This is a genomic window from Streptomyces sp. NPDC001410 (assembly GCF_042895235.1).
In the GTDB taxonomy this organism is placed as follows: domain Bacteria; phylum Actinomycetota; class Actinomycetes; order Streptomycetales; family Streptomycetaceae; genus Streptomyces.
Window position 1 is genome coordinate 54,860 of sequence record NZ_JBIAWE010000013.1, and the last position, 113,219, is coordinate 168,078.

Consider the following 113,219-nt stretch of genomic DNA (forward strand, 5'->3'; position numbering starts at 1 on the left):
GCTGGCGGCGGAGTCGCCCGGATACCGGCTGCGCGTCGGCGACGGGGAGCTCGATGTCGACGTCTTCGAGGCCCATGTGAGCGCCGCTCGCCGGGCGTACCTGCAGCAGGACTGGGCAACGGCGGCAAGCCGGAGCACCGACGCCATGGCGCTGTGGCGCGGGCAGCCGCTGGCGGACATTCCAGATTTCGCGGACGCCGAGCCGCAGGCTCGGCTGGTCCAGCAGCTTCTCGAAACCCGGCTCCAGGTGCTGGAGTGGGGTTTCGAGGCCGCCCTCGCTCTCGGCAGGCACCACGAGCTGGTCCCACAGCTGACGGCGCTCGCCTCCGAGCACCCGCTGCGCGAGGCCTTCCACCGGCAGCTGATGCTCGCCCTGCACCGCACGAACCGGCAGGCAGAGGCGCTGCAGGTGTACGTACGGCTGCGCCGGAACCTGGTGGAGGAGCTGGGCGTCGAGCCGTCCGCCGCTGTCCGGGCGACACACCAGGACGTGCTCACCGACGAGGGCACCGCCATCGTGCCGACGCCCGCGGCCGACGCCAGCTCCGGCTCCGGCTCCGGCTCCGGGCCCGAGCGTCGGCCGTTGCGTCAACTTCCGGCGGACGTGGGTTACTTCACCGGCCGGGACAGAGAGGTCGCCACTCTCACACAGCTGCTTCGCCCGGGCGCCGACGCCGGGAGGCAGCCGCTCGGCCACGGCCCTCGACCGGTGGTCGTCTCCGGAATGGGCGGCATCGGCAAGACGGCCCTGGCCGTCCATGTCGCGCACCGGCTGCACGAGGACTTCCCGGACGGCCAGCTGTACGCCGACCTGCGCGGCTTCAGCCCGGGCCGGGAGCGCAGCCCCCGCGATCTGCTCGCACGGTTCCTGTCGGATCTCGGAGTGCACACCGAGTCCCTGCCCGACGACACGGACGACTGCGCGGCGCTCTTCCGTACGGTCATGGCAGAACGCCGGATGCTGCTGGTGCTCGACAACGCGCGAGATGCCGCCCAGGTCACGCCGCTGCTCCCCGGCAGCGGCAGCTGCGCCGTGGTGGTCACGAGCCGCCACACCCTCGCGGACCTGCCCGATGCCACGCTCGTGCCGCTGTCGCCTCTGGATAACGACGCCCAGAAGATGCTTCTGGCCGCGCTCTGCGGAGGCGAGCGCGTGCTGGAGGAACCGGCCGCCGCCGCCGACATCCTGGCTGTGTGCGGTGGGCTGCCGCTGGCGCTGCGCGTCGTGGGTGGCAGGCTGGCCTCCCGGCCGGCGTGGCCGCTCGCCCTGCTCGCGCGGCAGTTGTCGTCCAGCTCCGGCCGTCTGCGGGAACTCAGCGTCGGCGGTCTCGACGTCCACGCGACGTTCGCCATGAGCTACGTCGTCATGCGCGACAGCGAAAAGCCCGAGGAGCGGGCGGCCGCCCGAGCCTTCCGCCTGCTGGGGCTGTGGCCCGAGCAGCAGCTGACACCGCATGCGGCGGCGGCGCTGCTCGGCCTCCCGGTGCGGGAGGCCGCCCGCCTGCTGGACCTCCTGGCCGACGTCCACCTCGTACAGAGCCCGACGCCCGACCGGTACGCCTTCCACGATCTTCTCGGCGAGTACGCCGCCGAACGAGCCGCGGCGGAGGAAGCCCCGCAGGAACGGGCGGACGCCTCGCTCCGGCTGCTGTCCTGGTACGTGGCTGCGGTGGAGAAGGCATCGAGGGTGACCGTCGGTGAGACGCAGCCGCCTCCCCCGCTGGATGAGCAGCCGGCCGAACCCGTTGCGGACTTCGAGGATGCTCAGCAGGCACTGCGGTGGTACGTGCGGGAGCTGCCCGCCATCCGGCAGGCGATCGGCAGGGCCGGTTCCCTCGGCCGCTCCGACGTGGCCTGGCGCCTCGCCGTAGGTCTGTTCGGGTACGCGGACACGTACTGGTGGACCGGCGAGTGGGACACCTGCCTCCAGGCCGCGCTGGCCATCGCCGTGGAACGTGACGACACCGTGGGGCAGGCCTGGCTGTACCGCCGTCTCGCCGTCGCACACGGCATGGCTTATCGCAACGACGAGTGCCTGGAAAACCTGGAGATCTCCCTGGACCTCTTCGAGCGGGCCGGGGACATCACCGCCCAGGCATCGATCCTGGGCAACATGGCGGCACTCCACACTCAGGCCGGCCGGGCGGAAGACGCCCTGGTGTATGCGTTGCGCTCGCAGGAGCTGTACCGCAGGACGGACAACCCCGGCAGCGAGGCCCTCGTACTCGGGAGGATCGCCGACGCGCTCCAGTTGGCCGGGGACTTCAGCGGCGCCGCGGAGCAGCACCGTAGGCGCATCCCGCTGCTGCGGAAGCAGGCACGACCCACAGCACTCGCCACCGCTCTGACGAACTACGGCTCCGTGCTGCAGAACCTGGGCCTGCGTGACGAGGCCTTCGCGGCCCTGGACGAAGCCATGGCCATACGCCGTCAGCTGGGCGATCACGGCGGCGAGGCGGACTGCCTGGCGGTAACCGCCCGGGCCCACCATCACTTCGGGGAGTGGGACGCCGCCCGCCACTGCTGGCACGCATGCCTCGACCTCGCGCGCGCCCACACCCTCCCGCAGCGCGCCCAGGAGAGCCTGGACGGCATCGCGGCACTGGAACGGGCCTGCACGACCGGCGCGCCGACGTCGGTGTGACTTCGGGAGTCGCTTTGCGGCGAACCTCACGCCCTGATATCACCCGAACGACACTGTGAGGCTCCTCGGTGCGTCGATCTTTTCGTGATCAAATCCGACCGGGCAAGCGGAAGTCACACGGCCGGAAGTGCCGTATTTACCCGCGATCTGCTTAGGAGTGTCTCGGCATGCGTAATTTCGGATTGCTCGGTCGGAGTTCCGTAGCAGCCTTGAGTGCTGTTGTGTTCTCCGCTCCGCTGGCTTCAGCAGCTGCCGCATCATCCCCGGCCGATGGCCAACAGGGCGAGCAGGTGCTGTCACTGGTCGCGAAGACCACGCAGTTCACGCCGTACGGCTCGGGCGATGCCCAGGGCAACGGGTTCACGCTCGCCAACGACCTTTACCGCGGCAGCCAGAGGGTCGGCTCCGGCGGCGGAGGCTGCACCATTGTCCGCCTCGAGGCAGGTGCGAGCACCGGCACCTTGCAGTGCCTCATCACCTTCGCCCTCCGCGACGGTGACATCACGGTCCAGGGCTTTGCTCCCTACGCCCCACCACCTCAGGACTTCAATCTCTCGATCAACGGCGGCACGGGTCGCTACGCGGCAAGCCGCGGCTACGTGCACGGGCACACCGTGGACGACACGACCACCGAACTCACCTTCCACATCGTGCCCTGAACGACGCGCTCCCCCCGAGTGGGGAGAGCTGGGATCCCTGTGACGATCGGGGCAGTGACCGCGCCCGCCCGCTTCTTCCCCTCGCGGAAGCGCGACACTGGCCAGGAAGCGGGCGGCCCACCCCAACCTCGCTCACTCACTCCTCGGCGAACAGCTCCGCCGCATCCGTGGCGCGCACAGCCCTCTGCGCCCAGACCTCGAGTTGGTCCAGGTCCGTGCAGGCCTCGACCCGCTCGCGGACGGCGTCGGTCACCTGAATACCGCGCCACTCCAAGATGCGGAGGATCATCTCGCCCTTGGCCTCAGCCCGGCCCTGTTCCCGGCCCTGTTCGTCCCTCCACATGTGCTTCGCCTGGGGATCGGCCAGGCACGAGTCGACGAACTGCACTCGGGATGTTCAGCACGCTCTGTAGCGCCCGGGTCAGCAGCGCCGGGTCCTTCTAGATCCGGTGCAGCGCCTCATGCGACGAACCCACGATCACGCAGCCCCCAGCTCACACCACACGAGCTTCCCCGGTTCCCGAACCTGGCCGACGGCTGCCAACCCCAGAAGTCCGCGCATGCCCTGACCAAGCCCAGCCCCCGCCCCTCCTCCACCAGCTCCGCGACCTGCTCCAGCGGCCGCGGAGGCTCCGGCGGCCCGGGGTCCGTGTCCCACGCCCCGATCCACACCACCCCCTCCGGGGAGCGACGAACCCTCAACGCCGCCGGCCCCTTCGTGTGCCGTACGGCGTTGGAGACCAGCTCCGTCGCCAGGAGTTCCGCCATGTCCACCAGCCCGATCAGGTCGTGCATCGTCAGGATCAGGCGCAGGGTCCGGCGACAGACGGTCACCGCTCTGAGGTCGTTCGGGATGTACAGCGTGTAGTCCCAGGATTCAGGCATGCCTCAACTCCGTTCAGTAGGAGGGGAATTCACGCGCGGTGGCATTGCCGCACCCGTCACGGCAGGACGGCACGGTGCACTTCCGCTGCGTGTGCGTCGCGTCACCGACGGTAGACTTTATAAATAAGGGCGAGCAAGGTGATCCCGTAATCTGACACCCGAACGAGGTGCACGGAGAGGCACGTTGAACCAGGGAGCGGCCGATGGGGACCAAGCGCGAGCCCACAGCGCGTCAGATGCGGCTGGCCGTGGAACTGCGCAGGCTCCGCGAGGCTGCGAGCCTCTGCTCTCGCGAGGCAGCGGCTCTGCTCGGCGTGAACTCCGTTCAGATCAGTCAGATCGAGGCCGGCACCTCAGGCGTGAGCGAGCAGCGTCTACGGCGCATGGCGGCCAACTACGCTTGCACGGATGCAGAGTTCATTGACGGCTTGGCGGCGATCGCCACCGACCGGACGCAGGGCTGGTGGGAGGAGTACCGAGGCCGGCTGCCCACGCCGTTCATGAATCTGCCCGAGCTGGAGCATCACGCCCGCTGTCGATGGGACGTGGAGTTCCTGCACGTACCGGGCCTTCTCCAGACCGCGGATTACGCTCGCTCCCTCTTCTCGTACGTGAACCCGGAGTTCCCGCAGAGTGATGTCGAGCGGTGGGTTGATCACCGGATGAGGCGCAGGGTCATCATCGAGCGCCCGGACCCGGTGCCGTACGAGGCGGTGATCCACGAGGCTGCGCTGCGCATCAGAGTCGGAGATCGATCCACAGCACGGACTCAGCTCGCCCGGGTCCTGGAACTCTCCGAGGTCGACCACGTCACCGTGCGCGTAGTCCCCTTCGACCTGGACGACTTCGGTGGGGCCGGGAGTGCGATGGTGTACGCGAGTGGACCCGTCCCCAAGCTGGACACCGTCGTCCGCGACGGCCCCAGCGGCCCGGTCTTCATCGACGCCGAAGCCCAGCTCAACCGATATCGAACGCTCTTCCGTAGGGTGGAGGCAGTGTCACTCGACCCCGACCGTTCGCGTGACTTCATTCACCAGCTGTCGAAGGAGCTGTGAGCATGCCGATTCCCGACACCTGGAAGAAGTCCTCCTTCTCCGGCGGCGGCCAGGGCGATGCCTGCGTCGAAGTCGCAGACCTGAACGCCCACATAGCCATCCGCGATTCCAAGGCCCCGGCCAGAGCAACCCTCACCTTCCCACCCGGAGCCTTCACCCCCTTCATAGAAGCCCTGAAGACAGTGGACCACCCCCTGTAGGCCAAAGATGCCTCCCCACCTGAGACAAACCCTCACCGACATAGGCGCATACGAAGGTCCCGGAGCCTACGACGCATTCCTCAGCGCGCTCGGCGGATCACTGGCCAGGCTCCCCATCCTCATCAGCCGCGCCGAAGTCGCCCTGGACGTCTCCGACCTCAACGCCGACCAGCTCAGACACGCCCTGCGCACCGCCGTCCAAGATGCGGGGCAGGACGTCTGGGCGGCCTGGCCGGCCGAACGAACGGCGGTGCGGGTCGCCTACCGCGCCGTACTCGACCGACTCGACGACCTCTGGTACCCGAGCACGGACGACCTGCTGATCATCGACGGTGACGAGCGAGTCCTTGTTCTGGACCACGAGGAGCGGCTCTTTCTCACCCGGGCCGACGCGAGGTTGCAGATCTACTCGGTCGAGGAGCGGGATGGGGCGACCGCCACGTGCATCGTCCGGTGCGTGGGCGGAGTCGTGCGCGTCGGCCAGCGGTTCGGCGTCGGGCCGGACAAGGTGACCCTCAAGGGGATTCTTTGCTACGAGCGGCCGGTGGATTTCGTGGATCCTCCCCACAGCGCCAAGGTCTGGCTGACGGGCAGATCGGTCGGCCTTCTTGAGGAAGGGTCGGTCATCACCGCCGCCTGAGACCTGGGCCTGAGACCGCGCGGTGTCCTACTTCTTGCCCAGCCTCTGCGTGACAAGCGGATCCCCGAATGCGTTGTACACCGTCACCGTCGTCCCCTTGGCGGACTTCCCCGCCCCACCCGCATAGTCACGGTAGGCGTCCGCGACCTGCTGCGCCCGGGTCATCGCCTCGTCCTCGGCGCCGATGTTCGTCGAGATGAGAACGCGGCCGCCGTCGGCGTCGCGGGTCTGGATGCGTTCGACCTCGCCCGTGACCTTCGCCAGGCTGTGGGTCTTGCCGTAGTCGCGGAGGGCCTTGGCATTGCCCTTCATCTCGGCGCTGTCGCCCGTCGCGGGGAACTTCTCCGGGATCGTCGACGACTCCTTGGTGGCCGGCTCACTGGTGCAGGCCGTGGCGAACAGGCAGGCGGCCAGCAGAGCCGCCCCGGCGGCAGTTCTCCGATTGATCACGTCGAGACTCCTTGAGGCTGCTTGAGACTCCTGTGGGGAACGGCGGGGCCCCGGCCCCTCCCCTACTAGATGGGCAAACAGAGAGTCAGGTCGCGGTAAAGCGAGGTGACCTGGACCACTTGCCGGCGAACACCTCATGCAAAACGCGCTGCCCCACCGAGGCCACCATCCCCGCGTCACATAGCATGACCAGGCAAGTCAAGTCGCCTCAGACGGCCATAAGTTGAAAAGGGCACGACATGTCGTTCGGTCCGCCACCCGCAGGGTTCGGGCCTGCGACACCGCCAGCCTGGACTCCGCCCGGGTCGACCCCGCCGGCCTGGACTCCGCCGACGGCCATCGAACAGGCTCTCCTCGAAACCAAGTCGCGCGAGGACTGGGCGGCCTACTTCGACACCCTGGCGGACAGCCGCCTGTACTTCGAGATACGGCGCGACGGGGCGGATGCCGAACCGAGCAGGACGATTCCCGTCTTCGGACACGATCCCCGAGTCGCTGGCGGGCGGATCTGGGCCGTGTACACGGAGGGGATGCTGCCCGCGCCAGACCCGCACCGGGTGTTCGACTGGCAGAAGCTCGGGTGGTTCGCCAGCGTGTGGGAGCCGAATGATCCGACCATGATCGTGGTCAATCCGGGCAGTCCGTGCGAGGCGTTTCTGCCCTCCGCACCGCCGCACTCCGCCGTGTGGGCGCAGCACAAGGCGAAGGGTCCGCTGAACCGGACGCGGGTGAGCACGCTCCGGCTCGGCGGGCCTCTGGAGGGTCCTGTCGCGCAGGGGCTGGCCTGCGGCGCACTGCTGGTCGTGTGGCACGGGCTGCCCTGGAACGCCATGGCGTATCACGGCAACGGCTATCAGGCGGAGCGCGAGTCGCTCCGGGAGTGGTGGGGTGTCACGAATCGCGAGGAGTGGCAGGTCCAGCAGCGCAACCTGCTCGATCCCGACGGCGCCAACCCCGTCTGGGAGTTCGCCCTGAACCTGCGTCGCACTATCGCCCGTGACTTCGGCGGCCATGTCGACACGGCCTACTGGCGCGACGCGGTCGCCCGGGTGCTGCGCGGTCGCGCGGGTGGTGAGATCGTCATCACCCCGGACGGGGTCACCAGCACCCCCGCCGGTCCGGAGGCGGAGACCGAGGCACGCATCAAGGGCGTCCAGGCTCTCGTCGGTCGTATCACCCGGTACGAGGCGCGCTTCCGGGCCGACGGCATTCTCGACGAGAACCGGTTCGTCCGTTCCGTGGACGCCTGGAACTTCGGGCGGGCGTCCGGCATGGCTCGTTGGGGGCTCGGGGCCCGGTACTGCTCTCTGCAGGAGGCCGAGTCCGCTGTCATCGAGGCCGGGCGGGTCGCAGCGCGGTCGTACAAGTCCTGGCGGGACTTCGCCGCCGGGTACATCCTCGGGCGCTGCCTGCACTTCGATGACGAAGAGTTCGGCAGTTGGTACACGGACATGGTCGACGTTCATCGGATTTTGATGTCCGAACCCGACAGTCCCTGGCTCACCGTTCCCTTCCGGTGAGGCTGCCGAATCTCATGGCTCCGGCGAAGGTGAGCCTTGACCTGATCATGCCAACCCCTCACCATGAGCGCCAACCCCCGCACAGCGGCCCCACAGCAAGAAGCACGTCGCACTGACGCACCCCCCAGCTCCACTCCCCACTTCCGGCGACCCCGGAATCCCTGGAGACCCAAGGAGAGTTCATGCGACTTCGCATCCGCGGCTCCGGCGCGCGCGGCGGCAAACGGCGTACCGCCGCACTCGGTGCGCTACTGGCGCTCGCCCTCGCCGCACCCGTCTCGGCCGGCGCCACGCACGCCACCGCCGACAGTGTCCGGAAGGCCGAGCCTTCCGGTGACGACATCCGCCAGTACGAGATCCATCAGAGCACCAACCCCGTGACCCGTACGGCCATTCAGCAGGCCGGTGTCACCGTCGACGAGGCCGACGAGGAGACCGTAGTCGTGTCCGGGCGGGCCGAGCAGATCGGCAAGCTGCGGAAACTCGGGTACGACGTCAGCCCGTTGGGGGCGGCACCCCAGCGGTCCGGGGTCCGGCTCTACGACTTCCCCAGCGCCGACTCGAAGTACCACAACTACGCCGAGATGAACGCCGAGATCGACCAGCGGCTCGCCGCCTACCCGAACATCATGAGCAAGCGGGTGATCGGGAAGTCGTACCAGGGGCGGGACATCGTCGCCATCAAGGTGAGCGACAACGTGGGGACGGATGAGGACGAGCCGGAGGCGCTGTTCACCTTTCACCAGCACGCTCGTGAGCATCTGACCGTGGAGATGGCCCTGTACCTGCTGCGCGAGTTCGGCGCCGGGTACGGGAGCGACTCGCGGATCACGAACCTGATCAACAGCCGGGAGATCTGGATCGTCCCCGATCTGAACCCGGACGGCGGCGAGTACGACATCGCCACCGGGTCGTACCGGTCGTGGCGGAAGAACCGGCAGCCCAACTCGGGGTCGTCGTACGTCGGGACCGACCTCAACCGGAACTGGGACTACAAGTGGGGCTGCTGCGGCGGCTCTTCGGGCTCGAAGTCGTCCGAGACCTATCGTGGTTCCGCCGCCGAGTCCGCGCCCGAGGTGAAGGTCGTCTCCGACTTCGTGCGCAGCCGGGTCGTCGGCGGCAAGCAGCAGATCAAGGCCGGCATCGACTTCCACACCTACAGCGAGCTGGTGCTGTGGCCGTTCGGGTACACCTACTCGGACACGGCGACCGGGATGACCGCCGATGACGCCGCCGCGTTCAAGGCCGTGGGGCAGAAGATGGCCGCGAGCAACGGGTACACGCCGGAGCAGTCGAGCGATCTGTACATCACCGACGGGACGATCGACGACTACCTGTGGGGCGTCCACAAGATCTTCGACTACACCTTCGAGATGTATCCGACGTCCAGTTCCGGGGGTGGGTTCTACCCGCCCGACGAGGTCATCGAGCGGGAGACGTCCCGGAACAAGGACGCGGTGCTGCAGCTGCTGGAGAACGCGGACTGCATGTACCGGGCGATCGGGAAGGCCGCCCAGTACTGCAGCTAGGCCCTAGGCCTCTTCGAAGTAGGCGTCGAGGACCGCGTCCAGCTGGTCCTCCCACTCCTTGAAGCGCGCCCTGGCCGTCGCCTCGATCTCGATCGGGAACCAGCGGCGGTCAGGGGTGTGCACCGTGATGGTGAAACGCTTGCCGAAGCGGGGCGACTCCGTCTCGACCGCGGCGATCTCGTCCCAGCGGAACTCGCACTTCTCCTCGTCCAGGCTGAGCCGGATGCCGCTGTGGTCGGCGGCGAACTTGGCGCGGCGGTCGGAGGCCTCGAAGACGGGCCCGTCCGCGGGCGCCTGCTCCTCTTCCTCCGGCTCCTCCGGCTCTGCCGGTGCCTCGGCCGCCGGGGCCGCCGGCTCCGGCTCCTCGGCAGGCTCCGGTGCCGCCGCCTGCGGCTCCTGCTCCTGGTCCGACTTCGCCGCCGGTGCGGTGAGCCCGGGGATGAAGGCCGGGTCGAATCCGGCGCCCTCGACGGGCTTGCTGCTCGATCCTATGCGCTGCTCCACGGCGGAAGTATGGACGACATTCCTGTGCCGGAACCAGTCGGACCACCCGACTCACGGATTGACCCTGGTCACTCGTCCAGTCACTCGTCCATGAAGACGATCCTTCGGGTACGGCCTCCGTCGCCCGGTACCGGCGTCACGGCCGCCCGGCCCGCCGGTACCGCGCGCTCGCGGCCCCAGGCTCGGATCTCCTCGATCTGCTCGGGGTTGCTGACGCTGAGCGGACGTACCTGGGCGAAGGTGTCCATGACGTACGAGTCCTTCAGCTGGGGGAAGCCGCCGCGGCGTACGGCCTCCTCGCCCACGTCGTGCAGAGCGGCCTCCAGGTCGGAGCCGGCGAAGCCCTCGGAGAGGTCGACCAGGCGGTCGAGCTGCTCGGGGTCGGGGTCGCCCTGGAGGTAGCGGCGGTGGTAGATGCGGATGATCTCCTTGCGGTCCTGGGCGTCGGGCAGGTCCACGAAGAAGAGTTCGTCGAAGCGGCCCTTGCGCAGCAGCTCCGGGGGCAGGCTGCGGATGTCGTTGGCGGTGGCGACGACGAACGCGCGGGACTGGGACTCCTGGAGCCAGTACAGGAACTGGCCGATGATGCGCTGCGGGACGCCGGACATGTCGTCCCGGCCGGCCAGGCCCTTCTCGATCTCGTCGATCCAGAGCACGCAGGGGGCCACGCGGTCGGCCATCGCCAGGGCCTCGCGGAAGCGGCCCTCGGACTCGCCCAGGTACTTGCCGTGGATGCTGGCCATGTCGAGGCGGTAGAGCGGGAGCTGCCAGTCGTGGGCGATGGCCTTGGCCGACAGCGACTTGCCGCAGCCCGGTACGCCGACCAGCAGGACGCCCCGCGGCGGGCGCAGGGCCGTGTGGCGCAGGTCGCGGGAGATCATGTCGTGCTTGCGTTCCAGCCAGGTGCGCAGGCCGGTCAGGCCGCCGATGGCGTAGTCGCTCTGCCTGAGGTGGACCCGTTCCAGGCCGGTGAGGTCGCTGAAGATGCGGTCCTTGGCCTGGGCGAGGCCGAGGACGTCCTCGCGACGGATGGCTCCCTTCGCGGCGATGGTCGCCATGAGGTTGACGCACTCGGCCTCGGTGACGCCGTTCAGGAACTCGGCCGCGCGGCGGGCGTCCTCCTCGGTCCAGTCGATGGGGATGTGGCCGTGGTGGTCGCCGAGGAAGCCGCTGAGGATGCCGTACATCTCCTCGGAGTCGGGCAGGTCCAGGCGCAGGCTCATGCCGAGGCGCTGCAGGCCGCTCCAGATGGGGGTGTCCGTGATCAGGACGATGCTGCCCATGTTGCTGTCGGCGAGGCGGGCCAGTTCCGCGAAGTGGCGGGTGACCGGGGTGTCCGACTCGAGTTCGTCGGGGTCGACGAAGACGACGGTGGCGTTGGCTCGGCTGCCGAACTGGGCGGCCGCGAAGTCCATCGCACCCGCCAGCGAACGGTCGTCCTGCACGGGCGCGTTGGTGCGCAGGTCGCGCAGGCCGGTGGCCCGGGTGTAGATCCAGAACGGCATGCTGCTGCGCCGGGACTGGGTGGCCGCCTCCCGCAACAGGCGCAGGGCGCGCTGCTGTTCGATGGTGCGCATCGCGATGACCGGGACGCGGGCGGAGATGTAGCTGTCGAGGTGGCTGAGGCTCTCGGCGTAGTTCGACATTCGGGCCTTCTCGGAGGTGTTCGGGGACGGCGGGACGTGCGCGGCAGGCCGTGGCCCGCCGCTGTCCGCCTCAGCCGGAGCCGGGGACGATGCGGCGTCTGGACGGGGCCGCGGGGTCGTACGCCCAGGCGTCCTGGGCCGGGCGCGCCGTGAGGGTGGCGGTCAGCGCGTTGTCCCGCAGGGTGCGGCGACGGCGCTCGACCAGGCGGGGGTCGGTGCCGCGCCGGATCTCTGCGTCCAGGTTCCGCTCCAGCTGGGCCTGCACCTCGGTGATCTGGTTGTCGACCAGCTCGGTCAGCCGGGTGCGAAGGGACTCCGGGAGGCCCGGGTGGGCGGCCAGGGCGCGGACGGCGTGCAGGCCGGTGCGGGCCTGGGCCAGCTCGCGGCCCCAACTGAAGTCGTCCCGTGCCTCGTTCAGGGCGCGGACGAGGTGCTCGGCCCAGGCGATCAGGCGGGTGCTCAGGGCGGTGGTGAGGTGCTCGGTCAGCCGTGCCCAGGTGTCGCTGTCGTACTGCTCCTCGGCGAGCGCGGGCAGCACGGCCGGGTCGCCGGGCTCCAGGGCCGCCCAGCGGCGCAGGAAGCCGACCCAGGCCTGGTACGAGCCGCCGTCGCCCCACAACCCGCTCATACGGTGCTGCCCGGCCGACGCACGACGGTCTCCCCCGGCGGCAGCGGCTCCCAGTCCGGCAGCCCCTCCACGACCCGCCGAAGCCGGCTGGTGACCCGCTCCTGCTGCGGACGCCGCTGCGCGGCCCAGGGGGAGGCCTGGGCACGGGCGGAGTCGGCGGAGGCGGCCCAAGGGGAGGCGGTGGGCTGTTGGCCGCTGCCGGTGGGCTGCTGGGTAGGGCCGACGGGCTGGTGACCGCTGCCGGTGGGCTGCTGGGTGGGGCCGACGGGCTGGTGGCCGCTGCCGGTGGGCTGGTGGGCGGGGCCGGTGCCGGTGGGCTGCCCTGTGTGGGGGGCGGGGCCGCCTGCGGCGGGCTGCGGGACGGCGGCCCAGGGCGCCGCCGGGGTGGCCCCCTGCGCGGGCACCGTGGCCCCGGGCTGCCCGGTCGCGGCCCAGGAGCGCTGGGCGGCGGACGCCGACGGAGGTGCCGTGGAGTTCCCTGGCGGCACAGCCCCCGCCTCGTGCGACGCGGGACGCGCGGCGTTCGCCCACGGCGACTCGTCCTGCGCGCCGCGCGGCGCCGTACCGGGCTGGTGGGCGGGCGGCGGTGGCGTACTCATCGGGCGCTGTCCTCCTGGGACTCGGACGAGATCTCCTGACCGGCCTTCTCCTCCGGCTCGGCCTCCTTGTGGAACGACGACTCGGACCCGGAGGAGCCCTCCGCGCGAGCCGACGAGCCCGGCGCCGCGTCCTCCCGGACCGACGCCCCGGCCACGGCTCCCGAGCGAGCCGCAGGCACGGCGTCCCCCTGAGCCGACCCCTCAGACACGGCACCCTTCCCGGACCGGGACTCGGAAGCGGCTGCCCAACCGGGCCCAGAATCGGACGAGGTCGCCTCGCGGACCGACGACTCGGACGAGGCCTCCGCGCCGCCCAACGACCCGGACGACGCCTCCCCGCCAGCCAACGACCCGGACGAGGTCCCCCCGCCAGCCAACGACCCGGATGCCGCCTCCCAGCGCGCCGAAGGCACAGCGCCCCCCTGAGCCGCCCCCGCAACCGCCGACTCCTTGCGTACCGTCCGCCCCTCGAACGGCGAAGCACCCCCGCCCGCCGTCGGCAGCGTGGCGATCAGTTCGCGGACCTTGGCCTCGGTCTGGTCGGCTGTTGTGAACTTCTCGTACCAGTCGGTGAGTTCGGCCGAGGCGCTGCGGAGCTGGTGGAGGGAGTCCGTTTTGGCGCGGTCCAGGAGTTCGCGGGCCGCGGCCTGGGCGCGGGCTGCGGTCTGGGCCTGGTTGCGGAGGACGAGGCCCCAGACGAGGGCGACGATGGCTGCCGCGCCGATCGCGAAGGCGGGCCAGCTGCCGGCGAGGAAGAGGAGGATGGCCGCTACCACGCCGGCCAGCGGGGCCACCTTCTTCAGCCACGGGAAGGCGAGCGCCTCCACGAACGGACCCGTGTAGCGGTCCCAGTGGTCGCTGAGGGACTTCTCCAGGGAGGCCAGGGGCTGGGTGAAGGAGCCGACCCAGGTGGGCAGTTGGAAGAGCTGCGAGCCCACGGAGTGCGACGTGGCGAACTGGGCCTGGACGTCCTGCGGCACGGCGGCCCGGTAGTCGCGGGTGTGGGCGGCGTGCGCCTGCTGGAACCACTCGTGGCAGGCCGCGACGGAAAGCCGCTGGGTGGCCGGCGAGGTACCGATGGCCTGCGGGTTGAGCGCGGCCGTGGTCTGCACGGTGAGGTAGTCGAGGGTCTCCTCGTACGAGGCCGCGTCCGCGTCGGCGGTCTTGCGGGCCGCGGTGAGGTCGCCGTCGTGGTCGACCACCGCCTGGTTGAAGGCGAGGTCGCGGCGCAGCGGCAGCTCCTCGTTGTCGTACTCGGAGACCAGCCGGTCGAGGATGTCGTCGACGGCGTCCTCGATGCGCTCGGACGGCTGGAACTCGCGGTCCATGATGGCCCGGTACTTGTCCAGCACGGGCTGCTGGCCGCGCGCGGAGGAGAGCACGCCGTCGAGGGTGACCCACTGCGGGGAGACGGCGGCCAGGCGCGGGAACTCGGCCGCCTGGGACGGACCGCGCAGCGACTCCAGCTCGTCGCGCCAGCGCCGGACCTGCCTGGCCTGCGCGTCGGCGCTGTCCATCAGCTGGGAGCGCCACTCGGCGAGGGTGCGGTCCAGCAGTTCGCGGCCGACGAGTCCGAACGCGCCCTGGGCGATGGCCTCCAGGATGACCGCGAACTCGCGGCCGAGCGCGGCCGGGTCCTGGGCCAGGAGATAGTGCCGCAGCCAGCGCACCGCCCCCTCGGAGCGGCCCTGGCGGCGCAGGACGAGCGCGAAGAAGAGGGAGGTGCGGTCGGGCGAGCGGCGGAAGGCCTCGTCGACCGCGCGCTCGCACAGGGTGCGGTCGTCGGCGGACCAGGAGGCGAGGGCGACCAGGGCGGGGGCGAGCCAGTAGCGGGGGGTCTGGAGCATCAGCTGGTCGCCGACCAGCCGGACGTTGTCCTCCGACACCAGGCCGATGTCGAAGGCCTGGAGCATGCCGACCGCGGTACGGCGGACCGTCTTGTGGTGGCCGAACTCGTGGTCGATCTTGTCCTCGATGGCTCCGATGCGGGTCTCGGCGCGCTGCACGTTCGCGGTGGCCTGCGCCTGCTGGACGAAGGCGAGGAACTCGTCGCGCAGCTGCTGGAGTTCGGTGCGGGTCTGCTGCTGGTTGGCCTCGACGGTGGAGACCTGGCCGGAGACGGAGCCGACCTGTTCGCTGAGTCTGATGACGAGGTTGCTGACCTCCTGCACCTGGCGGCGCAGTGTGTAGTCGACCTCGGACATACGGAACTCCGTTCGAGTGCTGCGAGGAGAGCGGGCAGGGGGGAGGGGCAGGGGGCAGGGATCCGGACTCAGGGGCGGACTACGGTGCCGTCGTCCAGGACGGGCAGGATCAGGCCGTCGTCGTAGACCTCGATGTAGGCGTAGCCCCCGGAGCGGGCGAGCATGCGGGCCGCCGAGAACGGCTCGGGCATCGGCTCGGCCGGGGCGAAGTGCCGCACAATGACGTGGAAGAGGTTCAGCTGGTGGTCGACGTACGGCGGGCCCAGGTAACAGCGGGCGACGAAGCCGAGCGGCACCGAGCCGTACGCCGTCGTGTACTGCTCGCGGACCCACTCGGCCAGCGACCGGCAGGCCTGCTCGTCCAGGCCCGCGTCGAGCCGGCCGACGGCGTCGAGCAGTTTGCGGGAGCGCGGTGTGTACCGCTCGCGGCGTACGACGCCGGGCGCCGGGTTCGCGGGCGTGGAGCCCGGCTGGGCGCCCGGGCCCGGCTGGATCCCCGGCCCCTGCTGTGCCGGCCGTACGATACGGCGCGGCCGTTCGGTGTACCCCATGTGTCCCCCGAGAGTCATGGGTGGTGAGCGGTTGTGCGATGCACGGAAGGTGAAGGTTAGTGACGTCACGTCAAGAGTGCATCTGAGTACGCCTGAATGACACTGGCAAACTCTGTTCTCATGGGGAGGATCAAGGCACTCCTGGTGGGCATCGACGACTATCCGGCGTCCGTGGCCAGTGCGCTCGGCGGCTGCGCGAACGACATCGGCGAGGCGCGGCGACTGCTGACCGAGCTGGTCGAGGAACAGGTGGACATCACCGTCCTGTTGGACGCCGACGCGACCGTGGCCGCCGTGACGGACGCGGTGCTGCGGCACCTGGGCTCGGCCGGTCCGGGGGACACCGCACTGCTGTGGTTCTCCGGGCACGGCACGCAGGAGGCGGCCACCGGCGACCATCTGTTGATCGAGGCGACGGGCCTGAACCAGGCGCTGGTGTGCGTGGACGGTCCGCTGCTCGACAAGCGGCTGGGCGCGCTGCTGGACCGGGTCGCGGCGGGCGGTGCCCAGGTCACGGCGGTGCTGGACTGCTGTCACTCGGGGGGCGCGACGCGGGAACTCACCGCGCGGTACGCGCCGCCCCGGCCGGAGTGGGACTTCGGTGCCCGCGGGTACGGCGGGCCGCCCCGGCATGTGCTGCTGGCGGCGAGCCGGCTGGACGAGCCGTCGTACGAGGGCTGGTTCGAGGGGCGCCGGCACGGGGCGTTCACGCATGCGCTGGTCGGCGCGGTGCGCGCGGCCGGTCCCGGCGCCACGTGCCGGGAGCTGCTGGCGGGGGCCGCGGCGCGGGTGCAGCGGGCGGGCAGCACTCAGCATCCGGTGCTCTTCCCCGACCTGCCGGGCGGCACGGCGGACCGCCCGCTGCTGGGCGGCGCGCCCCGCACGGCGAGCCCGCACCTGCTGCGGTACGGCGCCGACGGCTGGGAGGTGGACTGCGGCGCGGTGCACGGGCTCCGGGAGGGCGGCGCCGAGGCGCAGGGCACCACTTTCGCGGCGCTGGAGGAGGGGCCCGGTCGGGGGGTCGTACGCGCGGTGGAGGTGTCGGCCGCGCGGACGCTGGTCGCGCCGGTGGACTGGGAGCCGGAGCCGGAGCGGGTGTATCCGGTCGCGCTGTCGGAGGTCGCGCTGCCGCCGGCCAGTGTGGCGGTGGACGGATCACCGGAGGACGGACGGTGGCTGGCCCGCGAACTCGGCCCGCTGGTACGGCTGGTGGAGGGGCCGGAGGGGGCGCTCGGGCTGCACTTCCAGGTGCGGGTGCGGGACGGGCGGGCGTACGTCCTGCGGCGCGACGGTACCGAGTTCACGGCGCCCCTGCCCTTCGGGGGTCCCGGGGACGCCGAGCGGGTCGCGGACTGCCTGGCCCACCTCGCCCGCTGGCACCAGCTGCGCGACCTCACCCCGCGGCCCTCGCTGCTGGACGGGCTGGTGGAGCTGGAGATCGTCCCGTGGGGCTCGCACGAGCCGCTGCGGCCGGACGCGTCCGGGGAGATCGTCTGCCCGTACACCCAGGGCCCTTCCGGACCGCGCGCGCCATGGGTGTCGATCCGGCTGCACAACCGCTCCCCCGACCGCACCCTGTGGTGCGTGCTGCTGGATCTGACCGACGGCTACGCCTCCTCCTCGGCGCTGTATCCGGGGCACTTCATCGGACCCGGCCGTACGGGCCATGCGCTGGACGGCGATCCCGTGCAGCTGTCGCTGCCCGCCTCCCGGGCCGCGGTGCCGGGGGCGGAGGCTCGGGACTGGCTCAAACTCGTGGTGTCCGACCGGGAGTTGAACGCGGTGCCGTTCCAGCTGCCTCCGTGGGAGACCGCCACCGGCGGCCGGGTCCTCGGTCCCGTGCTCGGGGCGGCGGGCCGCTGGACGGCCGCGACCGTGCCGCTGCGCACGCTGGTGCCGGAGCCGGTCAGCGGCCCAGGTGCGTGAATCCGGCCCAGGCGCTCAGATCGTGCGGGTCGATCCCGCGGGCCCGCTCGGCGAGGAACTCCGGGAACTCGGGCGGTAGTTCGCGGTCGGGGTTGAGCATCCACAGCTGGGCGCGGCGCAGGGCGCGGGCCGGGGGTTCGGCGTGGGTGCGCAGGAAGTGGTGGGTGAGGAACATCAGCACCGAGGTCGCCTCGTCCGGGACCGGCCACAGCGAGCCGACGACCGAGCGGGCGCCGGCGGCGAGGAAGGCGGTGGCGAGGCTGTAGGCCTCGTTGTGGCCGCGGCCCGAGACATGGCTGCGGCAGGCGGCCAGCAGCACGAGGCCGAGCCGGTCACCGCCCGCGCCGGTGATCTCCTCCGCCGCCAACTGGCCGTCGTAAAGGGTGAGATGGGCGCTGCGGCGGGCGTTCTCGGCGACGGACGCATGGCAGGCGAGATGCAGCACTCCCCCGTCGTACGGCGACTCGCGCAGCCACCGCAGCACCTCGCCGGGGGTGCCGGGGCCGTCGGTGGGACCGGTCGTGCGGCGGCCCAGGAACCGGGCCTCGGGGTAGAAGGCGCGCTGTACGGCATCGGCCTCCTCGCCCGCGTGGCGCAGGTCGCCGGTGGGGTTGCCGACGATCAGCGCGGCGCCGGTGTGCTCGGCGGCGGGGCGGGCGGCCACCTGGCACAGCAGGCGGGCCGAGGCGGCGTAGGAGATCTCGGCGGCCTGCAGTGCGTACTGCCGCCCACGCGGCCCGCCCGGCTGCCAGGCCGCGTGCCAGGGCACGAGCCCCAGCCTGCCCATCGGCACCAGCACCAGCCGGGGCAACCGCCCGGCCGGCATCTCGAAGGCCTCCAGCAGCGGCCGCATCGCCGCGTACCAGGCCCACCCGCACAGCCGGTCGAGCTGCGCGCGGAGGGTGGCGGGCGCGGAGGGGCGCCGGCCGGGGACGGGGCCCAGATCACGGGGGGTTCCGTCGCGGGTCAGCCCTTCTCCTGGCCCGTACTCCTTCAGTGGTGCCGCGTCCTCCGTCAGCGTCGGCAGGGGTACGGCGTGCACCGTGCCCTGCGAGGTGACGACCAGGGCGGTGCCCGGGGTGTCGTCCGTGGCCGGTACCAGGTAGACGAGGGCGTCCTTGGTGAGGGTGCGCAGGGCCTCGGCGATCTCGTCGGGCGTGGGCGGGTCGAGGAGCTGTGCCTGGTGGGTGCCGGTGAGGGCGGCCAGGACGCGGCGGCGCAGGGTGCTGGGCACGGTCAGCGGGGTCCGGGCGGCGGCGAGGGGGTCGGCGGGCGGTTCGGTCGCGTCGGCTCCGGCGGTCCGCCAATCGGCCGCGAGATCGGTGTGGCCGGTGGCGGTGAGGAGGTCGGGAACGGTCGCCGAGGTGAGGGTCGCGTGCAGGACCAGGCCCCGGCAGGCGTCCAGGGCCTGGAGGGCCTCCTCGGGCCGGTCGTCCTTCAGGCACCAGCCGGCCACCTCCAGCGCGGCCCCGGTGGCCTGCGCGGCGGCGACCGTCGCGTGGTCGGTACCGGACTGCAGCAGCGCGGCCCAGGCGTGGCCGCGCAGCGACTTCAGGCCGAGGGAGCGGGCACTGGCACGGTCGCGGCGGTGCAGGTCGTCGCGGGTGCGGTGGGCGCGGGCGAGGGCGAGGCCGGTGTCGGCGTAGAGCCGGTGTTCGGGCCCGCCGGTTTCCGCGAAGGCGCCCTCCAGCAGGGCGATGCCCTTGGCCAGGCGCTCGCGGCGGCGCACCCGGTCGATCTCCATCTCTGACAGGGCGCAGTGGGCGATGCCCAGGCCGTTGGCATAGCGCAGCCGGCTGTCGCTGCCGGGCTCGCACAGCTCGTGGGCCTCCCGGAGCAGGCCGATGGCGGCCACGATGCCCGGCCCGTCCTGCTGGGTGACGGCGGACACGAAGCGGGTCATGCCGGTGTCGCCGAGCACCCAGGCTCGGTGGTCGCGGGGCAACCGCCGTGCCTGGCGGCGCAGTTCGGCCGCGCTCGGGCGGACCGCGAGCGGCGGCAGCGGGGGGACGCCGAGGTGCTGGGCGAGGCTGTCGCGGCCGGAGCGGGCGTTCTCCAGGAGGGTGAGGATCTCGATGCGGGAGGGGTCCTCGTCGCCGAGCGCGGCGTGGCCCTCGGTGAGCGCTGCGATATGGCCGTCGGCGGCGGCCAGGTCGCCGCGCCGGACGGCGGCGTGCGCCTCGAAGCCGGCCTGCTGGAGGTCCATCTGGCGGCGCAGGTGGGCGGGCAGGGTGGGGTCGGAGCGCAGCCGCCGCCAGGTCGCGGCGCCGGCGTCCATGTCGTCGCCGGCGCCGCCGGTCTGGCCGCGTTGGGTCTGGGCCATGAACCGGGCGAGGGCGAGGCCGTGGCCGTGCTCGTCGCCGCCGAGGCCGCCGGCCTCCGCCCGGTCGAAGTGGGCGAGCACCTCGTCGAGGCCGGCGCCGGAGCCGCCGCTCATCTCCTCGTGCAGCCGGGCGATGCCGGTGACGGCGTGCGCCCGTCCCTGCCAGGCCGGGTCCTGCTCCGCGCGCTGGAGCACCGCCTCGGTCAGTTCCCGCCGGTGCTCCGCGGTGATGTGGGTGCCGTCGGGGTCCACGATGGTGAGGTTGCACAGCATCAACGCGGCGAGTTCGGCCCGGCCGGGGCTGCCGGGTTCGATGGAGCGGAGCTGGGCGAGGGCCTCTTCGAAGCCCCGGATGCGGCGCTGCTGTCCGGCCACGTCCCGGCTCATGCCCCGCAGGTGCTCCTCCTCCCCGAAGTCCACGTAGGCCCGCCCCTCGCGGAAGTCCTCGAAGAGGGAGCTCATGGTCTGCCGGAGTTGCTCCGTGTCGAGTCCTTCCGGACGTCCGTCGGTCTCGGGCAGGACGCCGTGGTCGGCGAGGGTGAAGCGGGCCCAGCCGTCGAGCATCCGGGCGGTCTGGGCGAGGTCGTGGAGGTCGTGTTCGGCGGCGAGGATCAGGGCGGCGGCCCGCAGCACGTCCTGGGCGCGGGCGGGGTCGGGGTCGTCGTGGTGGCGGGCCTGCTGGAAGAGGGCGAGGAACAGCGCGGTGGCCGTGACGTCGCCGTCGCGGTCCGGCTCCCACCGGTCGACGGCCCGGCGCAGCAGGGCGATGCCACGGTCCCGGCCCGCGGGGTCGTCGCGGGCCGCGGCCCGCTCGTACAGCAGCCGGCCGAACACGTCCAGGTACTGCGGCAGCAGTTGCTCCTCGGCGCCGGGCCGCTCCAGCAGACGGCGCAGCTCAACCTCGGCGGCGAGGCTGTGTCCGAGGTCCTTCCAGGTGGACCAGATCATGGCGCGGACGAAGAGGGCGTTGGTCTCGGCCTCGAACGCCCACTCGGGTTCGGGGCCGCCCGCCCGGCGGGCCTCGGTGAGGGCGGTGTCGAAGGCGTCCAGCGCGGCGTCCAACTGCTCGCGGTCGCCCCGAGCGCGGCCCCGCACCATGCCGGCGAGGCCCAGGCTGTAGCGCAGGTGCGGGACGTCGGCGGGCTCGGCGGTGTCCAGGAGGGCGCGGTAGTGGCGGGCCGACTCGTCGGCGGCGTCGAGATCGCCGTGCCGCAGGGCCCGCTGCATGTACAGGTACCCGGCCCCGGCCCGCAGACCGGCCTCCTCCTCGCTGCCCTGCTCGGCGTGCTCCAGCGCGTCCGTGTGCCGGCGCAGGGCCTCCTGCAGCAGCTCGGCGGAGTCCGGTGCGGCAAGGAGTCGCAGCCTGGCGCAGAGGGCGAGCACATGCCGGCCCCAGTCCCGCTCCCAGGCGAAGTCGGGGTTGTCGGCGGGCAGCCCCTCGACGCCGTCGACCAGCAACTGCCAGGACTGCTGAAGCAGTTGCGGGTCGCCGTCGTCCTCGTACTGCACCCCCCGCAGATGCCCGAACCGGACCCGCCAGGACGACCACAGCGGATCGTCCCCGGGAGCGCGGAAGGCGTGCTCGAACGCCTCGACGGCCAGGGCGAGTTCCTCGTCCCGGTCGTCGTCCTCCCGCAGCAGGTACAGCCGGTGGCTCAGCTCTCCGGCGTACCCGCACAGCTCGGCACTTTCCGGATCACCGGCGGAGCGCCGGGCCAACTCGTCGAGTACGGCGTCGCGTTCGGCGGTGATGTCACCGACAGGACCGGTCGGCCGGGAGGAGGAGAGGGTCACGTACCCATACTGCCTACAAGAAGACGCTCACCACCCCCGCCAGACGGCCGGGAGGCGAGGCGCCGTCAGCTCAGGACGGCGAGGGCGTCGATCTCGATGAGGAGGCCGGCCGGCAGACCGACGTAGACCGTGGTCCGGGCGGCGGGCGGCTGGGTGAGGCCCTGCTGCTCGAAGTACGCGTTGTAGATCTCGTTCAGCTCGGCGAAGTGGTCCACGTCGGTGAGGTAGACGCGGATCATCATCGCGTCGTCCCAGCTCGCGCCGCCCTCTTCGAGGATCGCCTTGACGTTCGCGAGGGTCTGCAGGGTCTGCTCGCGCAGGGTGGGACCGGCGGGCGTCGGGGGCTTGCCCTCCTCGGCGGGCAGGAAGCCGACCTGGCCGGCGACCTGGAGGATGTTGCCCTTCTTCACGCCGTGGGAGAACTTCGCGGGCGGGGTGGTGTGGGTCTTCGGGGTGAGCGCGATCTTCTCGGTCATTCGGGGGTGCCCTTCGCTGGCGTCTCGGTCATTCGGGGGTGCCCTTCACCGGTGTTCTTCCGGAGTACTCGCCGCTGATCGCGTCCGCGGTACGGCGCACCTGCGGCAGCAGGGTGAGGAGTTCCTCGGCGGTGACGACGACGTTCGGCGCGGACACCGACATCGCGGCGACCACCCGGCCGTCGGCGCCGCGGACGGGGGCCGCGACGCAGTTGATGGACTCCTCGTGGCCGCCGAGGTCGGTGGCCCAGCCCTGTTCGCGCACCTGCTCCAACTCCCGCAGGAACGCGGCGGCGTTGGGGGTGGAACGGGCCGTGTACAGGGGATAGTCGAGCTTGTCCGCGAGGGCGCGGCGCTCGGGTTCGGGCAGGTCGGCGAGGAGCAGCTTGGCGACGGCGGCGACCGTGATGGCGACGGGCTTGCCGATCCGCGAGTACATCCGGACCGGGTAGCGGCTCTCGACCTTGTCGATGTACAGCACCTCGTTCTCCTCGTACACGGCGAGGTGGACGGTGTGGCCGCACCGCTCGTTGAGGCGGACGAGGTGGGGGTGGGCGATCTCGCGGATGTCGAGGTTCTCCATCGCCTCCTGGGCGAGGGCGAAGAGGCGGGCGCCGAGGCGGTAGCGCTGGTCGGACTGGCGGTAGACCAGGCCGTGCTCGTGCAGGGTGCGCAGGAGGCGCAGCGCCGTGGACTTGTGGACGCCGAGCCGGTCGGCGACCTGGCCGAGGTCGGCGGGGCCCTCGGCGAGCAGGGGCAGGATGCTCAGGGCGCGGTCGACGGTCTGACTCATGGGGTGTTCGCCTCCTCCGGGGCCTCGTCGGCTTGCGTCCAGCCGGGGCCGAGTCGAAGTCTCCCCCATGCGTCGTCGTCCAGGGCGGCGAGGCGGTCGGCGTGGCTTCGGGCGGGAGGGGCGGCGAGGTCGCCGGGGGTGGTGAGGGTGGCTGCCGCCATGAGGTGGCCGTGCCGGAGGCGGTCGCGCATCGGAAGTCCGCGGAGGGTGCCGGAGAGGAATCCCGCGGCGAAGGCGTCTCCGGCGCCGACGTGGGCGACGACATCGACCCGCGGCGCCCGGACGAGGGTTGCCGTCCCGTCGGCGTCCTCCATTGCGTCGGTGTTCTTGTCGAACGCGACCGCTCCACCCCTGCCCTGCTTCACGACCACGATCTCCGGCTCGGGCAGCGCGTCCACGATGGCCCGGCCGCCGTGCAGCCCCCAGGCCTGGCGTGCCTCGTCGTGTCCCACGAACACGATGTCGGCCGCGCGCGCCAGCTCCAGCAGCACCCGGGCGTCGTCGGCGTCCCGCCACAGTCCGGGCCGGTGGTTCACGTCGAAGGAGACCAGGGGCCGCCCCTCGCCGGGCTTCACCAGCTCGCGTACGAGTTCCAGGCACCCCTCGGACAACGCCGCCGTGATCCCCGAAAGGTGCAGCACCCGCCCCGCCCGCACCGCCGCCACGTCCACGTTGTCCACGGTCATCGCGGAAGCCGCAGAGCCCGCCCGGTAGTACGCCACCTCGTGCTCGTCCGTCGCCCGGTCCCCCGCCGTGCGGAAGTACAGGCCGGTCGGGCGTGCCGCGTCCCGGCGGACGTGGGCGACGTCGACGCCGTACGCCCCGATCGTCTCGACCAGGTGCTCCCCGAACCCGTCCGCCCCCACCCGGCTCACCCACCGCGTGGAGTGGCCGGAGGCCGCCAGCGCGCAGGCCACGTTGGACTCGGCTCCGCCGATCCCGCGCTCGAAGGTGGGGACGTCGGCGAGGCGGCCCGGGCGGGTGGGGAGGAAGGTGACCATGGACTCGCCGAGCGCCACTACGTCCACAATGTCGGGGGCGTTGCGGGCTCCGGTGGCGGTCACGATCGTCGTAGCTCCTCGGTGGTGGGAGTCCGTTGACCCCGCGTGGCCGAGATGTTAGACAGCAGTGAGCGACATACGCAATGAACGTTGCAGAGTGTGCAACGCACCAGATTGGGGAGGCCTCATGGCCCACGAAGCCGACAACGAAGCGCTCGCTCGCCTCGCCGAGGAACGGGTCGACCACCGCTTCAAGGGCCTCCCGCCAAACGCCGTGGGCCTGACCGTCGCCGAGCTGGCCGCCGAGCGCCGCAACCTCTTCACCGACGGCTTCACCACCCCCGTGCTCGCGCTCTCCGCCGAGCGCCTGGAGCACAACCTGCGGCTCATGGAGACGTACGCCGCCCGGCACGGCCTCGCCTTCGCCCCGCACGGCAAGACGTCCATGGCACCCCAGCTCTTCCGGCGCCAGATGGAGCACGGGGCGTGGGGCATCACCCTCGCGGTGCCGCACCAGGTGTGGGTGGCCCGGGCGTTCGGGATCGCGCGGATCTTCCTGGCCAACGAGCTGGTCGACCCGGCGGCCCTGCGCCGGATCGCCGCCGACCTGGCGGCCGACCCCGACTTCCGCTTCGTCTGCTACGTCGACTCCGTGCGCGGGGTCGAGCTGATGGACGCGGCCCTGCGCGGCGCCGCCCGCCCGGTGGACGTCGTGGTGGAGCTGGGCGCGGGCGAGGGTGCCCGTACCGGTGTGCGCACGGAGGCGGACGCGCGGGCGGTCGCGGACGCGGTGGCGGGCGTTCAGACGCTGCGTCTGGTGGGCGTGGCGGGCTACGAGGCCCAGGTGCCCGGCGCCGCCCCCGAGCCGGTGCGGGCCTGGCTGGGCCGGATGGTCGCGCTCGCGGCGGAGTTCGACAAGGCCGGGCGGTTCGCCGGGGCCGAGGAGATCGTGGTGAGCGCGGGCGGCAGCGAGTGGTTCGACGCGGTCGCCGACGTCTTCGCCGGCATCCCCGAACTCTCCTTGCCGGTCCTGAAGTTGCTGCGCTCGGGCGCGTACGTCTCGCACGACGACGTGCACTACAGCAGGCTCACCCCGTTCAATCGGGTGCCCGAGGAGGGCGCGCTGGAGCCCGCGTTCCGGCTGTGGGCACAGGTCGTCTCCCGCCCCTGCCCCGAGCAGGCCTTCGTCAACGCGGGCAAGCGGGACGCCGCCTACGACCTCGACCACCCGGTGGCCCACATGGTGCGCCGGGACGGCCGCGAGCACCCGGCGACCGGCATCGAGGTGACCGCCCTGTCCGACCAGCACCTCTGGCTGGGCACCGGCCCCGAGGCGGACGTCGAGGTCGGTGACTGGATCGGCTTCGGCCTGTCCCACCCCTGCACGTCGTTCGACAAGTGGCAGCTGATCCCGGTGGCCGAGGCGGACGGGACGGTCGTCGACTTCATCCATACGTTCTTCTAGAGATCCGGGGGAGAGACGTGGAGCAGCTCGTCATCCGTGACGCAGACGTCGTCGACGGCAGCGGTGCGGACTCCTACCGCGCCGATGTCGTGGTCGACGGCGGCCGGATCGTCTCGATCGTCAAGGAGGCCGCGGCGGCGGGCTGTCAGCGGCCCCGGGCGCGGCGCGAGCTGGACGCGGAGGGGCTCGTCCTCGCCCCCGGCTTCATCGACATGCACGCCCACTCCGACCTGGCCCTGCTGCGCGACCCCGACCACAGTGCGAAGGCCGCGCAGGGGGTCACACTCGAAGTCGTCGGCCAGGACGGTCTTTCGTACGCGCCCGTGGACGACCGCACACTGGAGGAGGTCCGGCGGGCGATCACCGGCTGGAACGGGTACGGCGACGATCTCGACATGGACTGGCGGACGGTCGGCGAGTATCTCGAGCGGCTGGACCGGGGCATCGCCGTCAACGCCGCCTATCTCGTCCCCCAGGGCACGGTCCGCGCGCTCGCCGTCGGCTGGGAGGACCGCCCGGCCACGCCCGCGGAGCTGGACCGGATGCGGCACCTGGTGGCGCAGGGGCTGGAGCAGGGCGCGGTCGGCCTGTCCTCGGGGCTCACGTACACGCCGGGGATGTATGCCGCGGACGCCGAACTGAGCGTGCTGTGCCGGGTGGTGGCGGAGTACGGCGGCTACTACTGCCCGCACCACCGTTCCTACGGCGCCGGCGCCCTGGAGGCCTACGCCGAGATGGTGGCGCTGACTCGGGAGGCGGGCTGCCCGCTGCATCTGGCCCACGCGACGCTGAACTTCGGCGTGAACAAGGGCCGGGCGCCCGAACTGCTGGCCCTGCTCGACAAGGCGCTCGACTCCGGCGCGGACATCACGCTGGACACCTATCCCTACACCCCGGGCTCCACCACCCTGGCCGCGCTGCTGCCGAGCTGGGCGAGCGAGGGCGGCCCGGAGCGGGTCCTGGCCCGGCTCACCGACCCGGCGACGGCCGCGCGGATCCGGCACGACCTGGAGGTGGCCGGCGCGGACGGCTGCCACGGCGTGCCGGTGGAGTGGGAGACGATCGAGATCTCCGGCGTGACCGCACCGGCCCTGGCGGACCACGTCGGCCGTACGGTCCGGGAGTCGGCAGACCTGCGCGGCGAGAGTCCCTGGACGACCGCCCGCCGTCTGCTGGTCGAGGACCGGCTCGGTACGACGATCCTGCAGCACGTCGGCCATGAGGAGAACGTCCGCACGATCATGCGGCATCGCGCCCACACCGGCGGCTCGGACGGCATCCTGCGGGGCGCCAAGCCGCACCCGCGGGCCTACGGCACCTTCCCCCGCTATCTGGGCCACTACGTACGGGAGTTGGGCGTGCTGACGCTGGAGGAGTGCGTCGCGCACCTCACGGCGCGGCCCGCGGCCCGGCTGCGACTGCCGGACCGCGGGCTGGTGCGCGAGGGATACCGGGCCGACCTGGTGCTCTTCGACCCGCGGACGGTGTCGCCAGGCGCCACCTTCGCCGAGCCCCGCACGCTCCCGACCGGGATCCCGTACGTCCTGGTCGACGGCAGGTTCGTCATGGAGGACGGCCGGCGAACGGACGTACTGGCGGGCCGGGCGGTGCGCCGTACACCGGTGTGACCGCCCGGCCCGCGGGGACTACGGCTTGGGCAGGGTGCAGCCGGAGGCGCTCAGGTTGAGCTTGTTGCCGGTCGTGAAGCAGGCCGGGATCTGGTAGGTCTCCTCGGCGTAGTTGATGCCCTTGCGGACGGTCACGTTGCCGCTCTCGTCCACCTCGCACGGGTTGTTCTCGGTGCAGCTCTCGCCGTCCTCGTTGCCCGTGTTGTTGACGGCGACGACGTTGCCGGTGGCCGTGTCGATCACCGGGGAGCCGGAGGTGCCGCCGATGGTGTTGCAGGCGGAGGTGTAGCGCATCGAGTCCTTCCAGGTCCAGCCACCCTCCTTCAGCCGGTACACGAACCCGTCCACGTTGCAGCTGTAGGTCCGCTTCCAGTAGCCGGAGACGACCTTGATGGCGGTGCCGGTGGTCGGGTGCGTGTTCTGCACGGTGAGCGGGCTGATGCCGTACGAGCTCTTGATCGCCGCGTAGGTGGTGGTCAGCCGGTAGATCGTGACGTCCGTGTCCGTCATGGTCGAGTAGACGACCTGGTTGGCGCGGAGCGTGCCGATCCGGCTGCCGGAGGCGTTCAGGAGGCCGAAGCTGCGGCTGGAGGACTGGCCGGTGATGACCTCGCCCGGGTCCGGGAAGCCGGTCTCCAGGCAGTGGCCGTTGGTCATCACGAGCGCCGGGTCGCTGTCCGCGGAGTTCGGGAAGCGGATGACGGAGCCGGAGCAGTTGCTGAGCGAGACGGTGCCGGCGTAACTGACGGTCACCGCCTTTGCCGTCTTGGCCTGGGGCGCGGCGACGGCGGGGGTCGCGCCGAGCCCGGCGATGGCCAGGGCGGACAGCGCGGCCAGGAGAGGCTTGTTCATGTGGGGGTCCCCTCTGCAGACATAAGCGACCGGAGATCTTCCGGCCGCCCACTGTCTTGTCATGAGCATTCTCATGAGAGGGGCATGCCTGAGCAAGGAGTTGTATGCGAACTGTTTTACTGACGGGGCGTCAATCCTGGGAATCCTGGGGCTATCTGGGCTTCTTGCCGGCACCCCGGCCATGCCCCCGGACGCTGGGCTCGGTCGTCGTCGCGGCCGCCGACGGGGTAGTCGCCGTCGGCGTGGGCGAGGCGGAGGTCTGCGCACCCGGAGAGGTGGACGTGCCCGCCGAGGTGGCGGTGGATGTGGGAGTGGGGGACGGCGAGGTCCCGCCCGGGGTGCCGGCGGTGTCCGTGGCGCTCGGTGTGCTGCCGTCCTGCCGCGTGGTCGCCGAGTCGTCGGAGGAGACGCGGCCGCCCTTCGTGGGCTGCTGTCCGGCCGGGGAACCCGAGCCGCCCGTCAGACCGGCGATCACGGCGACGACACCGGCCGCCCCGAGGACCCCAGCGACGGCCACCCGGCGACGGCCGCCCTGCTTCCTCCGGCGCCGGAGATCGGCCCGGCCGCCGCCGGGTATGAGAGGGGGCGGCCCGGCGGGATCGTCCAGCGCGTCCAGCGCGGGCACCGGGGGCAGCTCACGGGTCTCGTCGAAGGCGTTCTGCCAGCCGTGGGCGGCGGCAGGATCGGCGTACTCCTCGTACGACGGGGCCGGGGCGGCCTGCGGGTGGTACACGTTCGGCGGCGCCCCCGGCTCGCCATCCGCTCCGTGCGCGCCGTACGCCCCCGCTCCGTGCTCACGATCGGTGGACATGGCCCGGAATTGTAGAGACGCATGTGACTCCTGGGACAGCTACCGGCGATAACAGCACAAAGCTCCGCGTCTCACGTGTCGGAAAACACGACCCGTGAGGCGTTACCGGGCCGTAAGCTCACGGACATGCAGGTGATCCAGTCGACCAAGCTCGCCAACGTCTGTTACGAGATCCGGGGCCCGGTTCTCGAGGAGGCGATGCGCCTGGAGGCGGCAGGTCACCGCATCCTGAAGCTCAACACAGGCAACCCGGCCGCCTTCGGCTTCGAGTGCCCGCCGGAGATCCTGGAGGACATCCTCCGCAACGTCTCCACCGCGCACGGCTACGGCGACGCCAAGGGCCTGCTGGCCGCGCGCCGGGCGGTCGTCATGCACAACCAGACCCTCGGCATCGAGACCGACGTCGAGCACGTCTTCATCGGCAACGGCGTCTCCGAGCTGATCGTGATGGCGATGCAGGGCCTGCTGGACGACGGCGACGAGGTCCTCGTACCAGCCCCCGACTACCCCCTGTGGACGGCGGCCGTCTCACTGTCCGGCGGTACGGCGGTGCACTACCGCTGCGACGAGCAGTCGGACTGGATGCCCGACCTCGCCGACATCGAGCGCAAGGTCACCGACCGCACCAAGGCGATCGTCATCATCAACCCGAACAACCCCACGGGCGCGGTCTACGACGAGGCGATGCTCAAGGGGCTGACGGACATCGCCCGCCGGCACAACCTGCTGGTCTGCTCCGACGAGATCTACGACAAGATCCTCTACGACGACGCCACGCACATCCCGACCGCCAAGGTCGCCCCCGATCTGCTCACCCTCACCTTCAACGGCATGTCCAAGGCGTACCGGGTGGCCGGCTACCGCGTCGGCTGGATGTCGATCTCCGGCCCGCGCGCGCACGCCGACTCCTACATCGAGGGCCTGACGATCCTGGCCAACATGCGGCTGTGCGCCAACATGCCGGGCCAGCACGGCGTGGTCGCCGCGCTCAGCGGGCGCCAGTCGATCAACGACCTGGTGCTGCCGGGCGGCCGGCTGAAGGAGCAGCTGGACGTCGCCTACGAGCTGCTCACCCAGATCCCGGGCGTGACCTGCGTACGGCCCAAGGGTGCGCTGTATCTCTTCCCGCGCCTCGACCCCAAGGTCTTCAAGATCAAGGACGACCGGCACATGGTGCTGGACCTGCTGCGCCAGGAAAAGATCATGGTCGTCCAGGGCACCGGCTTCAACTGGCCCGAGCCCGATCACTTCCGTGTGGTGACCCTGCCGACCGTCGGCGATCTCCGGGACGCGATGACCCGGATCGGGAACTTCCTGGACGGGTACGGCCAGCCGTAGCGGACGGAGACCGGCGGACCGCAGTCCGTGACACGACTCAACTTTAGACGAAATCCAAGCTAGGATGGCTTCCTGTCAGAGCACAGGAGGCCATCCCCATGTACGAACCGATCCGCACCAAGTCGGTCCACAGCACGATGGCCGGCACCCCTTCCGACTTTCCGCACCGGTCGCGCGAGGAGGAGCTGGACATCCAGCTGGCCGGACACCTCTCCGCGCTGCTCGCCGTCACCGACGACCTGCGCGCCCTGACCCCGTCGACCGATCTGGACGCGGCCGCGGAACGCCTCGCCGGCGAGGTCGGCCGACTGCGGGAAGGACGTACGCCGCTCCGCGCGACGCCGGCTGCGGCCGGTGACCCCGCCGCCCTGCACCAGCGGGCACACGCCCTGGCCGGCCGCGCCCTCGTGGTCGCCGCCTCCCGGGCGGACACCGCGGCGGCGATCCTCGCGGCCGAGCGCATGGACGCGCACGCCGCCGCCCTGGCCGACCCTAAGGAACTCAGCGCGGCCCACTGACCCCGCCTCAGGGGTCCCCCTGTCGGCCCCGGTCCGCGTGCACCCGCAGCGACGCGCGGACCGGGCGCCATGACATCCGATTTCCCCTTTCGCCTTTGATGGCTCTGATGCCTGCATTCGGGTGGACTGCACACCGCAATTGCCTGCCAAACGGCTGCACCATCACACAGCACTCGTAACGTCGGTGGAAATGATGCTGGTTCGGACTCCGACCACATCCTTGGTCCCTCACCGTTTCTACGAGATGTGAAAAAATGAGACGTAGGCGATTGTGGGCGGGGCTTGCCTGTGCGGCCGCGGTTGCGACCGGGGTGACCGCCTGGGCAGTTCAATCCCACTCGGCAACGACCCCGGAATCCGAGGCCACTTCGGTGAACCGGAAGGCCCAGGAAGCCAATACGCTTTTCCAGAGCGCCTTGCTGCAGGAGAAGTACCAGGATCCCGATGGGGCGACCAGAACCTACCAGCGGGTGCTGAAGCTCCAGCCTCGCAACAAACTGGCCTGGTACAACCTGGGGGTCATCGCGCAACGGGGCGGCAGAACAGCCGAAGCCCGTGAGGCCTACGAGAAGGCGCTGAAGATCGACCCGAAGTACGGCTCGGCCCTCTACAACGAGGCGATCCTGCTGAAGTCGACCGACACCGACCGCGCCGTCGAACTCCTGAAGCGTGCCATCGCCGCCACGCCCAACGCCGCCACGGCCCATCTCCAACTCGGCTGGGTTCTGGCGCAGAAGCACCATGACGACGAGGCCGAGAACGAGTTCCGCCGCGCCGTCGCGACCGATCCCTCGCTCCTCTCCCAGGTCCCGGAACAGTTCCGGGACGACGTAAGCCCCACACCGACATCGAGTCAGGCAGGTGCCACCGAATGACGCTGACTGCAACCCCCAGGTTCTCCGTCTTCACCCCCAGCCACCAGCCCCGTTTCCTCGATGAGTGCCTCAAGTCCCTGCAGGCGCAGACCTGCAAGGACTGGGAGTGGATCGTCCTGCTCAACAACGGCGCCCGGTGGCGGCCGGAGCGACACGACGACCGGGTCCGCGTGGAGATCGCGGACAGCATTCGCGGCGTCGGGGCGGCGAAGCGCAGGGCCTGCGAACTCGCACGCGGCGAGATCCTCGTCGAACTGGACCACGACGACCTCCTGGCGAAGGCATGCCTGGCGGAACTGGCCAAGGCGTTCGACGCCCATCCCGAAGCCGTCTTCGTCTACAGCAACACCGCCCAGATCACCGAGGACGGCAAGCGGGACGACACCCGCTTCAACGAGGCGCACGGCTGGAAATACGAGGACGTGCGCGTCGACGGCCGCAAGCTGCTCCAGGCCGTCTCCATGGAGCCGACGCCGCACAACGTCTCCTACATCTGGTACGCGCCGAACCACGTGCGGGCGTTCCGCAAGGAGGCCTACGAGAAGGCCGGCGGCTACGACGCGACGCGCACCGTGCTGGACGACCAGGACCTGATGTGCCGTCTGTTCCACCTCGGCGACTTCCACCACATCCCCCGCTGCCTGTACCTGCAGCGGATGCACCCCGCGAACACCCAGCGCGACCCGGAGATCAACGCGCACATCCAGCGCGAGACAGTCGCCCTGTACGACAAGTACGTCGAGGCCAACGCCCTCGCCTGGACGCACCGGCGCGAACTGCTCGCGCTGGACCTCGGCGCGGCCCACCGGAAGCCGCCCGGCTATCTGGGCGTGGACCAGTACCCCGGTGAGGGCGTCGACATCGTCGCGACCCTGCCCGGAAAGCTGGACCTGCCCGACAACTCGGTCGGTCTGCTGCGGGCGGTGGACTTCCTGGAGCACGTGCCCGCGAAGATTCCGCTGATCAACGAGCTGTACCGGCTGCTGGCACCCGGCGGCATGCTCCTCACCATGACACCCAGCTCCGACGGCCGCGGCGCGTACCAGGACCCGACCCACGTCGCCTACTACAACGAGAACTCGTTCTGGTACTACACGGACAACCAGTACCGTGCCTTCGTGCCCGAGATCGAGGCCAAGTTCCAGTCGTCACGTCTGGTCACCTACTTCCCGACCGAGTGGCACTCCCGGAACAACATCTCCTACGTCGTCGCCAACCTCATCGCGATGAAGGAGGGCGCCGAGCGCTGCGGAGGACCGCTGCTGGTCTAGGGCCCATAGATGGAAAGGAGCGCCCTGCGAGCCGTCAGGTTCCGCAGGGCGCTCCGGTGTTCGGGGCCGCACTCCCACCGGTCAGGACGACAGGCGTGCGCTGTCCGTGCGCGCCGCCGCGGCCAGGGCGGCGAAGGGGGGCGTGGCCAGCGCTGCGGTCAGCTGCTCGTCCCACCGTGGGAGGGGCGCGAGGCCGCCTCGGACCCAGTTTCCATGACCGAGGACACCGAACGCGGGGCGGGCGGCCGGGCGCGGGAACTTCTCCGAGCCGACCGGGCGGATCCGCTCCGGGTCGAGGCCGGCGAGGCGGAAGGTCTCCCGCGCCAGGCCGTACCACGTGGTGCGGCCGGCCGCCGTGCCGTGGTAGATGCCCGCCGGCGCCCGCCCGGCCAGGGCCGCGCGGCCGAGGTCGGTCAGCTGCCGGGCGAGCGCACGGGACCACGTCGGCTGGCCGTGCTGGTCGGCCACCACGTCCAAGGTCTCGCACCGGCCCGCCAGTTCGAGCATGCGGGCCACGAAGTTGCGGCCGTGCGCGCCGTAGAGCCAGGCGGTGCGCACGATGTAGCCCGTGTGCGGCAGCAGTTCGGCGACCGCCTGCTCCCCCGCCGCCTTGCTGCGCCCGTACGCGTTGACGGGCCCCGTCGGCGCGTCCTCGGGGTAGGGCCGACGGCTGTCGCCCGGGAACACGTAGTCGGTGGAGACGTGCAGCAGAAGCGCGCCGCTGTCCGCGCAGGCCTGTGCCAGGTGGCGGACGCCCGTGCCGTTCACGGCCATGGCCGCCGCCTCGGACCGCTCGGCGCCGTCGACGTCCGTCCAGGCCGCGCAGTTGACGACCACACGGTGGCCCGTGACGGCCGCGCGGACGGCGGCCGGGTCGGTGATGTCCAGCTGGTCACGGCCGAGTCCCGTCACCACGGCATCCGGACGGGCGGCGAGTTCGGCCAGCACCTCCTGCCCGAGGAGCCCGCGGGCACCGGTCACCAGCCATCCGGCGCTCACCGGAGCCCCGCCCTCTCCCGGAGCGGCTCCCACCAGGTGCGGTGCGCCCGGTACCAGGAGACCGTGGCGGCCAGGCCCTCGGCGAAGTCCACCTGCGGTGCGTACCCGAGCTGTTCGCGGATCTTGCTGTCGTCCAGCGAGTAGCGCAGGTCGTGGCCCAAGCGGTCGGCCACGTAGGCGACCCTGTCCCAGCCCGCGCCGACCGCGTCCAGCAACAGGCCGGTGAGCTTGTGGTTGCTCAACTCGGTCCCGCCGCCGATGTGGTAGACCTCCCCGGCCCTGCCGCCGTGCAGGACCAGGTCGATGCCCCGGCAGTGGTCGGAGACGTGCAGCCAGTCGCGCATGTTGCGGCCGTCGCCGTACAGGGGGACCGTCCTCCCGTCGAGCAGGTTGGTGATGAAGAGCGGGATGACCTTCTCGGGGAACTGATAGGGCCCGTAGTTGTTCGTGCACCGGGTGACCACGACGTCCAGGCCGTGGGTGCGGTGGTAGGCGAGCGCCAGCAGGTCGGCGCCGGCTTTCGAGGCGGAGTACGGGGAGTTCGGCGCGAGCGGCCACTCCTCGGTCCACGAGCCTTCGCCGATGGAGCCGTACACCTCGTCGGTGGACACGTGGACGAAGCGGCCGACGCGATGGCGGCGGGCCGCGTCCAGGAGCACCTGCGTGCCCATCACATTCGTACGGACGAACGGACCTGCCCCGTCGATCGACCGGTCCACATGCGACTCGGCGGCGAAATGGACGACCGCGTCCTGGCCCGCCATGACCTGGTCGACCACGTCCGGGTCACAGATGTCGCCCCGGACGAACGTGTAACCCGGGTGTTCCACCACCGGCGCCAGATTGGACTCGTTCCCCGAATAAGTCAGTTTATCGAGAACGGTGATCCGCGCCGTCGGGTCGGATTCCATCCGTCTGCGGACATATTCCGAACCGATGAATCCGGCGCCGCCGGTCACAAGGATATGCATGGCTCTCCGCTTTTCTTGCCGTCCAGCGTTCAGAATCGGGGAACTGCCCGGTTCCCGGAACCTGCCCCTCACGCTACTCAAGGCCGCGGCACATTCCCGGCAAGCCGGACCGACTCATGCCAATGTCGTCGGATTCGACGCCGGGTGTGCCACGACGTCGGAAGCGCCGGCGGAACGCGGGCGGTGCCCCGAGGCCGAAGCCTCGGGGCACCGTCGTTCGTCCGAGGTGGGGCGGGGAGCCGGTGTCGCACCGCCGCCCGCCCCACGGTTGGTCACGGACTGCAGATCACGAAGGCCGTCACTCCTGCCGGGTCGGTGGTGGCGGCCTGCCACCCGGTGGCAGGGCTGCCGCCGATCGGCTGGCTCTGGTACGCGGTGGCGGTAGTGGCACCGCCTTGGTATCCGCCGCCGATGGCCTGGCCCGTGGGGCACGTGGCAGTCGACTGCGCCTGCGGACCGGCCGGGTCCGTCACGACGGTGGTGGTCCCCAGAGAGCCCTGGGCACCCTGGACACCCTGGGTACCCTGCGGACCCGTGGAGCCCTGCGGGCCCGCGGGACCGGTGGCACCCGTGGTGCCGGTGGCACCCGGATCGCCCTGCGGACCCGTGGCACCGGTCGCACCGGTCGAACCCGTGGCGCCCTGGGCGCCCGTGGGACCAGTGGCACCCGTGGCACCCGTGGCACCCGTGTTGCCCTGGAAGCCCTGGGGACCCTGCGCACCGGTGTCACCCTGGAAGCCCTGCGGACCCTGCGCACCGGTGTCACCCTGGAAGCCCTGCGGACCCTGCGCACCGGTGTCACCCTGAACACCCTGGACGCCGATGTCACCCTGAGCACCCTGGACACCGATACCGATGTCACCCTGGAAGCCCTGCGGACCCTGGACACCGATGTCACCCTGAACACCCTGGGCACCGACGTCACCCTGAACACCCTGGGCACCAACGTCACCCTGGAAGCCCTGGGCACCGACATCGCCCTGAACACCCTGGGCACCAACGTCACCCTGGAAGCCCTGGGCACCGACATCGCCCTGAACACCCTGGGCACCGACATCGCCCTGAACACCCTGCGGACCCGTGGCACCCGTCAGACCGGTCGAACCCGTGGCGCCCTGCGGGCCGGTAGGACCAGTGGCACCCTGCGAGCCCGTGGCACCCGTGTCGCCCTGCGGGCCCGTGGGACCGGTGGCACCCGTGGCGCCGGTGGCACCCGGATCACCCTGCGGACCCGTGGCACCCGTCAGGCCCGTCGTACCCGTGGCACCCTGCGGGCCCGCTGCGCCCGTGGTGCCCTGCGCACCCGGGTCACCTTGGAAGCCCTGCGCGCCCGGCTCACCCTGGAAGCCCTGCGGACCCGGGAGACCGGGCGTTCCCTGGACACCCCCGGACCCACCCTGCGGACCCTGCGCGCCGGTGTCGCCCTTGTCTCCCTTGTCACCCTTCGGCCCCTGAACACCCGGGACACCCTGGTAGCCCTGCGGGCCCTGAGGGCCGGTTTGGCCGTCGTGCCCGTCATGCCCCTGGGGGCCCCGCTCGCCACGCGGCCCCTGCGGGCCACGGTCGCGGTCGGCCTTGGTGCTGCTGCTCTTGTCCGTGTTCCGGTCGGCACTCACGGCGCCGTTCGGGCCGGGCAGCCCCACACTGCTGTTCGCGCCGGACCGGTGGATCGCGTCGGCGACGGCCACCGCACTCGGAGCGATATTGAGTACGACGGCCAGCGCGCCCACCGAGACCAAGGTCGCGGATTTCACGCGTGAACTTCGCATTGTTCTACGGCTCACTGAGAACCTTCCTCGTGAAACTTGAGTGAAGTGACGACACCGGAAACGCACGCACTGAATACGCTCACACGTCCGTGGTCACTGACACAGCCATTGTTCACGTCCGGCCACGGAATGATTACGCATCAGCCTGTGGCATAGTCCAAAATCACCCGGGTGGCTGCATTGAGCCGGAATAGTTCATCGGGCAACGGGAATTCCGACTCAATGGAACTCGGCGACTGCGAGACTTCCGCGATACGCGCTGCAGGCCTCGAAGGAGGGCAGCAGGCCCGCCCGCTCGGCCTCCTCCAGCGTGGGCGCCGCCGCATCCTTGCCGGAAAGGCACGGCACGAGATCCTCGGGCCAGGCGATGGCCAGCGAAGGATCGAGCGGATTGATCCCGAACTCCCGCTGTGGCGCGTACCCCTCCGAACACAGGTAGATGACCGTGGAGTTGTCCTCCAGCGCCATGAAGGCGTGCCCCAGCCCTTCCGACAGATAGACGCAGCGGTGTGTGGCGTCGTCCAGCCGAACCGCCTCCCATTTCCCGAAAGTCGGGGAACCGGTTCGGATGTCGACCACCACGTCGAGGACGGCGCCGCTGACGCACGTCACATACTTGGCCTGTCCCGGCGGAACCGACGCGTAGTGGATACCGCGGAGCGTACCGCGGGCGGAGCGGGAGCAGTTGGCCTGTGCGAGGCGGAACCCCTGGCCGAGAGAATCGACGAATCTCTCGGCCTTGAACCACTCGTGGAACCGGCCCCTGTTGTCCGCGAAGACACTGGGTGTGTCCACCCAGGCCCCTTCAATGCCCAGTGGTCGCACGTGACCACTTCCTTCCATCACGCAGCTGTTCTTGCCGAACTTGACGTCCGTGTCTTCGGGACGTCAGCCGCGCGACTTTAGTCAGGAGAAGGATTCCGTCACGCTGCTCCGTCGGGGCGCGACGAGGCTCGGGTATTCCTCCAAAAGCCCCAGCAGGTAATGGCCGTACCCGCTCTTGCGCAGCGGCCGGGCCAGCTCCCGGAGCCGGTCGTCGTCGATCAGGCCGGCCCGCCAGGCAGCCTCCTCGATACAGCCGATCTTGAAGCCCTGGCGCTCCTCGATCACCCGGACGAACTCCGACGCCTGAACCATGGAGGTGAAGGTCCCGGTGTCCAGCCATGCGGTGCCCCGGTCGAGCCGGGTGACGTGCAGTTCTCCGGCCTCCAGATAGACACGGTTGAGGTCGGTGATCTCCAACTCGCCCCTGGCGCTGGGCCTGAGGCCGCGCGCGATCTCCGCGACCCGGTTGTCGTAGAAGTACAGTCCGGGTACGGCGTACCGCGACTTCGGCCGGACCGGTTTCTCCTCGATGGACAGCACCCGGCCCCGCTCGTCGAACTCCACGACGCCGTAGGCCGAGGGGTTGGCGACCTGGTAGGCGAACACCCTGCCGCCCTTCAGATCGTCGTAGCGGGCCAGCCGTGTGCCGAGGCCGGTGCCGTGGAAGATGTTGTCACCCAGGATCAGCGCGACCGGCTCCTCGCCGATGAAGTCGGCCCCCAGGACGAGCGCGTGAGCGATGCCCTTCGGGTGTTCCTGTGCCACGTACTCCAGCCGCAGGCCCAGTTGAGTGCCGTCGCCGAGCAACCGGCGGAACTGGTCCTGGTCTTCCGGGGTGGTGATGATCAGAATCTCCCGGACGCCGGCCATCAGCAGTGTGGACAGCGGGTAGTAGATCATCGGCTTGTCGAAAACCGGCAGCAGTTGTTTCGACACCGAACGGGTCAACGGCCACAGCCTTGAGCCGGTACCCCCGGCCAGCAGAATTCCGCGCACGGGATCACCATAGGCGAATTGCTCATGGATACACCTTTTGCGCCACGTGTGGCGTGTACCGACCTGCGTCTGCGCCGGGCCGTATGCCGACGGGGCCCGCTCCGTACGCCGTTGTACGGTGCGGGCCCCGGGCCCCATCGTGGTGCTGTCACCACGGCCGGCCGTGACGATCGCTGGTCAGGGCATCCCAACCGGCCGTGGAGTCTTGTCTGCGGGTCTCAGCCCAGGCGCTCGACCAGCGCGCGGTACTGGTCCCACAGCTCCTTCGGCGTGTGGTCGCCGAAGGTGTTGAGGTGCTCGGGGACGAGGGCCGCCTCCTCGCGCCAGACGTCCTTGTCGACCGTGAGCAGGAACTCCAGGTCGGACTCGGCCAGTTCCAGGCCGTTGGTGTCCAGCGCGTCCCGGGTCGGCAGGATGCCGATCGGGGTCTCGACGCCCTCGGCCTTGCCGTCCAGGCGCTCCACGATCCACTTCAGGACGCGGCTGTTCTCACCGAAGCCCGGCCAGACGAACTTGCCCTCGTTGTTCTTCCGGAACCAGTTGACGTAGTAGATCTTCGGCAGCTTCGCCGCGTCCGCGGACTTGCCGACCTTGATCCAGTGGGCCATGTAGTCGCCCATGTTGTAGCCGCAGAACGGCAGCATCGCGAAGGGGTCGCGGCGCAGCTCGCCGACCTTGCCCTCGGCGGCGGCGGTCTTCTCGCTCGCCACGTTGGCGCCGAGGAACACGCCGTGGTTCCAGTCGAAGGACTCCGTCACCAGCGGCACCGCGGTGGCGCGGCGGCCGCCGAAGAGGATCGCCGAGATCGGCACGCCCCTCGGGTCCTCCCACTCCGGCGCGATGATCGGGCACTGGGAGGCGGGGACGGTGAAGCGGGAGTTGGGGTGGGCCGCGGGGGTCTCGGAGGCCGGGGTCCAGTCGTTTCCGCGCCAGTCCGTGAGGTGGGCCGGGGCGTCCTCGGTCAGGCCCTCCCACCACACGTCGCCGTCGTCGGTGAGGGCGACGTTGGTGAAGATGGAGTTGCCCCACAGGGTCTTGATGGCGTTGGCGTTGGTGTGCTCGCCGGTACCCGGCGCGACGCCGAAGAAGCCCGCCTCGGGGTTGATCGCGTACAGACGCCCGTCCTCGCCGAACCGCATCCAGGCGATGTCGTCGCCGATGGTCTCCACGGTCCAGCCGGGGACCGTCGGGTCGAGCATCGAGAGGTTGGTCTTGCCACAGGCGCTCGGGAAGGCGGCGGCGACGTAGCGCGGCTCACCGGTGGGCGGGGTGAGCTTGAGGATCAGCATGTGCTCGGCCAGCCAGCCCTCGTCGCGGGCCATGACGGAGGCGATGCGCAGGGCGTAGCACTTCTTGCCGAGCAGCGCGTTGCCGCCGTAGCCGGAGCCGTACGACCAGATCTCGCGGGTCTCCGGGAAGTGGGAGATGTACTTGGTCTGGTTGCAGGGCCACGGGACGTCCGCCTGGCCGGGCTCCAGCGGGGCGCCGACCGAGTGCACGGCGCGCACGAAGAAGCCGTCGTCGCCCAGCTCGTCGAGGACCGGCTGGCCCATGCGGGTCATGGTGCGCATGGACACGGCGACGTACGCGGAGTCGGTGATCTCCACGCCGATGGCGGAGAGCTTGGAGCCGAGCGGGCCCATGCAGAAGGGGACGACGTACATGGTGCGGCCGCGCATCGAGCCGCGGAAGACGCCCTTCTCACCGGCGAAGACCTCGCGCATCTGCGCGGGGGCCATCCAGTGGTTCGTCGGGCCGGCGTCCTCCTCCTTCTCCGAGCAGATGAAGGTCCGGTCCTCGACGCGCGCGACGTCGGTCGGGTCGGAGGCGGCGTAGTAGGAGTGCGGGCGCTTGATCGGGTCGAGCTTCTTGAAGGTCCCCTTGCCGACGAGCTCCTCGCACAGTCGCTCGTACTCGGCCTCGGATCCGTCACACCAGACCACGTTGTCCGGCTGGGTCAGTTCGACGATCTCGTTGACCCACGAGATCAGTTCCTGATGGTTGGTGGGGATGCCGGTGGGAGCCGCGATGTCGCGCGCCACGATTGCTCCTAAATGAGGGATTTTTTGTCTTGTCGCCCCGTGGGGGCTGCGACCCGGACGCTTCGTAGCTGCTCATCCGGTGCCGACCGCACTCATTTGATCATCCGATTCTAGTGCCCATCTGTCCAGAGGGCATCACAGGTGAGCAACGTGAGGAATCCCACGGTTTCCGTGATTCTTTGCGTGCACGTGGAGTTCAACAGAAGGACCTTTTGCGTACGGTCACTCATGAGGGCGCCCTGACGCGCGACTTACGGGGCCGTAGGTACCATGCCCCGCATGACTGCGCCCGTCCCCGACGCGCCCACGGACTCGCCGGCCGCCGGCCGTGGTCCCACCGCGCTCTCCCTGCCGCATCCGGTCAAGCCCAGGCTCCGCGGCTGGCTGCACCTCGGCATGTTCCCGGCCGTACTCATCGCGGGGCTGGTGCTCACCGCCCTCGCCGACTCCACCAGAGGCCGCATCGCCTGCGGGATCTACGTCCTGACGGCATGCCTGCTCTTCGGCGTCAGCGCCCTGTACCACCGGGGCAATTGGAGCCCCCGGATGGACGGCGTCCTGCGCCGCCTCGACCACGCCAACATCTTCCTGATCATCGCGGGCACCTACACGCCGCTGACCATGCTGCTGCTGCCCAGCGCCAAGGGCCAGTGGCTGCTGTGGGGCATCTGGGCCGCGGCCGCGGCGGGCATCGTCTTCCGCGTCTTCTGGGTCGGCGCCCCGCGCTGGCTCTACACCCCCTGCTACATCGCGATGGGCTGGGCGGCCGTCTTCTTCCTGCCCGACTTCATGCGCACCGGCGGCATCGCCGTCCTGGTCCTGGTGATCGTCGGCGGTCTCCTCTACAGCGCGGGCGGCGTGATCTACGGCATCAAGCGCCCGAACCCCTCACCGCGCTGGTTCGGCTTCCACGAGGTCTTCCACTCCTTCACCCTCGCCGCGTTCGTCGTCCACTACGTGGGCATCTCGCTGGTGGCGTACCAGCACGCATAACCCTTCCGAGCGAGCCTCTTTCCGGCCACGGCACTCCCGCCGTGGCCGTTTTTCATGCCCTGACAGCACACACCTATTGACGACAGCCATCTTTTGAGAGTTACTCTCATTTCATGGTTGCTGTCACCCAGACCGACGAGACGCGGCACGACCCCCGCCGCTGGTGGGCCCTCGGAGCCCTGGTCGCGAGCATGCTCACGCTCGGCTTCGACATGACGATCCTCAACGTGGCGCTGCCGACCATGGCGGAGCAGCTCGGAGCCACCACGGGCCAGCAGCAGTGGATGGCGGACGCGTACGTCGTCGTGTTCGCCGCGCTGATGCTCCCGGCCGGACTGCTCGGTGACCGGTTCGGACGGCGGCGGATACTGATCACCGGACTCGGGATCTTCCTGGCCGGCTCCCTCATGGGTGCCCTGGCCGGGGACGTGAACTGGGTGATCGCCGCCCGCACCGTCATGGGCGTCGGCGCCGCGCTGATCACGCCGCTGGCGATGTCCGTGCTGCCGTCCCTGTTCACGCCCGACGAGCAGGGCAAGGCCCTCGGCCTCGTCTCCACCGGCTCGGCCCTGGGCCTGCCGCTGGGCCCGATCATCGGCGGCTGGCTGCTCGACCACTTCTGGTGGGGCTCGGTCTTCCTGATCAACATCCCGATGGTCGCGCTCGGCATCCTCGCCTGCGTCCTGCTGCTGCCCGAGACCCGCGACCCGGCCACCCCCGCGATCGACTCCCTCTCCACCGTGTTCACCACGGCCGGGCTCGGCGCCCTCATCTACGCGATCATCGAGGCCCCCGACCGAGGCTGGGGCGATCCACTGGTCCTCGCCATGTTCGCGGGAGCCACGGTCCTGATCACCGGGCTGGTGCTGCGCTCGCGCCAGGTGCGGCGCCCCATGCTGGACATGAGCCTGCTCGCCCAGCGCGGCTTCCTGCTCAACACCGTCGCCGCGACCCTCGTGATGTTCGTGCTGTCCGGCCTGATGTTCGTGCTGCCGCCCTATCTCCAGGCCGTCCTCGGCAACGACACCCTCGGCACCGGCGTGCGGATGCTGCCGATGGTCCTCGGCCTGTCCGTCGCCGCGAAGCTCGCTCCCCCGCTCGCCGACCGCTTCGGGTCGCGCGCCACGGTCAGCGCGGGCCTGGTGGTGCTGGCCTTCGCCGCCCTGCTCGGCAGCCGTACGACGACGGACTCGGGCTACGGCTTCACCGCGCTGTGGCTCACCATCGCCGGACTCGGCTTCGGCTGCGCACTCGTACCGTCCATGACCGGCGCCCTCGCGACCCTGCCCCGCGACCGGGCCGGCAGCGGATCCGGACTGCTGATGACCCTGCGCCAGGTCGGCTCCGCGATCGGCATCGCCCTGCTCGGCAGCCTGCTGGCAGGCGTCTTCCGCGACCGGCTCGACGTGGCCGGCCTGCCCGCACCGGCCGCCCACACGGCCGGGGACTCGGTGGTCGCCGCGCATCTGATCGCCGAGAAGACGGGCTCCGCCCACCTCGCCGCATCCGCGAACGGCGCGTACGTCCACGGCATGGGCGTGGTCCTGCTCGTGTGCGGCGTTGCCGCCCTGGTCTCCGCGCTGCTGGCGGCGGCGTTCCTGCCGAACACCCCGACCGCGCGGCGCACGGAACGCGAGCAGGTCCCGGCCGTGGCCGCCCCCGCGGGAGATGCCGGACAATGACGGGCATGACGGCCGCTCACTCCCCTGCCTCCGCCGCCGACCGCCCCCGCCTCGGTCTGCGCGAACGCAAGAAGATCAAGACCCGTGAGGCGATCCGCGCGGCGACGTACGCCCTGGTCGAGGAGCAGGGGTACGACGCCACGACGATCGACCAGATCGCCGACCGGGCGGAGGTGTCGCCGTCGACCGTCTTCCGCTACTTCCCCACCAAGGAGGACATCGTCCTCACCGACGAGTACGACCCGTTCATCCTGGAGGAGATCAGGCAGCGGCCCGCGGAGGAACCCTGGGCGGATACCATCCGGTACGTGCTGCGGCGGGCCGTCCGGCAGGCCGTCGACGAGGACGAGCGGATCCTGCGGCTGCGGACGCACCTGATGGTCCAGGTCCCCGCGGTGCGCTCGCGCATGATGGAGAGCATGTCGGTGACCGGCCACATGCTCTGCCAGGCCATCGGCGAGCGCACCGGCCGCGATCCGGAGAGCCTGGAGGTGCGGGTCTACGCCATGTCACTGATCGGCGGCCTGATGGAGACGTCCATGTACTGGGCCGAGCACGGCCAGCGGGACGACTACGAGAGCCTCGTCGACCGCTCCCTGAACGTCCTGGAACACGGCCTCCCCGCCGAAAAACCCTGAGGCCCCGGCCCGGCCCCGTGCGATCCTGACGATGTGAACGGACCCGAGATCCACGTCGAAGTCGCCCCCGCCCTGCACCTGTTCGTGCCGCCCGTACGGCGGGCGGGCGCCAGCGCCCTGGGCACGGACGGCGTCTCGACCCTCGGCCACGTGGTCGAGTCCCTCGGGATCCCGCTGACGGAGGTCGGCGCCCTGGTGGTGGACGGCCGCGAGGTGCCGCCGTCCCACATCCCGGCGGCGGACGAGCGCGTCTCGGTCCGTGCCGTGCAACGCCCCCAGCAGGTCCCCGGCGCCCCGCTCCGCTTCCTCCTCGACGTCCACCTCGGCACCCTCGCCCGCCGGCTGCGGCTGCTCGGCGTGGACACGGCGTACGAGTCGACCGACATCGGCGACCCGGCGCTGGCCTCCCGCTCGGCCGCGGAGAAGCGGGTCATGCTCAGCCGCGACCGGGGCCTGCTGCGCCGCCGCGAGCTGTGGGCCGGGGCGTACATCTACAGCACCCGCCCCGACGACCAGCTGCAGGACGTCCTCGACCGCTTCGCCCCCGACCTGCGCCCCTGGACCCGCTGCACCGCCTGCAACGGCCTGCTGAAGGACGCCACCAAGGAAGAGGTGGCCGACCGCCTCAAGGGCGGCACGCAGCGCTCGTACGACGTCTTCGCCCAGTGCACGGAATGCGGCCGCGCCTACTGGAAGGGCGCGCACCACGACCAGCTGGAAGCCATCGTGGAGCGCGCCCTCGCCGGCCGGGGCTAAGCCCTGCGGGCGTCTCCCCTCCCGCAGGCCACGCCGTCCCTGTTGCGGTCGAGACCCAGCGGGTCGTCACCGCCGTTGACCTTGAGGCGGCCGTAGTGGTTCTGCTTCAGCCAGGTGCAGCGGGCGGCTGTCGTCTTCTTCACCTGGGGCGGGAAGACCGTCGGCACGCACACGTTGACCGAGCCGTAGTGCCGGTCGCAGCCGGAGATCGTCGGGCTGACCTTCTGCGACGTCTTCTTCTTGCCGGGCCCGGAGACCTTGCCCTGAAGGGAGTCGGCGAAGGAGTGGACGTGCGGGGAGGCGGCGGAGGCGCTGAGCGCGGCCGGCCCCTGCAGGTGCACCCACTTGGCCACCGACGGCACCCCGCCCGCGTCCACCGCGAAGAGCATGTACCAGCCGGGCGGGGCCAGGTTGGGGTTGCTCGTCACGTTCAGGTCGACGTTGTTGCCGTCGACGGACAGCGGCAGGTCGACGAAGCGCTGGTTCGGGTCGGAGGAGTGGGTGACCGCGGCCGGGCGGATCAGCTCGGCCTTGGCGATGGGCCGGTCGACCGTGATCCGCTGGGTGTCGCCGTACTTCCACTCCTGGTTGATCACCGAGGTGATCGTCGGGCGGGTGCCCTGGTAGAGGTAGGGCGGGGTGTAGATCGACACGTTGTGGTTCCAGGTGCCGTTGCCCGGGTTGTCGCCGGTGGCCATCACCCGGCCGTCGGGCAGGAGGAACGCGGAGGAGTGGTAGCCGCGGGCCTCGGGGTCGGCCGCCACCGGGTCGAAGGCGTTCGTGCCCGGGTCGTAGATCGAGGACTCGTACACCGGGTCGGCGCGGTTGTGCAGGGCGCCGCCCGTCTCCAGGACCTTGCCGTCGGGCAGCAGGACCGCGGAGACGTACATCTTGCCCTGGCCGCCGGTCTCGGCGACCTTGCCGCCCCCGAGGTCGACGGTGCCCTGTGGGAGCGGCGGCCCGGCGACGTACGACGGGTTCGCCTGCTTGAGGTCGATCAGGTCGGTGAGGCGGTTGCCGTCGGGGTTGGAGTCGATGTTGCCGCCGCCGATGGTGAGGACCCTCTGGTCCTGCGCCGGAGGCAGCAGCACGCTCGCCGACTGGTCCCGCTGGTCCTTGTTCTGCAGCCCCGGGATCTGGGTGACCGTGTTGGCGTCGTAGTCGTAGACCGCCGAGCCGGTGCCGGGGATGTTGTTGCCGAAGACATGACTGCCCGTGTAGAAGAGGCGGCCGTCCTGCATGAGGACCATCGACGGGTACAGACCCCAGTACGACCAGGTCTGGTTGACCTTCCACAGCGGCAGCCACTGCTGGTCCTTGTCCGACCAGTACTCGGCGGTCACCGAGCCGGTGGAGTCCTCGCGCAGACCGCCGAAGGAGATGACGTCACCGTTGCCCAGCTCGGTCGCCGACGGGTACCAGTGGCCGTCGTTGAGGTCGTTGGTCTTGCTGTAGGTCTCGGTCTTCGGGTCGAAGATGTACGAGTCCTTGAACCCCTCGTAGCCGTGCCCGCCCGGGACCGGGTAGGCCTTGTTGCCGCTCATGACGAGCACCCGCCCGTCCTGGAGCTGCACATGGCCCGCGCAGAACATGTCCTTAGGCGTCGGGATCACCTTGTAGGTGCCATTGGCCGGGTCGTACACCGCGCTGGTGAAGCTGCCCGCGGCGAAGTTCTCCTCGCTGTTGCCGGAGCCCGCGATCAGCAGCACCTTGCCGTTGTTGAGGACGACCGAGTGCATGGAGCGGACCGGGTTCTGCGTCGGCAGCACGGACCAGCTGCCGTTCGCGCACTGGTCGCCCGTGCCCGTGCACTGGGCGGGCGGGACCGGGTCCGCGACCTGCTCCATGGCGTAGTCGTCGGTGGTCGCCGAGCCGGTGCCGTAGACGGAGACGCCCCAGGTGATCCGGTCGGTGCCGGCCGGGACCTCGGGGGTGCGGACAGTGGCCTGCGTCCAGGCGGACGCCATGTCCAGCGTCTTGAGGTCGGTCCAGTACTGCCAGCCGGCGGTGGTGTCGTGCCGGAACAGGGTGATGTTGGCGTCGGGTGTCGTGGTCTTGTACCAGAGCCCGAGGTCGTACTGCTTGCCGGCGGTCACCACCGGCGCGCACTCGGTGGACTCGGTGATCAGCGCCTTGCGGTCGCCGTCCACCCGGCGGGTCAGCGTGACCTTCATGGCCTTGGCGCCGGAGTGCGCGTCGGAGGTGGTCTGGAAGCTGAAGTCGTTGTCGCCCCAGCCGGACTTCTCCCAGCAGTACGGCATGTCGTCCGTGCCGGCGGTCTCGAAGCCCGGGTTCTTGACCAGGTTGGCGGCCTCGGCGCTCTGTGGCGAGGTGAGGAGCAGACCGGCGGTCAGGGCCCCCACCCCGACCAGCGCGGTCCGTCTGCGGTGTTTGTTCACACGGCTCTCCTTGCGGTTGTACGGTCCCCCCGCCTGCGCGGGAGATAGACCAGCGCTTCGGTCCCGACGAAGCGCACGACGAACGTCGTCACCAGAGCGAGCGCGGTGGCGGGCAGCGCGCCCATCCCGAACCGGTCGACGAGCAGCGCGATCAGCGGGATGCGCAGCACCAGGTCCGCATTGGCGAGCAGCGCGAACCGGCCGAGCCGGTCCCACCAGCGGCGGTGCGCGCGCCGGTCGCGGAACAGCAGCTGCTCGATGAGCAGGAAGTTCCAGGCGACGCCGAACTGGTTGGCGAGGATCTCGGCGGGGACGTAGTGCACGCCGAGCGCGGTCAGCGCCCACAGTCCGACGAGGTTCGGCACGAAGCCGCTCGCCCCGATCAGCCCGAAGCCCACCATGCGGGCGACCGGCGAGGCGGTGCGCAGCCCGGCCAGGTGGCGCAGGAAGCGGAAGCCCTCCTGCGCGCTCGACTTGGACTCGCCCGCGAACCGGTCCTGGAAGACGAACGGCACCTCGGCGACCTGCCGGGGACGGCTGCGTACGGCCAGCTCCAGGAGGATCTTGTAGCCGAGCGGCTTGAGCACGTCGGCGGTGACCGCGCTGCGCCGGATGGCGAAGAAGCCGCTCATCGGGTCGCTGATGCCGTGCAGCCGGCGCGGGAAGAGCGCCTTGGTCAGCCAGGTCGCGCCGCGCGAGACGGCCACCCGGTAGCTGTCGGCGAGTCCGGCCCGGCTGCCGCCCTTGATGTACCGGGAGGCGACGACGAGCCCGGCGTGCTCCCGTTCGCCGGTGGCCACCAACTCCGGTACGAGGGACGGCGGATGCTGGCAGTCGCCGTCCATGACGACGATCCAGTCCGAGGACGCCGCCTTCAGCCCCTCGACGACCGCCCCGCCGAGCCCGCCGACCGGCTCCTCGCGGTGCAGCACGGCCACCGGGAAGGGGCAGTCCTGCGCGGCCGCGCGGATCACCTCGGGGGTGTCGTCGGTGGAGTCGTCCACGAAGACGACCTCGCAGGGCAGCCGCGCGGGCACCGACTCGGTGATCTGGTGCAGCAACTGCCGTATGTTCGCGGACTCGTTGAAGGTCGGTACGACGATGGTGACGGCACCGGGTTCGGCGACTTCCCCGGCGTCCAGGCCCTCGGCGGGAACCGTGTACTCGTGGCTGCTCATCGCGCGCCTCCCGCGGCTGCCGTCTGGATCTGCCGGATCTCGATGCGGTCGGGTCCGGTGCCGAAGGTGGCGACCGGCTCGGAGTGCTGGATGGCGGCCTTCACATTGGGCAGGTCCTTGGCGTCGCGGCGGACGGTCGGCGAGGCGACCACGTAGTCGATGTCCCGCCAGCCGTGCGGCATGGTCTTGGTGACGGCCGGGTCGAGGTCGGCCTTGTAGAACCAGATCGCGCCGAGCCCGGGCCGGTACCCGGCGTGCACGAGGTCCAGCCAGAGGGCGTCGTCGACCAGGACCCGGGTGGCCTTCGGGTTCTCGACCTCGGTGCTGAGCCAGGCGGAGGCCTGCCGGTAGGGCCTGTTGGCGTCGGCGGTGAGGGCGGTGCGGTCGCCGTCGTACCAGTGCGGTACGACGAAGGCGCCGGCGGCGAGGGCCAGGACTGCGGCCAGCGCGTACCGGCCGCCGGTGACGTACCGGTTCTCCCCGTCGGCGCGCCGGCGGCGCACGACCGCGTGGGTGACGGAGGCGGCGCCGCCGGCCAGGACCAGGGCGAGGAAGGGCAGCGCGCCGATGATGTACATGGCGGGCAGATAGCCGCCCGGGCGCATGGCCACGGCGGCCAGGATCGCCACGGTCAGGGCGGGTCCGGCGAGCGCGCGGGCGGTGACCGACCAGCGCCAGGTGACGATCAGCAGCAGGGCCCCGGCGAGGCCGCCGAGGGGCAGCACCCGGTCGTAGTACAGCCAGGAGTGCAGGACGCCGTAGGAGCCGGAGGAGGTGTCCAGGATGAAGCCCGAACCGGGCCTGGACATCTGGTACTTGATGCCGTCCCAGAGCGAGACGTGCCCGCTGCCCGGGAGCAGCTCGCCCTTCAGCAGGGCGAAGAGCGGGTAGGAGAAGCCGATCAGGGCGCAGGCGGTGACGGCTCCGGTGAGGGCGAACTTGCGGGTGTCGCGGTGGCTGTGCCGCCACATGGTGACGAACAGGGCGGGCAGGACGACGAGCATCGTCTCCTTGGTGAGCACGCCCGCGGCGGCCGCGAGGCCCGCGCCGAAGTGGTGCCACAGGTGCCGGCTGGGCGAGGCGGCCAGGCAGAACGCCAGCAGCAGCCACATCACGGCGATGTTGTCGAGGAAGATCTCGCGCTGGAGCACGACGGCCAGCGGGGAGAGCCCGAAGAGGGCCATACCGAGCCCGGCGGCCCAGCGGGGCAGGGAGAGCCTGCGGCCGAGGACGTAGACCAGCACCGCGCTGATGCCGCTGATCACCAGCATGGCGATCCGCATGGAGCCGACGGTCATCGAGCCGGGGCTGATGGCCGAGGGTATCCAGGTGAGCAGGGCTATCTGGAGCCAGCCGAGCGGCGGGTGGTCGTACCAGTAGGTGTAGTGGGCCAGGCCCTTGCCGTGCTGGACGGCCCAGGCCTGGGCGAGGTAGGTGCCCTCGTCGTCGCTGAGGGTCGGGTAGTCGGCGATGTTCCAGCCCTGGACGACGAGGATCGCCACGAGCAGGAGACCGCACAGCAGCAGGTCGGAGCGGGAGGAGCGGAGCCGCTCCGGAGGGCTTGTTCGGCCGGTCGAACGCTCAGCAGGCGCAGGCTTGCGCTGCGCGGGGACCGTCGGAGTGGTCACCGCGGGAAGAGTGGAGGTCACGCAGGAACGTCCTCTCGGATCGGTTCGGCCGCGGTGAGGTGCGCGCCGACGTGCGTGGTCAACTCCCAGTCGTTCCGGCCGCGCTGCTCGCGCCACACTGCGCGGATCGCGGCTCCGGCGAGGAGGACCTGGTAGAAGGGGCCACCCACGATGAGCTTCACGTAGTGGACCAAGCGGACCCGGAGCCCGTACTGCTTGCCGAAGTCGTGCAGTCCGACCACCTCGAAGACGAAGGTGACGGCGGCGGTGACCAGTGGCAGGAAGGTGAGGAAGGCGACCCCGACGGGCACGTCGAGGAAGAGCGCGACGGCCGCGTTCACTGGGATGATCACGCCGGAGAAGGCCTGCAGGAACGGGGTCATCAGCGTGTACCGGGCGAGCAACCGCTGCCTGAGCGCGGGCAGTTGCTTCCAGTCCTTCTTCCGGTAGACCTGTAGGAAGCCCTGGTTCCAGCGGGTGCGCTGCTTCAGCAGCGACATCAGCGAGCCGGGGGTCTCCTCACGGGTGACCATGTCGGAGTCGTAGGCGACGACGACCTTCTTGCCGACGCTGGACAGACGCACGCCCAGGTCGCAGTCCTCGGCGAGGCAGTTGGGGTCCCAGCCGTCCGCTTCCCTGAGGACGTCGGTCCGCACGAAGACGGTGTTGCCGCCGAGCGGGATGAACCCCTTCTGCGCGTGCAGGTGCAGCCGGGAGCGGAACCAGAAGAAGTACTCCAGGCAGTTGCGCAGGCTGTACCAGTTGGAGTGGAAGTTGATGAGCTGGACGCCGCCCTGGACGACGTCCGCCTCCGTGGTCCTGAACGCGTGGTCGACGTGGGCGAGCAGCTCCGGGTGGACCTGGTCCTCGGCGTCGAAGACCCCGACGACGTCACCGCGGCAGTGCGGCAGCGCCGTGTTCATGGCCTTGGGCTTGTTCTTCTTCTCGTGCGTGTCGACGACGACACGGACACGCCGGTCGCGCTCGGCCGCCGCCCGAGCCACCTCGGTGGTCTCCGGGTCGTCGTGCCCGACGATCACGATGATCTCGAAGTCGGTGTGTGTGGACTCCAGCAGCCGCTGGATGGTGTGGTCGAGCACGGCCTGCTCGTGCCGGGCCGGCAGGAGCAGCGAGAAGGACAGGCTCTCGGCCCCGTCCGGTCTGCTGAATCGGGTGGAGGCGAGCACCTCGGGCGTGCGCCACGCGTGCATCTGCCACCACAGAGTGAAAGCGGCCATCCAGAACAAAGCCACCGAAACGGCAGCAATAAAGACAGACGTCAGCAAAAAGATCCCCCCAGATCCCCAATACCCCCAGTGCGCGCAACGGTGAGTGACACCCGTTGCACGCGACGTGGAGAGACTAAGGGGGATCTGTGAAGTCCGGGAGCTCTTCCGATAAATTACGTGTTTCGGAACGGTGGTGCGGGTAGCGGGATCTATCCGAACACCTGCTCACATTTGGACAGTTCGCCGCCTCCGCTCTCCCGGGGATCCCCCCTGCTCAGCGTGTGTTCAGCGCCGCTCCGAGCCGTTCCGGATCGGTCGTCGGCACCTCACAAGTGAAATTACGGCAGATGTACGCCGCCGGTTCACCGCCCACGAGCGGACGGTCGGCGAGCAGGGGGAACTCGTCACTGTCCGGAGTCCCGACGGCGACGACGGCGCCCGGCGCGGTGCCGAGAAGTGCCGTACGGTGCAGGGCGGTCGTCCGCTCGTCGGCGAGGGACGGTCCGACGACCGCGACCTCCCGGGGGCCGTCGAGCAGCCCTTCCGCGGCGGCCAGTCCCCACCCGATGAACCGCGGCACCCGCGGTCCGAGCGCCTTCACCACGCCCAACGCCCTTTCCGCCGCCGCCCGATGGGGCTCTGATCCGGTGTGGGCCGCATAGCTCAGCAGGGCTCCGGCCGCCGCGGTCCAGCCGGACGGGGTGGCGTTGTCGGTGGGGTCCTGGGGCCGGCGGATGAGCTGCTCGGCGTCGGAGGCGGTGTCGTAGAGGGCGCCGCTGTCGGGGTCGGTGAAGCGGGCCAGCACATGGTCGAGGAGCAGCCCGGCGAAGTCCAGCCAGACCCCCTCGCCGGTCACGGACGCGAGCGCGAGGAAGCCTTCGGCGACGTCGGCGTAGTCCTCCAGCACGCCCGCGTTCGGGCCCACCCGTCCGTCCTTGCTGGTCCGGGCGAGCCGGGCGTGGTCGTCGAGATGCACGCGTACGAGGAGGTCGGCGGCGAAGACGGCTGCCTCGACGAGGTCGGGCCGCCCGAAGTAGGCGCCGGTCTCGGCGAGCGCGGCGATCGCCAGCCCGTTCCAGGCGGCGACGACCTTGTCATCACGTCCCGGGGCGGGCCGCTGCGCGCGCTTGTCCAGGAGGCGCTCCTTGATGGACGCGATCTTCCCGGCCTCGAAGACACCCTCGGTCTGCGGGAGTTGGAGGACCGACTGCCCGTGCTCGAAGGTGCCCTCCTCGGTCACCCCGAAGTACTGCGCGGCCGACTCGGCGTCCTCGTCCCCGAGGGCGTCCCGCAGTTGCTCGGGGGTCCACACGTAGTACGCGCCCTCGACGTGCCGCCCGCTCCCGTCGTCGCTGTCGGCGTCCAGTGCCGAGGCGAACCCGCCCTCGCCGGTGCGCAGTTCACGCACCATGAAGTCGGCGGTCTCCAGCGCGACGCGCCGAGCGAGATCGCTGTGTGCATCAGCGGCTCCGTCGCGGGCGGTGGCCCGCCACAGATGCGCGTACACGCGGCACAGCAGCGCGTTGTCGTACAGCATCTTCTCGAAGTGCGGCACGATCCAGTCGCGGTCGACGGAGTAGCGGGCGAAGCCGCCGCCGAGCTGGTCGTAGATCCCGCCCCGGGCCATCCGCTCGCAGGTGTCCTGGGCCATCTGCAGGGCGCCCTCGGCGCCGGTGCGGGCGTGGTGGCGCAGCAGGAACTCCAGGACCATGGACGGCGGGAACTTCGGCGCACCGCCGAATCCGCCGCGCTGCGGGTCGTACTCGCGGGTGAGCCCGAGGAGGGCCTGGGCGAGGTCCGGCTCGCCGGGAACCCGGTCGGTCTGGTAGCTGATCTCCCGCTGGGCGAGATCGCGCACGATCTTCCCGGCGACCTCGCCGACCTCGTCGCGCCGGTCGTCCCAGGCCTGCCGGACACCCTCCAGCACCTGCCGGAAGGAGGGCATGCCGTGCCGGGGCGCGGGCGGGAAGTAGGTGCCGAAGTAGAAGGGCTCGGCGTCCGGGGTGAGGAACACCGTCATGGGCCAGCCGCCCTGGCCGGTGGCCGCCTGGACGGCTTCCATGTAGACGGCGTCGACGTCCGGGCGCTCCTCGCGGTCGACCTTGACGCTGACGAAGTGCTCGTTTAGGTAGTCGGCCGTGGCCTGGTCCTCGAAGGACTCGTGGGCCATGACATGGCACCAGTGGCAGCTGCTGTAGCCGACGCTCAGGAGGACGGGTCTGTTCGTCTTGCGGGCGGCTTCGAAGGCCTCGGCCGACCAGGGCCACCAGTCCACCGGGTTGTCCGCGTGCTGGAGGAGATAGGGGGACGTCTCATGAGCCAGTCGGTTCGGCATGAGGTCCATCCTGCCGCAGGACCCCGAACATCATGCGTCAGGCGTGTTCCACACGGTGATGTTGAGCTTTCCGGTGCCCGTGCTCGGTGCGGTGACGACGCGGAGGTAGGCGACCCGGCCCTCGCCGGAGAGCAGGCAGAAACGGTCGCCCCGCTTCACGTTCGCCGTGTAGGTGCCGTTGCGGTCCACGCTGTCGGCGCACTCCGCGGCCGTCGGGGCGGGGCCGGAGCGGGGCAGCGGAGCCAGGTTGGAAGCGGATTCCGGCACGAACAGGTTCGGTTCGACCGACGCCGAGAAAATGATGTCCCCGCCATTGATCTTGGTCGGCGACACGACCGGCTGGGGCGTGTCCAGGTCGATGTACGACCCGGCGTTGGTCGTGTCGGCATCCACGTCCTTCGGCCCGAACACCGCGCGCGCCCCTTCGGCGCTCTTGGTGGTCGACGGCTGCGCCTGGCCGGACTGGTCCTTATCGGACTGGCCCTTCTCGGTGGAACCCGCCGCGGCGGACGACTGCGGCGGCGCCGACTGCGCACTGTTGTCGTCCGACGAACCCGGTCGGCTCGCCATGACCGTGACCATGGTTCCCACCAGAGGGATGACGATCCCGACGACCCACCAGGCCCAGCGAGGCTGGTGCGACTGCTGTGGTCCCGGCGGCGGCCCCGTGAACGAGCCGTTGTCCACAGACGTGTGCTCCGCCCTCTAACCCTTCGATGGCTGCGATCACGATAGCCACACAGGCGGACGAGCGCATCACCCGTCTGTGGGCCCGGCGTTACGGGCTTCGACGGCGCCCGAAGCGGCATCCGGAACGGCGTAGAACCGCATGCTGACCGGGCGCGCCCCCTCGGGGGCGGTCTCGCGGGAGTGGCCGTGGCGGTCGAGCAGGGCGTGGTACTCCCGCATGAAGGCGAGGAGTTCGTCCCTGGTCATCCAGGCGCCGTGCCGCTGCACCTGCGCCCATCCCTCCGGCCCCCGGTACTCCTGGTGGGCGCGGCGGAAGAGAGCGGTGTCGACCTCGATCTTGAGGTGGGCGAGCTGTTCCGCGGCCGCGTACTCCTCCGGGGACATCGTGGCCGGGTCGGGTGTGGTGTGACTGAAGGGCAGCGCCCGCCACCAGCGCTCGCGCCCGCCGGACTTCTCCGGGATCTCCTCGATGAGCCGCTGCTCGGCGAGTTTGCGCAGGTGGTAGCTGGTGGTGCCGGAACTCTCGCCGAGTTCGCGGGCCAGGACGGTGGAGTTCGCCTCGCCGTGCCGGCCGAGGTAGTCGAGGATCCGGCGGCGCAGGGGGTTGCCGAGGGACTTGTAGAGAGCGGTGCGCTCAAGGCTGGTCATCTCGGGCATGCCGTCGGTCATGCGGCCACCGTAACCCTGAGGACCCTGAGACGTCCCTGATGTCTGCCGAATTTTCTTTGCAGAATTTCCTCTGCAGTCTACGGTGGGGGCAGACGACGAAACGGGGGCCGCGATGAAGACAGCACTGAAGACGACGCTGAAGAAGCGGACGCTGAAGAAGTGGACGCTGATCCTGCTCGGGACAGGGGCCGTTCTGCTCGTGCCGTGGATGGTGGTGCTCGCCCTGACCCTGCCGGGCAGCACGGAGGTTCGGCACTGGTCGGTGGCCTGGATAGGCCTGGACGTCCTCATGGCGACGGGCTGCGCCGCAACGGCCTTACTCGGCCTGCGCGCCGATCCCCGGGCCCGCCTCACGGCCGCTGCGACGGCGACGACGGCGGTGCTGGACGCGTGGTTCGACGTGACGACGTCCCCATCGGGCGGCGACCTGATGATGGCTCTCGGGTGCGCGGTGGTGGAGACGGCGCTGGCAGGGGCGTGCGTGGCCATGGCGTTGTCGGAGCCGCAGAAGTCGGCCGCACAGCAGAAGTCGGCCGAACACAAGGGAGTTACCCCCACGAAACCCTCACCCGCCCCCTGATCTCCACCCCTCGCGTTCCCGCCATCCCCGAAGGACACTCGTAGGCAAAGGAGTTGCCACCGGAGGGGGACGGGACATGCGGGACAGCCACCGGGTGGATGCCGAGCGGCTGCTGGGGCGGGCCGTCGAGGAGGAGGTACGGCGCTCGGGCGGACGGACCGACGCGCAGCTGCTCCTGTCGCGGGGACGCGGTGCGCTGGACGCCATGGCACAGACCGCCGCCGAGGAGTACGAGGCCTACACCCGCGCGCTCGACGAGGCCGACGCCGGCCGCCTCACCCTCGGCCAGCGCTACGCACGCGAGGGCGCCGGAACGGCCTTACTGGTGGCGGGCGTTGCCGCGGTGGCCGCCGCCGTCGCCGACCTGTCCCTCGGCACCGGCACGGGTACGGCCGTCGGCGCGGGCGTCGCCGTGGGTGTGGCGGGGGCCGCGGCCACCGTGCTGAAGGTGGCCGGTTCCCATCTGCCCGCCGCCCACCATCGCGCGGGCGCGGCCGGCCAGCCCGGCGGGCCGGAGCAGCTGCGGCTGCAGTGGCTGACCGCGCTGGAGGTGCGCGGCATCCGCCCGTTCCTCGACCAGCAGCGGGTGCTCAGCGCCTCCACGGGTCCGAAGAAGTCGAGCGGCCCGGCGCTGCGCGGTACGGACAAGAGCGCGGCGGCCCGCAGGCGTACGGTGCTGGAGCAGTCGTTCGGTCAACTGCCCGAGCCGGAGGGACCGTTCGCGGGGCGGCGCCAGGAGCTGGCACGGATCAGGCAGTGGGCGCAGTCGGCCCGGGCGGCCATCGAGACCCGGCCGACGGTGGTCGTGCTGCACGGAGAGCCGGGCTCGGGCCGTACGACGCTCGCGGTCCGCGCGGCGCACGACCTCAGGGACCACTTCCGTGGCGCGGTCGTCGTGGACCTGCGCGGCGGCAGCCGGGAGGAGCCGCCGCTGCCCACCCGGGACGCCCTGCTGCACCTGCTCAACCGGCTCGGCGCGCCCCGCGAGCAGCTGCTGTTCCGCGAGCGCTCCTCCCCCGACCAGCAGGTCAAGCGGCTCGGCGAGCTGTACCACCGGCATCTGACCGGCCTGCCGGTGACGATCGTGCTGGACGACGCCTCGGACCCGGAGCAGGTGCGCGCGCTGGTGCCGGAGCACTCCGACAGCCTGGTCCTGGTCACCGCCCGCACCGCGCTGGAGCTGCCCGCGGACCTGGTGGCCTGGGTGCACCATCTGCCGGTGGAGGCGCTGGACGCGGCGGGCGCCGAGGAGCTACTGGGTGCGGCCGCGCAGGACGCGTCGGGGCCGTACGACGCCGAATCCACCGACCGGATCCGGCAGTTGTGCGGGGGCCTGCCGCTGGCGCTGCGTGTCGCGGGCTCGTCGCTGGGCCCGCGCTCGCCGCGGCAGCTGGCCACGGACCTCGGCGCTTACGGCCCGGTGGAGCCGGTGGAGCGGGTGCTGTGGCTGCGCTACACCGACCAGACGGAGACGGCGCGCCGGCTGCTGCGGAGGCTGGCGCTGGCCGGCCGGGCCTCGCTGGGCAGGGCGGCGGCCGCCGCCCTGCTGGCCACCGACGAGCCGGAGGCGACCCGGCATCTGTCCGCGCTCGCCCGGGCCGGTCTGATCGACCATGTGCGCGGCAACCGCTACCGGCTGCACGACCTGGTGCGTGCCTTCGCGCAGGCCCGGCTGCTGGACGAGGAGGACCCGGCCGAGCGGACGGCCGCGCAGGAGCGGCTGATCGTGAACTACGCGGAGCTGGCCGACTCGGTGCTGCGGCTGGTCGACGGCAACATGTCGACGCGCTCGGACCGGTTCGGCCCGCACGGCTTCACCTCGCTGGACGAGGCGCTGCGCTGGCTGGACGACGAGTCCAGCTTCATCACGGCGGCCCTGCGGCATGCGGAGGGCGTGAACCAGGCGGCCGTGCTGAACCTGCTCGGCGCCCTGTGCGACTACTGCCTGCTGCGCGGGGACCTGTACCGGCTGGGCGAGATCAGCGAGCTGGCCCAGGCCGTCGACGAGGGTCTGCTGGTGCGTTCCGTGCAGTGGCGCACGGGTATCGCGGCCCGCCAGCTGGGCGAGCTGGACAAGGCGCGCACCACGCTCGCCTCGGTCGTGGACCTCTACCGGGAGGCGCACCACGACGCGGGTGCCGCCCGCGCCCTGTGCTCCCTCGGGATCACCCTGCACCACCAGGGCAACCTCACGGAGGCGGCCGCCAAGCTCCAGGAGGCGCTGGATCTGCAGGCGGCCGAGGAGCTGGCGACGGACCGGGCCTGGACGATGCACGCGCTGGCGGCGGTCCAGCGCGACCGCGCCCGGTTGTCGGAGGCCCTGGACCTGCTCACCCGCTCCCTGGTCCTGCACCGCGAGGGCGGCTCCCTGCACGGCGAGGCCTGGGCCCACTTCCAGCTCGGCCAGTTGGCCCTGCGGATGGGTGAGGTGCCGCGCGCGGAGACGGAGCTGCGGGCCGCCCTGGAGCGGTACGGCCGTACGCACGATGCACGCGGGGAGGCCTGGGCGCTGACCCAGCTGGCCCGGGCGCGGCTGGTCGACGGCGACGCGTCCCCCGCGGTGGAGGGCCTGCGCCAGGCGGCGGCCAGGCACCGGGACAACGAGGACGCGCGCGGCGAGGCCTGGACGCTGTACTACCTCGGCCAGGCCCTGGAGGAGACGGGCGAGCTGGACCAGGCGGTCCGCGAACTGGAACGCTCCCGGCAGATGTTCTCCCGGATGCGCGACGTCTACGGCCTGGCCTGCGCCCGGCACCACTCGGCGCGGGCCACCCGGGACCAGCGGGCCGCGCAGACCGGCTCGCTGCGCAACTCGGGCTTCGCCCGCCAGCTGCTCGTGGACGCCCGCGCCGACTTCCAGCGCATCGGCGTCGCCCACGGCGAGGCGTGGACCGGCCTGGAGCTGGCGGTGGTGGACGCGGGCAACGCCCGGATCCCGCAGGCACTGGCCCTGTGCGACGAGGCGCTGACCCTGTTCACGTCCTACGGCGACCGGCGCGGCGAGGACTGGGCCCGCTTCCTGCGCTGCACCCTGCTGCCGTACGCGGCGCCGGGCGGGGTGGACGTGGGTACGGCCGTCGCCCAGGAGGAGCTGGCCGAGCTGGCCCGCGCCACGCATCCGCTGCGGGACGAGAAGCTGGCCGAGTGGGTGCCGGCCTACGCCCTGCTGCTGGAGCGGGGCGTGAGCCTGGAGGCGGGCTGGCAGGCCTGGCGGCTGCGCATGACGCCGGACCGCCACGCCCGGGAGGTGATGGGAGTGGCGGTTCCGGCCGGGCGCTGAGCGGTCAGCCCCGCTGCTGCGTGGAGTCGGCCGTCTTCTCGGCCCCGGCGTCCGGGGACTCCGGGAAGGCGACCTTCTGCATGTGCTTGTTCATCGACTTCATCAGACCCCACACGGCCAGGGCCAACACCGCGAAGACGATGAAGCCGAGGACGCCGGGGGTGACCTTGTTCTCGTCGACCTCCTTGGCGAGGGGGACGAGATGCGTCAGTGCCAGGCTTGCGCTCATGTCAGGCATTGTCGCGGATGCCCGCGAAGAGGTCGTCCTCGGGTAGGGAGGTGTCGACGAGCGACTTCGACAGCTCGTACTCCTCCGTCGGCCAGACCTCCTTCTGCAGCTCCATCGGGACCTTGAACCAGCCGCCGTCGGGGTCGATCTGCGTGGCGTGGGCGATCAGCGCCTTGTCGCGGATCTCGAAGAAGTCCGCGCACGGAATGTGCGTGGTCAGCGTGCGCTCGGTGCGCTCGAACTCCTTCCAGCGCTTGAGCCACTCCCCGTAGGGCGAGTCCAGGCCGCGGTCGAGCATCGCCTGGTGCAGGGCCTCGGTGCGGGGGCGGTTGAAGCCCTGGTTGTAGTAGAGCTTGAGCGGCTGGTAGGCCAGGCCGTACTCGCTCTCGGGGTACTTCTCGGTGTCCGCCGCGCCCTCGAACGCCACCATCGAGATCTTGTGGGTCATGATGTGGTCGGGGTGCGGGTAGCCGCCGTTCTCGTCGTAGGTGGTGATCACCTGCGGGCGGAACGAGCGGATCTTCCGGACGAGCTCGCCGGCCGCCTTGTCGATGTCCTCGAGGGCGAAGCAGCCCTCGGGCAGCGGGGGCAGCGGGTCGCCCTCGGGCAGGCCGGAGTCGACGAAGCCGAGCCACTCCTGCTTGATCCCGAGGATCTCGCGGGCCTCGTCCATCTCCTTCTTGCGTACCTCGTGGATGTGCTCCTCGATGTACTTGTCGCCCTGCAGCTTGGGGTTGAGGATGGACCCACGCTCTCCGCCGGTGCAGGTCACCACCAGCACGTCCACCCCCTCGGACACGTACTTCGCCATGGTCGCCGCGCCCTTGCTCGACTCGTCGTCGGGGTGCGCGTGCACGGCCATCAGTCGCAGCTGGTCAGTCAAGACTCGATCCTCGTATGTCGGCGCCCCGCGTCTTGGGGTGCGTTCGGCGGCTTCTATAGTGACCGAATCGGGGGGCGATTAATTCCGCGGAGAGGACGATCATGAGCACGGCGAGCGCGCGGCTGCCCGAGGGCCGCTACGGCCGTTCCTCGGACGAGCGTGCCGATCGCAAGCTCAAGATCGCCGGTTCGGTGCTGGGCGCGGCCCTGCTCGCACTGGTCGGGTACTTCGCCTACCACTACGTCGCGCAGAACGAGATCAGCGCCCAGGTGATCACCTTCCAGGCCTCGGACGACGCGGTCAAGGTGCATCTGGAGGTCCACAAGGACTCCGGTGTCGGCGGCTACTGCACCCTGCGCTCCCAGTCGGCGGACGGTGCCGAGGTGGGCCGGGCGGACTTCCGCTTCACGGGTTCGGCCACCCGCATCGACAAGGTCGTCACGCTCCGCACGACGGCCAAGGGGACGACGGCCGAGCTGCTCGGCTGCCACGCCGGTTGATCCTTCACTCGCAATGCATACGCCCTGAGCTGCATTGATGAGATTCTGATGGCTTATGTCCTCCCCCTTGAGCCATTGAATTGTTAGGCTCGTGGTTTCGCCCATCCAAGAAGGAACATTCTTCTGGGTAGGGCGATGCTTTGTATTCCCAGTACCGACGAGGAGCACCCTGTGACCCAGACCAGCGAGAACGTCACCTGGCTGACCCAGGAGGCGTACAACAAGCTCAAGGACGAGCTTGAGTACCTTACTGGTCCTGCGCGCACGGAGATCGCCGCCAAGATCGCGGCCGCGCGCGAGGAGGGCGACCTGCGCGAGAACGGCGGGTACCACGCTGCCAAGGAGGAGCAGGGCAAGCAGGAGCTGCGCGTGCGCCAGCTGACCCAGCTTCTGGAGAACGCCCAGGTGGGCGAGGCTCCGGCCTCCACGGACGGTGCCGTCGCGCCCGGCATGGTCGTCACGATCGCCTTCGACGGTGACGAGGACGACACGATGACGTTCCTGCTCGCCTCCCGCGAGTACGCGAGCGCCGACATCGAGACGTACTCGCCGCAGTCCCCGCTGGGTGCCGGCGTGATCGGCCACAAGGTCGGCGAGGACGCGGAGTACGAGCTGCCGAACGGCAAGAAGGCCTCGGTGCGGATCCTGAAGGCCGACCCGTACTCGGGCTGATCCCACCCACTGCTTCGCCTCGCGCCCCCGGCGTCCGCGTGACACCGGGGGCGCAGGCATGTCGTCAGGCGGTCGCCGAGCGGTACTTGCGGACGGCCAGGGTGCGGAAGATGACGATGATCAGCACCGAGTAGAGCAGTGAGGCCCAGACCGGGTGCTGCATGGGCCAGGCCGTCGAGTCGGACTGGCCGGGGCTGCCGAACAGCACCCGGGCCGCCTGGACGGTGGCGCTGAACGGGTTCCACTCCGCGATGTGGCGCAGCCACGGGGTCATGTTGCTGGTGTCGACGAACGCGTTCGAGATGAAGGTGACCGGGAAGAGCCAGATCAGTCCGCCGGAGGTGGCCGCCTCCGGGGTGCGGACGGTCAGGCCGATCAGGGCGCCTATCCAGGTGAACGCGTATCCGAGCAGGAGCAGCAGGCCGAAGGCCGCGAGGACCCGGCCGGCGTTGGTGTCGTGGTAGGTCCCGACCCGCCAGCCCACCAGAAGCGCTACGACGGCGAGGACCAGCAGGGTGAGGGCCGTCTGGACCAGGTCGGCGAGGGTGCGCCCGGTGAGCACCGCGCCGCGTGCCATGGGCAGGGAGCGGAAGCGGTCGATGAGGCCCTTGTGCATGTCGTCGGCGATGCCGGCGCCGGAGCTGGCGGTGGCGAAGGTGACGGTCTGCGCGAAGATGCCGGCCATCAGGAAGTTCTTGTAGTCGATCGCGCTGGTGCTGCCGTCGATCTTCATGGAGCCGCCGAACACGTAGGTGAACAGCACCACGAACATGATGGGCTGTATCAGCCCGAAGATCAGCATTTCGGGGATCCGGGACATCCGGATCAGGTTGCGCTTGGCGACGATCAGCGAGTCACGCAGGGACCGGCCGATGGGGTTGCCGGGCGCCGCGATGCGGACGGCGTCGGTGACGGCACTCATTTCTTCACGGCCTCCTTGCCGTTCGCCTGGTCCTGATCGGCTGCCTCGGCCACGTGTCCGGTCAGGGACAGGAAGACGTCGTCGAGGGTCGGGCGGCGCAGCCCGATGTCGTCCATCTCGATCCCGCGGCTGTCCAGCTCCCGGATGACCTCGGCGAGCAGCTTGGCGCCGCCGGTTACGGGGACGGTGAGCTTGCGGGTGTGCTCCTCGACCGTGGTCTCGCCCTTGCCGAAGCCCCGCAGGACCTCTACGGCGCTCTGGATGTGCTCGCGCTCGTGCACCACGACCTCGACCCGCTCGCCGCCGGTGCGGGCCTTGAGCTGGTCGGAGGTGCCCTTGGCGATGACCCGGCCGTGGTCGACGACCGCGATGTCGTGGGCGAGGTGGTCGGCCTCTTCCAGATACTGCGTGGTCAGCAGCAGCGTCGTACCGCCGGAGACGAGCTGTTTGATGACCTCCCACAACTGCTGGCGGTTGCGCGGGTCGAGGCCGGTGGTCGGCTCGTCCATGAACATCACGGGCGGTGAGACCACGAGGGCGGCGGCGAGGTCGAGCCGGCGGCGCATGCCTCCGGAGTAGGTCTTGGCGGGGCGGTCGGCGGCGTCGGCGAGGTTGAACTGTTCGAGCAGTTCGGATGCGCGCTGTCTGGCCGCCCGGGCCCTCATCTGGTAGAGCTGCCCCACCATCTGCAGGTTCTCCCGGCCGGTCAGGTATTCGTCGACCGCCGCGAACTGGCCGGACAGGCCTATGGAGCGGCGCACGGTGTCGGGGTGTTTGAGGACGTCCACCCCCGCGACGACCGCCCGGCCGCTGTCGGGGCGCAGCAGTGTGGTCAGGCATCGCACCGTCGTCGTCTTGCCGGCGCCGTTCGGCCCGAGCAGGCCGAGGACCGTGCCCTCGGGGACATCGAGGTCGACGCCGTCCAGTGCCCTTACGTCGCCGAAGGTCTTCACCAGACCTTCGGCATAGATGGCGCCTGGCATGTGAGTCTCCACGTCGTCGGGGATCGTTCAGGAAGGGGTGGTGCGGAAAAGGCTAGGTTCGCCCGCTCGGCGCCGCCTGTGGTTTTCCACTTGGGGCTTTCCGCGCGCGAACCGGCGGACAGGCGGCCGGCGGACCGGCAGCCACGCGACACACCATAACGCGATGTATCGCGTCTCTCAATGGTTTTTCCCGAACGAGTGACCACCCGCTCCAGGGCCCCGGCCGGCCTCAGTCGATGACCGTGTAGCCCGCCTCGCGCAGGGCCTGGCCGACCTCGGCGCAGTGCGCCGGTCCCTTCGTCTCGAGGTGCAGCTCCACCTCCGCCTCCGTGAGCCCGAGCCGGGGATCGGTGCGTACGTGACTCACGTCGAGGACGTTGGCGTCGACCACTGACAACACCCCGAGGAGCGTGGCGAGCGCGCCCGGACGGTCGGTCAGCCGCAGCCGGACGGCGAGGTAGCGGCCCTGCGCCGCCATGCCGTGGCGCAGCACCCGCTGCAGCAGCACCGGGTCGACGTTGCCGCCGGACAGCACCGCGACGACCGGGCCGGGGAAGGCACCGGGCTCGCCGAGCAGGGCCGCGACCGGGCTCGCCCCGGCCGGCTCCACGACCAGCTTGGCCCGCTCCAGGCACAGCAGCAGCGCGGCCGACAGCTGGTCCTCGCTGACCGTGCGTACCTCGTCCACCAGTTGCTCGATGATCCCGAACGGCACGAGGCCCGGCCGCCCCACCCTGATGCCGTCGGCCATCGTCGCCGGGTTCTCCACCGACACCGGACGGCCGGCGGCGAGCGAGGGCGGGTAGGCCGCGGCGCCCTCCGCCTGCACCCCGACGATCCGCACGTCCGGCCGCAGCGCCTTCACCGCGACCGCGATGCCGGCCGCGAGCCCGCCGCCGCCGATGCCGACGACGATCGTGCGCACCTCCGGGCACTGCTCCAGGATCTCCAGGCCGACCGTGCCCTGGCCCGCGATGATGTCCGGGTGGTCGAAGGGGTGGATGAACACCGCGCCCGTCTTCTCCGCGTACTCCTGGGCGGCGGCCAGCGTCTCGTCGACCACGTGGCCGTGCAGGCGCACCTCGGCGCCGTAGTCCCGGGTCGCGCTGATCTTCGGCAGCGGGGCGCCCTTCGGCATGAACACGGTGGCGTGCACCCCGAGCAGCGCGGAGGCGAGCGCCACGCCCTGCGCGTGGTTCCCGGCGCTCGCGGCCACCACCCCGGCGGCACGCTCCTCCGGCAGCAGACCGGCGATCCGGACGTAGGCGCCGCGCAGCTTGAACGAGCCGGTCCGCTGCAGGTTCTCGCACTTGAGGTGCACCGGCGCGCCGACCAGCTGGGACAGGTGGCGGCTGCCCTCCATCGCCGTCACACGTGCCACACCGGAGAGCATCTTCTGGGCTCCGCGCACATCGTCGAGGGTGACCGAACGCAAGGAGTCAGCCGTGCTGTAGCTCATGACTCAAGTCTCGCAGTTCACGGTCGCACACGGCGGGTGTGACCAAGCTCCGAGACCGGTTTGGTCCGGGCCGGTACGGCCCGCCCCCGGGCCGCGTACCCTGTCCCCCAACCCAGCAGCCCTTCATGAAGCGAGCCTCCGGCCATGCCCACAACACCTGAAATGTCGATGGACATGACGACCGTCGGTGACACCGGTCTTCTCGACACCCTCCAGCACGAGGTGGCGGTGTTCGCCCGCCGTGCCGAACAGACCCGGCTCGGCGGCGTCGGACAGGTGCGCAACTCCATGGACCGCGCCGCGTACCTGCTGCTCAACCGCCTCGACAAGGAAGGTCCGATGGGCGTCAAGGCGCTCGCCGCGAGCATGGGGATCGACTCCTCCACGGTCACCCGGCAGGTGGCCCCCCTGGTCGACACCGGGCTCGTCAAGCGCACCTCGCACCCGGAGGACGGGCGGGCGGTGGTGCTCCAGCTGTCGCCGCGCGGGTCCTCGCGGCTGGAGGAAGTGCGTTCGTCGCGGCGTCAGTTGATGGCCGAGCTGACACACGACTGGGCGCCGGAGGAGCGCGAGCAGTTCTGCACGCTCCTCACGCGCTTCAACACCGCGCTCTCCTCGCGGATGGCGGTCCAGGTGCCGTCCTCGGAGCAGCCGCCGACGTCCTGAGGCCGGCCGCACTGGTGCGGTACTGGCGCCGTCCTACGTATTGACCTTGGGCCGTCGCTGGCCTCATATGAGACCGGGTCCTGCGTCGTGCGCGGTTCGCCTGTCCCGTACCGGACAGGACCTCCTCAGGGGGGAGGCACGGTGCGTGATCGGCAGGCATCCCGTGCTGCCCGTCGGGCCCGGGAGTTCGAGGCGTTCGTCGCGGGCGCGGCGGGACGCCTGCTGCACACCGCCACGCTGCTCACCGCGGAGGCGCCGGACGCCAACCCGCGCGCGCGGCGTCTGCTGACGCTGGCGCTCGCCCACACCTACGCCGGCTGGGACCGGCTGCGCGGCGACGACCCCTACGACTGCGCCCGCCAGTACCTCGCCACCCGATTCCAGCGCGGGGCCTGGCACCACTACGGCGCCGTCGGCTGCGCCCGGCCGCATCCGCGCAGCCCGCTCGTCGAACTGAACCCGCAGGAACGGCTGGTCCTGGTGCTGCGGATGTACGAGGGAGTCGCCGAGAAACAGGCGGCGGCCCTGCTCGGGCTGCCGGTCGAGCGGGTGCACTCGATCTGCGACCGGGCCACGGCCACCGTGCTGCATCCGACGCCGGTGTCGCCCGCCCCGCGCGCGGCGAGGGCGACGCCGTCCTGGGCCTCGCGGCCCGCCGGGAGGCCCAGGTGAACCGTCCCCAGCGGGAGGCCGCCGTACGGCGGATCCTGGCGCAGACCCAGGCACCCCTGCCGCCGGACCTGTACGGCGAGGCCGTGCGCCGCGGCGACCGCATGCTGCGCCACCGGCGGCTCGCCCGCCGCGTGTGGTGGCTGCTGTTGTGCGCCGCGGCGGTGGCGTTCACCGTCTGGGCGGTGCACGTCCATCCCTGGGTGGAGCCGCCCTCGCAGACGACTCCACCGATCACCGGCTGGTGACCCGGGTCTAGCCGAGAGCCTGCTGCAGGTCCTCCAGCAGGTCGTCGACGTTCTCGATGCCCACGGACAGGCGCACCAGGTCGGCGGGGACCTCCAGCGCGGAGCCGGCCGCGGAGGCGTGCGTCATCCGGCCCGGGTGCTCGATGAGCGACTCGACACCGCCGAGCGACTCGCCGAGCGTGAACACCTTGGCGCGGTTGCACACCTCGACGGCGGCCTCCTCGCCGCCGTCGACCTGGAAGGACACCATGCCGCCGAACGCCTTCATCTGCTTGGCGGCGACCTCGTGGCCGGCGTGCTCGGGCAGACCCGGGTACAGGACGCGGGTCACGCGCGGGTGCCGGGTCAGCATGTCGGCGATCCGCGTGGCGTTCGCGCTGTGCCGGTCCATGCGCACCGCGAGGGTCTTGGTGCCGCGCAGCACCAGCCAGGAGTCGAAGGGGCCGGCGACGGCGCCCATCGCGTTCTGGTGGTAGGCCAGCTCCTCGCCCAGCGCCTGGTCGGAGACGATCAGCGCACCGCCGACCACGTCCGAGTGGCCGCCCATGTACTTGGTGAGGGAGTGCACGACGACGTCCGCCCCGAGCGACAGCGGCTGCTGGAGGTAGGGCGTGGCGAAGGTGTTGTCGACGACGAGCTTGGCACCGGCGTCGTGGGCGATCTGGGCGACGGTGGCGATGTCGGTGATGCCGAGCAGCGGGTTGGAGGGGGTCTCCACCCACACGGCCTTGGTCTTCGGGGTGATGGCGGCCCGCACGGAGGCCGGGTCGCTGGTGTCGGCGACGGACCACTCCACGCCCCACCGGCTGACGACCTTGGCGAAGAGGCGGAAGGTGCCGCCGTAGGCGTCGTTCGGGATCACGACGTGGTCGCCGGGGCTGAGCAGCGTGCGCAGCAGGGTGTCCTCGGCCGCCAGGCCGGACGCGAACGCGAGGCCACGGCGGCCGCCCTCCAGCGCGGCGAGGTTCTCCTCCAGGGCGGTCCTGGTCGGGTTGGCGCTACGGCTGTACTCGTAGCCGCCGCGCAGGCCGCCGACGCCGTCCTGCTTGTAGGTCGAGACCTGGTAGATCGGCGGGACGACCGCGCCGGTGAGGGGATCCGCGGTGTTGCCCGCGTGGATCGCGAGAGTCTCGAAGTGCTGACTGATGTGCCTGTCGCTCATGTCCACCGAGCGTAGTGCGCCCGACCGGATGCCGGCGTCCGCACGCGGGCATCGAGGTTTTCCACAGGCCCGGCGGGCGGGGTTGGCCAATTGTCGGCGGCGTCTGGTTCGCTGGAGTCATGTCGATTCTCTGGCTGCTCATGGCGCTGGTCCTGCTGAGCTTCGTGCTGCTCCCGATCATCCGGCGCAGGCGCGGGGCCATCGGGCTGGTGCCCCCGGGCCACCCGGACGCCGCCGACCCGGCGACCTACGGCTTCGTGCGCGAGGAGGAGCTGGACGTCCGGATGCCCGGCCCCGACCAGGACCTGCTGGACGTCCTGGAGCTGGTGCAGCGCACGCAGGACTACCGCGCCGCGGCCCAGCTGCTGGCCGGCACCGAGGCCGAGGGCGAGGCGCGCTGGCAGCGGGTGCAGGCCTTCGCCGGTGCGGCGGCGCTGGAGCTGAAGCAGCGGCCGGGCGGGGTGCACGAGACGCCGGGCGGGCAGTGGCTCAGGGTGTGGCGGGCCGAGCAGCCCAAGGACGCGGGCGGCGCGGCGGTGCACGCCGAGTTCCTGGTGCAGCAGGCGTGGCGGACGTCGACGCCGGGCGCGGACGACTTCCGCATCATCATGGAGGAGGCCAGGCAGGCCTGCGCGCAGGCGGCGCTGCTGGCCCCCGGCGACCCGGTGCCGTACATCGTCGAGCTGTCCGTCGCCCGTGGCCTCGCCTATCCGCAGCCCGAGTTCGAGAAGCTGTGGCTGAACATCCTGGACCGCGCGCCGAACCACATGGGCGCGCATCTGGCCGCGCTGCACTACTGGTGCGAGAAGTGGCATGGCTCGCGCGAGTTGGCGTACGCGTTCGCCGAGGCCGCGGCGGCCCGCGCACCCGAGGGCTCGCTGCTCGCCGCGCTGCCGCTGTTCGCGGTCTTCGAGCACCTCCCCGAGGTGAACCTGGTCGCGAGCTTCTACCAGAGCGAGGTCGTCACCAAGGCGATGCACGGCGCGCTGCACGCGGTGCACGCGGCCGACCCCGACGACCCGATGGTCGCGCACGTCCGCCATCTGCTGCTCTTCTTCCTGGTCCGCGCCGAGCGCTGGGCGGAGGCCATGGACCAGCTGATACACGTCGACGGCCATGTGGGCGCGCTGCCCTGGACGCTGTCCGCCGACCCGGCCGCCGCGTTCGCCGTCTACCGCGCGCTGGCGGTGGCGGGCTACGAGGCGGGCGGCGGCAGCCCGGCGACCCTGCCCGGCTGATCCGCCGGGTCTTGGATCAAGTGGATTGCCCTGCTGACCTGCGGTAGGGCATACTCCGCATGCTCCGAGTTTGCTCTTGCTTTGCTTTGAGTCGGCTCCGGGTCTGCTCCGAGTCCCCCCACACTCACCGGCAGCACCGCGGCGCGGTGTTTGCCATGTCCATGTCTCTGGGTCCTGTGGGGGGATCTGCCCGATGGGCGCAACTCTGCGCGCACTGCGCGCCCTGGTCCTGCTGTTCGGCTTCTATCTGCTCAGCCTGCTGCTGCTCGCGGTGCTCGTAGGTGTCGACGTCGCCGCCTTCGGCTGGGGGCTGCACGGCCTGGCCGCCATCAAGCTCTTCATCGTCACCGCGGTGCTCGCCGTCCCCGTCGTACGCGGCATGTTCATGCTGCGCACGCCCCGGGGCGAGGAGCCGGCCGGCATCCCGGTCACCGAGGCCGACGAGCCCCGGCTGTGGGCGCTGGTCCGTGACCTCGCGGCGGCGACCGGCACCCGCGCCCCCGACCGGATCCTGCTCACCGCCGACGTCAACGCGGCCGTCAGCGAGGAGTCCCGGCTGCTCGGCCTGCTCCCCGGCCCGCGCCGCCTCTACCTCGGCGTACCACTGCTGACCGGTCTGACCGAGGCGCAGCTGCGCGGCGTACTCGCCCACGAGTACGGCCACTTCACCGGCGGCGACACCCGGCTGTCCGCGCTCGTGGTGCGCGGCCGGGTGCAGATCGCCCGGGTCATCGGGCAGTTCCACGCCAAGGCCGACGGCAAGGTGGCCGCCGAGCGCGCCCGCCAGGAGCAGGCCTCCGCCAAGCGGGTCGCCAAGGGCAAGAAGGCGAAGCAGATCGACACCGCCGGGGCCGGGGCGACGTACCGGACGATGGCGAAGATCTACACCGCCTACGGCAAGCTCTACCTGCGCGCCTCCCTGTCCACGGCCCGCGCCCAGGAGTACGCGGCCGACCTGGCCGCCGCCCGGATCGCCGGGCGCGACGCGACCGCCTCGGCGCTGCGCCAGATCCCCGCCCTGGCCGCCTCCCACGAGTTCTACCTCGACTCCTACGCCACCCTGGGCCTGCCGGTACGGCTGCTGCCGCCGCACGGCGAGTTCTTCGGCGGCTTCGGCCGGCTGCTGACCGCCCGCGATCAGGAGCTGGCGGAGCTGCGGGCCGACCTGCCGACCGAGCCCGCCTCGCCGTACGACTCCCATCCGCCGATCGCCGAGCGGGTGCGCCGGATCGAGGCACTGCCCGCCGACGGGCGTGGCGAGGAGACCGAGGGCACGGCCCTCGCCCTGCTCACCGACCCGCGGCGCACCCTGGCCGCGCTGGAGGACGCCGTCCTGACGGACGAGGTGCTCGCCTTCGGACGCACCGCCGAGTGGCAGGAGCTGCTGGAGGCCTCCATGGCCAAGGGCATGTCCTCCGCGCGCACCCCGCTGCAAGGGGCGCTCGCCGACTACACCGGGCAGCCGGCGACGCTGTCCGCGCTGCTGGAGGTCATCGACGACGGCCGGCTGTGGCGGGTGGCGGAGCGGCTGCCGCTGTCCGAGGAGGCGTCCGCGGCGAAGGGCCGGGCCTTCCGCGAGTTCGTACGGCCCCGGCTGCGCAACTCGCTGCGGACGATGGTGCTGGCCGAGTTCAGCGCCCGTTCGCTGCTGCACTGGGAGTTCTCCTGGTCCCACGCGGCCACCGTCCGGCTGCCCGGCTGGACGTCGGAGAACACACCGGGCGACGGCCCCGAGGCCGCACTCGACGCGGCGGTGGACGCGGCGCTCGCCGACCACCCCGACACCGCACCGCTGCGGGCACTGCTGCCACCGATGGCGCCCCAGCCCGCGTGAGCGGCAGCCCCTCCGCGCCGTAACCGCCCCTCCGGCCGACGCCGCCCCCTCGCCACTCCCCCTCGAAGAAACGGACCGCGCCCTCCCATGACCGTGCTGCTCTGGATCCTGGCCGTTCTGGCCGTCCCCACGCTGATCTTCGTGGTGTGGATCGCCGGGGTCTTCCTCAAGGAGTTCTTCAACCCGAGCCCCGACGACGGCGCCGAGGCCGCGCAGGCCGCCGAGAAGCTCGGTCTGCTGCCCGCCGAACGGCAGAACATGGACCACCCCGCCCCGCTGCCCGCCGACTGGGCCGCCACCCTCGACGCGGTGCGCCGCGGTGACTGGGAGCCCGCCGCCGAGGCGCTGCGCACCATCGGCCGGGACTGGGAGCGCCGTTCGACGCTCATCAACCACGTGGCCACGCTCGCGGCCAAGGACGACGAGTGGCTGCTGGCCTGGGAGGCCGCGCGCCCCGAGGACCCGGACGCGGCCGTGGTCCGGGCACAGAGCACGGTGTACCTCGCCTGGGAGCTGCGGGGTGCGCAGCGGGCCAAGTACACGACGCAGGAGCAGGCCCAGGGCTTCCACCGGACGCTGGTGAGCGCACGCGAGGAGATCGCGCGGGCGGCCGCCCTCAACCCCGACGACCCCTCGCCGTACATCGCGGAGATCTGGGTGGCGCTCGGCCTCGGGTACCCGAACGCCGAGATGGACAAGCTCTGGGCGGAGATCAAGACCCGTGCCCCGCACCACTTCGGGGCCCACTTCTCGGCTCTCCAGTACTGGTGCGCGAAGTGGCGGGGTTCGCAGCAGCTGGCGTTCGACTTCGCCGAGCGCGCGGCCGCCGAGGCGCCGCTGGGCAGCCTGCTGACAGCGCTGCCGCTCATCGCGCACTTCGAGCACGACGAGTCGACCGACACCGCGGCCGACAACACGCCCGAGATGGTGGCCAGGGTGGACGCGGGCCTCGCGGACGCGGCGGCCGCCGACCCCAGCCACCCGGGCCTGGCACAGCTGCGTCACCTGCTGGCGTTCTACCTCCACCTCCAGGACCGGCACGAGGCGGCACTGGAGCAGTTCAAGCTGGTCGACGGCTATGTGGAATCGCTGCCGTGGAGCTACCGGGGCGACGGCGCGGCGGCGTACTACTGCCAGGTCCGCAACGACACCGTGCAGGCGGTGACGGCGGAGGCCTGACCGGAATGCGGCGGAGGCACGGGCCGTTGGACCACGTGCCAGGCCGGCCTCCGCCTTCCAGACCGACAGGGAGACCTGATGCTCTTCGGCCGCTCACCCCAGCTGCCCACCCCCGAGCAGGCGCTCAAGGGCCGTGACCTGCCCGCCTTCGCGGTCCCCGAGCGCCACACCGTCCTCGGCACCCCGCTCCTCGGCCCCTACCCCGAGGGCCTGGAGATCGCCGACTTCGGCCTGGGCTGCTTCTGGGGCGCGGAACGCAAGTTCTGGCAGCTTCCCGCGGGTGTGTGGACCACCCTGGTCGGCTACCAGGGCGGCTACACCGAGCACCCCACGTACGAGGAGGTCTGCTCGGGCCTGACCGGCCACACGGAGGTCGTCCGCGTGGTCCACGACCCCGAGCTGATCTCCTACGACCGTCTCCTGAAGACCTTCTGGGAGTCCCACGACCCGACCCAGGGCTTCCGCCAGGGCAACGACGTGGGCACCCAGTACCGCTCGGCGATCTACACCCACACCCCGGCCCAGGCGGCCACGGCCAAGGCCTCCCGCGCCTCCTACCAGAACCGCCTGACCTACTCCGGCCACGGCACGATCACCACGGAGATCCTCCCCGCGCAGGGCCGCACCTTCTACCCGGCCGAGGCCTATCACCAGCAGTACCTGGACAAGAACCCGGCAGGCTACTGCGGCTTGGGCGGGACGGGCGTGTCCTGCCCGATCGGCGTGGCCGAGGCCGAGGGCTGACATCACCGGGTGTCATTCAGAACCTACGCACGCCGGGTGCGCGACGAGCAGGTGCCACTCGCCCGACGGCACACCTCCCTCAGGTGTGCCGTCGGGCACTACTGTCCGCTGGGCTTCAACGCGACCTGGGCCTATCTCGCCGCGACGGCGTGCCCTTCCCCCGATCTCCGCAGAGACCCCGCGGCCCTGCTGCGTGCGCTGGAGACTCTGGAAGCCAGTCGCACGGTCTGGCTCGCCGAAGTCGAGTCGTTCGCCGTCCGACGCCACGCGGAGAAGGCGGCCGGCCGACGGACCCCAGGCCGCATCACCACGCAGCTGTCAGGGTTTCGATGGCCCGGCGAGACGGCCCCCTCTCGCCTGGGACTCGTCGCCGCCGTCGCGAACCGCCACACGGCGTTCCGGCGTTTTCCCTTCCCGGACGAGAGCCTCCTGCGCGACAGCCAGGTACCGCGGCTGGCCGGCCTGCATGCCTGCCTCGACAGCTGTGCCGCCTCGTACCTGACGAACCTCGGCCGCGTGGACGCCGCGACGCGGGAAGCCCTGGCCGAGGCGATCAGCGCGATCGAGAGCCTTCTCCGTCCGGGCTGGGCACCCCTGAACGGTCATCTGCTCGTGTGGCTGCGCTTCGCGCGCCTCGTCGCATACGCCGCAGCGGTGCCGCTCGGCTCGTGAGCACCGCATCGCCCGGAGGGCCGAGCACCCTGTGCGTCACCCGTACGGCGGCCCTGACGTGCAGCCGATTGGCACAACCGGAAGCCTAGGATCCGTCACTGGGTGGCGAGGAAAACATCCGTTCAGTCCAGGTAGAGGCGGCTCGCGCCATGACCGAAGGAGACAGGATGTCGCCCCGCGTCGGCAAAACCAATTGGCGGCGCTTTGCGGCATTCCTGGTACCCAGCGTCGCAGCCTGCGCGGCCCTCGGCATCGCCATGGGACAGGGCGCACTGGCCGCGTCGTTCCTCATTTCCGGCAAGGAGTTCCAGGTCACCGCGGACACGCTGACCGCTCGCGGGTTCAGCGTGTACGGCATGGTGGACGTGACCAGGAAGGGCGAGCATGTGCCGGTGCTGGTCACCGGATCCCGGCACACGACGATCACCGAGCTGTGCCAGTCCGTACTGATCGAGATCCCGGTGCTGGGCGTGCAGACGTTCAAGCTCACCGGCGGAAGCGAACGACCGGTCGAAGCATCGAACCTGTTCCTCGACACGACGTCCCAGTCGGCCGGGCAGGCGAATTTCAAGGGCCTCGATCAAGGAATCGCGACGGGGGAGATCTTCAAGGGTCCGATCAATCCGGGCGACAGGAACTCGCCCTACTTCGACCCCAACGGCTTCGGGCAGCAGGCCACGTCGGTCTCCCTGACCGACGTGCGCCTGACCGCGGTCGCGCTCTCTGCCGGTACGTTCAACATCCCCGGCCTGCGCGTCCATCTCGCACACGGCCGTCACGAATGCTTCTGAGTCCTGGGCGGGCACACATGATCACCAACCTCCTGGGCAGACGCCACCGACTGCGCGTCACCGCAGCGCGTGCCCGGCACGGATTCAGAACCTGGCGTGGCGAACGTCCCTTCTGGGCGGGGCTCTTCACCTCGGCGGCGGGACTGCCCATCCTTTACTGGCCGTACGCGCATCTGGACCCGGTCGGAATTCCGCTGGCCATGTCGACCACGTCCGGTGCCGGAGCCCTGGTCATCGGAGTCCTGCTCATCACCCTGGGGATCACCCTCTGGTACCAGCCGCACCTCCGCGTGTTCTGCGGGATCGCCACTCTCCTGCTCACCCTCATCTCCTTCCCCGTCGCGAACCTCGGCGGCCTCTTCCTCGGACTGATCAGCGGTCTGATCGGCGGCTCCCTGGCCTGCTCCTGGACTCCCGGCGCCGCCGAACCCCCGACGGCGCCGACAGACCGCGCCTCCACGGACGTTCCGCCGGAAGAGAGTCGACGCGGCACCTGACCACGCCCATCGGCCCCCGGGCTGCCCTGCCTCCGAGCGCGCTCGTGCGGCCGCCGTGCCTGGCTGGGACAATGGGGCTCTCCCGCAGGGTGAGGGGTGGCCATGCCCGCTTGGCATCTGCGCGACTATCACGACGACGATCTCGACCAGGCCATTCAGATCTGGGACCAGAGCCGCCGGGGCGGCGAGGACCGGGTGTTTCCCGTATCCGAGGTCATGGCTGCGGCCAAGGGCGGTCAGACGGCGGTCGTCGCAGTGGTCGGGGACGAACTCGTGGGCATGGCCGTGGCCCAGGCGCACGGCAAGCGAGGGTGGATCCTCCTGGTGGCCCTCGCCTCCCGATGGCGCGAGCGCGGTATCGGGAGTGCGCTCCTCACCGAGCTGGAGCGACGCCTGCGAGCACTGGGCGCGCGCCACATCAGCGCACTCCTGCCCGCCGGTGCCGCCGGGACGAAGGCCCTGGAGAACTCCGGCTACCGGTTCCGCGACGACCTGACCTACTACGAGAAGCTCGAACCCCCCGGAACCGCCAACGCCGACGTTCTCGCGGCGTTGGGCGGTCGCATGCTGCCCGAGGGGCTCTGGGACGCCATGGCCGGCATGGAGCGCGAGAAGCAGGTGGTCGAACGCCGTGTCGTGCTCCCGCTGACGGAGCCTGCGCTGGCCGACCGTTACGGTGTCGCCCCGCCCAAGGCGATCGTCCTGTTCGGCCCTCCTGGCACCGGGAAGACCAGCTTTGCCAAAGCGGTCGCCTCGCGGCTCGGCTGGCCGTTCGTGGAGCTGTTTCCGTCCCGGCTCGCGGCCGACACGAGCGAGGGGCTGGCCGCGGCGCTCCGGGAGGCCTTCGCGGATCTGGCGGAACTGGACTCGGTGCTGCTCTTCATCGACGAGGTCGAGGAGATCGCCGGCGTGCGGTCCGGGAAAGCGGTCGACCCGGGGCACGGGGTGACCAACGAGCTGCTCAAACTGATCCCTGGCTTCCGCGAGCACGACGCGCGGCTGCTGGCCTGCGCCACCAATTCCGTGCGTTCGCTCGATCCGGCCTTCCTGAGGCCGGGCCGGTTCGACTACGTCATCCCCATCGGCCCGCCTGACCCGACCGCCCGCGCGGCGATCTGGACCCGCTATCTCAGGACCACCGGCGATTCGGTGGACCTCACCCGACTGGTCGAGGCCAGCGAACTGTTCACCCCCGCCGACATCGAGTTCGCCGCCCGTAAGGGCGCGCAGGCGGCGTTCGAGCGTGAGGTCACGGAGCGCAAGGGCCGACCGGCCGGCACCGACGACTACATGGCCGCCATCGCCGACACCCGGCCGACGCTCACCGCGCAGGCGATCAAGGAGTTCACCGAGGACATCGAGAAGTACAGCCGCCTCTGAGACCCCGCCCCCGGCCGTCGGGCCGAGCCGGACGAGCCGACCGGAAGGAACATGACGGAAGGGCTTGAACCCCCACATCTCCTCGTGGACATCCACCGATGCCCGGGGCCTACGACCTCGACGGCTCCTTCTGGAACCACGCCACCTTCCTGAACGGCTACCTCAAGGCAGCAGACGCACACCACTCACCGGCTTCCGCGAGTGACTCACCGAGGAACTCGGCCACGGCAGCAGTCTCATCTGGGGAGCACTGGTTCTCCAACTCGCGCTGCCGGCGATCGACGCCTCGCGCTTCCGGTCACTGACCGCAGACGAAGACGTCACCGCCGTGACCGCCCTCTTCAAGCTCCTCACGCAGTTCATCTCACGCCCGGCAGGCGCCGTGACAACCGAGTAGGTCAACCGAGCGCTGCCACCAGCAGTGTCTTTCGGACGCCAAAAACCCGGGCGGATACTGCGGGCTGGGCGGAGCGGACGTCAGGTATGGGAAGCCTGCGCGGACGCCCGATCGCCGCCGTACGCTCGAATCATGAGTGCCAGCATTGGCAAGCGGCTTCAGGAAGTACGCAAGCGGCGCGGTATGACTCAACGTCAGCTGGCGAGCGAGTCCGGTGTGACTCTGCCCTTGATCCGGAAGCTGGAGCAAGGGGAGCGGGCTGAAACACGCCTGGAGACTGCCCGCCAACTGGCGCAAGCCCTGCGGGTGCCCACGACGAACCTCATCGGGGACCATGAGGACGAGCCGGAGGCGGCGCCTGGCGCTGTTGATCGTTGGGAAGCTGTCCGGCTTGCGCTCGTGGCTCCCGTGCGGGCGGATGGCGTCGCGGACGAGCCGACAGTAGACGGTGTGCGGGACGCCATGGAATCGGCCCTGCCGCTCTTCTCCGGTGATCGTTTCGCAGAACTGAGCGTGATCCTCCCGCCCTTGCTACGGGACGCTGATCTCGTCGCCGAGAGTGGGCTGGAAGGCCGGGCCGTGCGGGTCCGGCTCTCCCAGCTGACGGGCTGGCTGCTGACCCAGACGCGGCAGTTCGAAGCTGCTGACATCGCACTGTCCCGGTCGCTGGAGGATTCCTCCGATCGGCTTCAGGCGGCAGCGACAGTGAGCACGCAGTGCTGGCTCTTGCTGCGGCGTGGTCGGCTGGCTGAGGCGCGGGAGTTGGCGACCCGGTGGGCTGATGAGGTAGAGCCGCGCATCTCGCGTGCAAAGCCTGCGGAACTGAGCGCGTGGGGCTGGCTGTTGCTGCGGACCTCCGCCGCCGCGATCCGCGACAACCGTGCCGGAGAGGCCGAGGACGCCTTGCGCTACGCCAACTCGGCAGCGGTCGCGATGGGCAGGGAGTTCGCTCCGCGTGACGACTTCTTACAGGCGTTCGGGCCAGTCACGGTGGCTTTGAAGCGGGCCGAGAACGCCTTGATCGTTGACAAGCCCGACCTGGTGCTCAAGCTCTCGGCGCGCATCCCTACCGGCGGCATGCGGCCCACCTCCAACAACCGCAACCGTCATCTCCTCGACGTGGCGGAGGCGCATGCCCGGTCGCGTGACTACGCGAAGACGGTCGAGGTCTTGCAGCGGATTCGTGCGGACGCTCCGCAGTGGCTGCCGAATCAGCGGTACGCACGGGACATCTTCGGCCAGGTGGTCGCGCGTCGGCGGACCCTCACGCCAGAAATGCAAAACCTTGCCGCCGCGATCGGAGTGCCCTTGTGACCCTGTGTGGCACTTCCGGCCGACACCTCACCGAAGTGCCATTGAGGAGTGTTCGCGCCGCTACGTAGCGTCATTGTTATGGCGACTCAAGGTAGTAGAAGAGCAGAGACGGCCGTCCCTGAGCGCGGAGAGCTGGTCTACGACCCGGCGAAGCGCAAGGTCGGGGAGTACCAGGACATGGCCGGTCCGTACGCCATGCTGCGCCCCGTGAGCGGCGGCTGTGAGTGGGAGGCAGACCCGGCACAGATCCGTGCGGCCACCCTCTCTGAGCGGCTGAGCGCGGGCGTGAAAGCGGCCAACGCGCGGACAGAGCGAGGGCTGTGAGCTGCGCTCGGTGATCCGTCACGAGACGTGGACGCTCACGCCCGACCGCGAGCCGGACGCAGAGCCGACCACGTACGCGATGGAGTGTTCGGTGTGCGGTCAGTCCTCGAACGGCAGTGAGGACTTCGCGGACGGGCAGAGCTGGGTACTGGAGCACTGCGGCCGGAACCAGTCGCACCACACCTTCCGGGAGATCATCACCCGACCATGGCGCACCTGGCGGCACTCGTGATGCGCCGCGCCGTGGGCTGGTTAGCCCGCTTCACAGGCCCATTGATGATCACCACGGTGTCGGGCTCGTGCGGCTTCGTACTGGGCGTCGCCGCCGCGTGCGGTCCGTAGCGCTCTACGGGCCCCAGGGAGTCAGGGGCACGCATGCGTGCACGGCCAGGGCAAACGCAGTGGGGTAGCCGGGCGAGGATCCGCCCGCGGCGGCCGGTGCGGCAGCACCGTTCCGCAGAGGCACCGTCCGGCTCGCCAACGCTCTGCGCGACCATGGTGGCCCACGCCCACCCTGTGCGCCGCCAGCCGGCCTCGGACAGTGCCGGGGCGTTTCACGACGAACCAGCCTGAGTCCGTCCCGACCGGCACACGGCATCCACGATCACCGTCTACCAGGTGTACTCCCCCGAGTACCGCTCTGGCTGGGCCACGAGTGCCGGGCAGGAGACCTTTCTTGCCGTCGAGATCGCTCGCGACTGGCTTCGACTGAGCGCTGCGCAACGCCGGAATATCCGGGGTCGTGGAATGGAATATTGAGCTCCGCGGAGGAAGGCTGGGACCATGCGGTCGCTCTTCCGCTCACTCACTCCGCCGGGGGCGGGCAGCCATGGCTGGTGGAGCTTGAGGCTGGCGCAATGCATACCGTTCGCGATCGTGCTGCTCGGCCTGGGTATCGAGCTCTCGCCCGCACACTTTCTGTATACGGGCCCTCTCCTCACCGCGATGCCGGCGCTGGCCGCGCTGACGATGGGTCCTGTGGGCACGCTGTCCGCAGCAGCCGGCGCATTGGGCGTCAGCCTCACCACCACCACCATGCACCACGCCTGGGGCGACACGCAGATCTACAGCAACTTGCTGGGGCTGCTTGTGGTGTCCGCGGCCAGTGTCATGACCAGCAACGCTATGTGTAACCGCAGGCAGAGCGAACTCGACCAGATCCGCCGGATCGCTGTGGCGGCGCAGGAAGTCATATTGCAGCCCGTACCCGCCCGGCTCGGCCCGGTGCGGACGTCCAGTCTGTACCTCGCGGCGGAGACGGGCGCACAGATCGGCGGCGACCTGTACGAGGCGCTGCCGACACCGTACGGGGTCCGGGTGATCGTGGGAGATGTCCGGGGCAAGGGACTGGCTGCCGTACGCTCGGCGGCGGCCGTCCTGAGCGCGTTCCGGGAGGCCGCGCACTACGAGGACGAGCTGATGGCGGTGATGAACCACTGCTCGGCTGCGCTGCGGCGGGAGCACTCGGGGCCGGACGACGCCGTCAAGGACTGTGGGGATGACCACGCGGAGGGTTTCGTGACGGCGCTGGTTGCCCAGGTGCCGCCGGGCGAACCCGTGGTCGACGTGGTGAACTTCGGTCACCCTCCTCCGCTGCTGGTGCACAACGGCAAAGTTCACGAACTTGCACCCACCTCACCCCTGCCGCCCCTCGGCCTGGAGGAGTTCGTCACCGATCCTCCCGCCAAGGCGGAGAGCTATCCGTTCGCAGTGGGAGACCGTCTGCTGCTGTACACCGACGGCGTGATCGAAGCCCGCAACCGCTGCAAGGACTTCTTTGCCCTTCCCGAGGCCATCGAAGCGGTCCATGCCCGCACCACGGAAGAGTTCCTCGGCCAATTGCACGACAGTCTGATCCGCCACACGGAGGGCCACCTGACGGATGACACGGCGATGATCGTCTTGGAGCGCGCGGACGTTTGAGCGACAGACCGGCTTGGCGCTGCGCCTTTCCGGGCCGTCGCCATCGATGATGTGACGCCGCTCGCCCACGAGATACACACGCTCGTAAGCCGTGGCGACCTCGACTCGACCGCCCGGCTGTTGCCCCAGGAGCGTCCCCCCTGCCTCGGACGAACTGACCCCGCCTGCGTCCGCGACCGAGCGGACCCGCCGAACACCGGCCGCCGGCCCCGGGGTAGTCACACGGCAGCACAGGCCTGCCGACATCGGCGTGTCCTGCCCGACTGGGGTTGCGAAGTTCACCGAAGACTTGATCTCCCGGATCTGCTGGCGGACATCCGGAGACACACGGCGCTCGCGGGCTTCCGCGAGTGGCTCGCTGACGAGCTAAGTCATGGCACCGACCTCATCTGGGAGGCACTCGCCCTCCGCCTCGTGCTGCCGTCGGTCGCGGCATCGCGATTCCGGTCGCTGACCACAGACGAAGACGCTGCCGTGATGACCGGGCTCTTCAACCTGCTTGGGCAGTTCCTTGAGTCCCGGCTGTCGAGCGATCGAGGAGGGGCGCAAAGCCTGACGTGCATCGCTCCGGCGCGTGAAGTCACCAGCGACTAGTCCGCCCGGGCGGCCGCGAGATGGGCGTCCACGGCAACGACACCGTCGACGCCCTGGCACAGGCCCACGACCACCGGGACAAGACGCGGTTCCGGGACGTGACCCCGCAGGGTGACGGCCCCGTCCCGAACCTCGACCGCGACGGTGCCCTCGCCCAGGCCGAGGATGCGCCCCAGGACGTCCCGCTCGACCTCGCCGCGGATCTCGACGTCGGAGCGGATGAAGGCGTCCAGCAGGTCACTGCGGCTGACGATTCCGGTCAGGAGCCCGTGTTCGCCGACGACCGGCAGTTGCTTGACGTGCCGCCTGCGGAGTTCCCGCGCGGCCCGGGGGATCGTCCAGTCGGCATCTGCGGTGAAGGCGGGGCTGCTCATGAGCGCGCCCGCGGTCCGGGCCCGGGCCTTGCCCCACGCGCGGTCGTCGTTCCCGTCCTGCCCCTGTGGATCGGGCATGCCGGTCTCGTGCCGCAGCACATCGGACGCGGACACGACGCCGATGGGGGCGCCCTCGTCGTCGATGACCGGGGCTGCGGCGATGTCGTTCGCGTCCAGCAGGGCGGCGATCTCGTGGCACGGTGTGTCGGGGCGGAGGCTGATGACCTCCTCGGTCATCACGTCACCGACCGTGCGGCGGTGCAGCATGGCATCGGCCTCCTCCGCTTCGCGACGGCGCCCCGGCCTCCGCGGCCCTCGTCCACGCCGTCTCCCTACCCATGACAACACCGGGCCGCTCCGGCTACCAGTGACGTTCGGCCTGGCGGGGAAGGCCGAACGGTCCCAGCCACCAGCAGTACCTTTCGGACACCGCGCCGGCGCCGGAACACGGGCGTGCGGCCAATGCCCACCGGGCCCCCGCACTGAAGCATGTTCCGGTTAGGCCCTTCGGCCCCGCTTCCGGGCAAGCCAGGATGCCCAGAGCTCCACGAGGCGCTTCGCTTGTCATCAGCGGTGCGGCGAGGGATGGGCAGACAGATCATGACAATCACGGGACTCCTGCTGTCGCGCGGGCGTGCGCTTGCCGCGCCCATCGATCTGAACGGGACCGGGCGCTACGTGCACTGGGGTGTCATCCAGTTGTCCGTCGCGAACCTGCTGGTCATCGGCATAATGGTGGTTGTCTTCGTCGGCGCCCTGCTGCTGCCCTTCCCTGGAGGCCGCAGGTGAGTGATCCGGGTGAGGACGGCGCCGCCATCGGGCCGTACACGAACATGTCCGCTGCAGGCGGCTGGACCGGAGCGGTGCGTCGGCGGGCGGTCGCGGCCCTGCCCCCGGACAAACTACTGCCGGATACCCAGCCGGCGTACATGGCCTCGTGGATCTACGTCTTTGGCGTGCTCACCGTGGCCTCGCTGATCGTGGTCCTGGTCACCGGCGGGGTGCTGGCCCTGAAGGGGCCTGCGTGGTGGCACGTCTCGGGAACCGGCAGGTACGTGAACAGTCTCCACCTGTGGGGCGTCGAGCTGTTCATGTTCTTCATGGTCATCCACCTGTGGGGCAAGTTCTTCATGGCCGCCTGGCGCGGTCGGCGGGCGGCGACCTGGATCACCGGTGCGGTGTGCTTCTTCACCTCGATCGGCACTGCCTTCACCGGCTACCTGGTCCAGCAGAACTTCGACTCCCAGTGGATCGCCGGCCAGGCCAAGGACGGGCTCAACTCGGTCGGCATCGGCGCGTTCTTCAACGTGCTGGACTTCGGCCAGATGCTGATGTGGCACATCGTCCTGCTGCCCTTCGTCCTCGGTCTGCTGACGGTCTGGCACATCCTGCTGGTCCGGCTGCGCGGGATCGTGCCGCCGATCGACGCCACCACCGGTCCCGCGGACGCGACCACGCGGGAGGCAGCGCGATGAATGGACGCCACCGTGAGTCCGCCGTGCCGGACCCGGCTGCCTTCCCCACAAGGCCGTACGACCTGGTCAAGGAGTTCACGATCGCGCTGGTCGTGGTCGCGCTGCTCACCGCGGGCCTGGCCGCCGTCTTCTCCTCGCCCGACGTCAAGCCGGTGACCCTGGCCTCCTGGGCGCGGGCCGACGGCGCCGACTTCACCGCGACAGCCGTGACCGAGCTCGGCGGCACCAGCGGAACGGCCGAGTACGGGCCGCCGTACAACCACACGCCGAGCGCGGCGCAGAAGCTCGGCCCGGTCGGGCTGCAGAGCGCCGCGGGTGTCCGCATCCCGGTGGACACGGCGAAGGACTTCGTGCTGCATCCGCTGCGCGACGTCCCGGAACCGCCCGACGTCACCGCGGCCCTCGCCACCTGGGACGCCGCCCCGGCCGCCCGGCGCCAGGCATGGGCCGCTGCTTACTCCGACGCCCTGGCCAAAGCCCGCGGCGGCGCCCCCTCGAAGGGCGACTACGGCCCGGTCCCCGTGCTCACCGCACGCCTCCTCGAATTGGCCCGCAGCGGCGCGTTGGACGGCGAACTCCAGGCGGAGGGCAAGTTCTACCAGACCGACTACACCCGTCCGCTGCTCTTCCTCTCCGACGGCTCCTACCTGGAGTCGCTGGCCCGTGCCGAGCACCTCGGCGGCGACCAGTGGGGGATGATGAACGAGACCGGGAACTACCCGGGCCAGGCGTGGCTGTGGCTCTACACCTTCTGGTACCAGATCGAGCCCTTCAAGTCCTCCGGCAACGCAGACGCCCTGATCTGGGGTGTGATGGCCCTGCTCAGCCTGGGCCTGATGCTGGTGCCCTTCATCCCCGGCGTGCGATCGGTACCGCGCTGGACGCGGGTGCACCGGCTGATCTGGCGCACGTACTACCGCGAGCAGGCTGTGGAACAGGACCGGCGGAAGTGATCCCCGCCCTCAGACGTAACCCCCTGCGGTTGGTTGCACCGCCGCTACGAGCCGGGCGGCCACCACGTTACCCACCTCAAGCGCGGCCTCTCGGCGCACAGCAAGCACCCGCAGCACTACCGGCCTTCACCCGGGAGTTGGACCAAGCGGCCGACCAGTCCCGGCAGGGCTCCGATCTGTCGCCGCTCCAGCGGTTCATTGCTCAGTGGGCCATCTATGTCCACATCCAGCGCCAGCCCGACCTGGCAGCAGATCTCCGCCACTGGGAAGACACCGCCGAGTCGGGTGATGCCGTCCAGGCACGGCAGGCCGCCTATGAGATCGGACGGATCCTGGACGAAGCCCACGCGGCCATCGGCCTCCCGGCCCGGTGAACGCGGACTGGCGCTGGGAGTACGACCCTGACCACGACCACGTGGCGGACGGCATCCCCGCTCACGTGGTGGCGGAAGTGGAACGTCTGGCCGACCAACTCGTCGACCTTGCCAGTACAGGCATCGACGTCAGCGACCTCGGTAACGGCCCTCGACCGGGCGGTCTGCGCCGTGTGGACGCCGAGAGGCCCGCCGGCACGGGCGTGACCTGCCCGGTCGGCGTGGCCGAGGCCGAAGGCTGACGTCGCCGGGGGATGCAGAACCTGATCCCGACCCGGCAGAACGGCGCCCTCTCGCCCGGGTCCGCTGATCGTGTCGGTCGCGGACGGACTCCGCAGAGAGGAACATCGGAGTCACGGAGGCAGGCAAGGTGGTGGCTATGGGGACGCCGTCGATGCATTTCAGCGAGAGCCCTGAGGATCCGTTCGCCCTCGGGCACGGTGCCTCGGCCGTGCTCGACGATCAAGGCACCGTGGTCGGCTGGAGCGCACGTGCGCAGGAGTTGCTCGGCTATACGGCCAAGGAAGTGATCGGACGAGCGTGGCAGGACCTCCTCGTCGACGCCCGTGACCTGCCTGTCGTGCGGTCCGTCGTCGTGGACGCCCTGAAGGCGGGCGGATGGTTCGGTGTCCTGCCCGTCCGGCACCACGACGGGCGCCGTGTGGAGATGGGTTTCCGAGCCCGTGCGGTCACGCGGGAGGGGGGCGGTCAGGAGTGGCTCCTGGTCGGTGCCCCTGCGGCGGAGGTCATCGCCTGGCAGCGGGACCGTGCGCTGCTGGACGGCCTGTACCGCCGGTCCCCGATCGGTCTGGTCACTTACGACCCGGACAGGAGAGTGATCCGGGTCAACCGTGCGGTCGAAAAGGCGAGCGGCGTCCCGGCCGAGGCGCCGGTGGGCCACCGCCCCCGCGAGTTCATGGTCGACGAGGACGCGGGTCCGCAAGACGAACGGGTACGGTACGTCCTGGAGACCGGCGAGTCGTTGATCTTCACGGAGCAGTCCGCCCGGGCACGCCACGATCCGGGGCGGGAACGGATCGTGTCCGTCTCGGCGTTCCGGATGGAAGATCCCTCGGGCCGTGTTCTCGGCGTGGCCGAGACGATCGAGGACGTGACCGCCCGCCACCGGGCGCAACGCAGGCTCGCCCTGCTGAACGAGGCGAGCGCCCGGGTCGGAACCTCGCTGGACGTGACACAGACCGCCCGGGAACTGGCCGAGGTGGCCGTCCAGGGCCTGGCCGACTACTGCTCGGTGGACCTCCTCAAGCCCGTGACACTGGGTGACGAACCAGGTCCCGGAACGCTGGGTCCGCTGCTCCGGGCCGCCCTGTCGCCACCGGAACACCGCGTCCCGTTCCGGGAGGGCGATGTGGTCCCGCTGCTGCCGGAATCTCCGCAGGCGCGGTGCCTGGCCGAGCGTCGCCCGATTCTCGAAGGTCTGCTGTCCCTGCGCCCCGAGTGGTACGCCATGGACCGGCGGCGGATCGAGCTCGCCCTGGGGCTCGGCGTTCATTCGCTGATCGCGGTGCCCCTGCTCGCGCGCGGCCTGGTCCTGGGCGTGGTGAGCCTGTGGCGGGCGCGCAATTCGGAACCCTTCGAGGACGACGATGCCGCGGTGGCCCAGGAACTCTCCTCGCGTGCGGCCGTCTGCATCGACAACGCGCGCCGCTTCACCCAGCAGCAGAGCGCCGCGCTCACTCTCCAGCGCAGTCTGCTGCCGAGCGCGGTGTCCGACCTGCCGGCCGTGGAGGTGGCCTGCCGATACCTCCCGGCCAGCGGTGAACCGGGCATCGGCGGTGACTGGTTCGACGTGATCCCGTTGTCAGGGGCCCGGGTCGCCCTCGTGGTGGGCGACGTGGTCGGCCACGGCATCCACGCCGCGGCCTCGATGGGCCGTCTGCGCGCCGCCGCGCGCACCCTGGCCAGCCTCGACCTGGAACCGGACGAGGTGATGGCGGGGCTGGACGATCTGGTCAGTCTGCTGGCCACGGAGCTGGAGGCGAACGCCGACGACAACCAGTCGGCGATCGAGCAGGTGCTCGGGGCCACCTGCCTCTACGCCGTCTACGATCCGGTCTCCCAGCACTGCTCCCTGGCACGCGCCGGCCACCCGGCACCGGTGATGTCCACCCCGGACGGCGAGGTGATCGTGCTCGACCTGCCCGCGGGTCCACCGCTGGGCCTGGGCGGACTGCCCTTCGAGACGTACGATCTGGACCTCCCCGAGGGCAGCCTGCTCACGCTCTACACGGACGGCCTGCTGGAGGCGCGCAACAGCGACATAGACACCGCGCTGGAGCGCCTGCGCGCATGTCTCGCCCGCACCACGGAGCCGCTGGACCAGACCTGCCACGCCGTGGTCGAAGCGCTGCTGCCCAAGGCTCACCTCCCCATCGACGACATCGCGCTGCTCATCGCCCGTACCCGGGTGCTACGGCCACAGAACGTCGCCTCGTGGCAGCTGCCCCTGGAAGCGACCTCCGCCGCCCGTGCCAGGGAGCTGACCGCGGCGAAACTGACCGAATGGGGGCTGACCGAACTGGCCTTCACCACCGAGCTGGTCGCCAGCGAGCTGGTCACCAACGCCTACCGCTACGCGGCCGGCCCCGTCACCCTGCGCCTCATCCGGACGCACTCCCTGACCTGCGAGGTGTCCGACACCAGCCACACCTCCCCGCACCTGCGACGGGCCCTCAGCACGGACGAGGGCGGACGCGGGCTCTTCCTGGTCGCGCAGCTCACGGAGCGGTGGGGCACCCGCTACACCCGCGACGGCAAGACCGTCTGGACGGAGCAGCCCCTGCCGCCCGCATGAGCCGAACGGGGTCAGATGGTCGCCGTGTCGATCACGAAGCGGTACCGGACGTCGCTCGCCAGCACCCGCTCGTACGCCTCGTTGATCTGCGCCGCGCTGATCAGCTCGATCTCCGCACCGATGCCGTGCTCGGCACAGAAGTCGAGCATCTCCTGGGTCTCCCGGATGCCGCCGATGCCCGAGCCGGCGAGGGTCTTGCGGCCGGCGATCACCGAGAACAGGTTGAGGGAGATCGGCTCCTCGGGGGCGCCGACGTTCACCAGCGCGCCGTCGGTCCTCAGCAGCGACAGGAACGCGCCGAAGTCCAGCGGAGCCGACACCGTCGAGATGATCAGGTCGAAGGTGCCGGCCAGCTCCTCGAAGGTCTTCGGGTCGCTGGTGGCGTAGTAGTGGTCGGCGCCCAGCTTCAGCCCGTCGTCCTTCTTGCGCAGGGACTGCGAGAGCACGGTCACCTCGGCGCCCATCGCGTGCGCGATCTTGACCGCCATGTGGCCGAGGCCGCCGAGCCCGACGACCGCGACCTTCTTGCCGGGGCCGGCGTTCCAGTGCCGCAGCGGGGAGTACGTGGTGACGCCGGCGCACAGCAGCGGGGCGGCCACGTCCAGGGACAGGCCGTCCGGGATCCGTACGACGAAGTTCTCGTCGACGACGATCTTCTGCGAGTAGCCGCCGTAGGTGGGCTCGCCGTCCTTGCCGACGGCGTTGTAGGTGCCGACGTTGCCCTTGAGGCAGTACTGCTCCAGGCCCTTGAGGCAGTTCTCGCACTCGCGGCAGGAGTCGACCATGCAGCCGACGCCCACCCGGTCGCCCACGGCGTACTTGGTGACACCGGGACCGACCTCGGAGACGACGCCCGCGATCTCGTGGCCGGGGACCATCGGGAAGATCGCCGTGCCCCAGCCCTCGCGGGCCTGGTGGATGTCGGAGTGACAGATGCCGGCGAACTCGATGTCGATCAGGACGTCGAACTCACCGACCGCGCGCCGCTCGATCGTGGTCCGCTCCAGCGGGGCCTTCGCGGTGGGCGCGGCGTACGCAGCAACAGTGGTCATGCCGGGGGTTCTCCTAGCAGGGGGGTTCATGCCCGGTTGCCTTTCGACCGGGCATGCCTCCAGCCTGCAGCGGGCGCCGCCGCTCACCCAGACCACGGGTCTTCGTACGACCGCTGTGCCTACCACTGGCGGGGACAGGCTGGCGGGCGTACGACCACGGGGCACGGCCGATACTGGCCGTATGGACGAACAGCAGGACGCAGCCGCCGGCCGGCCGCTGGACCGGCGCGCCGAGCTGAGCGAGTTCCTGCGCAGCCGGCGGGCCCGGCTGAAGCCGGAGGACGTGGGGCTGCGCGACTTCGGACGGCACCGCCGGGTGCCGGGGCTGCGCCGTGAGGAGCTGGCCCAGCTGGCCGGGGTGTCGGTGGCGTACTACACCCGGCTGGAACAGGGCAACGGACGCAATGTCTCGGCGGAGGTCCTGGACTCGATCGCCCGCGCCCTGCGCCTCACCGACGCCGAGCACGCCCACCTCACCCACCTGGCCAAGCCGAAGGCGCACAAGAAGAAGCCGGCGGCACGGCAGCAGCAGGTGCGGGGGGCACTGCACCAGTTGCTGGACGTGCTGGAGGGCGTGCCGGCGTACGTCGTCGGGCGCCGCTCGGAGATCCTGGCCTGGAACCGGATGGCGGCCGCGGTCTTCGGCGACTGGTCGCAGCTGCCGCCCGCCGAGCGCAACTGGGCCCGGCTCGTCTTCCTGCACCCCGAGTACCGCGATCTCTTCGTCGACTGGGAGCAGAAGGCGATCGACATCGTCTGCGCCCTGCGCATGGACGCGGGCTGCTTTCCGGACGATCCGCGGCTGTCCGCGCTGGTGGGCGAGCTGTCCGTCAAGAGCGACGAGTTCCGCCGCCTGTGGGCGACCCACGACGTCAAGGAGAAGAGCCACGGCGTCAAGCGCCTGCACCACCCCCTGGTCGGCGATCTCTCCCTGCACTTCGAGGGCTTCCGGCTCGCGGGCGACGCGGACCTCGGCCTGGTGACGTACCACGCGGAGCCCGGTTCCCCGTCGGCGGAGTCCCTGCGCCTGCTGGCCAGCTGGGGCACGGACGCGACCCGGGCGGTGCCGTCGGCCTGAGCCCGCCACACGCACGAACGGCCCGCCGGAAGCTGCTGCTCCGGCGGGCCGTTCGGTCACGGCCTACTCAGGTACGACGGCTCACTTGCCGTAGTACGCGTTGTAGATCGTGATCGTCGACGTGTTGCCCTTCTTGTCGGCGATCTTGGCGCGGAACGAGATGGCCTTGTTCTTCGCCGGGTTCTTCACGGTGATCTTGCCGCCGCGGACGTCGACCTTCTTGAAGGTCTTGCCGTCGTAGGAGACGTACACCGCCAGGGACTTCAGGTTGCTGCCCGCGGCCGCGCCCTCGACGGTGACCGGGAAGGTGACCTTCTTCCCGGCCTCGACGCGGCTGTCCAGGCCGGTCTTGGCACCGAAGTACAGGGCGGAGACGGGGAGCTTCGCGGAGCCGCCCGCCGGCTTCTTGGAACGGAAGGTCCACGCCGCGTCGATCCGGCTGGAGGCCTCCGACACCTTGGCCGAGCGCTTGACCGAGGTGGTCAGCTTGTACGCGGCGTCACCGGCGGGCACCTTGAAGGTCTCACCGAACATCGGGTCGTCGTTGGAGCCGACCTTGACGCCGTTGCGGTACAGGGTCGTGGTCGCCGAGGTGAACGTCGACGAACCGGCGTGCTTGGCGCCGTCCGCGAACAGCGGCATCGAGCCGTAGATCTCGTTGCCGTCCCGGAAGACACCGAAGTCGGCGTTGACCAGCGGGGCGAAGACCGCCGTGTTGAAGGTCTTCGAGTACGACTTGCCCGCCGTGAAGGACTGCGCGCCGGCCGAGTAGGACGCGTCGGCGATCGGGAACCCGTCCGGGTCCACCCCGCCGTCCTGCTCGAACTCCAGCTGCCACTTCACGCCGCCCTTGGCCGACAGGTGCAGGGTGCGGGTGCCGGGCAGGGTCTGCGGGATGCCGATGGAGGAGGCGCTGGAGCTGCCGGGCAGCCAGCCCACCGCGTTGACGGAGCCCTTCTTGCCGCTCGCGGCGGCACCGAGCCGGGCCTTCACCGTGGCCAGGTCGCCCGCCTTGTAGTGCTTGGTGAAGCCGGTGGCGAGCTTGGTGACCTGACCGCCGGAGGTGACGTCGTACTCCTCGCCGGCGCCCTTGGACCAGTGTGCGTCCCACTGCTGGTAGAGCGTGCCCGCGGGCAGCGACCCACCGAGGTGAGCGGTGTGGAAGTTGTCGTACGAGTCGAGGAACCAGCCGTAGCCGTACTGGCCGTCGCCGATCGTGACGTCCCACTCCGGCGAGGCGAACTGGGACTTCAGGCCCGTGGCCGGGACGGTGATGTCCACCGGCTTGGCCTTGCGCGCGTCGATCGTGATCGTCTGCTTGCCGGAGACGGTCAGCTTCGGCTGGGCGATCCAGTCGATGCCCTTGGTGCCGTCGTTCGGGTCCACGAAGGTGGCGGTGTTGAGGATGTACGTGCCCTTGGGCGCGCGCACCTTCACCGTGCCGGACTTGTCGTACGGGCTCAGCCGCTGGCCGTTGGCGAGGCCCGCCACACCGGTCATGTCGGCGCTGTAGTACGGAGCCGGCTTGCCGTCACGGCCGATGAACTTCAGCGTGACGTCGTACGACTCCACCTCGCGCTGCACCGCGGCGGCCGTGCGGACGGTCTGCCCGCCGCCGGTCGCGGTCACGTACGCGGAGTAGGCGCCGTCGAGGGTGCCGCCCAGCTTGGTGTTGACCGTCAGGCCGACGGAGGCCTTGCCGTGCGCCGGGACCGTCACCTTGGTCGCGGCGAGCTTGAAGAAGCCCGCCGGAGCCGCCGCGCCCTTGGGGTCGGTGGCGGTGCTGGTCAGGTTGAGGGTGACGTCCTTGTCGCCGAGGTTGCGGTACGACACCTGCTTGGTGACCGGGGTGTCGTCCGTGTGCGGCCACTGCTGCACACCGAAGCTGACCGACACCGGGTCGGCGATCACGGACTGCTTGATGGCCTTGTCGACCGCGATCCGGCCCGAACCCTGCTGGAACGGCGTGTACTTGCCGGCCTTGGTGGAGCCGGTGAGCGCGCCCTTCAGCTCGGAGTAGCCCCAGTCGGGGTGCTCCTGCTTCAGGATCGCGGCGGCGCCCGCGACGTGCGGGGTGGCCATCGACGTACCGGAGATGGTCAGGTAGCCCTCGGGCTTCTCACCTACCTCCTTGTCGATGAAGCTGCCCTTGGCCGCGGCGGCGGTGATGTCCACACCGGGCGCGGTGACGTCCGGCTTGATGGCGCCGTCGCCGGTGCGCGGGCCGGTCGAGGAGAAGTCGGCCAGCTTGTCCTTGTCGTCGACCGCGCCGACGGTGAGCGCGGCGTCCGCGCTGCCCGGCGAGCCGATCGACTGGGGGCCCCCGTTGCCCGCGGCGATCGCGAACAGGATGCCCTTCTCGGCGGAGAGCTTGTTGACCTCGGCCTCGAGCGGGTCGATCTCGGGCGTGTCGTAGCCGCCGAGGCTCAGGTTGATGACCGAGGCGCCCTGCGAGGCCGCCCACTCCATGCCGGCGAGGATGCCGGAGTCGTCACCGGAGCCGGTGTCGTCCAGGACCTTGCCGTTGAGGATCTTGGCGTCGGGGGCGACACCCTTGTACTTGCCGCCCGACTTGGCGCCGGTGCCCGCCACGATGGAGGCGACGTGCGTGCCGTGGCCGAAGTGGTCCTTGGCGTCGGCAGCGGCGGTGAAGTTCTTGGAGTCGACCACCTGGTCCTTGAGGTCCGGGTGGCTGGCGTCCACACCCGTGTCCAGGACGGCGACCTTGACTCCCTTGCCGGTGTAGCCGGCGGCCCACGCGGTCGGGGCGCCGATCTGCGGCACCGACTTGTCGAGCGAGGCCTTGCGGACGCCGTCGAGCCAGACGTGCGCGATGCCGGAGGCGGTCTTGTCGCCGTTGGTGACGGCGTCCCACAGGTCGGCGGTGTCCTTGACCGGGGTCTGCACCGCGTCAGCGTTCAGCGCGGTGAGGCTGCGGCGCAGGTGGCCCGCGTCGCGGACGTCCTGCTTGGCGGCCGTGGCGGAACCGCTGTAGCCGACGATGACCTTCAGGCCGTTCTTCTGGGCCTTGCGGGTGGCGGCCTTGTTCAGCTCGGTGATGTCGAACAGCCGCTGGTCCAGCTTGCCGGAGGCGACCAGGCGGGCCGCGTCGGCGGGAATGACGAGCGTGTGTCCGTCGGCCTTGCGGACCTGGACGGGGATGTGCTCCCGCCCCTTGGCCCGCTGGAGGCCGACGACGCGGCCCTTGGCGTCGAGGGCGACACGGTCGCCGGTGATCAGGGTGACGTGGTGCTTGACGCTGAGCGACGAGGCAGCGGCCGAGACGCGCTGCTCGGGCTTCGCCGACGCGGGGCTGGTCATACCCGCTGCGAGGGCGACGGCTGCGGCGGTGGCCACAGTGGCCGCAGCTGCTCTTTTCACTTGTCTGCGCAAGTTCTCCCCCTGGAGATGAGTGACCGGGCGAATCCCCATTCACCCGGCGGGGGGCAGTCCCGTACACCTGCACGTCAACCCCCCGGATCCCGAAGTTACCGGGGGGTGATCAGGCGGCTCAAGATGTGAGAGGACCGTAAGAAAGCGCTGCCCAAAACTGTTACGCGTCGGGGGAGACACCGTTACAGAATCGCGAAGTCCCGTTCGTACCAACGGTGTTATACGCCGTCAGGCGCCCGCGATCTCCCTCACCGTGATCTTGCCCTTGCGGATGGTGGCCAGCCGCGGGGCCTTCTTCGCGATGGCGGAGTCGTGGGTGACCATGATGAAGGTCAACCCGTGCTCCTTCCAAAGGCGTTCGAGTACGTCCATGATCTCGTCGCGCATGCCCTCGTCGAGGTTGCCGGTCGGCTCGTCGGCTAGGAGGACCTTCGGCCGCTTGACGAGTGCGCGGGCGATGGCGACGCGCTGCTGCTGTCCACCGGACATTTCGGAGGGCAGGTGCGAGAGGCGTTCGCCGAGGCCTACGGACTTCAGTGCTTCGGCGGCCAGTTCGCGGCGCTCCTTGACCTTGATGCCGAGGGGGACGAGAGCGGTCTCCACGTTCTCCTGGGCGGTGAGGGTCGGAATGAGGTTGAAGGACTGGAAGACGAAGCCGATGTTCTCGCTGCGGACCTTGGTGAGGCGGGCCTCGGAGAGCTTGGCCAGGTCGGTGCCGTCGAGGACGACTTCGCCTTCGGTGGGGCGGTCGAGGCCGCCGAGCATCTGAAGGAGGGTGGACTTGCCTCCGCCCGTGGGGCCCTGGATGACGAGTCGGTCGCCGTCGCCGATGGTGAGGTCTATGCCGTCGAGGGCGTGGACGGTGTCTTTGCCCCTGGTGTAGCGCTTGGTTACGTTTCTGAGTTCGTACATCGTGACTCCTGGGAGGGTTCGGGGGCGGTGCGCGTCGTCGTTTGCTGCGGGTGAGTGGGGGCTGGTCGCGCCCGCGCGGCGGAGCCGCATATCGATACAGCCCCGCGCCCCTGGGTTGGACCAGTCAGCCCCGCCGAAAAGCCGAGCTACTCCACCCGCCTCAACGCATCCGCCGGGCGCAGCCGAGACGCCCGCCACCCTCCGAACGCCCCCGCGATCAGGCCACCTGCTACCGCCAGACCCACCGCGAGGGCGATCGTCGTCGCGCTGACCGGGGCCGTAAGTGCCACCTCCAGGGTCTTCGCCGTCTGGCGGCCGGGGCCGCCGAAGCCGCCACCGCCACCCGGGCCGCCGCCGAAGCCACCGCCCGTGCCGCCGCCCAACTGCGCCTGCAGGCTGGGGCTGATCGCCGTGACGACGTACGCGCCCGCCAGGCCGAGTGCGATGCCGAGGGCGCCGCCCACCAGGCCGTTGACGACGGCCTCGCCGACCACCTGCCGGGTCACCCGGCCGGACTTCCAGCCCAGGGCCTTGAGCGTGCCGAACTCGCGGACGCGCCGGGAGACGGCGGAGGAGGTGAGCAGGCCCGCGACCAGGAACGCGGCCACCAGCACCGCGATGGACAGCCACTTGCCGACGTTGGTGGCGAGGGAGGAGGCGGTGGACAGGGAGCCGGAGACGGTGTCCGCGAGGTCGGCGGACGTGGTGACCGTCGTACCCGAGACGTTCTTCTGGATCGCCGACTTGACGCTGTCGATCTTCTGCGAGTCGGTCGCCTTGACGTAGATCGTGGTGACCTTGTTCTTCGAGTCGCTCAGGGTCTGCGCCTGCTTGAGCGGGATGTACAGGTTGGCGGCCGAGTCACCGCTGTCGGCGGTGGCGACGCCGATCACCTTGAACTTGACGCTCTTGATGGTGACGGTGGAGCCGACCTTGTACTTCTTCTGCTTGGCGTAGGCGGAGTCGACCACGACGACCTTGGCGTTCGTCTCCGTCGCCTTGAACGTACGACCGCTGGTGATCTTCGAGGAGGTCAGCGGGCCGAGGGCCGGCTCGGTGACGTCGGTGCCGTAGACGGAGTAGTTGTTGACGTCGAAGTCGGCGCCGCCGCCCTGCACTTCACCCTGCGGCTGGCCGGTTCCGCCGGGGCCGCCGCGCTGGCTGCCGCCGTTGCCGTTCTGCTGGAACTGGCCGCGTGTGAACTGGCCGTTGATCTTGATGACCTGAAGGCTCAGCCCGCCGACCGCGTCCGAGACGCCGGACTGCGCGCCGACCTTGGTCACGGTCGAGGTCGACAGCGTCTGGAAGCCCTGCACCATGACGCGGTCGCTGCTCTGGGTGGAGTCGTCGTCGTTGCCCCGGGCGTCGAACTGGAAGCGGGGCCGCTGGGCGTCGCCGGTGGACGCCGACGCCGCCTTGGTGACGGTCATGTCCGTGCCCAGTCCGTACAGCGACTGCAGGACCTTGTCCTGGGCCTTCCCCATGCCGCTGGACACGGAGTTGACGACGATGACCAGTGCGATGCCCAGCGCGAGGCCGGAGGCGACGACCAGGGCCGCCTTTCTGCGGCGGCGCAGTTCGCGCCTCAGGTAGGTGAAGAACATGCCCGCAGGCTAGGGACGGACCGTGATGACTCGATAAGGCCGAAATAAAAGAACCATGAGAAGGCTGTGGCCGCCCCCAGGAAGGCCCCAGAAACACCGATGCCGCCCCTGGGGGCGGCATCGGAAAGGCTGTGCGGGGGCTGTCAGGCGGCCGAACCGGCCTTCCACTGCGCCCAGTCCATGTTCCAGCCGTTGAGGCCGTTGTCCGGGGAGACGGTCTTGTCGCCGGTGTTCTGGACGACCACCACGTCACCGATCAGGGAGTTGTTGTACATCCACGCGGCCGGCGTGCTCGGGTCCTTGGCGCCCTTGGTGTCGGACAGGCCCACGCAGCCGTGGCTGGTGTTGACGCTGCCGAAGATGGACTTCGCGCCCCAGTAGTTGCCGTGCAGGAAGGTGCCGGAGCTGGTCAGGCGGATGGCGTGCGGCACGTCCTTGATGTCGTACTCGCCCTTGCCGTCGTCGTCGGTGAAGCCCACGGTCGCGCCGTTCATGCGCGTCTCCTTGAACTTCTCCTGCATGACCATGATGCCCTGGTACGTCTTGTTCTCGGGCGAACCGGCCGAGATCGCGATGGTCTTGATGGTCTTGCCGTCCTGCGTGACCTTCATCTGCTTGGTCTGCGCGTCGACGTAGGAGACCTGGTTGCGGCCGATGTGGAAGGTGACCGTCTTCTGCTGCACGCCGTAGACGCCGCTCGCGCCCTGGACACCGTCCAGGTTGAGCTTCAGCGTGACGGTGGAGTTCTCCTTCCAGTACGTCTCGGGCCGGAAGTCGATGCGGTTGGCGTTGAACCAGTGGCCCACGACCTCCTGGCCGCTGCTGGAGGTGACCGTGATGCCCTTCTGGACGGCGGTCTTGTTGGTGATCGCCTTGTCGAAGTTGATCGACACCGGCATGCCCACGCCGACGGTGGAGCCGTCCTCCGGCGTGAAGTTGCCTATGAAGCTGTTGGCCGGGGAGACCGTGGTGAAGGAGGCGTTCTCGTGGGCGACGAGGCCCGCGGCGTCCTTGGCCTCCGCGGCGACCTTGTAGCTGGTGGAGCGCTCCAGCTGGGCGGTCGGCTTCCAGCTCTTCTTGTCGGCGGACAGCGCGCCCGCGACCGCCTTGCCGTCGGCCGTGGTCATGGTCACACCGGTGAGGGTGCCCTTGGCGACCGTGACGGCGGCGGAGTTGTTGATGGAGGCGTTGTTGGAGCCGTCCTTGGGCGTGATCGTGATCTGGGCCTCGGAGGACTTCTTGGCCGCCGCCTCGTCGGCCTTGGCCTGGGAGGTGTCTGCGTTGTCGCCGGACTTGGCGTCGTCGCCGCCGGAACACCCGGTGAGTACCAGTACACCGCCGAGCAGTGCGGACGCGACCGTCAGGCCCTTGCGCCGCTTACTGTCCGTCATCACACGCTTCTCCATCGCTGCCGAATCCGCGGAATCCCCGAAAGCCCCCGTAGGAAGCATCAACGCTACGGCCGGTCCGCCCCGTTCCACAGAGATCGAATATGTGGGCCACACCACGTCCCGCCCGGGACAGGTGGTGCGGAAACCGTCCGTGCGCCCCCTGAGACGACGAGACCCCGGACGGCGGTTGCCGTCCGGGGTCGGGTTCCCCGGGCCGCTCAGCCGATGCCGCCCTCTTCCTCGTCGTCGCCCCCATCTTCCTCGTCCAACTCCCAGTCCGGCGAATCCGGGTCGTACTCGATCCGCTCGCTGGACCAGGAGGCCTGCTGGAGTTCCACCCCGGGCACCTCGCTGACCAGGTCGAACGGGTCCACGAGATAGGCGAGGGCCTCCGCGGTGTCTTCCGTCACAGCGTTCTCGGCATGGGCCCGCTCCTCCGGAGGCAGCTCGGGATCGGCGGTGAGCCGGCCCAGCGCGGCCTTGGTCACCTCGTCCTCGTCGTGCACCTCAAGAACCAGCTCCACCCGAAGCCGTACAAAACGTGATGTCTCTTCCGTGCTCATGACCGGAGCGTACGACTGAAACCTCCCGTGACTTTCCTGTGACCCGCGATTTTCACTAACATCGCCCCACACGGCCAATTCGCCAGCGTCACAAGGGGGATCGATATTCCGTGCCTTCCGCTCGCCGTCCGCTGCTGACCGCCACCGCCGCGGGGACCCTGCTGTGCGCCCTGTGGTTCGTCCCGTCCGCCAACGCGTCGCAGGACGGCACGGCCAGAGCGACCACGGAGGTGACCGGAACGACGCAGGTCACCCAGCAGGCGAAGGCGATCTCCGAGGCCGCGGCCACCGACGCCACGGGCGCCACGGACAGCACCCGGCTCGCCGACACCGGCAGCTTCGACACCACGCCCTACGTGGTCGGCGGCAGCCTGTTCCTCGCCGTGGGTGCCGGATTCGTGGTGTATTCGGTACGCCGGGAACGCCTCGGCTTTTAATTGCGCTTGACTCTTCTTTGACGGAGAACGCATAGTCCGCCCATGAAGAGATCATCGGGCGTGCGGCTGTGCGCCACCGCAGCTGTGAGCGCGCTGTCGCTCGCCCTCATCACCGGCTGCTCCGACGGAGGTTCCAAGGACTCCGGGGACGGCAAGGGCGGGAACTCGTCCGCGAAGGCGCTGAGCGCCACGGAGCTGAAGCAGCTGATCATCGCCAAGGGCGAGGTGCCCGGCTACAAGGTCGGCCCCGTCGAGGGCGGCATCCCCGACAAGAGCAAGGTCAAGTCGGCCGACGCCCAGTGCGACCCGGTGCTCCGGGCCCTGACCGGCATCGCGCCCGGTGAGCCTGCGGCGAACACCAGCCGCATGGCCACCGAGGACAAGAAGGACCCCACGGACAAGGCCACGTCCCTGGACGACCTGGCCGACGGCAAGTTCGAGGACGCGCTCAACGAGTCCATGGACCTGGACGTCACCGTGGTCACCCTGGCCTCGTACGACGGTGACGGCGCCGAGTCGGCCCTGAAGTCGGTGACCGACGCGGTGAAGTCCTGCTCGGGCGGCTTCTCCGGCGAGCAGGACGGCGAGAAGGGCAAGTTCACCAAGGTCGCGGAGGAGAAGTCCTCGGGCACGGGCGACGAGTCGGTGGCCTTCACGGCGACCAACGACTCGGGCAAGGACGGTGCCCTGCCGCTCCACGCCGAGGTCGTGCGGCACGGGAACACCCTCGCCACGTACACCACCATCAACATCGGCGCGATGATGACGAAGAAGGCCTACACGGTGTCGGCCCCGGTCATCAAGGCCCAGGCGGCCAAGCTGAAGTGACGTCGTGAGTCGTGAAAGGGGCCCTGCCGAACGACAGGGCCCCTTCACTCGTTCCGCGCTCTACTGCAGCGGACCGGTGACCGTCTCCACGGCGGCGACGAGGTGTCCCCCGCGCACGAAGGCGTCGGCGGCGGCCAGGTCGGGGGCCAGGAACCGGTCCGGTCCTGGACCCTGCACACCGGCCGCGCGCAAGGCTTCGATCACGGCCTGCGAGGCGGGCGCCGGGGTCAGGCCCTCGCGCAGCTCGATGCCGCGGGTGGCGGCGTACAGCTCGACGGCGATGATCCGGGTGAGGTTGTCGACGGCGGTGCGCAGCTTGCGCGCGGCCGACCAGCCCATGGACACATGGTCCTCCTGCATCGCGGAGGACGGGATCGAGTCCGCGGAGGCCGGGACGGCCAGCCGCTTCATCTCACTCACCAGTGCGGCCTGCGTGTACTGGGCGATCATGAGCCCGGAGTCGACACCGGCGTCGTCGGCGAGGAAGGGCGGAAGCCCGTGGCTGCGGTTCTTGTCCAGCAGCCGGTCGGTGCGGCGCTCGGCGATGGAGCCGAGGTCGGCGGCCGCGATGGCGAGGAAGTCCAGGACGTAGGCCACGGGGGCGCCGTGGAAGTTGCCGTTGGACTCGACGCGGCCGTCGGGCAGCACGACGGGGTTGTCGACGGCGGAGGCCAGCTCCCGCTCGGCGACGAGACGGGCGTGTGAGAGGGTGTCCCGCCCGGCACCGGCGACCTGCGGGGCGCAGCGCACCGAGTAGGCGTCCTGGACGCGGGGCGCGTCGTCCTGGTGGTGTCCGGTGAGCCCGGAGTCCTTGAGCACGGCGAGCATGTTGGCCGCCGAGGCGCCCTGCCCCGGGTGCGGCCGGATGGCGTGCAGCTCGGGCGCGAGGACCTTGTCCGTGCCGAGCAGCGCCTCCATGCTGAGGGCGGCGGTGATGTCGGCGGACTTGTACAGGGTGTCCAGGTCGGCGAGGGCCATGACCAGCATGCCGAGCATGCCGTCGGTGCCGTTCAGAAGGGCCAGGCCCTCCTTCTCGCGCAGCTCGACGGGCTGGATCCCGTGCTCGGCGAGCAGCTCACCGGCGGGCCGGACGGTGCCGTCGGGACCCTCCGCGTCCCCTTCGCCCATCAGCGCGAGGGCGCAGTGGGACAGCGGGGCCAGGTCGCCGGAGCAGCCGAGGGAGCCGTACTCGTGCACGACCGGGGTGATCCCGGCGTTCAGCACGTCGGCCATGGTCTGCGCGACCTCGGGCCGCACACCCGTGTGTCCCGAGCAGACGGTCTTGAGCCGCAGGAACATCAGGGCACGTACGACCTCACGCTCGACCCGCGGGCCCATGCCGGCGGCGTGCGAGCGGACGATGTTGCGCTGCAGCTGGGCGCGCAGTTCCTGGCTGATGTGCCGGGTCGCCAGGGCTCCGAAACCGGTGGAGACGCCGTAGACCGGGTCCGGCTTGGCCGCCAGCGCGTCCACGATCTCCCGGGCCGCCGCGAGGGCCGCCACCGCCTCCGCCGACAGCTCGATCCGGGCGCCGTCGCGCGCCACGGCGAGAACGTCGGACGCGGTGACACCGGACGTCCCCACCACCACAGTGTGCATATCCATATTCAGGAGCGTACGCATTGAATGCGTTGATGTCACTAGTGGGGAACAGGAGTGACCCTTACCGATCCGTGTGCTTCACCTCACGGCCACCACCGGTCGGCCGGCGCCCACGGAAGCGCCGCCGCTCTCCGCGCTCGTCCCGCTCGGGCGACGGCTCGTCGGCGAGACGCACAACAGGATCGTCCGGCCCCTCCCGCCCCGCCACCACCGGCCGGTCCGCACGCATGGCCTTGGCCCGGTACTGGGCGGCGTCGGCCAGCCGGAACAGCCGCCGGGCCGAGCGCACGGACCCGATGGCCTCCTCGGTCGAGGCGACCCCGCACGCCACCCCCTCCCCCAGCTCCAACTCGGCGGCCCTGCGGCACAGTTCGTCCGCGGCCTTGACCACGTCATCGACAGACGCCCCCACCGCCAGCAAACAGAACTCGTCCCCACCGAGCCGCGCCGCGAGCGCACCCGGCACCATCGCCCCGCACAACGACAACACCGACCCGAACCGCTCCAGCAGCCGGTCCCCCACCGCATGCCCAAGAGTGTCGTTGACCCTCTTGAGCCCATTGAGATCGCAGACGACGAGACTGACGACGACCCCGTCCGCACGGTGCCGCTCGACGGCCTCTTCCAAACTCACGTCCACGGCACGGCGGTTGGCGAGGCCGGTGAGGGCGTCGGTGAACGCGAGCCGACGGGCCTCCTCCAGCCGCTCGGTCTGCGCGATGCCCGCGGCGACGACGGCGGCCAGGACCGTGGCGAAGTCGGCGTCCGCCCGCCCGAACACGGGCTCACCGGCCGCACGGGCGACATACAACTCACCCCAGGCCCTGCCGTGCAGCACGACGGGGGCGACCAGACAGCAGCCACGGTCCCTACGGCGCAGGGCGGCGACCCGATGATGGTGGTAGCCGGGGGTGCCGGCCGCCGTGCCCTCGGCGGTCTCCACCCAGGCGTTCGGCTCGCCCCCGCCCGCCCAGCGCTCGTGCAGGAACTCGGTGATCTCCGGGAACTGGTGCACCGGGTAGGCCTCGGCCTCCGGGAACTCTTCCTCGTCCGGGCGGCGCTCCCCCACGTTCACCAGGACCCGCAGCCGCCCCAGCTCCCGCTCCCACACCGACAGCGCGGCGAACCTCCCGTCGAGCGCCCGGCACGCACCGAGCGCGGCGGCCCGCCACGACTCCCGCGGGGTGTGCGCCGCAGCCATCCCCTGAGCCAGCGCCACCACGGCGCCGAGCCGCTTGTCCTCACCCATCACCCCAGGTTAGGGATGAAATGGTGCAAATGGGGATAGGGGCGCGGCGATCAGGTGCCCACAGGAAACACCCGAGACTCACACCACCGCCCCACACCCCCGGCTCACTCCCCGGGCCACTCCGGCTTCCGCTTCTCGTTGAACGCGGCCACACCCTCCGCCCGGTCCCCCGAGAACGCCACCGACCGCCACGCCGCGTCCTCGACCTCCAGGCCGGCCCGCAGATCCAGCCCGTGCCCGAGCCGCAGCGCCCGCTTCGCCGCCCGCAGCCCCACCGGCGAGTTCCCGGCGATCCGCGCCCCCAGCGCCAGCGCCTCCTCGCGGTCCCGCCCCTCCTCCACCAACCGGTCCACCAGCCCCAGCTCGGCAGCCTCGGCCGCCTCCAACCGCCGCGCCGAGAAGATCAGCTCGGCCGCCCGAGCCGCCCCGACCCGGCGCGGCAGCAACTGCGTACCGCCACCCCCCGGAATCACTCCCACGGACACCTCCGGCAGCCCCACCACCGCCGTACGGTCCGCCACGATCAGGTCGCAGGACAGGGCCAGTTCGAAACCGCCGCCCAGGGCAAAACCGTGCACGGCGGCGATCGTCGGCATGGGCAGCTCCAGCACCCCGGTGTACGCGCCGCGCGCCACCGGCCGCTGCCGTACCAGATCCGCGTCACTGAACGAGTTCCGCTCCTTCAGATCGGCCCCCACGCAGAACGCCCGTTCGTGGGACGAGGTCAGGACGACCACCCGCGCGTCCCGGTCGGCACCGAGCGCCGTGCACGCGGCCGCGATGGAACGGGCCATCTCCGTCGAGACGGCGTTCATGGCCTTGGGCCGGTCCAGCACCAGCTCAGCCACATGCCCGTGCCGCCGCACCAGCACGAACTCCCCGAACCGCTCCTCGCTCATGACACCCTCCGGTTAACGCGGGTTAACTCACTGTCGGCCCGATCATCGCAGCCGTACCCCACCCCGGGAAAGAGCCGCCCCCGCCCGCTGTTCTACCCCCGTTCGAGTGACATCCCGGCCGTCTCACCCCACACCACCCACAAGAGCGCATAGCGTGCGCTCCGCCGCGGCGCACCCGGGGCGCACGGCGGGGAGGAACCTGATGACACCGATACCCGAACAGCCCGACACGGCCGAGAGACAGCCGACGGAGACGACGCACCCCCTCCTGTCCCTCATCCGCCGCGGGCGCCACCGCAAGCCCCGCCCCCACAAGGTCCTGCTGGCCGCGGGCGGCCTGGCCCTGGCCGCCGGAGTCCTCAGCCTCGTCCGGGTGGCCCCGGACTCCGGAGTGGGCGCCCCGGGCACGGCGGAGGCCGAGCCCCGCCTGGACCCGGGCGGCACCACCGACCACGCATCGGACCCGGCGAACGACACCACTCCCACGACCGTGCCCTCGGCGACACAGGTCATGGGCGGGATCAGCGCAGCCCCCACAGCCACAGCCACAACCACAACCGCCCCGCAGGCGACACCCACGACGCTCCCCGACAGCACAGGCATCCCGACCACGATCCCGACGAGCGCCCCGAAGACAACGGCCCCCCGCCCATCACCCACGACGCCGACGACGCCCACCCGAGCCCCCACACCGACGCCCAGCCAGACCACACAGGCACCCGCCCCCTCACCCACACCGGAGCAGGACGGGGTGTGCATACCGGTGATCGGCCTATGCGTGGACCTGCCGGGCGCCCCTCAGGCCTGACCGTCGCGGCGATTGAGCAGCCAGGGCTCGACAACACCGAGCCCGCGAACCGGCCGCTGCCACATCGGCTGGAGTCCGAAGCGGTACTTGGGCGGCTCCTCGCCCTCCTTCTCGGCGGCGGCAGCGGCCTCGGCAGCCTCGGCCTCGGAGGCGGGCGCCTCAGCGGTGCGGATCAGCTCCTCGGCAAAGGCACTGTCGACGAGCACGGCGTCACGCGGCGCTATCGAGGTCAGCCTCGACGCCAGGTTGACGGTCGTACCGAAGACATCCCCCATCCGGGTGGTCACCGTGCCGAACGCCATCCCGACCCGCAGCTCGGGCATCGTCTCGTCGTTGGCCATCGTCTCGACCAGCCGCAGGGCGATGTCGGCGGCGATACCCGCGTCGTCGGCGGCGTACAGCACCTCGTCACCGAGGGTCTTGATGAGCCGCCCGCCCCGCGCGGCGACCAGGTCGGCGGCCGTGGTCTCGAAGGCCTCGACCAGCTCGCCCAGCTCCTCCTCCTCCATCCGCCGGGTCAGCCGCGTGAACCCGACGAGGTCGGCGAAGCCCACGGCCAGCCGCCGGTCGACCATCTCCTCGTCGTCACCGGTCTGCACGACGCGGCCGGCCGAGGCGGCGAGCTGGCGGCGCCACACATAGACCAGGAACTCCTCCAGCTCGGGCAGGAGCAGCTCGACGATCGGGTACGTCACCTCGGTGCGGGTCATGCCCGGCTCGGGGGGCTCGGTCAGCCCCTCCAGGAAGGAATCGATCTGCCACTCCGCCAAACGGGCGGTGGTCTGCCCGGTCGACCGCGCGACCTGGACGGCCATGGCCTCACTCAGCAGCCCAGCCTCCACCAGACCGGCGAGCCGCCGCAGGGCCAGCACGTCGGCCTCGGTGAGCGCCTTGGCCTGCCCGATGTCCGCGAACCCCATGGCCCGCCAGAACCGCGACGCCAGCTCCATGGAGACGCCGGCGCTGCGGGCCGCCTGAAAGGGGGTGTAGCGCCGCTCGGCCCCCAGGATGAGCTGCTCGAGACGCAGGGCAAGCGGATCCTCGCCGGAGTCGGCGGCGTGGAGGTCCACCCGGCCGTCCGCGTCCGCGCCGGAGCCCGTGTCGTCGACGGTCACGCCTGCTGCCCTTCCGATCTGCCACGGTCAGGTATCGACCGGCCTCAACTCTACGGCAGGTGTGCGCCAGCTCACTCCGTTGGGTTCAGCCGACGGTTCGCTCCCCGGCGCCGGGTGCGCTGACCGGCGTCGCTGCTGGACAACCCCGGGGCTGTGCGCCCAGACCCCGGCATCGGCCCAGGTCCGGGGTGCTCCCTCACCGTCGCCGGCCGCGGGCGCCCTGTGGCTGGTCGCGCCCACGCGGCGGAGCCGCATATCGATACAGCCCCGCGCCCCTTGGGGAGCTGCCGTGCCGTCGGCCGAATGGCGCCGCAGCCGCCCACGGCGGGAAGGGGACGTGCCGGGGGGTGTCCGCCCGCAGCGGTTGGCGCGTCAACGCCGGCGCTTCTGCGACCAACCGATTCCGCGCCGTTCCGAGGACGGACACCCCCCGGCGCGGCCCCGACCCACACCCCACCCTGGGCGCTACGCGCCACCCCCACCGAACCCGCGGCGGCGCCGCAGGCACCCCGACCAGGAGCCGCAGGGGCACCCCAACCCAAGCCCGGATAGGCGCCGCAAAAGGCGCCCCCACCCGAGCCCGCAAAGGCGCCGCAGGCCCTCTCACGCAGGCCGCAGATGCACGATGTCCCCCGCCCCCACAGGCTCCTGCACACCACGCTCCGTAGCGATGACGAGCCGCCCGTCCCCATCGACGGCGACCGCCTCCCCCACCAGGGCCCGATCCCCCGGCAGCTCGGCCCGCACCATCCGCCCGAGCGTCGCGCACCCCGCCGCATAGGTCTCCTGGAGCCCGCTGACCCCCGGATCACCCCCGGCCGCCCGCCACCGCCCGTACCAGTCCTCCAGCGACCGCAGCACAGCCCGCAGCAGCGGATCCCGATCCGTGCTCACCGCCCCGGCCAACGCCAGCGACCCCGCCTGCCGCACAGGCAGTTCCTCGGCACGAAGCGTGACGTTGATCCCGACGCCGACCACGACGCCGTCGTCCCCGGCCCGCTCCGCCAGGATGCCCCCCGTCTTGCGCTCCTCGTCGCCCACGGTCACCAACACGTCGTTGGGCCATTTGAGTGCCGTGTCCACACCGGCGGCCCGAGACAGACCGGCCGCCACCGCCACCCCGGTGAGCAGCGGCAGCCACCCCCACCGAGCGACCGGCACCTCGACGGGGTTGAGCAGAACGGAGAAGAAGAGCCCCGACCGAGCAGGCGCGGTCCACTCCCGCTCCAGCCGCCCCCGCCCGGAGGTCTGCTCCTCGGCGACGAGGACCGCACCCTCCCCCGCCTTGCCCGCGACGGCCCGGGCGACGAGGTCGGAGTTGGTGGAGCCGGTGCGCTGGACCACGTCCAGTTCCGACCACAGACTCCCCTCCCGCACCAGGGCCCTCCGCAGCGCGGCGGCGTTCAGAGGCGGACGGTCCAGGTCGGACCAACGGCTGTCGTCTGATGCATTGTGCGGCGTCATGCAAGTCACCCTAGGTGTGGGAAACGCCGCACTGCCGACATGAAGGCACGCCACTACGCTACGGATGAGTAACCGTCCCCCCTTTTGAGCAGGCAGGGAGCCACGATCCCGATGTCCGAGCCGGAAGAGATCGACATCCACACGACCGCGGGCAAGCTCGCGGATCTGCAGCGCCGTATCCATGAGGCGACGCACGCCGGCTCGGAGCGCGCCGTCGAAAAGCAGCACGCCAAGGGCAAGCTGACGGCGCGTGAGCGCATCGAGCTGCTGCTCGACGAGGGCTCCTTCGTCGAGTTGGACGAGTTCGCCCGCCACCGCTCCACCAACTTCGGGCTGGAGAAGAACCGCCCGTACGGCGACGGCGTCGTCACGGGCTACGGCACGGTCGACGGCCGCCCCGTGGCGGTGTTCTCGCAGGACTTCACGGTCTTCGGCGGCGCGCTCGGCGAGGTCTACGGCCAGAAGATCGTCAAGGTCATGGACTTCGCGCTGAAGACCGGCTGCCCGGTCATCGGCATCAACGACTCCGGCGGCGCCCGCATCCAGGAGGGAGTCGCCTCCCTCGGCGCGTACGGCGAGATCTTCCGCCGCAACACCCACGCGTCCGGCGTGATCCCGCAGATCAGCCTGGTCGTCGGCCCGTGCGCGGGCGGTGCGGTCTACTCGCCCGCGATCACCGACTTCACGGTGATGGTCGACCAGACGTCGCACATGTTCATCACGGGCCCGGACGTCATCAAGACGGTCACCGGCGAGGACGTCGGCTTCGAGGAGCTGGGCGGCGCCCGCACCCACAACTCGACGTCCGGCGTGGCCCACCACATGGCCGGCGACGAGAAGGACGCCATCGAGTACGTCAAGCAGCTGCTGTCGTACCTGCCGTCCAACAACCTCAGCGAGCCCCCGGTCTTCCCGGAGGAGGCGGACCTCGCCGTCACCGGGGAGGACCTGGAGCTGGACACCCTGGTCCCGGACAGCGCGAACCAGCCGTACGACATCCGCACGGTGGTCGAACACGTCCTGGACGACGCCGAGTTCTTCGAGACCCAGGCCCTGTTCGCGCCGAACATGGTCACCGGCTTCGGCCGGGTCGAGGGCCACCCGGTGGGCATCGTCGCGAACCAGCCGATGCAGTTCGCCGGCTGCCTCGACATCGACGCCAGTGAGAAGGCGGCGCGCTTCGTGCGCACCTGCGACGCCTTCAACCTCCCGGTGCTCACCTTCGTGGACGTGCCGGGCTTCCTCCCGGGCGTCGACCAGGAGCACACGGGCATCATCCGCCGCGGCGCAAAGCTGATCTACGCCTACGCGGAGGCGACCGTCCCGCTCATCACGGTCATCACCCGCAAGGCCTTCGGCGGCGCGTACGACGTCATGGGCTCCAAGCACCTGGGCGCCGACCTGAACCTCGCCTGGCCGACCGCCCAGATCGCCGTGATGGGCGCCCAGGGCGCCGTCAACATCCTGCACCGCCGCACCATCGCCGAAGCGGAGGCGAACGGCGAGGACCTCGAAGCCGTGCGCGCGCGCCTGATCCAGGAGTACGAGGACACCCTCCTCAACCCCTACATCGCGGCCGAGCGCGGCTACATCGACGCGGTGATCATGCCGTCGGACACCCGCGGCCACATCGTCCGGGGTCTGCGTCAGCTGCGCACCAAGCGGGAATCCCTGCCTCCGAAGAAGCACGGCAACATCCCCCTCTAGGCCCCGCGGACCCTTGGAGCGGTCATGAACATCAAGGTCGTACGAGGCAACCCCACCCCGGAGGAGCTGGCCGCCGCTCTGGCGGTGGTCCGCGCCCGCGCCGTGGCGGCAGCAGCAATGCCACCCGGCGCACCGGGCCCGAGGGACTCCTGGTCGGACCCGTCCCGCATCGCAGGCCACCAGGTCCCGCGCCCTGGCCCGGCGTCGTGGACCCGCACCTACTGGCCAAGCTGAGGACAGCAAACCCGGGGGCGCGGGGCTGTAACAACATGCGGCTCAGCCGCGTGGGCGCAGCTCAGAACAACAAAGGGTGCCAATTTGAGTACCCCTACTCAGGCACCCTCCCCGGCCCAAGCCCCACGCTGGTGGCATGCTGTGGTCAGACCCCGAAGACGAGCCGCCGAAGGAACTCCGCGACACGCAGGAGATGCTCCGGCGGCTCGGCTTCGTCATGGCCCTGGCCATGTTCCTCGGCATGATCGTGCTCGGCCTGAGGTAGCCCGGCGGCCCCGCTAACCTGACCGCATGACTGCAAAGCCGCGCAGACGCCTCGTGCTCGCATCCCGGTCCCCCGCCCGCCTGGCCCTGCTACGCCAGGCCGGCCTCGCCCCCGAGGTGATCGTGAGCGACGTCGACGAGGACGCCGTCACCGCACCGACCCCGGCCGAGCTGGCGCTCGCTCTCGCCGAGGCCAAGGCCTCGGTCGTGGCGGCGAAGCCGGAGGTGCAGGGCGCCCTGGTGATCGGCTGCGACTCGGTGCTGGAGCTGGACGGGCAGGCGCTCGGCAAGCCGGCCGACGCCGAGGAGGCCGCCGCCCGCTGGAAGTCGATGCGCGGGCGCGCCGGGACCCTCCAGACGGGCCACTGCATCTGGGACACGACGGCCAAGCGGTACGTCGCCGGACTCGCGTCCACGGTCGTCCGCTTCGGCGAGCCCTCGGACGAGGAGATCGCCGCGTACGTGGCCTCGGGCGAACCTCTCTACGTCGCCGGAGCGTTCACCCTGGACGGCCTCTCGGCGCCGTTCATCGAGGGCATCAACGGCGACCACGGCAACGTGATCGGCATCAGCCTGCCCCTCGTACGGCGGCTGCTGGCCGAACTGGGCATCGGCATCACAGAGTTGTGGGCAACGGCTGAGTGATCTGGGCGGGGACGGAGTCCTGCGGCTCGTCGTCCCCGTCCTGGGGCTCGTCCGTCCGGCTGTGCGACTCGCCCACGGCACCCGGGGCCCCGGCCGGCTCGCCCTCGGCCAACGGGTCGCCGCCCGCCTCCGGGGCACCGCCGGAGGCACCCTGCTCCGGGCCGTCCTCAGGGTCGTACGACACCAGGAGCAGGACGAGGAGGCCGAGCATCACGACCATGAACACGAAGGCCGGCCAGCCCACCGGGCTCAGGGTGAAGGCGCCCAGCAGGCCGTGCACGACCGCCACGCTGATCAGCACGACACGCCCGAAGCCCGCGGGGGCGCGGTTGCGTATCGCCACGAGCAGGGCCACCAGAGCGCACAAAGCGAAGTAGAGACCGAAGGCCACCCCGGCGATCTTCGAGGACGTCGACATGACGTCGGGGTCGAGGCCGGCCAGGGACATCTGCTGGCGGTGCACCACCACCCCGAGGAACCAGTTCAGCGCCCCGATCACCAACGCCTCGGCCAAGAGGACGACCGCTACGACCCATGCCACCGGTCTGCGCACCACCGGCCCCCACCCACCTTCGACCTCAGCCCGAGCAGAGCTGCTGTTACCTGAAGTACGTTCGAGTCATCGCGAACGCTACTAACGGGTAAACCCAGGGACAAGGGTTCGGTCACCGGCAAAGAATCATTGGGCCATTCGTAGGGACTCGACAAAGAAACAGAGTGGGCCGCAGCACGCTCTCACAGAGACCTTGACCACATGACGGGGCTAGGGTTTTCCGGAGGAGTCCTGCGTACCGAGGTGCGACAAGGGATTTCGCGGGTCGAGCGAGCCTCGTATCACGCTCCGTGTGGGCAAGCTCACCATTGGGGACGGGTCGAAGTGCCGTGTCGGCAGTCCCTAAACTCGGCTTGTTTCAAGGAGGGAGCCTCAATCGTGCGCAAGGTGCTCATCGCCAACCGTGGCGAAATCGCTGTCCGCGTTGCCCGGGCCTGCCGGGATGCCGGGATCGCGAGCGTGGCCGTCTACGCCGACCCGGACCGGGACGCTCTGCATGTCCGCGCCGCGGATGAGGCGTTCGCCCTGGGTGGTGAGACCCCCGCCACCAGCTATCTGGACATCGAGAAGGTGCTGAACGCCGCTCGCGAGTCCGGTGCGGACGCGATCCACCCGGGCTACGGCTTCCTCTCGGAGAACGCCGACTTCGCGCAGGCGGTCCTGGACGCCGGTCTGATCTGGATCGGCCCGCCCCCGCAGGCCATCCGCGACCTGGGTGACAAGGTCGCCGCCCGTCACATCGCCCAGCGCGCCGGCGCCCCCCTGGTGGCCGGTACGCCCGACCCGGTGAGCGGTGCCGAGGAGGTCGTGGCCTTCGCCGAGCAGCACGGCCTGCCGATCGCCATCAAGGCCGCCTTCGGTGGCGGCGGCCGCGGCCTGAAGGTCGCCCGCACCCTCGAAGAGGTCCCGGAGCTGTACGAGTCGGCGGTCCGCGAGGCGGTCGCCGCCTTCGGCCGTGGCGAGTGCTTCGTCGAGCGCTACCTCGACCGCCCCCGCCACGTCGAGACCCAGTGCCTGGCCGACAAGCACGGCAACGTGGTCGTGGTCTCCACCCGTGACTGCTCCCTGCAGCGTCGCCACCAGAAGCTGGTCGAGGAGGCCCCGGCGCCGTTCCTCTCCGAGGAGCAGGTAGCCGAGCTGTACCGCGCCTCGAAGGCGATCCTGAAGGAGGCCGCGTACGAGGGTGCCGGCACCTGTGAGTTCCTGGTCGGCCAGGACGGCACGATCTCCTTCCTGGAGGTGAACACCCGCCTCCAGGTGGAGCACCCGGTGACCGAGGAGGTCGCCGGCATCGACCTGGTCCGCGAGATGTTCCGTATCGCCGACGGCGAGGAGCTGGGCTACGACGACCCCGCCCTGCGCGGACACTCGTTCGAGTTCCGGATCAACGGCGAGGACCCGGGCCGCAACTTCCTCCCGGCTCCCGGCACGGTCACCAAGTTCACCCCGCCGTCCGGCCCCGGCGTCCGCCTGGACGCGGGCGTGGAGTCCGGCTCGGTCATCGGCCCGGCCTGGGACTCCCTGCTCGCCAAGCTGATCGTCACCGGCCGCACCCGCAAGGAGGCCCTGGAGCGGGCCGCCCGCGCCCTGGAGGAGTTCCAGGTCGAGGGCATGGCGACGGCGATCCCGTTCCACCGCGCGGTCGTGCAGGACCCGGCGTTCGCCCCGGAGCTGACCGGTTCCGCCGAGCCCTTCACGGTCCACACCCGCTGGATCGAGACGGAGTTCGTCAACGAGATCAAGCCGTTCGCGACCCCCGCCGAGGCCGAGGCCGAGGAGGAGACGAACCGCGAGACGGTCGTCGTCGAGGTCGGCGGCAAGCGCCTGGAGGTCTCCCTCCCGGCCTCCCTGGGCATGTCCCTGGCCCGCACCGGCCTCGCGGCCGGCGCCAAGCCGAAGCGCCGCGCGGCCAAGAAGTCCGGCCCGGTGGCCTCCGGCGACACCCTCGCCTCCCCGATGCAGGGCACGATCGTGAAGGTCGCGGTCGAGGAGGGCCAGGAGGTCAAGGAAGGCGACCTGGTGGTCGTCCTCGAGGCCATGAAGATGGAACAGCCCCTCAACGCCCACAAGGCGGGCACCATCAAGGGCCTCAACTTCGAGGTAGGCGCCTCGGTGACGTCCGGCGCCGCGATCTGCGAGATCAAGGACTGACGTCAGGACTCTGAGCGACGCCCGGTGGACAAAGACTCTGCCGGGCGTCCGCTATTTGAGTCGTCTGGGCGCAACCTACCCAGGGGCGCGGGGCTGCATCTATTAGCGGCTCCGCCGCGGGGCGCGACCAGCCACCTCGAACCCGCACCCGCCCACACGCCACAAGCCCTACGGCGAATAGGCGAACGAACCTCAGCGCCGACGAAGGTCAGCCACCCGACCCCGCTCAACGCCTGGCGACTGCTCCCCGAGCATCCCCCGCAACCCGCCCTGCCCCCGCCGGGGCCCAGGCAGACCCCGCTGACGCGCCGCTGGCAACTGCTCACCCCCCGGAGGGCTGCTCGCCCCCGCGACAGCGATCTGCACCCCCTGATCCGCGAGAGCCTGCAACTCCGTGGCGGCGCGATCGTCGTGCGCGGGCGGCTCGTCGGTGACCAGCCGGGTGATGACATCGGTCGGCACCGTCTGGAACATGGTGTCCGTACCCAGCTTGGTGTGGTCGGCGAGGACCACGACCTCTGCCGCGGCCTGCACCAGCGCACGGTCGACGGACGCCGAGAGCATGTTGGACGTGGACAGCCCCCGCTCCGCGGTCAGGCCGCTCCCCGAGAGGAACGCCTTCGACACCCGCAGCCCCTGCAGGGACTGCTCCGCTCCGGAGCCGACGAGGGCGTAGTTGGAGCCGCGCAGGGTGCCGCCGGTCATCACGACCTCCACGCGGTTGGCGTGGGCCAACGCCTGTGCCACCAGAAGGGAGTTGGTGACGACGGTCAGCCCGGGCACCCGCGCGAGCCGGCGGGCCAGCTCCTGCGTGGTCGTACCCGCGCCGACCACGATGGCCTCGCCCTCTTCGACGAGTCCCGCGGCGAGATCGGCGATGGCCGTCTTCTCGGCGGTCGCGAGATGGGACTTCTGCGGAAAGCCGGACTCCCGCGTGAACCCGCCCGGCAATACCGCACCGCCGTGCCGGCGGTCGAGGAGTCCTTCTGCCTCCAGTGCGCGCACGTCCCGCCGTACGGTCACTTCGGAGGTCTGGACGACGCGGGCGAGTTCACGGAGCGACACGGCCCCGTTCGCTCGCACCATTTCGAGGATCAATTGGCGACGTTCTGCAGCGAACACGAAACTGACAGTAACCCCAACGACCGTCTGCTTTCAGCAGTTTGCGCCGAATAACAGAAGTTGTTCGTACGGCAGGACGGGAAGTGGTATAGGGCCTAATCTCCCCGCCCATGTCGCACGCATGCTCGACAACTCCCCTTGACCAGCGGGAAAGCCGGGTCCGGCCGTCAGGCCTCGACGCCCGCCTTGCGGGTGTGCAGCTGCCGTGCCACCTCCGCGATCGACCCCGAAAGGGAGGGGTACACCGTGAAGGCGTTCGCGATCTGCTCGACCGTCAGATTGTTGTCGACGGCGATCGAGATGGGGTGGATCAGTTCCGAGGCGCGCGGCGCCACCACGACACCGCCCACGACGATCCCGGTACCCGGCCGGCAGAAGATCTTCACGAAGCCGTCCCGGATGCCCTGCATCTTGGCGCGCGGGTTGCGCAGCAGCGGCAGCTTCACGACCCGGGCGTCGATCTTGCCCGCGTCCACGTCCGCCTGGCTGTAGCCGACGGTGGCGATCTCGGGGTCGGTGAAGACGTTGGAGGAGACCGTCTTCAGGTTCAGCGGGGCCACCGCGTCGCCGAGGAAGTGGTACATGGCGATACGTCCCTGCATGGCGGCGACGGACGCGAGGGCGAAGACACCGGTCACGTCACCGGCCGCGTAGACGCCGGGAGCGGTCGTACGCGAGACCTTGTCGGTCCAGATGTGGCCCGAGTCGCGCAGCTTCACGCCCGCGTCCTCCAGCCCGAGCCCCGCGCTGTTCGGGATGGCGCCGACGGCCATGAGGCAGTGCGAGCCGGTGATGACGCGGCCGTCGGCCAGGGTCACCTCGACCCGGTCGCCGACGCGCTTGGCGGACTGCGCGCGGGAGCGGGCCATGACGTTCATGCCGCGGCGCCGGAAGACGTCCTCCAGGACGGCGGCGGCGTCCGGGTCCTCACCCGGCAGCACGCGGTCGCGCGAGGACACCAGGGTCACCTTGGACCCGAGCGCCTGGTAGGCACCGGCGAACTCGGCACCGGTCACACCGGAGCCGACCACGATCAGCTCTTCCGGCAGCTCGGTGAGGTCGTAGACCTGGGTCCAGTTGAGGATGCGCTCGCCGTCGGGCTGGGCGTCGGGCAGCTCGCGCGGGTGGCCACCGGTGGCGATGAGGACTGCGTCGGCGGTGAGGGTCTCCTCGGTGCCGTCGGCGGTGCTGACGACGACCTTGCGGGAACCGTCGAGGGCCTGCATGCCGTCCAGCCGGCCGCGGCCACGCATGACCCGGGCGCCGGCCCGCGTGACGGACGCGGTGATGTCGTGCGACTGGGCGAGCGCGAGCCGCTTCACACGGCGGTTGACCTTCCCCAGATCCACGCCCACCACCCGGGCCGCCTGCTCCAGCGGCGGGGTGTCGTCGGCGACGATGATCCCCAGCTCCTCGTACGAGGAGTCGAAGGTGGTCATCACCTCGGCCGTAGCGATAAGGGTCTTCGACGGCACGCAGTCGGTCAGCACCGACGCTCCGCCCAGACCGTCGCAGTCGACGACGGTCACCTCCGCACCGAGCTGAGCGGCGACCAGCGCCGCTTCGTATCCGCCGGGTCCGCCACCGATGATCACGATCCGAGTCACGTACCCCATTGTCCCGCACGCTTCAAGGTGCTACTGCCCGGGGGGCGGCGGGCGGCTGTCTCCGGTACGGAAAAGAACGGGAGAGAACGGGAGAGTCAGGAGTTTCTCCTGCCGTACCCTCTCCCCATGTCGCTCTATGCCGCGTACGCCTGCAACCTCGAAGCGCGGCTGATGTCCCGCCGCGCCCCGCACTCCCCGCTGCGCGCCATCGGCTGGCTGAACGGCTGGCGGCTGACCTTCGGCGGCGAACAGCTGGGCTGGGAGGGCGCGCTGGCGACGATCGTCGAGGAGCCCGGCGCCCAGGTCTTCGTCGGCCTGTACGACATCGCGCCCATGGACGAGGAGTCCCTCGACCGCTGGGAGGGCGTCGGCCTCGGCATCTACCGCCGGGTCCGGGTCCGGGTGCACACCCTGGACGGCGAGGAGTCGGCATGGACGTACGCCCTCAACGCCTACGAGGGCGGCCTGCCCTCGGCCCGGTACCTGGGGGAGATCGCGGACGCGGCCGAATCGGCGGGGGCGCCCCACGACTATGTGATGGAACTCCGCAAGCGCCCCTGCTGAGGCCGGCCGGACAGCGGCCTTGCTGCGGCTTTGCCCACGCTTCGTCGGAAACGACAAGACAACGAAAGCATTCCCGTGAGGTCTGTCATCTACGCGCGTAGGCGAAGACCGGCTACCCTCATCGGCGTGAACGCATCTCTTCTTCCGGACGACATCCAGGGCGACCCCTACGCCGCCGCCGACGCCGCCGCCGCGCGCCTGCGCGAACTCACCGGCGCCGAGACCCACGACGTCGCCCTCGTGATGGGCTCCGGCTGGGCTC

The 113,219-nt window shown here is 70.5% G+C and carries 100 protein-coding genes and 3 pseudogenes (2 of these 103 running past the window's edge); 55 read left to right on the forward strand and 48 right to left on the reverse strand.

Going from position 1 to position 113,219, the window contains the following annotated elements; all coding sequences use genetic code 11:
- On the forward strand, nt 1-2,644 hold the 3' portion of the coding sequence (locus tag ACFY3C_RS27650; protein ID WP_390772631.1) for a BTAD domain-containing putative transcriptional regulator. It extends 248 nt beyond the left edge of the window; 2,644 of the gene's 2,892 nt are visible here — the last part of the coding sequence; its start codon lies beyond the left edge, outside the window; the stop codon is at nt 2,642-2,644.
- Between the two features lie 167 nt (nt 2,645-2,811).
- On the forward strand, nt 2,812-3,303 hold the full coding sequence (locus tag ACFY3C_RS27655) for a hypothetical protein (RefSeq protein ID WP_390772632.1): 492 nt from the start codon (nt 2,812-2,814) through the stop codon (nt 3,301-3,303).
- A gap of 136 nt (nt 3,304-3,439) precedes the next feature.
- On the opposite strand, the pseudogene ACFY3C_RS27660 reads toward ACFY3C_RS27655, so the two are convergent.
- Nucleotides 3,440-3,691: pseudogene (locus ACFY3C_RS27660) on the reverse strand (hypothetical protein); the annotation flags it as partial.
- A 90-nt stretch (nt 3,692-3,781) separates the two neighbouring features.
- A pseudogene (locus ACFY3C_RS27665) lies at nt 3,782-4,188 on the reverse strand (ATP-binding protein).
- Nucleotides 4,189-4,391: 203 nt separating this feature from the next.
- Here ACFY3C_RS27665 and ACFY3C_RS27670 point away from each other — a divergent pair.
- The 3 genes from ACFY3C_RS27670 to ACFY3C_RS27680 are packed head-to-tail and all read left to right on the forward strand — an operon-like array spanning nt 4,392 to nt 6,083.
- Nucleotides 4,392-5,243, forward strand: coding sequence for a helix-turn-helix domain-containing protein (locus ACFY3C_RS27670; RefSeq protein ID WP_390772633.1), 852 nt, complete (start codon nt 4,392-4,394; stop codon nt 5,241-5,243).
- A 2-nt stretch (nt 5,244-5,245) separates the two neighbouring features.
- A complete protein-coding gene (locus tag ACFY3C_RS27675; protein WP_390772634.1) occupies nt 5,246-5,443 on the forward strand; it encodes a DUF397 domain-containing protein in 198 nt (65 codons plus the stop codon).
- Between the two features lie 7 nt (nt 5,444-5,450).
- Nucleotides 5,451-6,083, forward strand: a complete 633-nt coding sequence (locus ACFY3C_RS27680; RefSeq protein WP_390772635.1) for a hypothetical protein — start codon at nt 5,451-5,453, stop codon at nt 6,081-6,083.
- A gap of 27 nt (nt 6,084-6,110) precedes the next feature.
- Here the strand turns inward: ACFY3C_RS27680 and ACFY3C_RS27685 are convergent, their stop codons facing one another.
- A complete protein-coding gene (locus ACFY3C_RS27685) occupies nt 6,111-6,533 on the reverse strand; it encodes a hypothetical protein (protein ID WP_390772636.1) in 423 nt (140 codons plus the stop codon).
- Between the two features lie 239 nt (nt 6,534-6,772).
- Here ACFY3C_RS27685 and ACFY3C_RS27690 point away from each other — a divergent pair, with 239 nt between their 5' ends.
- Both ACFY3C_RS27690 and ACFY3C_RS27695 read left to right on the forward strand, forming a co-directional pair.
- A complete protein-coding gene (locus ACFY3C_RS27690; RefSeq protein WP_390772637.1) occupies nt 6,773-8,053 on the forward strand; it encodes a DUF1266 domain-containing protein in 1,281 nt (426 codons plus the stop codon).
- 182 nt (nt 8,054-8,235) lie between these two features.
- The gene (locus tag ACFY3C_RS27695) at nt 8,236-9,582 is read left to right on the forward strand and encodes a M14 family metallopeptidase (RefSeq protein WP_390772638.1); all 1,347 of its coding nucleotides are present in this window, start codon (nt 8,236-8,238) and stop codon (nt 9,580-9,582) included.
- 3 nt (nt 9,583-9,585) lie between these two features.
- Here ACFY3C_RS27695 and ACFY3C_RS27700 read toward each other — a convergent pair whose 3' ends face one another.
- The 6 genes from ACFY3C_RS27700 to ACFY3C_RS27725 form a co-directional block, all read right to left on the reverse strand.
- Nucleotides 9,586-10,086, reverse strand: a complete 501-nt coding sequence (locus ACFY3C_RS27700) for a hypothetical protein (protein WP_386579276.1) — start codon at nt 10,084-10,086, stop codon at nt 9,586-9,588.
- 80 nt (nt 10,087-10,166) lie between these two features.
- Entirely contained in the window at nt 10,167-11,732 is a 1,566-nt protein-coding gene (locus ACFY3C_RS27705; protein WP_390772639.1) for an AAA family ATPase, read from the reverse strand.
- 70 nt (nt 11,733-11,802) lie between these two features.
- Nucleotides 11,803-12,360 (reverse strand): hypothetical protein, encoded by a 558-nt coding sequence (locus tag ACFY3C_RS27710; protein WP_390772640.1) that lies wholly within the window; start codon nt 12,358-12,360, stop codon nt 11,803-11,805.
- Nucleotides 12,357-12,959, reverse strand: a complete 603-nt coding sequence (locus ACFY3C_RS27715; RefSeq protein WP_390772641.1) for a hypothetical protein — start codon at nt 12,957-12,959, stop codon at nt 12,357-12,359. The genes ACFY3C_RS27710 and ACFY3C_RS27715 overlap by 4 nt, the downstream gene beginning before the upstream one ends.
- The gene (locus ACFY3C_RS27720) at nt 12,956-15,163 is read right to left on the reverse strand and encodes a hypothetical protein (protein WP_390772642.1); all 2,208 of its coding nucleotides are present in this window, start codon (nt 15,161-15,163) and stop codon (nt 12,956-12,958) included. Before ACFY3C_RS27720 ends, ACFY3C_RS27715 begins: the two co-directional genes overlap by 4 nt.
- A 68-nt stretch (nt 15,164-15,231) precedes the next feature.
- Complete coding sequence (locus ACFY3C_RS27725; RefSeq protein WP_390772643.1) at nt 15,232-15,714, reverse strand: hypothetical protein; 483 nt, start codon at nt 15,712-15,714, stop codon at nt 15,232-15,234.
- A 120-nt stretch (nt 15,715-15,834) separates the two neighbouring features.
- On the opposite strand from ACFY3C_RS27725, the gene ACFY3C_RS27730 reads away from it, so the two are divergent.
- Nucleotides 15,835-17,640 (forward strand): caspase domain-containing protein, encoded by a 1,806-nt coding sequence (locus ACFY3C_RS27730; protein ID WP_390772644.1) that lies wholly within the window; start codon nt 15,835-15,837, stop codon nt 17,638-17,640.
- Here the strand turns inward: ACFY3C_RS27730 and ACFY3C_RS27735 are convergent.
- From ACFY3C_RS27735 to ACFY3C_RS27750, 4 genes are all read right to left on the reverse strand, one after another.
- Nucleotides 17,621-21,757, reverse strand: coding sequence for a CHAT domain-containing protein (locus ACFY3C_RS27735; protein WP_390772645.1), 4,137 nt, complete (start codon nt 21,755-21,757; stop codon nt 17,621-17,623). The genes ACFY3C_RS27730 and ACFY3C_RS27735 overlap by 20 nt on opposite strands.
- Nucleotides 21,758-21,822: 65 nt before the next feature.
- On the reverse strand, nt 21,823-22,233 hold the full coding sequence (locus tag ACFY3C_RS27740; protein ID WP_390772646.1) for a RidA family protein: 411 nt from the start codon (nt 22,231-22,233) through the stop codon (nt 21,823-21,825).
- Nucleotides 22,234-22,261: 28 nt separating this feature from the next.
- A complete protein-coding gene (locus ACFY3C_RS27745) occupies nt 22,262-23,026 on the reverse strand; it encodes an IclR family transcriptional regulator (protein WP_390772647.1) in 765 nt (254 codons plus the stop codon).
- Nucleotides 23,023-24,090: a sugar kinase gene (locus tag ACFY3C_RS27750; RefSeq protein ID WP_390772648.1), complete on the reverse strand. Its 1,068-nt coding sequence runs from the start codon at nt 24,088-24,090 to the stop codon at nt 23,023-23,025. Before ACFY3C_RS27750 ends, ACFY3C_RS27745 begins: the two co-directional genes overlap by 4 nt.
- A 124-nt stretch (nt 24,091-24,214) precedes the next feature.
- On the opposite strand from ACFY3C_RS27750, the gene ACFY3C_RS27755 reads away from it, so the two are divergent.
- Together ACFY3C_RS27755 and ACFY3C_RS27760 are read left to right on the forward strand one after the other, a co-directional pair.
- Nucleotides 24,215-25,492: an alanine racemase gene (locus tag ACFY3C_RS27755; protein WP_390772649.1), complete on the forward strand. Its 1,278-nt coding sequence runs from the start codon at nt 24,215-24,217 to the stop codon at nt 25,490-25,492.
- A gap of 17 nt (nt 25,493-25,509) precedes the next feature.
- A complete protein-coding gene (locus ACFY3C_RS27760) occupies nt 25,510-27,120 on the forward strand; it encodes an amidohydrolase family protein (RefSeq protein WP_390772650.1) in 1,611 nt (536 codons plus the stop codon).
- An 18-nt stretch (nt 27,121-27,138) separates the two neighbouring features.
- On the opposite strand, the gene ACFY3C_RS27765 is transcribed toward ACFY3C_RS27760, so the two are convergent.
- Both ACFY3C_RS27765 and ACFY3C_RS27770 read right to left on the reverse strand, forming a co-directional pair.
- Nucleotides 27,139-27,972 (reverse strand): serine protease, encoded by an 834-nt coding sequence (locus tag ACFY3C_RS27765; protein WP_386579265.1) that lies wholly within the window; start codon nt 27,970-27,972, stop codon nt 27,139-27,141.
- 151 nt (nt 27,973-28,123) lie between these two features.
- Nucleotides 28,124-28,783, reverse strand: coding sequence for a hypothetical protein (locus ACFY3C_RS27770; RefSeq protein WP_390772651.1), 660 nt, complete (start codon nt 28,781-28,783; stop codon nt 28,124-28,126).
- 126 nt (nt 28,784-28,909) lie between these two features.
- Between ACFY3C_RS27770 and ACFY3C_RS27775 the strand changes: the two genes are divergently transcribed.
- The 4 genes from ACFY3C_RS27775 to ACFY3C_RS27790 all read left to right on the forward strand — a co-directional run bounded on the left by ACFY3C_RS27775 (nt 28,910) and on the right by ACFY3C_RS27790 (nt 32,785).
- Nucleotides 28,910-30,121 carry a pyridoxal phosphate-dependent aminotransferase gene (locus tag ACFY3C_RS27775; RefSeq protein WP_390772652.1) on the forward strand — a complete coding sequence of 404 codons (1,212 nt, stop codon included), beginning with the start codon at nt 28,910-28,912 and terminating at the stop codon, nt 30,119-30,121.
- A gap of 98 nt (nt 30,122-30,219) precedes the next feature.
- On the forward strand, nt 30,220-30,639 hold the full coding sequence (locus tag ACFY3C_RS27780) for a hypothetical protein (protein WP_390772653.1): 420 nt from the start codon (nt 30,220-30,222) through the stop codon (nt 30,637-30,639).
- Between the two features lie 371 nt (nt 30,640-31,010).
- Nucleotides 31,011-31,514 carry a tetratricopeptide repeat protein gene (locus tag ACFY3C_RS27785; protein WP_390772654.1) on the forward strand — a complete coding sequence of 168 codons (504 nt, stop codon included), beginning with the start codon at nt 31,011-31,013 and terminating at the stop codon, nt 31,512-31,514.
- Nucleotides 31,511-32,785, forward strand: a complete 1,275-nt coding sequence (locus ACFY3C_RS27790) for a glycosyltransferase (protein ID WP_390772655.1) — start codon at nt 31,511-31,513, stop codon at nt 32,783-32,785. Before ACFY3C_RS27785 ends, ACFY3C_RS27790 begins: the two co-directional genes overlap by 4 nt.
- Before the next feature lie 81 nt (nt 32,786-32,866).
- Here ACFY3C_RS27790 and rfbD read toward each other — a convergent pair whose 3' ends face one another.
- A complete protein-coding gene (rfbD, locus tag ACFY3C_RS27795) occupies nt 32,867-33,784 on the reverse strand; it encodes a dTDP-4-dehydrorhamnose reductase (RefSeq protein WP_390772656.1) in 918 nt (305 codons plus the stop codon).
- The gene (gene rfbB, locus ACFY3C_RS27800) at nt 33,781-34,755 is read right to left on the reverse strand and encodes a dTDP-glucose 4,6-dehydratase (RefSeq protein ID WP_390772657.1); all 975 of its coding nucleotides are present in this window, start codon (nt 34,753-34,755) and stop codon (nt 33,781-33,783) included. Before rfbB ends, rfbD begins: the two co-directional genes overlap by 4 nt.
- A 395-nt stretch (nt 34,756-35,150) precedes the next feature.
- Here rfbB and ACFY3C_RS27805 point away from each other — a divergent pair, with 395 nt between their 5' ends.
- The gene (locus tag ACFY3C_RS27805) at nt 35,151-36,515 is read left to right on the forward strand and encodes a hypothetical protein (protein WP_390772658.1); all 1,365 of its coding nucleotides are present in this window, start codon (nt 35,151-35,153) and stop codon (nt 36,513-36,515) included.
- A gap of 228 nt (nt 36,516-36,743) precedes the next feature.
- Here ACFY3C_RS27805 and ACFY3C_RS27810 read toward each other — a convergent pair whose 3' ends face one another.
- From ACFY3C_RS27810 to ACFY3C_RS27820, 3 genes are all read right to left on the reverse strand, one after another.
- Nucleotides 36,744-37,349, reverse strand: a complete 606-nt coding sequence (locus ACFY3C_RS27810; protein WP_390772659.1) for a dTDP-4-dehydrorhamnose 3,5-epimerase family protein — start codon at nt 37,347-37,349, stop codon at nt 36,744-36,746.
- A gap of 81 nt (nt 37,350-37,430) precedes the next feature.
- Nucleotides 37,431-38,345 (reverse strand): glucose-1-phosphate thymidylyltransferase RfbA, encoded by a 915-nt coding sequence (gene rfbA / locus ACFY3C_RS27815; RefSeq protein ID WP_390772660.1) that lies wholly within the window; start codon nt 38,343-38,345, stop codon nt 37,431-37,433.
- A gap of 218 nt (nt 38,346-38,563) precedes the next feature.
- Entirely contained in the window at nt 38,564-40,387 is a 1,824-nt protein-coding gene (locus tag ACFY3C_RS27820) for a phosphoenolpyruvate carboxykinase (GTP) (RefSeq protein ID WP_390772661.1), read from the reverse strand.
- A 279-nt stretch (nt 40,388-40,666) separates the two neighbouring features.
- Between ACFY3C_RS27820 and ACFY3C_RS27825 the strand changes: the two genes are divergently transcribed.
- From ACFY3C_RS27825 to ACFY3C_RS27840, 4 genes are all read left to right on the forward strand, one after another.
- Nucleotides 40,667-41,380 carry a hemolysin III family protein gene (locus tag ACFY3C_RS27825; RefSeq protein WP_386579244.1) on the forward strand — a complete coding sequence of 238 codons (714 nt, stop codon included), beginning with the start codon at nt 40,667-40,669 and terminating at the stop codon, nt 41,378-41,380.
- Nucleotides 41,381-41,493: 113 nt separating this feature from the next.
- On the forward strand, nt 41,494-43,062 hold the full coding sequence (locus tag ACFY3C_RS27830) for an MFS transporter (RefSeq protein ID WP_390772662.1): 1,569 nt from the start codon (nt 41,494-41,496) through the stop codon (nt 43,060-43,062).
- Nucleotides 43,059-43,700 carry a TetR/AcrR family transcriptional regulator gene (locus tag ACFY3C_RS27835; RefSeq protein WP_386579241.1) on the forward strand — a complete coding sequence of 214 codons (642 nt, stop codon included), beginning with the start codon at nt 43,059-43,061 and terminating at the stop codon, nt 43,698-43,700. The genes ACFY3C_RS27830 and ACFY3C_RS27835 overlap by 4 nt, the downstream gene beginning before the upstream one ends.
- 33 nt (nt 43,701-43,733) lie before the next feature.
- Nucleotides 43,734-44,456 (forward strand): Mut7-C RNAse domain-containing protein, encoded by a 723-nt coding sequence (locus ACFY3C_RS27840; protein WP_386579240.1) that lies wholly within the window; start codon nt 43,734-43,736, stop codon nt 44,454-44,456.
- Here the strand turns inward: ACFY3C_RS27840 and ACFY3C_RS27845 are convergent.
- The 7 genes from ACFY3C_RS27845 to ACFY3C_RS27875 form a co-directional block, all read right to left on the reverse strand.
- The gene (locus tag ACFY3C_RS27845; RefSeq protein ID WP_390772663.1) at nt 44,453-46,855 is read right to left on the reverse strand and encodes a galactose oxidase-like domain-containing protein; all 2,403 of its coding nucleotides are present in this window, start codon (nt 46,853-46,855) and stop codon (nt 44,453-44,455) included. The two genes, ACFY3C_RS27840 and ACFY3C_RS27845, sit on opposite strands and share 4 nt — an antisense overlap.
- Nucleotides 46,852-48,033 (reverse strand): glycosyltransferase, encoded by a 1,182-nt coding sequence (locus ACFY3C_RS27850; RefSeq protein ID WP_390772664.1) that lies wholly within the window; start codon nt 48,031-48,033, stop codon nt 46,852-46,854. Before ACFY3C_RS27850 ends, ACFY3C_RS27845 begins: the two co-directional genes overlap by 4 nt.
- Nucleotides 48,030-49,682, reverse strand: a complete 1,653-nt coding sequence (locus tag ACFY3C_RS27855) for an ArnT family glycosyltransferase (protein ID WP_390772665.1) — start codon at nt 49,680-49,682, stop codon at nt 48,030-48,032. The genes ACFY3C_RS27850 and ACFY3C_RS27855 overlap by 4 nt, the downstream gene beginning before the upstream one ends.
- On the reverse strand, nt 49,679-50,947 hold the full coding sequence (locus ACFY3C_RS27860) for a glycosyltransferase (protein WP_390772666.1): 1,269 nt from the start codon (nt 50,945-50,947) through the stop codon (nt 49,679-49,681). Before ACFY3C_RS27860 ends, ACFY3C_RS27855 begins: the two co-directional genes overlap by 4 nt.
- Before the next feature lie 217 nt (nt 50,948-51,164).
- A complete protein-coding gene (locus tag ACFY3C_RS27865; protein WP_390772667.1) occupies nt 51,165-53,225 on the reverse strand; it encodes a thioredoxin domain-containing protein in 2,061 nt (686 codons plus the stop codon).
- 30 nt (nt 53,226-53,255) lie between these two features.
- Nucleotides 53,256-53,795: a hypothetical protein gene (locus ACFY3C_RS27870; RefSeq protein ID WP_390772668.1), complete on the reverse strand. Its 540-nt coding sequence runs from the start codon at nt 53,793-53,795 to the stop codon at nt 53,256-53,258.
- A 186-nt stretch (nt 53,796-53,981) separates the two neighbouring features.
- The gene (locus ACFY3C_RS27875; RefSeq protein ID WP_390772669.1) at nt 53,982-54,584 is read right to left on the reverse strand and encodes an ArsR/SmtB family transcription factor; all 603 of its coding nucleotides are present in this window, start codon (nt 54,582-54,584) and stop codon (nt 53,982-53,984) included.
- Nucleotides 54,585-54,696: 112 nt separating this feature from the next.
- Between ACFY3C_RS27875 and ACFY3C_RS27880 the strand changes: the two genes are divergently transcribed.
- Together ACFY3C_RS27880 and ACFY3C_RS27885 are read left to right on the forward strand one after the other, a co-directional pair.
- Complete coding sequence (locus ACFY3C_RS27880; RefSeq protein WP_390772670.1) at nt 54,697-55,164, forward strand: hypothetical protein; 468 nt, start codon at nt 54,697-54,699, stop codon at nt 55,162-55,164.
- A 76-nt stretch (nt 55,165-55,240) separates the two neighbouring features.
- Nucleotides 55,241-58,444: a tetratricopeptide repeat protein gene (locus ACFY3C_RS27885; protein ID WP_390772671.1), complete on the forward strand. Its 3,204-nt coding sequence runs from the start codon at nt 55,241-55,243 to the stop codon at nt 58,442-58,444.
- A gap of 4 nt (nt 58,445-58,448) precedes the next feature.
- Here the strand turns inward: ACFY3C_RS27885 and ACFY3C_RS27890 are convergent, their stop codons facing one another.
- Both ACFY3C_RS27890 and mca read right to left on the reverse strand, forming a co-directional pair.
- A complete protein-coding gene (locus tag ACFY3C_RS27890; RefSeq protein WP_386579226.1) occupies nt 58,449-58,673 on the reverse strand; it encodes a hypothetical protein in 225 nt (74 codons plus the stop codon).
- Between the two features lies 1 nt (nt 58,674).
- A complete protein-coding gene (mca, locus tag ACFY3C_RS27895; RefSeq protein ID WP_389188367.1) occupies nt 58,675-59,556 on the reverse strand; it encodes a mycothiol conjugate amidase Mca in 882 nt (293 codons plus the stop codon).
- A 101-nt stretch (nt 59,557-59,657) separates the two neighbouring features.
- Here mca and ACFY3C_RS27900 point away from each other — a divergent pair, with 101 nt between their 5' ends.
- A complete protein-coding gene (locus tag ACFY3C_RS27900; RefSeq protein ID WP_386579223.1) occupies nt 59,658-60,056 on the forward strand; it encodes a DUF4307 domain-containing protein in 399 nt (132 codons plus the stop codon).
- A gap of 171 nt (nt 60,057-60,227) precedes the next feature.
- Nucleotides 60,228-60,728, forward strand: coding sequence for a transcription elongation factor GreA (gene greA / locus ACFY3C_RS27905; RefSeq protein WP_386579221.1), 501 nt, complete (start codon nt 60,228-60,230; stop codon nt 60,726-60,728).
- 64 nt (nt 60,729-60,792) lie between these two features.
- On the opposite strand, the gene ACFY3C_RS27910 is transcribed toward greA, so the two are convergent.
- From ACFY3C_RS27910 to ilvA, 3 genes are all read right to left on the reverse strand, one after another.
- Nucleotides 60,793-61,650: an ABC transporter permease gene (locus ACFY3C_RS27910; RefSeq protein ID WP_386579219.1), complete on the reverse strand. Its 858-nt coding sequence runs from the start codon at nt 61,648-61,650 to the stop codon at nt 60,793-60,795.
- Nucleotides 61,647-62,633 carry an ATP-binding cassette domain-containing protein gene (locus ACFY3C_RS27915; protein WP_386579217.1) on the reverse strand — a complete coding sequence of 329 codons (987 nt, stop codon included), beginning with the start codon at nt 62,631-62,633 and terminating at the stop codon, nt 61,647-61,649. Before ACFY3C_RS27915 ends, ACFY3C_RS27910 begins: the two co-directional genes overlap by 4 nt.
- A gap of 229 nt (nt 62,634-62,862) precedes the next feature.
- Nucleotides 62,863-64,092, reverse strand: a complete 1,230-nt coding sequence (ilvA, locus tag ACFY3C_RS27920) for a threonine ammonia-lyase (RefSeq protein WP_390772672.1) — start codon at nt 64,090-64,092, stop codon at nt 62,863-62,865.
- A 162-nt stretch (nt 64,093-64,254) separates the two neighbouring features.
- Between ilvA and ACFY3C_RS27925 the strand changes: the two genes are divergently transcribed.
- The 3 genes from ACFY3C_RS27925 (at nt 64,255) to ACFY3C_RS27935 (ending at nt 65,675) form a co-directional block, all read left to right on the forward strand.
- A complete protein-coding gene (locus ACFY3C_RS27925) occupies nt 64,255-64,758 on the forward strand; it encodes a MarR family winged helix-turn-helix transcriptional regulator (RefSeq protein WP_390772782.1) in 504 nt (167 codons plus the stop codon).
- 141 nt (nt 64,759-64,899) lie between these two features.
- Entirely contained in the window at nt 64,900-65,430 is a 531-nt protein-coding gene (locus ACFY3C_RS27930; RefSeq protein ID WP_386579213.1) for a sigma factor-like helix-turn-helix DNA-binding protein, read from the forward strand.
- The gene (locus ACFY3C_RS27935) at nt 65,427-65,675 is read left to right on the forward strand and encodes a hypothetical protein (RefSeq protein WP_390772673.1); all 249 of its coding nucleotides are present in this window, start codon (nt 65,427-65,429) and stop codon (nt 65,673-65,675) included. The genes ACFY3C_RS27930 and ACFY3C_RS27935 overlap by 4 nt, the downstream gene beginning before the upstream one ends.
- 7 nt (nt 65,676-65,682) lie before the next feature.
- Here ACFY3C_RS27935 and ACFY3C_RS27940 read toward each other — a convergent pair whose 3' ends face one another.
- Nucleotides 65,683-66,837: a cystathionine gamma-synthase gene (locus tag ACFY3C_RS27940; protein ID WP_386579211.1), complete on the reverse strand. Its 1,155-nt coding sequence runs from the start codon at nt 66,835-66,837 to the stop codon at nt 65,683-65,685.
- 119 nt (nt 66,838-66,956) lie between these two features.
- On the opposite strand from ACFY3C_RS27940, the gene ACFY3C_RS27945 reads away from it, so the two are divergent.
- From ACFY3C_RS27945 to ACFY3C_RS28000, 12 genes and pseudogenes are all read left to right on the forward strand, one after another.
- Nucleotides 66,957-68,075 carry a hypothetical protein gene (locus tag ACFY3C_RS27945; RefSeq protein WP_390772674.1) on the forward strand — a complete coding sequence of 373 codons (1,119 nt, stop codon included), beginning with the start codon at nt 66,957-66,959 and terminating at the stop codon, nt 68,073-68,075.
- 193 nt (nt 68,076-68,268) lie between these two features.
- Nucleotides 68,269-69,909 carry a M48 family metallopeptidase gene (locus tag ACFY3C_RS27950; RefSeq protein WP_390772675.1) on the forward strand — a complete coding sequence of 547 codons (1,641 nt, stop codon included), beginning with the start codon at nt 68,269-68,271 and terminating at the stop codon, nt 69,907-69,909.
- A gap of 87 nt (nt 69,910-69,996) precedes the next feature.
- On the forward strand, nt 69,997-71,088 hold the full coding sequence (locus ACFY3C_RS27955) for a hypothetical protein (RefSeq protein WP_390772676.1): 1,092 nt from the start codon (nt 69,997-69,999) through the stop codon (nt 71,086-71,088).
- A 273-nt stretch (nt 71,089-71,361) separates the two neighbouring features.
- Nucleotides 71,362-71,832: pseudogene (msrA, locus tag ACFY3C_RS27960) on the forward strand (peptide-methionine (S)-S-oxide reductase MsrA); the annotation flags it as partial.
- A 9-nt stretch (nt 71,833-71,841) separates the two neighbouring features.
- A complete protein-coding gene (locus ACFY3C_RS27965; protein ID WP_390772677.1) occupies nt 71,842-72,504 on the forward strand; it encodes a hypothetical protein in 663 nt (220 codons plus the stop codon).
- A 167-nt stretch (nt 72,505-72,671) separates the two neighbouring features.
- Nucleotides 72,672-73,295, forward strand: a complete 624-nt coding sequence (locus ACFY3C_RS27970; protein WP_390772678.1) for a DUF6230 family protein — start codon at nt 72,672-72,674, stop codon at nt 73,293-73,295.
- 17 nt (nt 73,296-73,312) lie between these two features.
- Nucleotides 73,313-73,792, forward strand: a complete 480-nt coding sequence (locus ACFY3C_RS27975; protein ID WP_386579200.1) for a DUF6114 domain-containing protein — start codon at nt 73,313-73,315, stop codon at nt 73,790-73,792.
- 102 nt (nt 73,793-73,894) lie between these two features.
- The gene (locus ACFY3C_RS27980; RefSeq protein ID WP_390772679.1) at nt 73,895-75,172 is read left to right on the forward strand and encodes an ATP-binding protein; all 1,278 of its coding nucleotides are present in this window, start codon (nt 73,895-73,897) and stop codon (nt 75,170-75,172) included.
- A 529-nt stretch (nt 75,173-75,701) separates the two neighbouring features.
- A complete protein-coding gene (locus tag ACFY3C_RS27985) occupies nt 75,702-76,883 on the forward strand; it encodes a helix-turn-helix domain-containing protein (RefSeq protein WP_390772680.1) in 1,182 nt (393 codons plus the stop codon).
- 78 nt (nt 76,884-76,961) lie between these two features.
- The gene (locus ACFY3C_RS27990) at nt 76,962-77,207 is read left to right on the forward strand and encodes a hypothetical protein (protein WP_390772681.1); all 246 of its coding nucleotides are present in this window, start codon (nt 76,962-76,964) and stop codon (nt 77,205-77,207) included.
- 10 nt (nt 77,208-77,217) lie between these two features.
- Nucleotides 77,218-77,439, forward strand: coding sequence for a hypothetical protein (locus tag ACFY3C_RS27995; RefSeq protein ID WP_390772682.1), 222 nt, complete (start codon nt 77,218-77,220; stop codon nt 77,437-77,439).
- Nucleotides 77,440-78,083: 644 nt separating this feature from the next.
- The gene (locus tag ACFY3C_RS28000; RefSeq protein WP_390772683.1) at nt 78,084-79,130 is read left to right on the forward strand and encodes a PP2C family protein-serine/threonine phosphatase; all 1,047 of its coding nucleotides are present in this window, start codon (nt 78,084-78,086) and stop codon (nt 79,128-79,130) included.
- A gap of 590 nt (nt 79,131-79,720) precedes the next feature.
- Here ACFY3C_RS28000 and ACFY3C_RS28005 read toward each other — a convergent pair.
- A complete protein-coding gene (locus tag ACFY3C_RS28005) occupies nt 79,721-80,365 on the reverse strand; it encodes a CBS domain-containing protein (protein ID WP_386579195.1) in 645 nt (214 codons plus the stop codon).
- A gap of 333 nt (nt 80,366-80,698) precedes the next feature.
- Here ACFY3C_RS28005 and ACFY3C_RS28010 point away from each other — a divergent pair, with 333 nt between their 5' ends.
- The 6 genes from ACFY3C_RS28010 (at nt 80,699) to ACFY3C_RS28035 (ending at nt 85,715) form a co-directional block, all read left to right on the forward strand.
- A complete protein-coding gene (locus tag ACFY3C_RS28010) occupies nt 80,699-80,887 on the forward strand; it encodes a hypothetical protein (RefSeq protein WP_390772684.1) in 189 nt (62 codons plus the stop codon).
- Nucleotides 80,884-81,573: a cytochrome b N-terminal domain-containing protein gene (locus ACFY3C_RS28015; RefSeq protein ID WP_390772685.1), complete on the forward strand. Its 690-nt coding sequence runs from the start codon at nt 80,884-80,886 to the stop codon at nt 81,571-81,573. Before ACFY3C_RS28010 ends, ACFY3C_RS28015 begins: the two co-directional genes overlap by 4 nt.
- Entirely contained in the window at nt 81,570-82,526 is a 957-nt protein-coding gene (locus tag ACFY3C_RS28020) for a hypothetical protein (protein WP_390772686.1), read from the forward strand. The genes ACFY3C_RS28015 and ACFY3C_RS28020 overlap by 4 nt, the downstream gene beginning before the upstream one ends.
- Nucleotides 82,527-82,555: 29 nt before the next feature.
- Entirely contained in the window at nt 82,556-82,900 is a 345-nt protein-coding gene (locus ACFY3C_RS28025; RefSeq protein WP_390772783.1) for a DUF6247 family protein, read from the forward strand.
- Nucleotides 82,897-83,142, forward strand: coding sequence for a hypothetical protein (locus ACFY3C_RS28030; RefSeq protein ID WP_390772687.1), 246 nt, complete (start codon nt 82,897-82,899; stop codon nt 83,140-83,142). Before ACFY3C_RS28025 ends, ACFY3C_RS28030 begins: the two co-directional genes overlap by 4 nt.
- A 137-nt stretch (nt 83,143-83,279) precedes the next feature.
- Nucleotides 83,280-85,715: a SpoIIE family protein phosphatase gene (locus tag ACFY3C_RS28035; RefSeq protein ID WP_390772688.1), complete on the forward strand. Its 2,436-nt coding sequence runs from the start codon at nt 83,280-83,282 to the stop codon at nt 85,713-85,715.
- Nucleotides 85,716-85,726: 11 nt separating this feature from the next.
- Here the strand turns inward: ACFY3C_RS28035 and ACFY3C_RS28040 are convergent, their stop codons facing one another.
- Entirely contained in the window at nt 85,727-86,767 is a 1,041-nt protein-coding gene (locus ACFY3C_RS28040; protein WP_390772689.1) for an NAD(P)-dependent alcohol dehydrogenase, read from the reverse strand.
- Nucleotides 86,768-86,948: 181 nt separating this feature from the next.
- Between ACFY3C_RS28040 and ACFY3C_RS28045 the strand changes: the two genes are divergently transcribed.
- A complete protein-coding gene (locus tag ACFY3C_RS28045; RefSeq protein ID WP_386579186.1) occupies nt 86,949-87,845 on the forward strand; it encodes a helix-turn-helix domain-containing protein in 897 nt (298 codons plus the stop codon).
- A gap of 81 nt (nt 87,846-87,926) precedes the next feature.
- On the opposite strand, the gene ACFY3C_RS28050 is transcribed toward ACFY3C_RS28045, so the two are convergent.
- The 5 genes from ACFY3C_RS28050 to ACFY3C_RS28070 all read right to left on the reverse strand — a co-directional run bounded on the left by ACFY3C_RS28050 (nt 87,927) and on the right by ACFY3C_RS28070 (nt 95,708).
- Nucleotides 87,927-91,226, reverse strand: coding sequence for a S8 family serine peptidase (locus tag ACFY3C_RS28050; protein ID WP_390772690.1), 3,300 nt, complete (start codon nt 91,224-91,226; stop codon nt 87,927-87,929).
- A 240-nt stretch (nt 91,227-91,466) separates the two neighbouring features.
- On the reverse strand, nt 91,467-92,150 hold the full coding sequence (locus ACFY3C_RS28055; protein WP_390772691.1) for an ABC transporter ATP-binding protein: 684 nt from the start codon (nt 92,148-92,150) through the stop codon (nt 91,467-91,469).
- A gap of 146 nt (nt 92,151-92,296) precedes the next feature.
- Nucleotides 92,297-93,754 (reverse strand): ABC transporter permease, encoded by a 1,458-nt coding sequence (locus ACFY3C_RS28060; protein WP_390772692.1) that lies wholly within the window; start codon nt 93,752-93,754, stop codon nt 92,297-92,299.
- A 143-nt stretch (nt 93,755-93,897) separates the two neighbouring features.
- Nucleotides 93,898-95,145 (reverse strand): Ig-like domain-containing protein, encoded by a 1,248-nt coding sequence (locus ACFY3C_RS28065; protein WP_390772693.1) that lies wholly within the window; start codon nt 95,143-95,145, stop codon nt 93,898-93,900.
- 218 nt (nt 95,146-95,363) lie between these two features.
- Nucleotides 95,364-95,708 (reverse strand): hypothetical protein, encoded by a 345-nt coding sequence (locus ACFY3C_RS28070; RefSeq protein WP_386579179.1) that lies wholly within the window; start codon nt 95,706-95,708, stop codon nt 95,364-95,366.
- A gap of 110 nt (nt 95,709-95,818) precedes the next feature.
- Between ACFY3C_RS28070 and ACFY3C_RS28075 the strand changes: the two genes are divergently transcribed.
- Together ACFY3C_RS28075 and ACFY3C_RS28080 are read left to right on the forward strand one after the other, a co-directional pair.
- Nucleotides 95,819-96,145, forward strand: coding sequence for an LAETG motif-containing sortase-dependent surface protein (locus tag ACFY3C_RS28075; RefSeq protein ID WP_390772694.1), 327 nt, complete (start codon nt 95,819-95,821; stop codon nt 96,143-96,145).
- Nucleotides 96,146-96,187: 42 nt separating this feature from the next.
- Nucleotides 96,188-96,973, forward strand: a complete 786-nt coding sequence (locus ACFY3C_RS28080) for a hypothetical protein (protein ID WP_386579176.1) — start codon at nt 96,188-96,190, stop codon at nt 96,971-96,973.
- A gap of 60 nt (nt 96,974-97,033) precedes the next feature.
- Here ACFY3C_RS28080 and hutH read toward each other — a convergent pair whose 3' ends face one another.
- The 3 genes from hutH to ACFY3C_RS28095 all read right to left on the reverse strand — a co-directional run bounded on the left by hutH (nt 97,034) and on the right by ACFY3C_RS28095 (nt 100,723).
- Entirely contained in the window at nt 97,034-98,572 is a 1,539-nt protein-coding gene (gene hutH, locus ACFY3C_RS28085) for a histidine ammonia-lyase (RefSeq protein WP_390772784.1), read from the reverse strand.
- Nucleotides 98,573-98,636: 64 nt separating this feature from the next.
- A complete protein-coding gene (locus ACFY3C_RS28090) occupies nt 98,637-99,824 on the reverse strand; it encodes a diguanylate cyclase domain-containing protein (RefSeq protein ID WP_390772695.1) in 1,188 nt (395 codons plus the stop codon).
- Nucleotides 99,825-99,928: 104 nt separating this feature from the next.
- A complete protein-coding gene (locus ACFY3C_RS28095; RefSeq protein ID WP_390772696.1) occupies nt 99,929-100,723 on the reverse strand; it encodes an enoyl-CoA hydratase/isomerase family protein in 795 nt (264 codons plus the stop codon).
- 202 nt (nt 100,724-100,925) lie between these two features.
- Between ACFY3C_RS28095 and ACFY3C_RS28100 the strand changes: the two genes are divergently transcribed.
- On the forward strand, nt 100,926-101,531 hold the full coding sequence (locus tag ACFY3C_RS28100) for a hypothetical protein (protein ID WP_390772697.1): 606 nt from the start codon (nt 100,926-100,928) through the stop codon (nt 101,529-101,531).
- On the opposite strand, the gene ACFY3C_RS28105 is transcribed toward ACFY3C_RS28100, so the two are convergent.
- Both ACFY3C_RS28105 and ACFY3C_RS28110 read right to left on the reverse strand, forming a co-directional pair.
- The gene (locus ACFY3C_RS28105) at nt 101,522-102,646 is read right to left on the reverse strand and encodes an adenylate/guanylate cyclase domain-containing protein (RefSeq protein WP_386579169.1); all 1,125 of its coding nucleotides are present in this window, start codon (nt 102,644-102,646) and stop codon (nt 101,522-101,524) included. The genes ACFY3C_RS28100 and ACFY3C_RS28105 overlap by 10 nt on opposite strands.
- 603 nt (nt 102,647-103,249) lie before the next feature.
- Nucleotides 103,250-104,110 carry a biotin--[acetyl-CoA-carboxylase] ligase gene (locus ACFY3C_RS28110; protein ID WP_390772698.1) on the reverse strand — a complete coding sequence of 287 codons (861 nt, stop codon included), beginning with the start codon at nt 104,108-104,110 and terminating at the stop codon, nt 103,250-103,252.
- A gap of 111 nt (nt 104,111-104,221) precedes the next feature.
- Here ACFY3C_RS28110 and ACFY3C_RS28115 point away from each other — a divergent pair, with 111 nt between their 5' ends.
- The 4 genes from ACFY3C_RS28115 to ACFY3C_RS28130 all read left to right on the forward strand — a co-directional run bounded on the left by ACFY3C_RS28115 (nt 104,222) and on the right by ACFY3C_RS28130 (nt 106,960).
- Complete coding sequence (locus tag ACFY3C_RS28115) at nt 104,222-105,817, forward strand: acyl-CoA carboxylase subunit beta (protein WP_390772699.1); 1,596 nt, start codon at nt 104,222-104,224, stop codon at nt 105,815-105,817.
- A 24-nt stretch (nt 105,818-105,841) separates the two neighbouring features.
- On the forward strand, nt 105,842-106,051 hold the full coding sequence (locus tag ACFY3C_RS28120; protein WP_386579163.1) for an acyl-CoA carboxylase epsilon subunit: 210 nt from the start codon (nt 105,842-105,844) through the stop codon (nt 106,049-106,051).
- A 136-nt stretch (nt 106,052-106,187) separates the two neighbouring features.
- Complete coding sequence (mmpB, locus tag ACFY3C_RS28125) at nt 106,188-106,316, forward strand: morphogenic membrane protein MmpB (RefSeq protein WP_386579162.1); 129 nt, start codon at nt 106,188-106,190, stop codon at nt 106,314-106,316.
- 26 nt (nt 106,317-106,342) lie between these two features.
- Complete coding sequence (locus ACFY3C_RS28130) at nt 106,343-106,960, forward strand: Maf family protein (RefSeq protein ID WP_386579160.1); 618 nt, start codon at nt 106,343-106,345, stop codon at nt 106,958-106,960.
- On the opposite strand, the gene ACFY3C_RS28135 is transcribed toward ACFY3C_RS28130, so the two are convergent.
- Nucleotides 106,932-107,516, reverse strand: coding sequence for a hypothetical protein (locus tag ACFY3C_RS28135; protein WP_390772700.1), 585 nt, complete (start codon nt 107,514-107,516; stop codon nt 106,932-106,934). The two genes, ACFY3C_RS28130 and ACFY3C_RS28135, sit on opposite strands and share 29 nt — an antisense overlap.
- 375 nt (nt 107,517-107,891) lie before the next feature.
- Between ACFY3C_RS28135 and ACFY3C_RS28140 the strand changes: the two genes are divergently transcribed.
- Entirely contained in the window at nt 107,892-109,664 is a 1,773-nt protein-coding gene (locus ACFY3C_RS28140) for an acetyl/propionyl/methylcrotonyl-CoA carboxylase subunit alpha (RefSeq protein ID WP_386579157.1), read from the forward strand.
- Between the two features lie 192 nt (nt 109,665-109,856).
- On the opposite strand, the gene ACFY3C_RS28145 is transcribed toward ACFY3C_RS28140, so the two are convergent.
- Both ACFY3C_RS28145 and ACFY3C_RS28150 read right to left on the reverse strand, forming a co-directional pair.
- Complete coding sequence (locus ACFY3C_RS28145; RefSeq protein ID WP_386579155.1) at nt 109,857-110,786, reverse strand: DeoR/GlpR family DNA-binding transcription regulator; 930 nt, start codon at nt 110,784-110,786, stop codon at nt 109,857-109,859.
- A gap of 167 nt (nt 110,787-110,953) precedes the next feature.
- The gene (locus ACFY3C_RS28150) at nt 110,954-112,402 is read right to left on the reverse strand and encodes an NAD(P)H-quinone dehydrogenase (RefSeq protein ID WP_386579153.1); all 1,449 of its coding nucleotides are present in this window, start codon (nt 112,400-112,402) and stop codon (nt 110,954-110,956) included.
- A gap of 117 nt (nt 112,403-112,519) precedes the next feature.
- On the opposite strand from ACFY3C_RS28150, the gene ACFY3C_RS28155 reads away from it, so the two are divergent.
- Nucleotides 112,520-112,957 (forward strand): gamma-glutamylcyclotransferase, encoded by a 438-nt coding sequence (locus tag ACFY3C_RS28155; protein WP_386579152.1) that lies wholly within the window; start codon nt 112,520-112,522, stop codon nt 112,955-112,957.
- A gap of 126 nt (nt 112,958-113,083) precedes the next feature.
- Nucleotides 113,084-113,219: the beginning of a purine-nucleoside phosphorylase gene (locus tag ACFY3C_RS28160; protein ID WP_386579150.1), read on the forward strand. Its footprint extends 689 nt past the window's final position; the window shows 136 of its 825 coding nt (coding positions 1-136); its start codon is at nt 113,084-113,086; the stop codon falls past the right edge of the window.

What these genes read in the sequence shown, in the direction of transcription:
- ACFY3C_RS27655 (WP_390772632.1), top strand. Translation starts at nt 2,812, where the DNA reads ATGCGTAATTTCGGATTGCTCGGTCGGAGTTCCGTAGCAGCCTTGAGT.
- ACFY3C_RS27670 (WP_390772633.1), top strand. Translation starts at nt 4,392, where the DNA reads ATGGGGACCAAGCGCGAGCCCACAGCGCGTCAGATGCGGCTGGCCGTG.
- ACFY3C_RS27675 (WP_390772634.1), top strand. Translation starts at nt 5,246, where the DNA reads ATGCCGATTCCCGACACCTGGAAGAAGTCCTCCTTCTCCGGCGGCGGC.
- ACFY3C_RS27680 (WP_390772635.1), top strand. Translation starts at nt 5,451, where the DNA reads ATGCCTCCCCACCTGAGACAAACCCTCACCGACATAGGCGCATACGAA.
- ACFY3C_RS27690 (WP_390772637.1), top strand. Translation starts at nt 6,773, where the DNA reads ATGTCGTTCGGTCCGCCACCCGCAGGGTTCGGGCCTGCGACACCGCCA.
- ACFY3C_RS27695 (WP_390772638.1), top strand. Translation starts at nt 8,236, where the DNA reads ATGCGACTTCGCATCCGCGGCTCCGGCGCGCGCGGCGGCAAACGGCGT.
- ACFY3C_RS27705 (WP_390772639.1), bottom strand. Translation starts at nt 11,732, where the DNA reads ATGTCGAACTACGCCGAGAGCCTCAGCCACCTCGACAGCTACATCTCC.
- ACFY3C_RS27710 (WP_390772640.1), bottom strand. Translation starts at nt 12,360, where the DNA reads ATGAGCGGGTTGTGGGGCGACGGCGGCTCGTACCAGGCCTGGGTCGGC.
- ACFY3C_RS27715 (WP_390772641.1), bottom strand. Translation starts at nt 12,959, where the DNA reads ATGAGTACGCCACCGCCGCCCGCCCACCAGCCCGGTACGGCGCCGCGC.
- ACFY3C_RS27720 (WP_390772642.1), bottom strand. Translation starts at nt 15,163, where the DNA reads ATGTCCGAGGTCGACTACACACTGCGCCGCCAGGTGCAGGAGGTCAGC.
- ACFY3C_RS27725 (WP_390772643.1), bottom strand. Translation starts at nt 15,714, where the DNA reads ATGGGGTACACCGAACGGCCGCGCCGTATCGTACGGCCGGCACAGCAG.
- ACFY3C_RS27730 (WP_390772644.1), top strand. Translation starts at nt 15,835, where the DNA reads ATGGGGAGGATCAAGGCACTCCTGGTGGGCATCGACGACTATCCGGCG.
- ACFY3C_RS27740 (WP_390772646.1), bottom strand. Translation starts at nt 22,233, where the DNA reads ATGACCGAGAAGATCGCGCTCACCCCGAAGACCCACACCACCCCGCCC.
- ACFY3C_RS27745 (WP_390772647.1), bottom strand. Translation starts at nt 23,026, where the DNA reads ATGAGTCAGACCGTCGACCGCGCCCTGAGCATCCTGCCCCTGCTCGCC.
- ACFY3C_RS27755 (WP_390772649.1), top strand. Translation starts at nt 24,215, where the DNA reads ATGGCCCACGAAGCCGACAACGAAGCGCTCGCTCGCCTCGCCGAGGAA.
- ACFY3C_RS27765 (WP_386579265.1), bottom strand. Translation starts at nt 27,972, where the DNA reads ATGAACAAGCCTCTCCTGGCCGCGCTGTCCGCCCTGGCCATCGCCGGG.
- ACFY3C_RS27770 (WP_390772651.1), bottom strand. Translation starts at nt 28,783, where the DNA reads ATGTCCACCGATCGTGAGCACGGAGCGGGGGCGTACGGCGCGCACGGA.
- ACFY3C_RS27775 (WP_390772652.1), top strand. Translation starts at nt 28,910, where the DNA reads ATGCAGGTGATCCAGTCGACCAAGCTCGCCAACGTCTGTTACGAGATC.
- ACFY3C_RS27780 (WP_390772653.1), top strand. Translation starts at nt 30,220, where the DNA reads ATGTACGAACCGATCCGCACCAAGTCGGTCCACAGCACGATGGCCGGC.
- ACFY3C_RS27790 (WP_390772655.1), top strand. Translation starts at nt 31,511, where the DNA reads ATGACGCTGACTGCAACCCCCAGGTTCTCCGTCTTCACCCCCAGCCAC.
- rfbB (WP_390772657.1), bottom strand. Translation starts at nt 34,755, where the DNA reads ATGCATATCCTTGTGACCGGCGGCGCCGGATTCATCGGTTCGGAATAT.
- ACFY3C_RS27825 (WP_386579244.1), top strand. Translation starts at nt 40,667, where the DNA reads ATGACTGCGCCCGTCCCCGACGCGCCCACGGACTCGCCGGCCGCCGGC.
- ACFY3C_RS27830 (WP_390772662.1), top strand. Translation starts at nt 41,494, where the DNA reads ATGGTTGCTGTCACCCAGACCGACGAGACGCGGCACGACCCCCGCCGC.
- ACFY3C_RS27835 (WP_386579241.1), top strand. Translation starts at nt 43,059, where the DNA reads ATGACGGGCATGACGGCCGCTCACTCCCCTGCCTCCGCCGCCGACCGC.
- ACFY3C_RS27850 (WP_390772664.1), bottom strand. Translation starts at nt 48,033, where the DNA reads ATGAGCAGCCACGAGTACACGGTTCCCGCCGAGGGCCTGGACGCCGGG.
- ACFY3C_RS27865 (WP_390772667.1), bottom strand. Translation starts at nt 53,225, where the DNA reads ATGCCGAACCGACTGGCTCATGAGACGTCCCCCTATCTCCTCCAGCAC.
- ACFY3C_RS27870 (WP_390772668.1), bottom strand. Translation starts at nt 53,795, where the DNA reads ATGGCGAGCCGACCGGGTTCGTCGGACGACAACAGTGCGCAGTCGGCG.
- ACFY3C_RS27875 (WP_390772669.1), bottom strand. Translation starts at nt 54,584, where the DNA reads ATGACCGACGGCATGCCCGAGATGACCAGCCTTGAGCGCACCGCTCTC.
- ACFY3C_RS27880 (WP_390772670.1), top strand. Translation starts at nt 54,697, where the DNA reads ATGAAGACAGCACTGAAGACGACGCTGAAGAAGCGGACGCTGAAGAAG.
- ACFY3C_RS27885 (WP_390772671.1), top strand. Translation starts at nt 55,241, where the DNA reads ATGCGGGACAGCCACCGGGTGGATGCCGAGCGGCTGCTGGGGCGGGCC.
- ACFY3C_RS27890 (WP_386579226.1), bottom strand. Translation starts at nt 58,673, where the DNA reads ATGAGCGCAAGCCTGGCACTGACGCATCTCGTCCCCCTCGCCAAGGAG.
- ACFY3C_RS27900 (WP_386579223.1), top strand. Translation starts at nt 59,658, where the DNA reads ATGAGCACGGCGAGCGCGCGGCTGCCCGAGGGCCGCTACGGCCGTTCC.
- ACFY3C_RS27910 (WP_386579219.1), bottom strand. Translation starts at nt 61,650, where the DNA reads ATGAGTGCCGTCACCGACGCCGTCCGCATCGCGGCGCCCGGCAACCCC.
- ACFY3C_RS27915 (WP_386579217.1), bottom strand. Translation starts at nt 62,633, where the DNA reads ATGCCAGGCGCCATCTATGCCGAAGGTCTGGTGAAGACCTTCGGCGAC.
- ilvA (WP_390772672.1), bottom strand. Translation starts at nt 64,092, where the DNA reads ATGAGCTACAGCACGGCTGACTCCTTGCGTTCGGTCACCCTCGACGAT.
- ACFY3C_RS27925 (WP_390772782.1), top strand. Translation starts at nt 64,255, where the DNA reads ATGTCGATGGACATGACGACCGTCGGTGACACCGGTCTTCTCGACACC.
- ACFY3C_RS27940 (WP_386579211.1), bottom strand. Translation starts at nt 66,837, where the DNA reads ATGAGCGACAGGCACATCAGTCAGCACTTCGAGACTCTCGCGATCCAC.
- ACFY3C_RS27945 (WP_390772674.1), top strand. Translation starts at nt 66,957, where the DNA reads ATGTCGATTCTCTGGCTGCTCATGGCGCTGGTCCTGCTGAGCTTCGTG.
- ACFY3C_RS27950 (WP_390772675.1), top strand. Translation starts at nt 68,269, where the DNA reads ATGGGCGCAACTCTGCGCGCACTGCGCGCCCTGGTCCTGCTGTTCGGC.
- ACFY3C_RS27955 (WP_390772676.1), top strand. Translation starts at nt 69,997, where the DNA reads ATGACCGTGCTGCTCTGGATCCTGGCCGTTCTGGCCGTCCCCACGCTG.
- ACFY3C_RS27970 (WP_390772678.1), top strand. Translation starts at nt 72,672, where the DNA reads ATGTCGCCCCGCGTCGGCAAAACCAATTGGCGGCGCTTTGCGGCATTC.
- ACFY3C_RS27975 (WP_386579200.1), top strand. Translation starts at nt 73,313, where the DNA reads ATGATCACCAACCTCCTGGGCAGACGCCACCGACTGCGCGTCACCGCA.
- ACFY3C_RS27980 (WP_390772679.1), top strand. Translation starts at nt 73,895, where the DNA reads ATGCCCGCTTGGCATCTGCGCGACTATCACGACGACGATCTCGACCAG.
- ACFY3C_RS27985 (WP_390772680.1), top strand. Translation starts at nt 75,702, where the DNA reads ATGAGTGCCAGCATTGGCAAGCGGCTTCAGGAAGTACGCAAGCGGCGC.
- ACFY3C_RS27990 (WP_390772681.1), top strand. Translation starts at nt 76,962, where the DNA reads ATGGCGACTCAAGGTAGTAGAAGAGCAGAGACGGCCGTCCCTGAGCGC.
- ACFY3C_RS28005 (WP_386579195.1), bottom strand. Translation starts at nt 80,365, where the DNA reads ATGCTGCACCGCCGCACGGTCGGTGACGTGATGACCGAGGAGGTCATC.
- ACFY3C_RS28010 (WP_390772684.1), top strand. Translation starts at nt 80,699, where the DNA reads ATGACAATCACGGGACTCCTGCTGTCGCGCGGGCGTGCGCTTGCCGCG.
- ACFY3C_RS28020 (WP_390772686.1), top strand. Translation starts at nt 81,570, where the DNA reads ATGAATGGACGCCACCGTGAGTCCGCCGTGCCGGACCCGGCTGCCTTC.
- ACFY3C_RS28035 (WP_390772688.1), top strand. Translation starts at nt 83,280, where the DNA reads ATGGGGACGCCGTCGATGCATTTCAGCGAGAGCCCTGAGGATCCGTTC.
- ACFY3C_RS28040 (WP_390772689.1), bottom strand. Translation starts at nt 86,767, where the DNA reads ATGACCACTGTTGCTGCGTACGCCGCGCCCACCGCGAAGGCCCCGCTG.
- ACFY3C_RS28045 (WP_386579186.1), top strand. Translation starts at nt 86,949, where the DNA reads ATGGACGAACAGCAGGACGCAGCCGCCGGCCGGCCGCTGGACCGGCGC.
- ACFY3C_RS28055 (WP_390772691.1), bottom strand. Translation starts at nt 92,150, where the DNA reads ATGTACGAACTCAGAAACGTAACCAAGCGCTACACCAGGGGCAAAGAC.
- ACFY3C_RS28060 (WP_390772692.1), bottom strand. Translation starts at nt 93,754, where the DNA reads ATGTTCTTCACCTACCTGAGGCGCGAACTGCGCCGCCGCAGAAAGGCG.
- ACFY3C_RS28065 (WP_390772693.1), bottom strand. Translation starts at nt 95,145, where the DNA reads ATGACGGACAGTAAGCGGCGCAAGGGCCTGACGGTCGCGTCCGCACTG.
- ACFY3C_RS28070 (WP_386579179.1), bottom strand. Translation starts at nt 95,708, where the DNA reads ATGAGCACGGAAGAGACATCACGTTTTGTACGGCTTCGGGTGGAGCTG.
- ACFY3C_RS28080 (WP_386579176.1), top strand. Translation starts at nt 96,188, where the DNA reads ATGAAGAGATCATCGGGCGTGCGGCTGTGCGCCACCGCAGCTGTGAGC.
- hutH (WP_390772784.1), bottom strand. Translation starts at nt 98,572, where the DNA reads ATGCACACTGTGGTGGTGGGGACGTCCGGTGTCACCGCGTCCGACGTT.
- ACFY3C_RS28090 (WP_390772695.1), bottom strand. Translation starts at nt 99,824, where the DNA reads ATGGGTGAGGACAAGCGGCTCGGCGCCGTGGTGGCGCTGGCTCAGGGG.
- ACFY3C_RS28095 (WP_390772696.1), bottom strand. Translation starts at nt 100,723, where the DNA reads ATGAGCGAGGAGCGGTTCGGGGAGTTCGTGCTGGTGCGGCGGCACGGG.
- ACFY3C_RS28100 (WP_390772697.1), top strand. Translation starts at nt 100,926, where the DNA reads ATGACACCGATACCCGAACAGCCCGACACGGCCGAGAGACAGCCGACG.
- ACFY3C_RS28110 (WP_390772698.1), bottom strand. Translation starts at nt 104,110, where the DNA reads ATGACGCCGCACAATGCATCAGACGACAGCCGTTGGTCCGACCTGGAC.
- ACFY3C_RS28115 (WP_390772699.1), top strand. Translation starts at nt 104,222, where the DNA reads ATGTCCGAGCCGGAAGAGATCGACATCCACACGACCGCGGGCAAGCTC.
- ACFY3C_RS28120 (WP_386579163.1), top strand. Translation starts at nt 105,842, where the DNA reads ATGAACATCAAGGTCGTACGAGGCAACCCCACCCCGGAGGAGCTGGCC.
- mmpB (WP_386579162.1), top strand. Translation starts at nt 106,188, where the DNA reads ATGCTGTGGTCAGACCCCGAAGACGAGCCGCCGAAGGAACTCCGCGAC.
- ACFY3C_RS28130 (WP_386579160.1), top strand. Translation starts at nt 106,343, where the DNA reads ATGACTGCAAAGCCGCGCAGACGCCTCGTGCTCGCATCCCGGTCCCCC.
- ACFY3C_RS28150 (WP_386579153.1), bottom strand. Translation starts at nt 112,402, where the DNA reads ATGGGGTACGTGACTCGGATCGTGATCATCGGTGGCGGACCCGGCGGA.
- ACFY3C_RS28155 (WP_386579152.1), top strand. Translation starts at nt 112,520, where the DNA reads ATGTCGCTCTATGCCGCGTACGCCTGCAACCTCGAAGCGCGGCTGATG.